The following is a 114,722-nucleotide window of genomic DNA, read 5'->3' as shown; positions in this document are numbered from 1 at the left end:
AAAAGCCTCTGCTACCAAATTCCCGCGCTCGTGCGTGCTGGAACCGGCATCGTCGTCTCCCCACTCATCGCCCTGATGCAAGACCAGGTCGACGCGCTCACCGCCGTCGGTGTGCGCGCCGAGTTTCTCAACTCCAGCCAAGACTCCCAGGCCCGCAGCCAGGTCGAACGCGACTACCTGAACGGCGACCTCGATTTGCTCTACGTCGCCCCCGAGCGACTCGCCAATGAAGCCACCAAACGGCTTCTCGACCGCGGAACCATCGCCCTGTTCGCCATCGACGAAGCCCACTGCGTGTCCCAGTGGGGTCACGACTTTCGGCCCGACTACCTCGCGCTCAGCGAACTAGCCGATCGCTGGCCCGACGTACCGCGCATCGCCCTCACCGCCACAGCGACGGATGCCACGCACCAGGAGATCACTACCCGCCTGCAGCTGGGCGACGCCAGACACTTCGTGGCGAGTTTCGACCGGCCCAACATTCAGTACCGCATTGTCGGCAAATCCGAGGTGCGCAAACAGCTGCTCTCCTTCTTGAAGACGGAGCACCCGGGCGACGCCGGAATCGTCTACGCCCTCAGTCGCAAGACAGTCGACCAGACCGCCGAATTCCTGCGGCAGAACGGCGTCAACGCGCTGCCGTATCATGCCGGGCTCGACGCGGGCCTGCGCGCTCGCACCCAGTCCCGTTTTCTGCGCGAGGAGGGCGTCGTCATCGTCGCCACGATCGCGTTCGGCATGGGAATCGACAAGCCCGACGTGCGCTTCGTGGCCCACATCGACCTGCCCAAATCGGTCGAGGGCTACTACCAGGAGACCGGTCGAGCCGGCCGCGACGGGGCACCGGCCACGGCCTGGCTGGCCTACGGCCTGCAAGATGTCGTGCAGCAGCGCCGCATGATCGACGAGTCACCCGGCGACCTCGGCCACCGGCGCAAACTCTCCGCCCACCTCGACGCCATGCTCGCGCTGTGCGAAACGGTGCATTGCCGCCGGGTCAACCTGCTGCGTTACTTCGGCCAGGCCAGCGAACCCTGCGGCAACTGCGATACCTGCCTCGAACCGCCCGAAGCCTGGGACGGCACCATCCCCGCCCAAAAACTGCTCTCCACGATCGTGCGCCTGCACCGCGAACGCAATCAGAAGTTCGGCGCCGGCCACCTCATCGACATCCTCCGCGGCAAAGAAACCCCCCGCGCCACCCAATACCGGCACACCGAGCTGAGCACGTGGGGCCTCGGCGCCGACCTCAGCGACCAGGCCTGGCGCGGCGTCGTGCGGCAGATGCTGGCCCAGGGCCTGCTCGCCACCTCCGGCGAATACGGCACCCTCGTGCTAACGGATGCTGCCGCCGAGGTTCTCGGCGGCAGCCGCACGGTGCAATTGCGGCGTGAACCCGACCGCCCCGCGCGTTCCAGTGCCGCCCGCCGCCCGAGCGCAGCGAAGGTTGCTGCCGCCGACCTCAGCACGTCCCAAGAGACCCTGTTCGAGGCGCTGCGGGTGTGGCGTTCGGCCGAGTCGAAGGAGCAGGGCGTGCCCGCCTACATCGTCTTCGGCGACGCGACCCTGATCGCTGTGGCCGCCGCCGGTCCCACCACGCTCGCCGGGCTCGACGGCATCACCGGTATCGGTGCTAAGAAGCTCGAAGCCTACGGCGAAGCCCTCCTCGAGGTTGTCGCCGCTTCCGCGTGATCGCACCAGTACGCTATTTGTGTGGGAGCGCACGTGTACACGGTTCGAGGTTGTAGTAAACCTACAAAACGGATGCCGGGGGCGGCATCTATCGTTGTTGCCCCCGCACCGCGCGTTTCACGACCGCGACCATGCGGCCCTAACGTTGCGATCATCACTTTCGCGCGAACAGTTAGGACCACCCGTGGTTGACACGAAACAGCGCTCCAACACCCGATCGACGACGATCGATCCCAGCCTCGTTCCCAGTGTCGACACGGGACCCATCAAGTCCATCGGTGATCCGACCGCCCCTGCAGTCAACGTCGAACAACTCGGGCGCCAGCTGCTCGGCACCTGGGCCGACGTGCGCCTCGCCGCCCGAGAAGTCACCGCGCGCCCCGATATGCAGCGCATCGAGGGGCTCTCCATGGCTGACCACCGGCTGCGTGTTTTTGAGCAGCTCAAGGTACTCGCAGCCAACGGCCACGTACTGCGCGCCTTCCCCAAGCACCTTGGCGGTCAGGACGACCACGGTGGAAACATTGCCGGCTTCGAAGAACTCGTCATTGCCGACCCGAGCCTGCAGATCAAGGGTGGCGTGCAGTGGGGCCTGTTCGGCGCCGCCGTCCTGCACCTCGGCACCAAGCCGCACCACGATAAGTACCTTCCCGGCATCATGGACCTGAGCGTGCCGGGCGCGTTCGCCATGACCGAAATCGGTCACGGCTCAGACGTGGCAAGCATCGCGACCACCGCGACCTTCGACGCCGCCACCGGTGAGTTCATCATCAACACCCCGTTTCGCGCCGCCTGGAAGGATTACCTCGGCAACGCCGCGAAAGACGGCATTGCCGCCGTGCTGTTCGCACAGCTCATCACCCGTGGAACCAACCACGGCGTGCATGCCTTCTACCTGCCCATTCGGGGCGCCGATGGCGATTTCCTCCCCGGTGTCGGCGGCGAGGACGACGGCTTGAAGGGTGGCCTCAACGGCATCGACAACGGCCGACTGCACTTCACCGACGTGCGCATCCCGCGTGAAAATCTGCTCAACCGGTACGGCGACGTCGCCGAGGACGGCACGTACTCCAGCCCGATATCAAGCCCCGGCCGTCGCTTCTTCACGATGCTGGGCACGCTGGTCCAGGGGCGCGTGTCGCTCGACGGGGCCGCCACCGCGGCATCCGCTCTCGCCCTGACCATCGCGATCACCTATGGAAGCCAGCGTCGCCAATTCACCGCCGGCAGCGACACCGACGAGGAGGTCATCCTCGACTACCAGCGGCACCAGCGCCGGTTGTTTCCGCGCCTTGCCACGACGTACGCCCAGACCTTCGCGCACGACGAGTTCCTGGTGAAGTTCGACGACGTGTTCAGCGGCAAGGCCGACACCGACGATGACCGGCAAGACCTCGAGACCCTCGCTGCCGCGCTCAAGCCGCTCTCCACCTGGCACGCACTCGACACCCTGCAGGAGGCCCGTGAAGCCTGCGGCGGCGCCGGCTTCATGGCTGAGAACCGCCTCGTGGGGTTGCGCGCCGACCTCGACATCTTCGCGACCTTCGAGGGCGACAACAACGTGCTGCTGCAGCTCGTCGCCAAGCGTCTGCTCACCGATTACAGCCGTAAATTCGCCACAGCGGATGCCGGAGCCCTCGCGCGCTACGTCGTGCAGCACGCCGCCGGTCGCGCCTACCATGGCACAGGCCTGCGCACCCTCGGGCAGACGGTGTTCGACCGCGGATCCACCGCCCGCTCCGTCGGTGCCCTCCGCGATGCCGACGTGCAGCGCGAGCTGCTCACCGATCGGGTCGAGAGTATGATCGGCGAGGTCGCCGGCAAGCTGCGCGGTGCCACCAAGCTGCCCAGTAAGCAAGCCGCCGATCTGTTCAACGCGCACCAGAACGAGCTCATCGAGGCAGCACGCGCCCATGGCGAACTCCTGCAGTGGGAGTCGTTCACCCGGGCGCTCGACGCCACAACGGATGCCGGAACCAAGCAGGTGCTCACCTGGCTGCGCGATTTGTTCGGCCTCGGCCTGGTCGAGAAGAACCTGGCCTGGTACCTCATTCACGGTCGACTCTCCGCCCAGCGGGCCCAGGCCGTCACGGCTTACATCGACCGGCTGATCGCGCGCGTTCGTCCGCATGCCCTCGATCTCGTCGACGCGTTCGGCTATTCGCCAGATCACCTGCGGGCTACGATCGCGAGCGGTATTGAGCGTGAACGCCAGAACGAGGCGCGCGACTACTACGCCGACCAGCGGGCGTCGGGAGCCGCTCCCGCACCCGAAAAGTCGGTCAAACGGTAGGCCGGCGCGCATCGTACTCAGGTACGACACCGGTGGGGCACAACCATCCCCAGGTTGATGCGCCACATAGCGGGCAAACCATACCGTTTGGTATAGGGCTTCCGTGCAGTGAAACGGGGCCTCACCCACCAACGGAATGAGGCAGTCGTGATCCAGGCACAGTCCCTGACCAAGCACTACGGAAGCAAGACCGCGGTCGACGCGGTCGACTTCACGGTGCAGCCCGGCAAGGTCACCGGTTTTCTCGGGCCGAACGGCGCGGGCAAGTCCACCACAATGCGCATGATCGTGGGTCTAGACCGACCCAGCGCCGGGTCGGTCATCGTCAACGGTAAGCCGTACCACGAGCACAAAGCGCCACTGCGCGAGGTCGGCGTGTTGCTCGACGCCAAGGCCGTGCACACCGGTCGCAGCGCCTACAACCACCTGCGTGCCATAGCCGCGACCCACAACATCCCCACCAGTCGAGTGCACGAGGTCATCAACCTCACCGGTCTGGAGTCCGTCGCCCGCAAGCGCGTCGGTGGATTCTCCCTCGGTATGGGCCAGCGCCTCGGCATCGCCGCTGCCTTGCTCGGCGACCCGGCCACGCTCATCCTCGACGAGCCGGTCAACGGCCTCGACCCCGAGGGCGTGCAGTGGGTGCGTACGCTCACCAAACAGCTCGCCGCCGAGGGCCGCACCGTGCTGCTCTCCTCGCACCTGATGAGCGAGATGGCGCTCACCGCCGACCACATCATCGTGCTCGGCCGCGGTCGGGTGATAGCGGATGCCTCGGTCGCCGATATTATCGCCTCGGCTGCGCAGAACACGGTTCGCGTGCGCACCCCGCACTCGGCGGCCCTCGCCGCCCTGCTGGCACAGGAAGATGTCACCATCACCAACGTCGAGCAGGACGTGCTCGAGATCAGCGGATTGACCGTGAACGAGATCGGCGACCGTGCCGCTGCCGCCCAGATTTCCCTGCACGAGCTCTCGGCGGTGAACGCCTTCCTCGAGGACGCTTACATGAAACTCACGCAGAACGAAGTGGAGTATCGCACCGGCGATGCCTCCTCCCACACCGAAGCGGAGGTCGCTCGATGAGCACCCAGACCCACCAGACAACGCAATCCGCTTCTGGGGCCCCCTACGTTTCAACCGGCTCCGGGCTCAGCTTCAGCGGCCTGCTCAGGTCTGAATCGATCAAGCTCTGGAGCCTGCGCTCCACCTACTGGACCTTTTCCCTCGTCGTCGTAGCCTCCCTCGGACTCGCCGTGGCGATGTCCTTCGCATTGTCCCCGCTAACGGCCGGATTCGACCCGGCCACCGGTGCCGCCATGGCCGTCGATAACGCGCAGATGTTCGTGCTCGTCTCCACGACCGGATTGGGCCTCGGCCAAATGATCGTCGCGGTTCTTGGCGTGCTGTCGATTAGCGGTGAATATTCCAGCGGCATGATCAAATCGACGCTCACCGCGGTGCCGGGCCGCTTGCCCGCGCTCTGGACCAAGGTAATCGTGCTGTTCGGATTCACCGTCCTGGTGGGCCTGTTCAGTGTGGTCGGCTCGTTCCTCGTGGCCACTCCCATCCTGGGAGCCAAGGACGTCACTGCAAGCCTGTGCTGGCCGGCCTGGCCGCCTGGCTCACCGACAACCCGGCCGAGGTCCCGTGGATCCCCGTCGCCAGCCAATCCGCGATCATGCTGCTAGCCGCGACGCTGGTCGGCGTGAACATGGGCAACAGCAAGCGCTACGTGGCGTCGCTGCTTGACCTGGCCGCGCAGTTGACCCGCGAACGTGACCAGCAGGCGCAGCTCGCCCGCATCTCGGAGCGCACCCGAATAGCCGGTGAAATGCACGATGTGGTCGCGCACAGTCTCTCGGTCATGGTGGCGCTCGCCGACGGTGCCCACGCGATCGCACCGAAGGACGTCGAACGATCCCGCGCTGCAATGCTCGACGTCGCGGCCACCGGGCGCCGGTCGATGACCGAGATGCGCCGCCTGCTCGGGGTGCTCGAAGTTGAGACGGAGCCGGCTCCGCGAGCTCCGCAGCCGGGCATCGACCAACTCGCCGACCTCGTCGAGTCCTTCCGATCGACCGGGCTTCCGGTCGTCCTGGAACGCAGCGGCCGAGAGCCGAGCAACGCGAGCGTGCAGCTGACCATCTTTCGGCTCATCCAGGAGTCATTGACGAACGTGTTGCGCTATGCGGATACGCCGACCAGGGTGACCGTGCGTCTGACCTCCTCTCCCGGGACAGCGCAGATCACGATAAGCGACAACGGCCGACCGGCGGCAGCAGCCAGTGTCCAGGGCTTTGGCCGCGGCCTGATCGGAATGCAGGAACGCGTCGCGATCTACGGCGGAATCTTCGAGGCGGCGCCGGGACTCCACGACGGCTGGCGCGTGCATGCGACCCTGAGATTTGAGGACGAATCATGACCCCCCATTCCGCACCGATCAGCATCATGCTCGCCGACGACCAGGCGCTGTTGCGCGTAGGGTTTCGCATGGTTCTCGAAGCCGAAGAGGACTTCTCCGTGGTCGCAGAGGCTGGCTCCGGTGCCCAGGCGATTTCGCTCGCCGCGAGCCTGCGCCCCCAGGTCATCCTGATGGACGTGCGCATGCCGGGCGTCGACGGTATCGAGGCTACCCGGCAGATCATGACGGCCCAGCCGAACACCCGGATCATCATTCTCACGACCTTCGATCTGGACGAGTACGCCTTCGGAGGGCTGCGTGCCGGCGCGAGTGGTTTTCTGCTGAAGAACGCCGAACCGGGGGAGCTGATCGCCGCGATCCGCACGGTGGCCTCGGGAGAAGCATCCGTTTCGCCGAGGGTGACCCGACGCCTGCTCGACCTGTTCGGTACCAAACTGCCCCAGGCCGAAGCCGGTACTGCCGGCGACCCCACGGCGCTTGGAGCGCTCACCGAACGCGAGACCGAAGTCTTTCTCGCCGTCGCCGAGGGGCTCTCCAACACCGAACTGGCCGAGCGCTTCTTTCTCTCCGAATCGACCGTGAAGACGCATGTCGGCCGCATCCTGCACAAACTCGGCGTCCGCGATCGGGTTCAGGCGGTCATTCTGGCCTACGAACTCGGCCTCGCCGGGCAGTGACCGTCGACCGACTCCGCTACCGGTTGTGGCCTTCGACCTCCCGGGCACAGTCGATGCACAGTTCCGCCGTCGGGAGGGCCAACAGCCGGGCGGCCCCGATGCCTCTTCCGCATCGGATGCACGTACCGAAACTCCCGTCAGCAATGCGGGCCAGCGCACGATCGATCGCGGCGACTTTCTCGCGGAACTCGCGGTGAACACCGACGATTCGCGACCAGTCACTCGACAGGGTCGGACCTTCCGGATCGTGCTCGTCGTCGGCCGATCCGTCGCTTCGCGCTTCGCGTACGTTCGTGAGCGACTCCGCCAGCCTGTTCAGCTCAATCTCGGTCGAGTCGCGCTGATCCCTGAGCTCCTGGTCGAAGTGCCCAAGCTCGGCCTCCGTGAGAGATGTGCTCGCCATGATCTATCGTCGCACGTGGCGATCGTTTAGTGCCGGGGAATAGGCTCGAGGTATGCGTACTTTCTACCCCGAGCTCGACCCCTATGAGACCGGTATGCTCGATGTTGGCGACAATCAGACCATCTATTGGGAAGCCTCCGGCAATCCCGACGGTAAGCCGGCGGTCTATCTGCACGGCGGCCCGGGAGGCGCTTCCGGCCCCGACCAGCGTCGGGTATTCGACCCGGCGAAGTACCGCATCATCCTGTTCGACCAGCGCGGCTGCGGCTCGAGCACCCCGCACGCGAGCGAGTCCGACGTGGACCTGAACGTCAACACCACGTGGACCCTCGTAGCTGACCTGGAGAAAATACGCGAGCATCTCGGCATTGACCGCTGGTTGGTCTGCGGCGGATCCTGGGGCAGCACCCTCGCGCTCGCGTACGCCCAAACGTACCCCGACAAGGTCACCGAACTCGTCCTGCGCGGTATCTTCACCCTGCGCCCGGTAGAGCTCGACTGGTTATACGAGGGCGGTGCCGCCGCGATCTACCCCGACCTGTGGGAGTCGTTCCTCGCTCCGGTTCCCGAGAATGAACGCGGCCACCTGATCGAGGCCTACGGCCGCCTGCTGCACGATCCCGACCAGTTCGTTCGCCAGCGTGCCGGCGTGGCGTGGGCCACTTGGGAATCCTCGACGATCACCCTGCTGCAGGAGCCCGACAAGGTTGCGCACTTTGCCGACCCCGCCTTCGCAGTGGCGTTCGCCCGCATCGAGAACCATTTCTTCGCCAACAGGGGTTGGTTCACCCCGAATCAACTCATCGACAACGCCTCCCGCCTCGCCGACATCCCCGGCGTGATCGTGCAGGGTCGCTACGACATGTGCACCCCGGCCTTCACTGCGTGGGACCTGCACAAGAACTGGCCGGAGGCTGAATTCCACCTGATTCCCGACGCTGGCCATGCCCTCGACCAGCCCGGCATCCTCGACGCCATCATCGAGGCGACCGACCGTTTCGCCACAGAATAGTAGACGGCTTTACTCATCCGCGGGCGAACTGCTGATTGAGCGCGACGAGCCGAACATATTTTCTGCGCATTGAGATCGCGGCATGCACCGTGTTAAGAAGGAACATGAGGGCGTAGACCCAGACAAAAACGGTCGGCGCGCCCCAGAGTAGAAAGATCCAACAGAGTGTGCCGGTGTCGGTCGGTACGAGTACCAGCGATTGCTTGATCCCGGCGGTGTCGGATATCGGCACGGCGGGGCCGGCCAGCTGTTCCGACAGAATCTGGCTAAGGAACTGACCGCAGCTCACTAGGCAGTACCCGATGGCGATCAGAAGCGGCCAGGTTCCGATTCCGGGCACGGCATACAGCCCGATGAGCACGGCGAGGTGTATCGCCGGTGTGCGCATGGCATCGACCACGTGGTCGAGCCATTCGCCCGATGGGCCGCCGGTTTTTCCCAAGCGCGCGACCTGCCCGTCGGCTGAATCTAGAACGTAACCGATCGCCAGAAGAACCGCTGCTCCGACGCCGCTTCCAACGCTCGGGGGGAGCGCTATAAGGAGTGATAGACCACCTACCGAGAAGAGCGCGGAAGTCGCTGTGACAGCATTCGCCGACCAACCGCGGGAGTACGCCAACGCCGCCGCGAATCGGGCAAGACGCCGATTGACCCATCGGGTATACGCAGGTACCCCGTTGCCCGGCTTTTGCGCGGTGCGTAGGCCGCGGAGAGCGGCGAGGAAGGCGCGTTCGGTCGCAACGGCAGGTCGGGAGGTGTCGTCCGATGCCGGCAAGGCCGATGGTTCCGGCGCCAGCGAGGCTTCCGGCACCGGCAATGCCGTCGGCACCGGTAACGCCAGTGAAGAGCGTGTCATGTGATTTTTCCTCGTCCTACGTACCCATTTACTTACTGCACCACGGCCGTTAGCTCGAAGCTAGCGCTCGGGGTAGTGCGGTAATTGGAGTGCACCTCAGCCGTGATCAGGTTCGTCCCGGTCACGAACGCAGATCCCGGTACCGTGACCGTTACCGGGTTTGCCAGCGCGTTCGTGGCCGAAATAGCCGATGTGGCGTAGGTCGATGACGTTACAGTGCCGGTGCCGATGTTCGAACGCACCACCTCTGCGCCATTCACGTAGACGACGATTCCATCGTCCGCGCGTGTCGTCAGCTTCACTGAGGCGATTTTCGATGCATCGGCCACACTGAACGACTTGCGGTAATACGAGGTGAGGGCTTGAGGTGCAACCCTCGAGAGAGTCGTGCCCAGGGTCGTCTGTCCCCAGCCGATCGGGGCTGGACCGGTTGACCAGCTTGAGGCGTCATAGGTAGGCGCCTGCCAGCCGGAAGTTGGGTCCGTCGTCGAGTAGTAGTAACTCCACGTGCTTCCGGCGTCGATCAGGATGGGATTGCCTGAACCGGGCGGGGGCGTCGTTGAGACTAGGGCAGCCGGCGTGCTTGACGACCAGTTTCCTGAACCGTCAACGGCTCGAACAAAATACTTCGTGCCAACGGGGGCGGCTGCGACAGTGATACTGAGGGACGGTGCCGTCGCAATAACCCTGTCGTTCCGCAGAATCTGGTAGCTCACGGCTCCACGATCGTCAGACGAGCCGGACCAATTGAGGGTGTCACCGCTAGCCGATGTCGAGACCGTGAGTGCTGACGGTACGGTCGGTGCCTGCGAATCGTTATGAGCGAATCGCACGAACCCCCCGGACCATTGGCGAACGAACCCGGCTTTCACCGACGCCCTGTAGTCCCCGCCAAACCAGGTGTTCCCCAATGAGTCATTGAAGAGTGCCCACGCGCCCGCGCCGACTCGCTGATTCACAATCGGGCTGAACTGCGGGAGTGGTGCTCCGGTCACATTGTCCCAAGCGCCGGCGCTACTGATCTTCGTCGCTTGAGTCCAGCCGGTGCCCACCGACGGCCAAGTGTGCGAGCCGTGATAGTTCGAGAAGAAGCAGTGGCAGCCGCCGTAGATGACCGAGCCGTCAGTCGAGATGGCCTGGAAATCACCTCCGGCATTGCCGACATTGCTGCTCTTTTCCGTCATTGCAGTGCGGTCATAGCTGTACAGCATATGTTCTGATCCGCCGATCCAAACGATCCCTCCTACTTCCTTGACAGTTTGCTGATAGTTGGCTTTCGTGCTGGAAAAATTGATCGTCCATGGGATGACCGACGCGTCGGACGTGTTGATTACGGCGCCCTTCACGGCTGCCGTCGCCTTTGAGGCGCTGAAGAAACCGGCGAAATACACGCGGTCACCGATCGAAGAGGCGTCGAGCGAGACCACAGTGCCGTTGAACTCCGGATTCCAGGTCGAATCAGGCGTTCCGTTGCTGACCGAGACCCGACCGGCAGAGCGCAAGTAAACCTGACTGGTCGCCGTGCCGCCGGTCATATGTGTGAACGTGCCGCCGATGTACAGCCAGTCATTCTGCACGTCGAGCGCCCGGACAATGGGCACCCCGCCGCTCAGACTGTTAGTCAGTTGTGTCGTGAAGGCGGTGGCGGTGACGCCGGTCGTCGGGTTCAGTACGACCAGCCCCGGACGCGACTGTCCGTTCACTTGGCCGAAAAATCCGCCGACGGCAAGATTTCCGTTGGGTAAGACGGCGAGAGCCTTGACCTGTTTGTCAAAGGTGGGCCTGAACGAGGAGATCCACGCACCCGACTTCACGTCGAAGGCGGCTAGATACGCCTGTGCGACCTGGGATCCACCTGCAGCCGTCTTCTGCACGGTGAGGAAGTTTCCGCCGACGTACACGACGCCATTGCTCTCTGCGAACGCGGAAACTTCGTTGCTGCCCTCCACGGTATTCGGTCCGGCACCGATTCCACTGACACCCCAGGCGGTGGGGACAGCGAAGCTCTCCGCAACGCCGGCCTGCTCGACTTTTTCCGTTCCCCTGTCGGGAATTGCAGCGTAGATGGTCGAACTCAAAAGCTTTGGACGCAGGTACACCTGGGTGAACGGTCGCGGATACCCCGCGGTCGTGCTTGACGCCCAGATATAGCTGCTCGCATCGGGAGTGCCCCGAGCGGCACTGCCGAACCCGAATCCTGGTGAGTAGCCGGGGGTTGCCCCTGTAGCCGTCTCAATTCGGTCCTGAGTGGTGCCGGAACCGAACGCCTGAGTCAGGCCGGTGGTGCCCGTAACCGTTCCGATTTTCCACGAGGCGAGGCGCTGGACATTGCCGAACATCCACGACCATTCAACCCGCGGTGAGGAGAAAGCGAACGTCGACTCCTGCCAGGTCGTGCCTGCGGTGTTGGTTGCTCGGCTGAGTCGAATTCCATCCGGGAGCGCTTTGACCTGCTGGCCGTTGAGTAGGCCGCCGATCACTTTGCTGGAGAGTTGTTTCGGTGCGAACGCGGCCTGGCCGGTGATCGTGCCGTGAACGTCCGCTGGTGTTCCCGCGCCTTCATTTGATTGCGACCAGCCCTCCCGGCCGCGCCCGACCAGAACCCAACCGCCCCCGCTCGTGACCTGATCGCAGTAGAACTGTTGGGGTGCGCCCAGTGTGGGAGTTCCCAGCCAATACACGCCACTCGGTGCCGCAGGCGTGAGCTGCTTGACTTCCCAACATGACGCTGCCGCTGTGGCAGACGACAGCCCGTCAGGCGCCGGAATGCTTGTCGCAGCTTTACTACTTGTCGGTACGAGCACGGACATCAACACGATGCCGGCCGCCAGAAGCGGCCCCAAGCGTGAAGCCATCGAACGATTCGAAACGCCTGGGGTAAGCGTCATATCAATTCTCCTTGTTGGGAATGGCGGCGTTTTCAGGGGACTATTACGAATCGATGAGTGCTAGCGGTCAGCACGTGGTGTCGTTGGGGAAAGAGCGTGCTGTCACGCGCCAGGAAGTACCGTCGTGCTGCAGCTTGAAGATGTTCAGCGCCCGGTCGGGCTTCGCATCTCCTGGTCCAGCCAGCGGCTTCCCGTCGGAATCGAAGGTGACTACCGCGCTGGAGTCGATGCACGCTTGAACGACAGCGCTCGGCGGCGACGCGGTGGCGTCATTACTCACAATGCTCAACGAGTCCACTACCGGCGTGCCCTCCTGCGTCCAACCGTTGGCGACCAGTTCCTGCTGATCATTCTCGATTTCAGCGATGATGGAACCGGCTGCCACCTTCGCTAACTGGTCGGCGGTATCCGGAGCGTCCGGTGCGATGATCGCGGTGGCAGCAAGAAACTCTGACACCGTGACAGTGGCATCTTTCAGCGGAGGGGGGCTGGGGGTCGCCGGTGTGCTGGGCGAGGACGTCGAAATTGGCGCGCTCGGTGACGAGGTCGGAGTTGAAGTCGGAGTTGGAGTCAGCGTAGACGTTGATGCTTCGACCGGCTGATTAGGCGTCGCAGGGGCCCCCTCGGCGGTACTACTCTTCCCTGCAGGCCAAGCGTCCCAGGCCACGCCGACCACCGCGACAGTTGCGAGCAGGGCAACTGTGACCCAAGCGATGCGCTTCCGTGTGGCGCTGCGCCGCACTGACGGCTTTTGGGTGACGCCGTCTTCCGGCGTCGGGGAGCCCACGGGCGCGCTCATGCGAATATTCTCTCGTCTGATGGGAGCAGGTCGGCGTGACGCGAGCGCTGAGCAGTCATGGTTCGCAACGGCAAGACCGGTAGCGAATCCAGGCGCAATTTCCTGCAGATTGAGTCCGCAGGGTGCTCTGGGTCGAAACTGACACCGAAGAGAAGCTGACGAAATTTCAACATAAAGCACACACTACGCGTCTGCTTCGCACCCGACACCCCCCTTTCGGGCAATCTCCTGATGATCGCTTCGACAGAGGGTGGAGAAGACGCGCTAACGCCGTCGGGTGATTATGCGAAGATCGTGCAGGTGCAGCCTCTTTCGATCGAGCGCACACCATCCGACGAACAGAATCGCCCCTATTGCGGCTGCGAGAACTAGCGCCTGAAACGTAGCCCCAACGGTCAGCCTCAGGGTGATTGCGGGAGCGCCGAATGTGACGACCGGCACGAGCAGTGCGTAGGCGACTGTACCGACTCCCATTCGGATGCCGAGGAATCGCCGCACCTCGATCACCGCCAACGTCGCGTCGAGCAACATGCAAAACGCCCAGGACAGAGCCGCACCGGTGATGCCGATGAGCGGAATCAGGACTAGGTTGCCGGCCACATTGACCAGAAGTACGACTCCCTTATTGATCGCCGCCCACCCGCTTCGCCCGCTCATCAGGAGCACCGAGTGGATGTTTCCTGCAGTGAAAGCAAGGGTGGCGCCGACGCACAGAATGACGAGGGCCGTCGATCCCTGCTCGAATCCGGGTCCGAGCCAACTCAGTACGATAGGGGCGAAGACGGCAAGGAGCAAGTAAATCGGCGTGCCGAAAAGCACGAGGAAGGTGGCGGCGACCCGATAGAGCGCTTCAACCTCCACAAGTTTCTTCTCAAAGAGGAGGGTGCTGAAGCGCGTCGAGACCACGATCCGAAGCGCAGTATCGATAACCAATCCGGCGGCGACGAACCGACTCGCTCCTCCGTAGACTCCCGCTGCCGCCGAACCCGCGATCACACCGACCATGATCACGTCAAGCCAGATGAGGGTCTGCTCGAGTCCGGCCGACACCGTGCGGGGTAGTGCATAGCTCAAGATGCTTTGCCGCAGCGCCGCGATCGGGCGCCAGGAACCGCGCGTCTCGGCGGCCCGCTCGTGTCGACGAACTTGAAATCTCACGATGATCAGGACGGCGATGAGTGCAACTGGCAGAGGTGCCGCCCAAGCCAGCGTCACTGCGACAAAAGACCCACCCGCGGTGGCGGCCAGCCATACCACTATCGAGCGCACTACTGGCAGCCCAACGCTTCCGACACCCATGTAGGGGACGATGCCTCCGAGACCTCGCGTCACGGCCAAGGCAACCAAGAGGAGCGCTCCGGCCGGAAGAAACCAACCGGCAACCGTCACAGCGCGCACGACCTCGTCGGAATGGCTGTCTCCACTCAGAGCAAAGCCGGGGGCCAGCAACGCCGTGGCGACGGCGCACACCGAGCTGCTGATCGCCGTCACGAAAAACATCGTGCCGAGGGCGCTCCGGATCCGCACCGGATCGTGCGCGACAAGGCGCGGCATGATCCACACCGCGGCGGAGTCCATTCCGGCGCGGGCGAGGCTCAACACGATGGTGAAAACGGCGATGGCTTGCAGAACAACACCGGAACCAACGTCGCCGAGAGTGCGGGCAAGAACGACGATCAGGATGAAGCCCATGATCGCGCTGGTCGCCGACCCCAGAAAGCTCGCTACCCCCTGACGCGCGATCAGCCGCGAATCCTGTGCGCGGGATTCTAGCTCTGAAGCACTCACGTCACCTGGCTGACCCACGCCGCACGCTCACTACCTGCTTGCCGAGGCGGTAGAGAAAAGCCGGATTGCCCAGAAGATACCGGGAAGCGAGCCGCCGTGGCTCGATGATCAGCCGCCAGAGCCACTCGAGCCCAGCCGCAATCATCCAGGCGGGAGCACGCTTGTTGTCGCCGCTCACCCAGTCGAATAAGCCACCGCAGGTCAGAATGGCGGGAACCGTGAGTCGGTCGCGATACTGGGATACCCAATCCTGTTGCCGTGGTTCGCCCAGCCCCACGAACAGGATGTGAGCCCCGGAAGCGTTGATCTCATCAATCAGCTGGGGCATACCGTCATGCGAAACGTAGCCGTCTCGGGTTGCAACCTGCAGATCCGGGTGAACGTGACGCAGCTGGGATGCGGCACGCTCCGCCACTCCGGGTTTAGCGCCGTAGAAGAAGAGTTTCTTGCCGGTCAACGCTGAGATCGATGCAAGCGCGTCAATGAGATCGGTCGTTGCGACTCGCTCCGGAACGCGTCCGCCGAGAAGTCGCGCCGCCCAAACAACGGACTGGCCATCGGCGTAGCTGAGATCCGCCGCCATGACCTTCCCGTGAAAGTCGTCATTCGTCGCCGCTAGATTGCAGACCATGGCATTCACGCCGACGGCGACGTGTGTGTGCGGCCCGTCGGTCCATTTCATGACGATGTCGACGATCTGATCTTGCCCGAACGGATCAACGGGTACGCGCAAGACGCTCGTGCGCAACGCTTTATGGTCCGTCGTGCTCATTTCTGTGCCGGCGATGATACTGCGCGGGAATCAGCGTCGCTGCTCTTACGGTCGTGCATGTCTGGCGCGGTCGAACCGTTCGGCGCGGGGAGGCTGCGCTCCTGGGGCACAGTGATCGTGCCGAGAAAGGCGGTTCCCAGACGGGCGGATTCGGTGACGATATCCGCGACTCCGTCGACCTTGCTGTGACGCAGACCGACCACCACGATCGCGGCCTCGGAGAGGCGCAAGGCGGCAAGAACGCTAGATCGCGGGGCTGCTCGGTCGACTACCAAGAAATACAGCTCCTCCGTGCGGAGTTCGTCCACTCTCTTGCGTATAAATTTTGAAACTTCCAAGTCCAAGTCCAAGTCCAGGTCGCTCGCCCGTCCTGAGGCTGTCGGGAAGGTGGCATCAAGGTTGTGAGAGATGCGCGACCGATAGGTAACCCCCGACTCGTCAGGGCTGGGCTCGATGAGATCTAAATTGGTGTGGAGCGTTGTGGAGAAAACGCCAGATGAGCGCGGCAAGATCAGGTGGGTTGTTAGACCGCTTTGGGCTAGCACCACGGCCAAATTGATTGGAATGTCGGAGGGAAAACGACCCCCGGTGTCGTCAAAGATTGCAATGACTTGGGTATTGATCGGGAGGTCGGTGAGGATGCGTTCACGGGCGGTCCGCAGCAGCTCGAGAGTCCCTCGGCTCTCCGGGATTGACGCGCTCTTCGAGCGGATGTCCGCGAGCACGGGGAAATTCGTCGCCCGCGATACTTCTAAGGCGTTCCGCAGCCGTTGGTCACGCGGGTTGATCGCGAACGCGGCGATGAGTCCGAGGACCCCTCCAGCCAGTAGTCCGGCCCCGAGCGTCTGCGTCATGTCGGGATTCATCGTGATGTCGTTCTGGGAGGCTGTGGTGAGAATCGAGCCACCGGCAGTGTCAATTTGTGACAACACGCCCTTTTGCGTGAGGAGCGTGTTGAGTTCGATGGTGATGAGGGCGCTATCGCTCGTTGCTTGGTTCGCCCCCGCGCTCCTCGGGGCCGACGAACTGATGCGGGAGTTCGCGTCTGCGAGGTCGGCGCCGAGCGCGGTGCGGCGAGCTTCGATGCCCTGCAGGATCGCGTTGAGTTTTGATTGCGCTTGTGCGGTGCGATAGGCCAGGTAGGCGTCTGCGATGGCGTCAGCGCCCATGTGCGCCCCGGATGCAGTTGGGGACGTGAACGCGATGTGCACGATCGACGCTCCGGTGACGGCGGCGATTTCAACGTTGCGACGCACCTCGGTGGCGCTAACTCCCGACCCCATTTGCTCGGCGGCGTCTTTGGCGACGGAATATGAAGTAGCGATCTGGGTTTCCGTCGTGCCGTCAAGAAGGCCGGAAGCCTGCTTGCTAGCGTTGAACGGGTCAGTCGAAATGATGTTGATAGTCACATCGGTAGTGGCGGTGGCCGTCGACGGAATGATGACGAGAAATGCCCCGGCCGCCAGAGCTCCTAGTACCACTCCGCCCACAATCACGCGCCACTGTCGCCGGAGCACTATGCCGTAATACTCCAGGCCCAGTGCCGATCCATCTGCTGGTTGGGACATATTCTGTGTACCCCTAACATCGGTCCGGTGCGAGTCGCTTGCTCCAAAGCACTGGTTGCGTCGGTCGAATTCAACCGGATCCGCGCCCTTGCGGGGGAATCGCTCCATATACTAATGTCCCCAAGCACCGAATGTGATGTCAAAAGGCGTTTTTCGTCCGCAAGAGGAGACCACGAGCATGGCAGATGGGTTTGCACAGCGGCACGCCGTCGGCGGTACCGAGGGCAGCGTTGATGTGAGCGTTGACGGCTCTCGGCCGATAGATCAGCTTCCTCGGTGGCCTTTTACCTCAATGTTCGTTCTCTTTCCCGTTTGGTGGCTGCTAGGTCCTGGTGAAGCCATATGGATCGTGTTGGCGGCGGTCATGGTGTTCTATCTCCTGCGCCAACGTCACGTCGACGTGCCGCGCGGGTTCGGAATCTGGCTGCTCTTTCTCGTGTGGATGGCGTGCTCGGTGGTGGGAATCGATAGCGGAGGGCGTCTGATCGGTTTTATTTACCGTGCGCTGCTCTACCTCGCCGTAACCGTCGCGTTCGTTTACGTTTACAACGCGAGAAAGAACCTGACCGTGCGCTATATCGCCGGGGTGCTCACGGTGTTCTGGCTCATCGTCGTCGTTGGTGGATATGTAGGGGTGTTCTTCCCCCTTCTCTCCGTGCATACCCCGTTCGGTCTCGTACTTCCGTCATCGATCACATCGAATGAGCTCGTGCAGGAAATGGTTGTGCGCAAAGTGACGCAATACAACCCGACAGGGTGGCTGAAGCTTGATCCGAGACCGAGCGCGCCCTTTCTCTACACAAATGGCTGGGGCAACGCGTACTCGATGCTCACGCCGATCGTGGTCGCCTACCTCATCCTCGTACGGCGGGAGCGACGATTCTGGTGGTTGCTCCTGGCCGTCCCCGTCTCAATAGTTCCGGCTTTGCTCACCTTGAACCGGGGAATGTTTCTCGGTCTTGGCCTTGCTGCCGTCTATATCGGCGTGCGAGCGATTGCGCGCGGCAATGTGAAGGTTATTCTCGCCCTGGCCGGACTGGCCCTTCTGGTCGTGGCGGCCTTTTCCGTGCTTCCGATCGAGCAGCGGCTGACTCAACGAGTCGAGACGAGTTCATCGACGCAAGATCGGGCGAGCCTCTACGAGGAGACGTTCACTCGCGCTCTGGAATCACCTCTGTTCGGGTTCGGTGCTCCGCGACCATCGGCATCCCCCGACATTCCTTCCGTCGGTACCCAGGGGCAATTGTGGATGGTGATGTTCTCGCACGGATTCCCGGGCGCGGTGCTCTTCATGGGGTGGCTCGTCTGGGCGTTTTTCAGATCGATCCGGGAACGGGAACCGGTGCGTGAGGCGTGCAACACGGTGTTGCTGGTGGTTATCGTCGAGTCGACCTACTACGGGATCATGACAACGGGCCTACTGGTGGCAATGCTCGCTGCCGCGATAACGATGCGCCCCCAGTCCGGGGCTACATCCAAATTGACGCCCGCGTTGCGCTCCTCTCATCGGTTACACTGACGCCACGGTCGCGGCAATGCAGTGTTCGCTTTCCGAATGTTTCGTCGTCAACCGCGTACCCGTACACGCACTAGAGGCGCAGAGGTGGCCAACCGTGACAGACCAACAAGGCGTGCACGCGCCGAGCGTTAGTGTCGTTATTGCGACTCGAGGCAGGCCGGAGATGCTGCGTGCAGCGGTGAAAGGGGTCCTCGGCCAGGACTATGCGGGGGCGATTGATTTGACCGTGGTTTTCGATCGGATCGAAATCGATCTGCTTGAGGACATCGTCATTCCGGAGGGTCAGCGCAGGCTGCAAACCCTTGCAAACACCCGTTCGCCGGGACTTGCCGGAGGCCGCAATACGGGGATTCTCGCGTCCGATGGCGAACTCATCGCCTTCTGTGACGATGACGACGAGTGGTTGCCGTCGAAGCTTGAACGTCAAATGTCCCTGTGGCGAGAGGATCCCGCAGCGGTTCTCATTTCTACCGGAATTCGGATCGCTACAGCAGGCCGTTTGGTCGACCGGCTGCCGCCTGACCGCACGGAGTTCAGTGATCTCCTGAAGTCGCGAGTGACCGAAATTCATCCCTCGTCGTTTTTAATCAGGCGATCAGACGTGACCGGGGTACTCGGTCTGGTAGACGAAGATTTACCAGCGTCCTACGGGGAAGATTATGACTACCTGCTGCGAGCTGCTCGCGTCGGACATCTCAGGGGGGTGCAAGACTCCTTGGTCGTTGTGCATTGGAATCGAACGTCCTTTTTCGACGGTAAATGGCAAGGAATCATTGACGGGCTTAGTTATTTGTTGAATAAGCACCCGGAGTTCTCCGAGAGTCCGAAGGGATCGGCCAGGATCGAAGGTCAGATCGCTTTCGCCTGGGCGGCCCTCGGCCGACGAGCGGAAGCGCGCTCGTGGGCCGCTCGAACCATCAACCATGACCGCTCGCAATTGCGCGCATATGCCGCGCTGGCAATCGCGGCGCACTTGGTGCCGGCCGGCCCGCTCGTGCGCGCGGTCAATCGCAGTGGTAGAGGACTGTAAAACGGCGCCTGCATGACGAACAAGCCAGCCAGAGTTGTCCCTGGCTGGCCTGTTCGCAGGAGGCTGCAGTGCTGCGGTTAGCCGGCGCGACTAGCGCTGGTAGACCCGCACGTAGTCAACTTGATAGGTCGCAGGGAATGCGGTGTCTGCGTCGGGCGCGCCGGGCCAGTTGCCGCCGACGGCCATGTTCAGGCGAAGGTAAAAGTCCTTGACGAACGCTTCATCGAGCCACGACGTGGTCGAGATGTTGCGTTCCGCACTCAGGACGCCGTCGACGTACCACTTGATCGAGCCGGGGGCCCATTCGACTGCGTAGTTGTGGAAACCGTCAGCGGTTGTACCCGTGGGCAAAGTATACGTCGTGGCCTGCTGGGGGTGCGTGCCCACGTAGTCGTAGTGAATCGTGTGCACGAGCTTGTTCGCCGACAATGAGTCGGCTTTGCTGGTGCCTACTGCCTCGAGGATGTCGAGTTCGCCTATTCCGCCGCTGGCCGGGCGCATCCAGAATGCGGGCCAGAGGCCTTTGGAGGTTCCCTGGGTCAATGGGGTCTTCGCGCTGATTTCGAAGCGGCCGTATTCAAAGTCGATCTTGTCCTTCGTGCTCAGCATGGCTGATGTGTACGAGCGACCGTTCGGGAACCGTGAGTCATTAGTGCCGCAGGCGACCGGGGCCGATTCCTTGCGGGCGGTGATTGTGAGAAGGCCGTCAGCCGTTTTGACGTTCTCCGGCCGGTCCATCAGACACGCCACTTCATTGTTACCGTCACCGTACGTCGATAGGTTATCGACTTTCCACTTGGTTCTGTCGATGCCCGATCCGTTGAACTCGTCGCTCCAGGCCAAGTTCCAGCCGGCGGGAGGGGTCATGGTTGCAGTGGGAGTCGGGGTGGACGTGGGTGTCGGAGGCGCAATGGGTCGGTCGACGGATGAGTTTTCTGTGGTGTCGATGAGGGAAACGTCGTCGATCACGACAGCGTTCTCCGGTTGCATGTTCAGCGCGAGCACGTGGAGATCAATTGACGAGGCCGCGCGCGTGGCGGTGTAGTTCGTCGTGATCTTCTTCCATGCTGTTCCCGTGCGCCACTGGTGTGTCTGCTGGCTGTCGATGACGTCGTAGCCGGCATCCTCTTCAAGTAGCCGAAGGAGAACCGACTGGCCGGCCGTCTCGGAGCGCACCCAAGCGGTGGCCTCGTACGTGTGTCCGGCCACGGTATTCGACACGGCGTTGCTGCGATCGTTCAACATGACAGACGTCGCTGCAGACGACGTATTGGTCAGCCGCACGCCCTGCGTTGCGTCACGCCCCTCTCCGGAGGTCATCTTCGTCTCCGCACCGCCCATCCATCCGTCGAGCCCGGAGTTGAACGTATCGTTCGCGACAAAGTTCACTGCAGCGTCGGAGCCCGTGGTTGCCTGAGCGGTTAAGCCGGTCAGGCTGGAGCCGCCGACCGCAACAATACTTGTCGCGGTGATCGCCAGAAGGGTTTTCTTGAGTGAGCGCTTTCGTATGCGCCGGGTATGCCGGGGTCGCTGCTCACGGACACAATTCACGTCAGACTCTGTCATTGTTCTCCTCGCCGCGACCGACGTCGATCGCCACCACGGTCTTCTATTAGTTGCGCAGCCCTGTGCCCTGATCGGTCACACTTCCGGGGCTGAGCCCGGGTTCCGAGGGTGAACTCGCGCCTGTAGCAGTATCACATGGAGGAGGAATCAATGCCAGTTAATGACCCCAATTCGGGGGGATCACAGGCTGTTCCTGAATCAATGTCAGAAATCAGAGGTCTGCTCGTCAGTATCAGTGGATGGAGTTGGCGCGGAGACGAGAAGCTCCGATGGGATCGAGCGAGTTGAGCGCGCGACGGAGCAGGGTGCTCGATGTGGTCATTGTGTAGGGGAAGTACACGACCTCCACTCCAAAAGCGGCAAATTCGCGTTCGAGCTGCTGACCGCGTTCTGTTTCCTTCCAGTCGTCGCCCTTGAAATAGATGTCGAACGGTACGGCGCGCCAGGTATCGATCTTGTTCGGGAGTCGCTCCTCCACCGCCTCGTCGACAAAGGAGATGTGCCGAACGATTTCCAATCGTTCGGCCAAAGGAACAATCGGCCCTCGCCCTTTCGTAAGCTCGAGCATCTCGTCGGACACGACTCCCGCGATGAGATAGTCACACTGGCTTTTTGCATGTTTCAGGATGTTCAGGTGCCCGACGTGAAACAGGTCGAAGGCTCCGCCGGCATATCCAATACGTTGTAGCATTGCGTTCCCTCACACGGTTCGGATTGGTTCAGTGGATCGCTGGGACTGGACTGCTAGGCCACTGCGGGGCCGAACGGCCGCCCTCGCGGTGCACGTGGCGCTCGTAGGTCTCGACTTGACATGCAAGGAGCAAGGAGCGATCGAGGGCTGATCCGGCTCATCTCGCCGATCAAGATGTTCCTGGTCGTACTGCGAGGGTCGGCGTCAGGGGGGAGCAGGAACGGCATCGTTCATGGTGCGCTCAGCCCATAAAGAGGGCCTCGTTCCGGTGCGTGACGGAGCACGATCGCCGCCATGCTCGGCGGTTGGTAAATGGGGGATCGACGCATGGAATTCTTGGTCACGGGCATTCCCTGCAGTTCGGGTTTACAGGTTCAGGAGTACGCGGAAGTAGCCCCACGAGGGAGGTCACGTCGTCACGTTCGGGTTAGTGAGATCTTTTCAGTTACTATTTGCCTACCCTAGCGCTTCTTTTAGTTACTGCGCTGCCACCTGTGTGGGGGGCAAGTTGTCGCCATTGTTGCCATGCCCGCAGGGGGTCAGTGCTTCAGGCTGACGTTCTGCACGTCTCGTGGAAGTTTCTTGGACTTTAGGATGGTCACAGTTTCTTGATCTGTAGTGGGTTGGCGGTCGAGGAGCCCCGGGATTTGTTTCTTGTTGGCCGGGCTCATCTGCGGCATCGATGCGGCGGCGACCGCCTTGAGCGGGCCGTAGTAGAGCCCGGTGCGACGTTCACGCACCCGATTGAGCACGATGCCCAAAATGCGGGCATTAACCGCATCGAGCGAATCTGTGGTCGCTGCCAGCTGCTGACGAGTGGTCGACTTGTAGCGGGCCACCACGATGGCACCGTCGGTGAGACGGGACAGGCCGAGGGCGTCTGTCGCCGTCAACAGCGGAGGGGAATCGACAATGATGAAGTCATAGTCCTCACGCAGGCGTTGCATCAGTGTCTTCATCGCGGCCGAACCGAGCAGTTGACCGGAGTTGGGCGGCACCGCACCGGACGGCAGTACATCCAGTCCGTCTGACCACCGCACGATGGCATCTTCGGGTCCGACGTAGCCGAGCAGAATGGTTGTGAGGCCGACATCGCCTTCGAGGTCGCACAGTTCGGCAATCGACGGACGTCGCAGGTCGGCATCGATTATCAGCACTCGCGACCCGCATTCCGTCATGGCGAGCGCCAAATTGATTGCGGTCGTGGACTTGCCGTCGCGGGCGCTCGCAGACGTGACAACGGCGCTGCGCGGTGGGTTGTCGACATCGAGGAATTCGAGATTGGCCCGCACCCGGCGGTAGGCCTCGGCTGGCGCACTCTGCGGCAACACCCTCATGATCAGGCCGGCCGGGTCGCTGCGCCGCTTGCGGCCGATCATTCCCAGTTGGGGAGCGGTCGAGACCCGGTCGAGGTCCTTCTTCGTGCTGACCCGAGTGTCGAGCACCTTCCGTGCCAGCGCGTATCCAGCGCCGAGAACGAACCCGAGCAGTAGACCGGTTAGCACAATGAGCCGGGTATCGGGCGCAAACGGCCCGACCGGGAGTTGAGCGGGGGTCACTGTCGTGACCGCGATCGACGGCACGCTGCCCGTTCTTTTCGGCGCCAGGGTCAGAACCGTCCTGGCAAGGGAGTCGGAGATGGCATCGGCGAGAACGACGGCCTGCGCCGCGGATTGACTGGTGACGGCGATATTGATGATCACGGTGTTGAGCGGTGTGACGGCGGTGACGCGCGATGCGAGGGCCTGTGGGGTCGTGTCCAGCCCCAATTGGCTAATGACTGGTTTGAGAACGGTTGGCGTCGTTGCGAGCTGCGCGTAGGACTGCATCAGATTCTGCGTAAGCGTCGAGGATTGTAGAAGCTCGCTCGTGGTCTCGCCTCGGTCGCTGGTGACGAAAATGCTGTTGGTCGCCAGATACTGGGTGGGCAAGCTGATCGCGTAAGCCCAGGCCGACGCGCCGCCGAGCACGCCGACGATGAGAACGAGTAACCACTGGCTCGCGATGCGCCTCAGATCGTCGATCGGTCCCACAGTATTCTCCGTCCGGTAGCGCCAAGGCTACTGTCAAGCTGATCAAAACTCACTTATGAAAGAGCGCGAGAGCTCCCCCAGTACAGGTCACGCTGAGGTGAATGATGACAGCCGATGAGACGTGGCCGTTGGCCGCGACACAGGCGTCTCCGAGGGCGAGAAAGCAGCCAGACGGTGCTTCCCGGTCAATATGCCCCTACGGGTTGAATGACGGTCTTGAAGGTGCGCCAGATGATCATCAGGTCGCCGGCGAGCGACCAATTCTCGACGTAGTACAGGTCGAGCCGCACGCTGTCTTCCCAGCTGAGATTCGACCGGCCATTGATCTGCCACATGCCGGTCAGGCCGGGCTTGATGTACAGCCGACGGTGCACGTGGGTCTCGTATACCTGAACTTCCTCGGGCAATGGCGGGCGTGGCCCCACCAGGCTCATCTCGCCGACGAAGATGTTCCACAGCTGGGGCAGCTCGTCGAGCGAGTACTTGCGAAGAACGCGTCCGATCTTGGTTATTCGGGGGTCGTTGCGAATCTTGAACAGCGCCCCGGCGGCTTCATTCTGGTCGAGCAGGCCGGCCAGATCGTCTTCCGCGGTCTGCACCATGGAGCGGAACTTGATTATGCGAAATGTCTCTCCATTGCGGCCGCACCGCTCCTGCCGAAATAGCACGGGGCCGGGGCTGTCCAGTTTGATGAGCACGGCAATCACGGCGAGAACGGGGAGCAAAAACAAAATGGCGAAACTTGTCGTCACGATGTCCAGCGTGCGCTTGAGGGCATGGCGCCCCCCCTCGAAACGGGGAATTTCGACATGGATCAGTGGGAGGCCATCAACCGGGCGAAAATGGATGCGGGGACCAGCGACATCCGTCAGTCGGCTGGACAGAACAAGCTCTGCCGAGGTTCCCTCGAGGTCCCAGCCGAGGCTGCGAATATAGGAACTGCCGCCGCTGGGCTGCCCGGCCACGATGACCGTGTCGACAGCCATGGCCGCCGCCGCAGCAGCGACATGCTCCAAATCGGAGACGATCGGCACCCTGCGCGCGCCCGCCAGGATCTCGTCACCGATGCCGTCTTCGAGGGCGACACCGACGATGTAGTAAGCAGCACCGGATTTGTTGTCGATCTGGCTGACGACGTATTCCACGTCGGCGCGATTTCCGACAACGATCCCGCGAGAAAGGTAGTGACCGAACTTGCGCTGGTGCAGCAGCCATTTGCGCCACAGCCACCGTTCGAGAACCAGCGCGATGATGCCGAGAGGAAGCGCCAGAATGAAGTAGAGGCGGGCGATGTCGATCTGAAATATCAGGAAGATAATGGCGAGCGTGCCGAAGGTCACGGCGCTGGCGTTGATGACTTGTTTGTACTCGATCGCTCCGACGCCGACGACTCGGGAGTCTCGAGTGTGAAACAGCTCGAGGGTCGTGAGCCAGGTCGCCACGATAAGCAGCGACACCAGCCAATAGTTGGCGCTGAATGATCCCGGTTCTGCCGGGATGCCGTCTACGCCGAACCGGGCGACCAGCGCAACACCGACCGCGAGCACAATGACGGCGACATCGGTCAGTCTGAGCTTGGTTCGGTAGCGCCGCGCCCAGATCAACCCCGATGAAGCTGTGTCGACTGCAATGTCGGTGTGCGCCGGCACCGCCTGATCAACGAGTCGAAGCTCGGGGGTGCGGCCCAGTGGCCGGGACTGTGCGAAAGATGCGGAGGAATCTGACTCACTCATGCGTTGTCTCCCCTGCGGTCGAACGTGACAGCGCCGCCACAGGCAATTGGCCGAGTGTGGTGTAACACGAATCTGCGAAGTTGATTCTGACGGTGGATTGGCGAGACGGAGTGGATATCACGTTGGCATTCCCTGCAGTCGGGTTGACAGGAACAGAGGGGTTAAAGTGACAGTCTGCCGATGCTGGCACTTGTCGTGGCGGGCGGCGTACGAAAATGATTCTTTCTCAGCAACTTACTGGCAGAGAGTACCCCGATTCAAGTCGGCGGCGCAGTCACCTTTATGAGGGTCAATATCCCCTGCGAAGGGGAGGTGGCAGAAGAGTGCGAATCCGACGAACGACTACTCCCGCCCGTGGCCTGGCGTGGCGGGCACGAATACGGCGCATGGCGCCGGAAGTCGTCACCGTCCGAGCGCTCCAAAATGCCCGATAGTGGGGGTCCTAGGCTGGGCAAAGCGCATCGATTGCCGGGAAGAGTGCACATGACCGCAAGAATTCCGAAATTTGCCGTTATTGACGGGCACAACGACCTTGCCTGGGCCTGCCGTGAGCGTCGGGACTATTCCGTTACCGGGCTGGACTCCGAGCCTGATTCGGGGCGTAGTCAGTTGCAAACGGATGTCCCCAAGTTGCGTCGAGGAGGGGTACAGGGCCAGTTCTGGTCCGTGTGGGTGCACACCGACCTTGAGGGTTCCGATGCGGTGCAAGCGACGCTCGAGCAAATCGACTTCGTTCACCGCCTGATTGCGGCCTACCCCGATGTTTTCGAACGAGCTGTCACTGCCGACGACGTTGCGCATGCGCAGCAGAGCGGAAGAATTGCGTCGCTTCTGGGGGTCGAGGGGGGTAACCAGATGAACAACTCACTCGCGGTACTGCGCGAGTACGCCCGGCTTGGCGTGCGCTACATGACACTGACCTGGAACTCGTCCACGGCGTGGGCGGACGCAGCTGTCGGCGAGGTGATCCACAACGGCCTCAATGAGCGTGGCCGGGCCGTCATCGCGGAGATGAACCGCATCGGTATCATGGTCGACCTCTCGCACGTTTCAGCTGCCGCGATGCAGGACGCCCTCGACGCCACAACGCTGCCCCTTCTCTTCAGCCACTCTTCGTGTTTTGCCCTCAATCCGCACCCGCGCAACATTCCGGATGCGATACTCACCCGGCTCGCCGCCAACGACGGTGTGCAGATGATCACCTTCGTGCCGGCGTTCATTTCCGCCGACTACCGACGCTGGGAGGACGGCGGTTCGGTTGGTGAGAAACCGGTCGTCACGGTGGCGCACGTTGCCGACCACGTCGAGCACGCCCGCAGCGTGGCTGGCGTCGATCACATCGGTCTCGGCGGCGACTTTGACGGCTGTGCAGACATGCCGGTCGGCCTGGCCAACGTGTCGGAATACCCGAACCTGTTTATTGAGCTGTCCCGGCGAGGGTGGACGGATGCTGACTTGCAGAAGCTCGGCTACCAAAACGTACTGCGGGTACTCCGCGCGAACGACGTGGCCTATCGGGCCTTCATCGCGTAGTCGCTCTGCGCTCAGTGCTGCACAGGCGTTGCCCAGTGGGGGTGGCTACGGTCAAAACAGGTCGTGGAACGCGGCCCCGGACGATGGATCAGTACCCGGAACGCGACAAGACTGGCCGAGGAGTGTGAACCATGTCGTGGATTCTGCTAATTGTGTCTGGGGTGCTCGAGGCGGTCTGGGCGACAGCCCTGGGAAAATCAGAGGGCTTCACAAAACTGTGGCCGAGCATCATTTTTGGTGGCGCACTCGTACTCAGCATGGCAGGCCTGGCCTGGGCGATGCGCGAAATTCCGATCGGAACGGCCTACGCCGTGTGGGTAGGCATCGGTGCAGCCCTGACGGTGACGTGGGCGATGGTCAGCGGGGATACCAGTGTGTCCTGGCTGAAGATCGCGCTACTCGTCGCGCTCATCGGCTGCATCGTCGGCCTCAAGCTCGTCGACACCCCGTCCAAGGCCGCAGCCCTCGGTGATGGTTCTTCCAGGGTGTCGACGAGCACACGTTAGCCGAGAAGCTCGTCAATGTAGCACCAACGCCATAATTCCCGCGGCTCGGCGCTGCACATGATGGGGTGGCCGGTCTCCCGGAAATGCCTGGTCGCGTGCTGACCGACGGATGAATCGCAGCACCCCACGTTTCCGCACAGCAGGCACATTCGAAGATGCACCGGGCTGGTGCCCTCGCGCACACAGTCGCTGCACTCCGGGTCCTGCGGCACTGGATGTTCACCGACGGCCCGTAAATGCTCGCAGCCGCCCGCTCCCAGCGGGACTCCAGCGGTGTCGGGCCGGGCCGCGGGTTGGGTCTCGGCGCGTAAGTCGACACCGATGTCTTCGGACGAGGAATCCAACATGGATTCCTCGACATCGAGCATCTCAAGCACTTCACCGATCACCTCGTGAGCGTACTCGCCGGTACGGCGGAGTTTCAAGACCCTGGCCCGCTCCGCGTCGAGCATGAGCAGCCGTAACTGTACGTAGCGCTTGCTGGGAGTGCGGTCTGCGAGCTCCGAACGTCCGAGGCGCTCCCATGCCGCCCGGTTGCGTTCCTGCGTGCGGCGTTCGAGCATGTCGAGCACCTCCGGAGGATCGTCGGGCCGGCCGTGCCGACGCAGGTTTTCGATCCCGGCGGCGGTTGCCTGATCCATCAGAGCGGCCTGGCTGAGCGCATCCGCTTTCGTATCTGGTCCGCGTACACCCAGGATGCGTACCAGCCACGGCAGGCTGAGGCCCTGCACAACAAGCGTTCCGGCCACTACCCCCAGGGCCGCGAGGACAAGGACGGGACGGTGTGCCACGTCTTCTGGCAGGGCGAAGACCGCAGCCAGGGTGACCACACCGCGCATGCCGGCCCATGACACTATGGCGGGCAACTGCCAGGGCGGCGCGGGGTCGGCCTTCCGAATTTTGGGTATCAGGCGCGGTAGATAAATCGCGGGGAACACCCAAATCGGGCGCAACAGGAGAACCGCGACGAGTATGACAGCGCAGGCGCCCCAGATTCGCGCGGCACCGAGTGAGTCGCCGGAGGTGGCTTCGATGACCGACCGCACCTGTAACCCGATCAGCAGAAAGACGGAGTTCTCGAGCAAGAACTGCACCGTAGCCCAGTTGCTGCGCTGGCTCAATCGCGAGGCGCCGCCCGGCATGGCGGGCGTCTTCGTGCCGATCACGAGGCCGGCCACGACGACGGCCAACACGCCCGATGCATTGATCCCCTCGGCGGGGAGATAGGCCACGAACGGGGCCGCCAGAGACATAGACGTGTTTATGGCCACGTTGCGTACCCGTTTTCGGATCTGCAGCAGGAGCCACGCCGCGATCAAGCCGACGATGACACCTCCACCGGCGGCAAAAGCGAGGTCTGACGCCACTTGCCAGACGGTGACGCTACCGCCAATCGCAACGATCGCCGTGCGAAGAAGCACCAGTGCGGTCGCATCGTTGACCAGCGACTCACCCTCCAGAAGACTCACCACCCTGCGCGGTAGCCCGACGCGGCGGGCAATCGTGGTCGCCGCCACGGCATCCGGCGGGGCCACCACCGCGCCCAGGGCGAACGCCGCAGCCAGGGGAATCTCCGGCAGCAGCCACCAGACGATCAGGCCGATGGCCACGGTACCGAAAATAACGTAACCGACCGACAGCAGGCCGATAGAACGCAGGTTTGTGCGGAACTCGACCAGAGAGGTACGGATGGCGGCGGCGTAGAGCAGCGGAGGAAGAATTCCCACCAACACCAGTTCCGGATCCAGCTTCACCACTGGAATGAACGGCAGGTACGAGCCGATTACACCGACGACTACCAGCAGGAGCGGAACGGACAGGTTCAAGTGTCTAGCGAGGGCGCTGGCCGCGCAGACGACGACGACGAGAGTGAGCAGACCGAGTGATACATCCATTTTTTACCGCCAAGGGTTTCTGGGGCCTCACTACGGCAAGATATGTCCGGCGGCGGTGAAGAGTCGATACCATTCTTCCCTGGTGAGGGGAATGTCAGACCCCGCGGCCGATTCGAGAAGGTGTCGCACGCTGGTCGTCCCGAGCACTACCTGCATGTGGGCAGGATGACGAGTAATCCAGGCTACGGCGATGGCAGCCGCGGGAGCATCGTAGGTTCGCGCGAGGTCATCGATGACATCGTTCAACGCAGCGTAGTTTTCTCGATCGTTCAGAAAAATGCCGTCGAAGAATCCCTTCTGAAAGGGTGACCACGCCTGAAGTGTGATGTTGTTGAGCCGGCAATAGTCGAGAATGCCGTTGTCCCGGTCGATGGACTGGTCGAGGCCGGCCATGTTGGCCGAAACTCCGGCGGCGATCAGCGGCGCATGCGTGATGCTCAATTGCACCTGGTTGACGATGAGCGGCTGCGCCACCGAATGCTTCAGCAACTCGACCTGCCCGGGAGTGTGATTCGAGACGCCGAAATTGCGCACTTTTCCCGCATCGTGCAAAATGTTGAAGGCCGCGGCCACCTCGTCGGGTTCCACCAGTGCGTCCGGGCGGTGCAGCAGCAGCAGGTCGAGATAGTCGGTCTTCAAGGCCTTGAGCGATTCGTCGACCGACCGAAGAATGTGCTCCTTGGAGAAGTCCCAGAAGCCCGATCGAATGCCGACCTTCGACTGCAGGGCGACACGTGCCCGCTCCTCCGGTGAAAACGTCACCGCGTCGCCGAAACGTCGCTCGCACTCGTGGGGTTCGCTGCCGTACACGTCGGCGTGATCGAAAAAGTTTATGCCGACGTCTCGGGATGCTCCAACCAGGGACTGGATCTCCTGATTGGTGAGAGGCACGATCCGCATCAGCCCGAGAACTATATTCGAAACTTCGAAGTGTGTATTCGGTAACGTCATTGTCTTCATGCACCCAGTCTGGGTGTAGACGGGCAAAAACAACAATATGTACTGGTGGTCCCTGATTTACCCAGCGCTCGCAGGCAGCGTGCGAGGGCGAAACGGAGCCTCGAAACGGGCATAAAAAAGCCACTCCCCAGTTCTTCCTGAGGAGTGGCGGTGGTGGCCCCGACCGGCGTCGATCCGGTGACCTTTCGATTTTCAGTCGAACGCTCTACCAACTGAGCTACAGGGCCCCAAAGATGCGTCAAAACGCTTCTTCTAAGGAAAAAAGCCCTTCCTTTCGAAAGGGCTAGTGCCTTTGCGACCCTGACCGGACTTGAACCGGCGACCTCCGCCGTGACAGGGCGGCGCGCTAACCAACTGCGCTACAGGGCCTCGATGTAAAACTGTGAAGCTGTGTGCGAGGCACGTGGTAAGACTATTCTATTTTTTTGTTACTTTTTCATTTACTCTACGTACACGTGCTGTTTGCGTAGCCCCAACGGGATTCGAACCCGTGTTAACGCCGTGAAAGGGCGCCGTCCTAGGCCGCTAAACGATGGGGCCGTGAGCCATAAGGTTCATGGCTGCCGAAAAGTAAGCATACGGTCTTGTGGGGCGAAGGCCAAATCGACGCGCGGAACATCTGCCCAAATGGAAGGGGCTTTGCGATCGTGGTTCGCACCGCGCCCGCAAATATGCGGGCCACGCTGCACTTGGCGGGTTAGATTCGGCAGGAAGACTGGGCGAATGGCGCCCAACTTGTTACTGTGAAGAATCTGCTCCGGCGCACGTCGCGACTGCTTTAAGCCTGTTGGGAAACAATGATTCGTACTAAAACCGTGATCGGCCGTGGGGCTTTCGTGCCCGCCCGCCGCTCACGTATTGCCAATCGCTGGCCACGACACACCCTGGCGCTGACCAGCATCCTGGCGGCTATGACCCTTCTGCTGACCCTCGTGAACCCGGTCGCTCCGGCGCAGGCCCTCGAATACCCCTCGTGGCAAGACCTGCAGAATGCCAAGGCGAACACGGTCTCGGCCGCCGCGCAGGTGTCCGCTATCGAGAATCTCATCGCCGGCCTGCAGGCGCAGGAGCAAGAGACCCGGGCCGCCGCCGAGAAGAGCGCCAACGAACTCGAAGTTGCCCAGCAAGAGTTCGACGACGCCGCCCGCCGCGCCGCAGACATTCAGACGCAGGCAGACGCCAGCAAGGCCACAGCGGAAGCCGCCACCACGCAGGCCGGCCAGCTCGCCGCTCAGCTCTACCGCACCGGCGGAACCGACCTCAGCGTGAACCTGTTTCTCGAAGGCGAGGGTGACGGCGCCGATGCCGACCTGCTGCTGGCGAAATTGGGCAATATGAGCAAGCTGGTCGAGCGCAGTGCCGACGTCTACGAATCGGCGCAGACCGCCACGAACAATGCCCAGTCACTCAGTGATCAGGCCAAGGTCGCCCAGGCCGAACGTGAAACCCTGCGCGTCGCCGCCGAGCTGGCGCTGTCCGCGGCTCAGGCTGCGGCTCAGGCCGCAGCGAACGCCCTCGCCGAGTCCGAAGCCAAGAGCGTTGAACTGGAGCAGCAGCTGCAGTTCATGCGCGATGCCCAGGCCACGACGACGGCCGGGTACGAAGCCGGTGTCGCGGAACGTGCTCGACTTGAAGCCGTTCGGGTTGCCGCTGAAGCAGCGGCCAGAGCGGCAGCGGTACGGGCGGCCGCTGCCGCAGCTGAAGCAGCAGCCGCGAGCTCCGGTGGCTCCGGGGTGTCCGGTAGCTCTGCCGGGTCGGTGAGCATGTCTGGTTGGAGCGTTCCGGCCAGCGGGCGCATCACCGGCGGCTACGGCCCCCGGTCGACCATTTGCGGCAGTAGCGGCCAGTGCAGCGGAAGTTTCCACTACGCCACCGACCTCGGAACCGGATGTGGCGCACCGCTCTATGCTGCCCGCGCCGGCGTCGTCACCTGGGCCGGCGCTCTCGGCACATACGGCAACTTCGTGAAGATCAGCCACGGCGACAACGTTTCGACCGGCTACGCCCACATCGAGGACGGCGGCTACAACGTACGCGTCGGCCAGTCGGTGTCCGCCGGGCAGCTCATCGCCAGCTCCGGTGACACCGGAGCCGCCCAGGGGTGCCACCTGCACTTCGAAGTGTGGATTGGTGGAAACCGTATCAATCCGGTTCCATTCATGGCCGATCGGGGAGCATCACTTGGCTAAGAACACCTCAGATTCCACGTCCGCGAGTGCACGAGTGCACGCGACGTCGAAACGGCTGCTCTCCGCCGTGGCCATCGGCGCGGTCTCGGCGGTCACAGCATCCGTTGCCGCCGCCGGCGGCGCGGCCTTTGCTGCGCCGGACTACCCAAGCTGGAACGACGTTGAAAAGGCAAAGCAGAACGAGTTGACCAAGCAGGCCGAAATCGCGACTCTCGGCGAATTGCTCGACGGTCTGGCAACCCGAGCCGCGAAGGCCGTGACGACCGCGCAGATTGCGGCCGAGGCATACCGAGTGACGCAGGACGCCCTGGACGCCGCCACCACGCGCGAATCCAGCCTCGGTAAACAGGCGGAAGCGGCCCAAGCCACGGCGGCGATATCGAAGATGCGCGCCGGCCTGATCGCCGCGCACCTCGCAAAATCTGGCGCCAATGGTCTGTCGCTCAACCTGTTTCTGAACGGTAACAGCGCAGACGACCTGCTGGGCCAGCTCGGCACCGCCAGCAAACTCAGCGAGCAATCCGAGCGGATCTACACCGAGGCCGTGCAAGACAAGAACGCGGCCGAATCCCTCGGCCAGCAGGCCGCATCGGCGACCACGGAACGGGAGCGTCTCGCCAACGAGTCCAAGACCACCTTTGAGGCGGCCGCTGCCAGTTCCATCGCCGCGCAGACGGCATACGACACCCAGCAGCGCAGGTCGAGCGAGTTGTTCGAACAGCTGGCACTGCTCAAAGACACCACGGTCGAGGCCGAACGCAGCCTTCACGCCGCCGAGGAGGCGGCCGCTGCGGCCCGCGCGTTCGCCCAGGCGCAGGCCTCAGCTGCCGCGGTAGCGGAGGCCGCAGCGGCGCGAGCCCCGCGTGCCCCCGTTGGCTCCGGTTCCGCTTCGCGTTCCGGATCAGGCTTCGGTCTCGGGCAGCCCGCCCCAGTAGGGCAGCCCGCTACGGTCGTGCCGGCCGCCCCGGTCGTGCCGGCCGTCGGCGTCGTGCCGCCCGCCCCGGTCGTGCCCGCCGCCCCGATCACGCCGCCCGCCCGTGTCGTGCCGGTTACACCCGCCGCCGCACTGCCGCCAACCGCGCTGGCTCCCGCGCCCACTGCGAGCATCGTTGACACCGCGCTCACGTTCGCCCGCGCTCAGCTCGGTGACCGCTACGTCCTCGGTGGCTCCGGCCCCGACTCCTGGGACTGCTCCGGTCTGACCAAGGCTGCCTACGCAGCGGCTGGTGTGTACATCGGCTCCCACTCGGCCACGAACCAGTACAACACCATGGCTCAGCAGGGCACCCTTGTCTCCTTCGCCCAGGTGCAGGTGGGCGACCTGGTGTTTTGGGGCAGCCCGGGCAACTACTATCACGTAGCGATTTACGCGGGCGACGGTCAGATTCTCGAAGCCCCGAACCCGTCGGCCAGCGTGCGCGTGCACAGCATCTGGTCGTCCTGGGCCGTCGCGCCCTACGTCGGCCGCCCAGCCGCTTAACTCAAGAACGGGCTTCTGCCGCCGGGTTATCGGTGGCAGAAGCCCGTTCTGGTAGGGGCTAGTGGCCCTCTTCGGCCAGTTTCGCGATGCCGTCGACCACGATCTGGTTGGCTTCAGCGGCGTCGCCCCAGCCTTCGGTCTTGACCCACTTGCCCGGTTCGAGGTCTTTATAGTGCTCGAAGAAGTGCTCGATTTCCTTGCGGGTGTACTCCGGAATGTCGAGGACGTCCTGAATGTGGTCCCAGCGCGGGTCTCCGGCCGGAACGGCGATGACCTTGGCGTCTGAGCCGCCATCATCGGTCATGTTGAACACGCCGACGGGGCGCACGGAGACACCCACGCCCGGAAAGAGCGGGTAGTCGAGCAGCACGAGAACGTCGACGGGGTCGCCGTCGAGGCCGAGCGTGTTCTCGAAATAGCCGTAGTCGGTGGGGTACATAAAGCTGGTGTACAGCACGCGGTCGAGATAGACCCGACCGGTTTCGTGGTCTACCTCATACTTGTTGCGGCTCCCACGGGGGATTTCGATGACTGCGTCGTATTCGGCCATGGCCTTGTTTCTCCCTTGATCTAAGTCTGCGGATAACGTTACTGGATGGAATCCACCTGCCGCCCGCGCCTAACCCCGGCCATCGCCGATATTCGCCGGGCCGTGCGCACGCTGCTGCCAGCCGAGGGGCTCGTTCTGGTTGGCCTCAGCGGCGGAGCCGATTCGCTTGCACTCGCCGCCGCGACCGCCTTCGAAGCCGCACGCGCTGGTCTCGGGGCCGGAGCGGTCATCATCGACCACAACCTGCAAGACGGGTCAGCGGATGTCGCGGCGAGGGCTGCCGAGATAGCCCGCCAGCTCGGCCTCGACCCGGTACTCGTGATGAGCGTGACGGTCGACCGGGACGGAACCGGGCCGGAGGCCGAAGCGCGCACCGCTCGCTATGCGGCGTTCGACGATGCCCTCGAGCACAGCGGGGCGGGCGGCGTGCTGCTCGGGCACACCCTCGATGATCAGGCCGAAACCGTGCTGCTCGGCTTGGCCCGCGGTTCGGGACCGACGAGCCTTCGGGGCATGGCGGCGCGAACCGGGCCGATTCTGCGACCGTTGCTCGGTATCCGTCGGGTGACCACCCGACAATTCTGCGTTGATGCGGGCCTCGACGCGTGGACCGACCCCCAGAATTTCGACCCGCGCTATGCCCGGGTGCGGGTGCGGGAAACGGTGTTGCCGCTGTTGGAGAATGAGCTCGGTCCCGGCATCGGGGTAGCGCTCGCCCGCACCGCCGAGGCCCTGCGCGAGGATTCCGACGCGCTCGACGAGTTGGCGCACATCGCGCTGCACAAGCACTGGGCGAATGGTGAGATCACGGCCGTCGCGCTCGCTGCGCAACCCGCCGCGGTGCGGCAGCGCATGATTCGCTTCGGAGTCGAAGAGCACTGCGGGGTATGGCTGAATCGCGGGCAGACCCTGGCCGTGGCGGCGCTCGTGACGGATTGGCACGGACAGGGGGTGCTCAGTCTGCCAGGCATTAGAGTTGTACGTCAGGACGGAGTGTTAATCTTTTCCGTGCCCGCGTAAACCTGAAGAAATGGACTGCACCCTTCATATGGAACCTCGCGACATTGACGGCGACCTCACCGAGATCCTGATCAGCGAGGAGCAGATCCGAGCTCGCCTGGCCGAAATGTCACGCCAGATCGAGATCGACTACGCCGACACCGATCTGCTGCTGGTCGGCGTGCTCAAGGGCGCGGTTATGGTCATGGCCGATCTGGCCCGTGAACTGCACCATCCGGTCACCATGGACTGGATGGCCGTCAGCTCCTACGGCTCCGGCACACAGTCGAGCGGCGTCGTGCGCATTCTAAAAGACCTCGACACCGACCTGTCCGGCCGCAACGTGCTCATCGTCGAGGACATCATCGACTCTGGGCTGACCCTGTCGTGGCTGCTGGCAAACCTGAAAACTCGTGGCCCGGCATCCATTGAGATCTGCGCTTTGCTGCGCAAGCCGGATGCGGCGCGCGTCGACATCGACGTGAAATACGTCGGTTTCAACATTCCGAACAAGTTCGTCGTTGGCTACGGCCTGGACTACGGCGAGAAGTATCGCAACCTGCGCTCGGTGGGCATTCTGGCCCCCCACGTGTACTCCGGCGTCGCCGCAGCCGCTTTCTAGGCTGAGCCCGCGCACCAACCGGGTTTTCCTTTGGGCGAACACACGGCATTCCCTTGTAATCGAGCGCTAGCCTGAGGTCACCATGAACGTCAAGAAGCTACTACGCGGCCCAATTCTCTACATTGTGCTCGCCGTCATCGCCGTCTGGGTGGGGTCAAGCCTCATCACCATGTCCGGCTTTCGTGAAGTCAGCACCCAAGAGGGTCTCGGCTATCTGAAATCGGGCAACGTCGCAGAGGCCACCATCGTCGACGGCGAGCAGCGCGTCGACCTCACGCTGACCAAGGCCAGCGGCGACCTCGGCACCCAGGTGCAGTTCTACTACGTCGCCCCGCGTGGCCAAGAGATCATCACCGCAGTGAGCGCGGCAAACCCGAAGGACGGGTTCACCGACGAGGTGCCCCAGCCCAACTGGGTGCTCACCGTTCTGAGCTTCTTGCTTCCCGTATTGCTGATCGGTGCCTTCTTCTGGCTCATGATCTCGATGCAGGGCGGTGGCAGCAAGGTGATGAAGTTCGGCAAGTCCAAGGCCAAGCTCGTTTCCAAGGAGAGCCCGCAGGTTACTTTCGCTGACGTCGCCGGCGCCGACGAGGCCATCGAAGAGCTCGAAGAAATCAAGGACTTTCTGAAGGAGCCGGCCAAGTTTCAGGCGGTTGGCGCCCGAATCCCGAAGGGCGTGCTGCTGTACGGACCTCCCGGAACCGGTAAAACGCTGCTGGCCCGCGCGGTGGCCGGCGAGGCCAACGTGCCGTTCTACGCCATCAGCGGTTCGGACTTCGTCGAAATGTTCGTCGGCGTCGGTGCCAGTCGCGTGCGTGACCTCTTTAGTCAGGCCAAGGACAACGCGCCCGCCATCATTTTCATCGACGAGATCGACGCCGTCGGTCGCCACCGCGGTGCCGGCATGGGCGGCGGTCACGACGAACGCGAGCAGACCCTCAACCAGCTTCTGGTCGAGATGGACGGCTTCGACGTGAAAGCCAACGTCATTCTCATCGCCGCCACCAACCGCCCCGACATTCTCGACCCCGCGCTGCTTCGCCCGGGCCGATTCGACCGTCAGATCGGCGTCGACGCGCCCGATATGCTCGGCCGCAAGCGCATCCTCGAGGTGCACTCCAAGGGCAAGCCGATGGCAGAGGGCGTTGACCTCGAAGTGCTCGCCCGTAAGACGCCCGGATTTACCGGCGCCGACCTGGCCAACGTACTCAACGAAGCCGCACTGCTCACCGCCCGGTCCAACGCCCAGCTCATTGACAACCGTGCCCTTGACGAGGCCGTCGACCGGGTCATGGCGGGACCGCAACGACGCACGCGTGTCATGCGCGACAAGGAAAAGCTCATCACCGCGTACCACGAGGGAGGACACGCCCTCGTCGCCACCGCGATGAATTTCACCGACCCGGTCACCAAGATCACGATTCTTCCGCGCGGCCGGGCCCTCGGCTACACGATGGTCATGCCCCTCGAAGACCGGTACTCGGTCACGCGTAACGAACTGCTCGACCAGTTGGCCTATGCCATGGGCGGCCGTGTCGCCGAAGAAATCATTTTTCACGACCCGACCAGTGGTGCCTCCAACGACATCGAGAAAGCCACGGCGACCGCCCGCAAGATGGTGACCGAGTTCGGCATGAGCAGCGTCGTCGGTCCGCTCAAGCTCGGCCAGGGCTCGGGCGAGGTTTTTCTCGGGCGCGACATGGGTCACCAGCGTGACTATTCGGAGCGGGTCGCCGAGAGCGTCGACCGCGAGGTGCGCCAACTACTTGAAGACGCCCACGACGAGGCCTATGAGGTTCTCATCAAGAACCGCGTGATTCTTGACCAGCTCGCTTCGGCCCTGCTCGAGCATGAAACGCTTGATCAGACCGCCCTCGCCGAGATCTTCGCCAATGTCGAGCAGCTGCCGCCCCGCCCGCAGTGGCTCTCCAGCGACAAGCGCCCCGTCTCGGACGTGCCGCCGATCGCGATGCCCGCCCCGAAGGCCCCCATCGACGGCGACGCCGTCGACGGCGGCATCTCCAGCGGAGACGCACTCCACGCCAAACCAAAACGCGCGCCGGCTCTCAACCCCCGCCCCGCGACCGCCTAGGCGCTCGTGGCAGTGGACAGGGCGCGCATCAGGGTGGCCGTCTCGGAGATTCTCGCCGCAATCGGTGAGGATCCCGAGCGGGCCGGCTTGGAGAGCACCCCACGACGGGTAGCGGATGCCTACGCCGAGTTCTTCATCGGCCTCGACCAAAATCCGCAAGACCTGCTGCAGGACTTCGTTCCGGTCGCAGGCAGTACCGGCGAACTCGTGCTGCTGCGCGATATCTCCTTTCGCTCGATCTGTGAACACCACCTGCTGCCGTTTCTCGGCACGGCCCACGTGGCGTATCTACCACGGGATCGCGTCGTCGGCCTCGGGCGGCTGCCCTCCGTGGTGGAGACCATCGCCGCCCGGCCGCAGCTGCAGGAACGTCTCACCGAGGAGATCGCTGACGCCCTGCAGGAGGGCCTCGACCCGCTCGGCGTGCTCGTAGTGCTCGACGCCGTGCACGGCTGCGTCGGCACCCGTGGCCCGCGCCAGGCCGCGAGTTCTACCGTGACCATGGCGTCCCGCGGCACCCTGATGGAGCCGACGGCCCGCGCCGAGATCATTGCGTTGATTTCGGCTGGCGGGTGACCCTCATCATGGGTGTGCTCAATGTCACCCCCGACTCCTTCAGCGATGGCGGACAGTGGGCGTCAACGGATGCCGCCATCGAGCACGGACTGCTGCTGCACGCCCAGGGCGCTGACCTGATCGATGTGGGCGGCGAGTCCACCCGGCCCGGCGCCACCCGTGTCGCGCCGGAACACGAGCAGCGCCGAATCCTGCCGGTGGTCACAGAGCTCGCCAGTCAGGGGCTGCGACTGAGCATCGACACGCTCAACGCCGCGACCGCCTTCGCCGCCGCGAAAGCGGGTGCGAGCATCATCAACGATGTGTCGGGCGGGCTCGCGGACCCCGGCATGGCCGCCGTCGCCGCCGAAACCGGCCTTACTTATGTCGCCATGCACTGGCGCGCTCATGCCCAGCAGATGGACGCTCTCGCCGACTACGGTGATGTCGTCACCGATGTCATCGCCGAACTCAGCGCCCGCGTCGACGCCTTGACCGACGCCGGAGTGGCCAGGGAGCACATCGTGCTCGACCCCGGTCTCGGATTCTCCAAGAGGGCCGAACACAACTGGCAGCTCATCAACAGGCTCGACGCCTTCGCAGAACTGGGCCTCCCGGTCATGGTCGGCGCATCGCGCAAACGTTTTCTCGCCGGTGTGCTGCCGGTCGACGCGCCCGTGCTGGGTCGTGACCTGCCGACGGCGGTGGTCAGCGTGCTGGCTGCCCAGGCCGGAGCCTGGGCAGTCCGGGTGCACGACGTGGCCGGGACGCGCACGGCCCTCAACGTGCTCGCCAGCGTCCGCCAGCCGACGCCCCCGGGTGCAAGGCAGGTGCCGGGCGCCGCGTCGCGTCCGCCACAATGGACCCATGACTGATTCGATCACCCTCACCGGCCTGCGGGTGAACGCCCACCACGGCGTCTACGACTTTGAGAAAGAAAACGGTCAGGACTTCGTCATCGACGTAACCGTCTGGCTCGACCTGCTCCAGGCGGCCGCGAGCGATGACGTGACCCAGACCATCCACTACGGCACCCTCGCCGAGGAGGTCACCGACGCGGTGGCGCACAACCCGGTCGATCTCATCGAAACCGTTGCCGAACGCATCGCGAAGGTCGTGTTGGCCCACCCGCCAGCGCTGCGCGTGCAGGTCACGGTGCACAAACCACAGGCTCCGATTTCGGTTCCGTTCACCGACGTCGCCGTGCAGATCACCCGGTCGCGGCCATGACCGGTCGCAGTGAACGCGTCGTTCTCGCCCTCGGCAGCAACCTCGGTGACCGGGCGGCCACGCTGGCCGACGCCGTGCACGATCTCGCCGGCCTGGCCGGTGCCACGCTGGTGGCCGTCTCGCCCGTCTACGAATCCGCCGCCGTGAAACTCGACGGTGTCGACGAGAGCGCTCCGCGGTACCTCAACGCGGTGCTGACCATCGACTACAGCGGTGACCCGTACGCCCTGCTCGACGCCGTCAACGCCATCGAGGCGGAGCACGGCCGGGTGCGCGCCGAGCGCTGGGGAGACCGCACACTCGATATCGACGTCATCGTGTTCGGACAACGAAGCGTCGACGACGCCCGCCTCACCCTGCCGCACCCACGCGCGGCGGAACGTGACTTCGTACTGGTGCCCTGGCTCGATCTCGACGCGCAGGCTGTCATCCCCGGCCGTGGGCTGGTGCGCAACCTGCTCGTCGCGACCGGCAACACCGTGCGCCGGGCAGCGGATGCCGCCGCCCTCGACCCGGCACCGGCCCCCGGAGGCGGGCGATGAAGCGCTCTCACGCGACCGGATTGCTCGCCGTTCTGCTGATCGGCCTCGTGATCGGCTTTCTCCTCGAGATCGCCTTCGCGGCGTCCGGGGCGCCGATGGTCGTTCCGCCGGCGACCCTGCCATTGACGCTGATTCTGCTGGCCGCCGTCGTCGTGAGCCTGGCCTGGCAGGTGCGCCAGGGCAGCCGCCGCAAGGCACTGCGCCGGATCGACCCGTTCTGGGCCATGCGCGTTGCTGTGCTGTCGAAGGCGACCTCGCTGTCGGCCTCGTTGCTGCTCGGGATCGCTTTCGGTATCGTGCTGTACATTCTCACCCGATCGGTAGTTCCCGCCGTCACGTCGTTATGGCTCGCGATCGGCACGGCCCTGGGGGCGGCCCTCATGCTCACGGCCGGTCTCGTAGCCGAAAACTTCTGCACCTTGCCGCCCGACGATGACACCGACGAGCCCGGAGGTACGCGTGCCTGATCGCGAAGTACCCGAAAGGAACCCCGCCGTTCCCAAGCACGTGCCCGAATCACTCGAACCGTCTGCATCACCCGAACCGTCTGCATCACCCGAACCGTCTGAGCGCCTCGACCTGACCGAGGCGGGGGAGTGGAAGGGCGTCTCCCCGAAGTATGTGGTGGTGGAGATCGTCGGCACCATCGTGAACGCTGTCGTCGTCTGCGGCGGTGCGAGCCTGCTCTGGCTTCTGCTCGACCAGACCTGGGCGATGTGGGTTGGCATCTTGGTGCTGGTCATATCGATCATCAACCTCGTGTTCGAACCGCGGCGTGTGCGTGCCATCGGCTATCTGCTGCGGGGCGATGACCTGCTCTTTCGTCGCGGCATCCTCTTTCAACGTTTCGTTGCGGTGCCCTACGGGCGCATGCAGCTCATCGACATCACCCGCGGCCCGGTCGCCCGGTGGCTCGGCCTGGCCGATCTCAAGTTCGTGACCGCCGCGGCGACCGCTGGGGTGTCCATTCCCGGGCTGGCCGAGGGTGACGCCGAGAGCTTGCGCGACCGGCTGGTAGAGCTCGCGGAGAGTCGCCGGGCGGGGCTGTGAGCGAGCCCGTTGCTTCGGTTCCGGCGCCCCTCGCGGTGCCGCGAACCGATCTCACCGACGGTGAATGGCATCGCCTGCACCCGGCGACACCGCTGCTGCGTGGCGGTATCTTCATGGTCGCGATCATCGGCTTCATTTTCGCCAACCTGCGCGAACGACTCATCGACCTGTTCATCGGTCAGGAGAACCACGGCGGCGATCCGATCGACGAGATCTACCAACGCGGCGCCACCGGCTGGGCGCTGCTGATCATCGCCGGCGTGCTCATCGTCATTCTCGTCGTGTTCTACCTTTCCTGGCGCACGCACACCTTTCGCGTGAACGGCGAAATCGTTGAAGTGCGCAGCGGTCTCATCTTTCGCAGCAATCGAAAGGCCAGGCTCGACCGGGTGCAGGGCGTCAACCTGGCTCGGCCGTTGTTTCCCCGCCTGTTCGGTGCCGCCCGGCTCGAGATCACCGTCGCCGGGCAGGACGGCAACGTGCAGCTGGCCTACCTGGGATCGAAACTAGCGGATGACCTGCGCCGCGACATCCTGCATCTCGCCTCGGGTCTGCGGCAGGCCAGGCAGCCCGCCGATACGCCCGACGTTCTCGCACCAACGCCAGGGGATGACGCCGCACCGGCCCCGCTTGGCGACAGCGCAGCACCAACGATTATCGGGCCGCCCACCGCTCACTCGGCCCTCGGCGACTTCGCAACCGCGCGCTACAACGAGTTTCGGGCCCCAGACCTGGATCCGGAGGCCGCGCCGCCGGAGTCGGTCGTGCGCATTCCGCCGGGGCGGCTGATCGGGTCGGTCGTGCTCAGCGGCTTCACCGTCTTTCTACTCCTGGCCGCGATCGGACTCATCGTCAGCGTGATCGCCGGAAGCAGCGGCTGGGTGCTCGTAGCCGTGCTACCGGGCCTCATCGGCAGCGTCGGCTACTACTTCTCCCGCGTCACCAAGACGTTGCGGTTCAGCATCGCGGGAACAAGCGATGGCGTACGCATCGGCTTCGGTCTGCTCTCGACCAGCAGCCAGACCCTGCCGCCGGGGCGCATCCACGCCATCGAGGTGTCGCAGCCCATTCTCTGGCGCCGGTTCGGCTGGTGGCAGATCAGCATCAACACGGCCAGTCAAGCCTCCGGCCGTAGCTCTACCACCCCGACCAGCTCCATCATCCTGCCGGTCGGCTCCCTCGCCGACGTCGCAAAAGTGCTGGAACTGGTCCTACCCGGGTTTGAAACCGACACCCATCGGGCCCTGGTTGAAAACGGCATGCTCGGCGGTCGCAGGAGGGACGCCGGCGTCGCCGATTTCTACAGCAATGCCCCAGCGCGGGCGGTCTGGCTGCGCCCCTTCTCGTGGTGGCGCACCGGCTGGGCGGTCTCGGGCAACGTCGCTCTCATCCGCCGCGGTGTGCTCGCGCGCGACCTGATCCTCGTGCCCCTGGCCCGCATGCAGGGCGTGCGCATCAGCCAGGGGCCCGTGCGCCGAAGGCTACGCCTCGCCTCCGCGGACCTGCTCACGGTGGCCGGGCCCGTCACCGCGTCCCTGCGCGTCATCGACGTAGACGAAGCTGTGGTTCTCTTGAAGTGGATGTCCACGGGCGCGGTGCGATCGGCGCTCGCCGACACCAGCCACCAGTGGAGCCGGACCGAAGCGACACCACCTACCAAGGGAGCGACCGAATGAATGCCAAACCGGGACGTCTCGGCGTCGGAATTATCGGCGCCGGCCACGTTGGCCCCATTCTCGGCGCCGCCCTGGCCGGTGCCGGCCACGCGATCGTCGGCATCTCTGCGATCTCGCAGGCCAGCCGTGACCGCGCCGAAGCCATTTTGCCGCTCGTGCCGATTCTGACCGTGTCCGAGGTGGTCGAACGCAGCGAACTGGTCATTATCGCGGTGCCTGACGCCCAACTGGAGAGCCTGATCCAGGGCCTCGCCGCGACGAACACCTGGCAGCCTGGCCAACTCGTGCTGCACACCTCCGCCCGGTACGGCATCGCCGTGCTCGCTCCGGCGCAGGCCGCCGGGGCGATCCCACTCGCCATTCACCCGGCAATGGCGTTCACCGGCACGAGCCTTGACCTGGCCAGGCTCGCCGACAGCTATTTCGCGGTGACCGCTCCCGGCCCGGTATTGCCCATCGGGCAGGCGCTCGCCGTGGAGATGGGCGGCGAACCGCTCATCGTCGCCGAAGGCGACCGCGCCAGCTACGCCGAAGCCATCCAGATCGCCTCCGCCTTCTCCATCTCGATCGTCGAGCAGGCCACGAGTCTGCTTGCCAAAATTGGCCTCGAGCATCCGGGAGCTATTCTGGGACCGCTGTTGCACTCCGCGATGGAAAACGCCCTCGGACGCACGGGCCCCGAACGCCTGGACCTGGCCGGGTTCGATGAGATCGAGCCACGCCAGCATCCGCTTGACGACGATCGGTCGCGCGAATGAGGATGCCAGAAGTTATCAGCACCATTGCGCAGCTGCATGACCGGCTGGGGCAGGCCCGCGATCGCGCTGCGCTGACCGGCGGTGACACCCGCATCGTGCTCGTGCCGACCATGGGCGCCCTGCACGCCGGTCACCTCGCGCTGGTGCGCCGGGCGCACGCCCTGGGCGACATCGTGGTGGTATCGATTTTCGTGAATCCGCTGCAGTTCGGAGCTGGCGAAGACCTCGACAGCTATCCACGCACCCGCGACGCCGATCTCGCTGCCCTCGCGATCGAGAACGTGGCGTTCGTGTTTGCGCCCAGCGCTCGGGAAATGTATCCGAGAGGCGCGAGCGACACCCGGGTCAGCGCCGGTACAGTCGGCTCCCTGTACGAGGGTGCCGCGCGGCCCGGCCACTTCGACGGCATGCTCACGGTCGTGGCAAAACTGCTGAATATCGTCACGCCGGATGCCGCGGTGTTCGGTCAAAAAGATGGCCAACAGGCCTTTCTGGTGCGGCGCATGGTCGCCGATCTTGACGTGCGCACCGTCATCGAGGTCGTCGACACTGTGCGCGAACCGAGCGGGCTGGCCCTCTCGAGCCGCAACCGCTATCTCGACGAGCAGCAGCACACGGCAGCCGAGGCGCTGTTCTCCGCCCTCACTGCGGCCGCCCGGAACGCGCAGGCCGGCCCTGCGGCCGCGCTGTCCGCGGCACGCGCGCGCATTGCCGCCCAACCGCTGGTTAAACTGGACTATCTCGTGATCGTGCACCCGCAGACGCTTTTGGCAGTGCACGACGACTATCGCGGGCCGGCTCGGATGCTCGTGGCCGCGTGGGTCGGCACCACCAGACTGATCGACAACGCATCGCTGAGCCTCGGCTGAGCGCAGCATCCGCTTCTTGTGAACTGACAGCACCAACGGAGAACCGCATGAGCCAGAACCCATCGCCCATCGCCCAAGCCTCGAACGACGAAGCCGAGGGCTTCTCCGACGCGGAGATGAACGAGCAGAAGGCCGTACGCCTCGGCAAACGCGACCGCCTGAACGCGGCCGCCGCGAGCCCGGCCGGCGGCGCCTACCCGGTGTCGGTTCCGGTCACCCACACCATTCCGGCCGTGCGCGCCCAATACGGCCAGCTCGAAGCGGATGCCACCACCGGCGTCACCGTCGGCCTGGCCGGCCGCATCGTGCACCTGCGCAACACCGGCAAGCTCTGCTTCGCGAGCCTGCAGAGCGGCGACGGCACCCGCATCCAGGCCATGGTCTCGCTCGCCGCCGTCGGCGAGGAGTCCCTCGCCGCCTGGAAAGACCTCGTCGACCTCGGCGATCACCTGTTCGTCAGCGGCGAAGTCATCTCAAGCCGTCGCGGCGAGCTGTCGATCATGGTCACCGACTGGCAAGTGGCGGCGAAGGCGCTGCTGCCACTGCCCAACCTGCACTCCGAGCTCAGCGAAGAGACCCGGGTGCGCAGCCGCTACCTCGACCTGATCAGCCGAGAGCAGGCCCGCACCAATGTCTTGTCCCGCTCGAAGGCCGTTACGAGCCTGCGCGCAACGTTTACCGATCGCGGCTTCATCGAGATCGAGACTCCGATGCTGCAGGTCATGCATGGCGGGGCATCCGCTCGCCCGTTCCAGACCCACAGCAACGCCTTCGACACCGAGCTGTTTCTGCGCATCGCACCCGAACTGTTTTTGAAGCGGGCCGTGGTCGGCGGCATCGACCGCGTTTACGAGATCAACCGCAACTTTCGCAACGAGGGCGCCGACTCCACTCATTCGCCCGAGTTTGCGATGCTCGAAGCCTATGAGGCGTACGGCGACTACAACTCCATTGCCGATCTCACCCAGACGCTGATTCAGGATGCCGCGTTTGCGATCGCCGGGTCGCACGTGGTGACCTGGGCCGACGGCACCCTGTTCGACCTCGGCGGCGACTGGGATCGCATCGGCATGTACGACAGCCTGTCGGCAGCAGCCGGCATCATGATCACACCCGAAACGCCCCTCGCCGACCTCGTCCGGCTCGCCGCACGGGAAGGCATCGAAATCGACCATCCCATTCACGGCAAGTACGTCGAAGAGCTGTGGGAGCACTTCGTCAAGGGCGATCTGGTACGCCCGACCTTCGTCATGGACTTTCCAATCGACACCAGCCCGCTCGTGCGCGGGCACCGCTCTGTGGCCGGCGTGGTCGAGAAGTGGGACCTGTACGTGCGCGGTTTTGAACTGGCGACCGGCTATTCCGAGCTTGTTGACCCGGTCGTGCAGCGCCAACGCTTCATCGAACAGGCGAGCCTGGCCGCCGGGGGAGATCCGGAGGCCATGCGCCTCGACGAAGAATTTCTGCGCGCACTCGAGTACGGCATGCCGCCGACCGGTGGTATGGGTATGGGCATCGACCGCATGCTCATGGCGCTGACCGGCCTCGGCATCCGTGAAACGATCCTCTTCCCCCTGGTGAAATAATGAGCTATCTGCCGGACGATCAGTTGAAACCCGACCAGGGTGGGCGCAAGCCGCCATCCATGAATCGCATCGCCATCTGGGTAATCATCACCGGCGTCGGCGTCTACTACCTCGGTAGCGGCATCATCGGTCTGCTCGGCAAGTAGCTGCTCTCCCAGTCTTTGCGCGTAAGCTGAGGCTGTGATTGAGAATTTCTGGGGTAACGCGCTTTTTTCGGTCGTACCCACCATTGCGCTTGGCCTGATGTTCTGGCTGATGCTGCGCTCAATCCTGCGCGCCGACCGCACCGAACGTAAGGTGTACGCACAAATCGAAGCTGAAGAACGCGCCCGGCTCGGTCTTGACAAACCCGTCACCTGAGTACGAATGTTCGGCATTGACGGCCTGACCATCACCGTTCTGCTGGCCCTGATCGTCGATTTCTCCGTTCGCGCCGTGGCCATCATCGTCGTGCCCCGCAACCGCCGCCCGATGTCGGGCATGGCCTGGCTGCTGACCATCTTCTTTGTCCCCTACCTCGGCGTGCTGTTGTTTCTGCTGATCGGCTATCGAACCCTGCCAAAAAAACGGCTTGCCATGCAGGAGGAAATCAACCGGTTCATCCAGGGCAGCACCGAGGGGATGGAGCTGGTGCGCCGTGATCATCCGTGGCCGAACTGGCTGGAATCGGTCGTCGAGCTCAACCGCAACCTTGGAGCGATGCCGCTCGTCGGTGACAATACCGCGAGCGTGATCGGTGAATATCAGGTGGCGTTCGACACCATGATCGCCGACATCGACCTCGCCAAGAAGTACGTGCACGTCGAGTTCTATATTCTGTCGCTCGATCACACCACGGCGCCGTTTTTCACTGCTCTGGAGAACGCCCACAAACGCGGTGTGACCGTGCGCGTACTGATGGACCACATCCAATCGATGCGGAAGCCCGGATTTCACCAGACCAAGAAACGGCTGACGGACGCCGGCATCCACTGGGAACTCATGCTGCCGGTGCAGCCGTTCCGCGGCAAATGGCAACGACCCGACCTGCGTAACCACCGCAAGCTGCTCATCATCGATGGTCTGGTCGGATTCATGGGTTCGCAGAACATCATCGACCGTTCCTACAACATGCGCAGCAACATTCGGCGCGGGCTGCAATGGAAAGACTTCATGACCCGCCTCGAGGGCCCGATCGTCTCGGGACTGGGCGCGATCTTCATCACCGACTGGTACAGCGAAACCGATGAACTGCTCAATCGCGACGTCGAGCCGGTGCATCCGCGACCGGTGACACATGCCCTCGACTGCCAGGTGGTGCCGAGCGGTCCGGGGTTCAAGGGCGAGAACAACCTGCGCCTGTTCCTCGCGTTGCTTTATTACGCGCAGGACCGCATCATCATCACGAGCCCCTACTTCGTGCCGGACGAAGCGATGATGTACGCCATCACGACAGCCACCCAGCGTGGGCTGCACGTGGAACTGTTCGTCTCGGAGATCGGCGACCAGGCGGTCGTCTATCACGCGCAACGTTCGTACTACGAGGAGCTACTGACCGCCGGCGTGCACATCTATATGTACAAGGCGCCGTACATTTTGCATGCGAAGCACTTCACGATCGACGATGAAGTCGCCGTCGTCGGGTCGAGCAACATGGACCAGCGCTCGTTCAGCCTCAATATGGAGGTGTCGCTCATGGTGCGCGGCCGGTCATTCGTGCGCGACCTGCGCGTCATGGAGGACGAGAACCGGTTGAACAGCCGCGAGCTCACCCTCGAGGAATGGCGCCGGCAGCCGCTGCGCTCCACCATCCTCGACAACCTCGCGCGGCTCACCTCCGCCGTGCAGTGACAACCGGCTTGCGGAGGCCGCAAAGGGGGTCGCGCGCAGCATCCGTCACGCCTAGGGCGAACAAACGCGCGGAAGCGGCGCAGGCTGGCTACTCTCAATGTAACGGCACCAACTGCCCTGGTGCCAAGGGAGCGATCACATGTTTGAAAGATTTACCGACCGAGCTCGTCGCGTCGTCGTTTTGGCCCAAGAAGAGGCCAAGATGCTCAACCACAATTACATCGGTACCGAGCACATCCTGCTCGGGCTGATTCACGAGGGTGAAGGCGTCGCCGCGAAGGCTCTTGAGAGCCTTGGCATCTCGCTGGACGCTGTGCGCGAGCAGGTTCAGGACATCATCGGCCAGGGGCAGCAGCAGCCCACCGGCCACATCCCCTTTACGCCGCGGGCGAAGAAGGTTCTCGAGCTGAGTCTGCGCGAAGCGCTGCAGCTCGGCCACAACTACATCGGTACCGAGCACATTCTGCTCGGCCTGATTCGCGAGGGCGAGGGCGTCGCCGCCCAGGTTCTCGTGAAGCTCGGCGCCGACCTCAACCGCGTGCGCCAGCAGGTCATCCAGCTTCTCTCCGGTTATCAGGGCAAGGAGCAGGTGCAGGTCGGTGCCAATGAGCAGGCGGCCAACACGGCCGGCAGCCAGGTGCTCGACCAGTTCGGTCGCAACCTCACCCAGATGGCCCGCGACAACAAACTCGACCCGGTCATCGGGCGCGAGAAAGAGATCGAGCGGGTCATGCAGATCCTCTCGCGTCGCACCAAGAACAACCCCGTGCTGATCGGTGAGCCCGGCGTCGGCAAGACCGCCGTCGTCGAGGGCCTCGCCCAGGCGATCGTCAAGGGCGATGTGCCCGAGACGCTGAAGGACAAGCAGCTCTACTCGCTCGACCTCGGCTCGCTCATCGCCGGCAGCCGCTACCGCGGTGACTTCGAAGAGCGCCTGAAAAAGGTCACCAAGGAGATTCGCACCCGCGGCGACATCATCGTCTTCATCGACGAGATCCACACCCTGGTGGGTGCGGGTGCCGCCGAGGGCGCGATTGATGCTGCGTCGATCCTCAAACCGCTCCTCGCCCGCGGTGAGCTGCAGACCATCGGCGCGACCACACTCGACGAATACCGTAAGCACTTCGAGAAGGATGCCGCCCTCGAGCGCCGCTTCCAGCCGATCCAAGTGAACGAGCCGTCGCTGCCGCACACCATCAACATTCTCAAGGGACTGCGCGACCGCTACGAAGCGCACCACAAGGTGTCCATCACCGATGGTGCCCTCGTGGCCGCGGCGAACCTCGCCGACCGCTACGTCTCGGACCGGTTCCTTCCCGACAAGGCCATCGATCTGATCGACGAAGCTGGCGCCCGCCTGCGTCTCTCGATCCTCTCAAGCCCCCCCGAGTTGCGCGAATTCGACGAGAAGATCGCCGTGGTCCGTGCCGCCAAGGAACTCGCCATCGAGGAACAGGATTTCGAGAAAGCCGCTGGCCTGCGCGACGAGGAGAAAAACCTCCTCGGCGAGCGTCTGCGCCTCGAGAAGAAGTGGAAGTCCGGCGATGTCAAGACCACCGCGGTCGTCGACGAAGGCCTGATTGCCGAAGTCCTGGCCCAGGCCACCGGCATTCCGGTGTTCAAGCTGACCGAGGAAGAGTCCTCGCGGCTCGTCTTCATGGAAAAGGCACTGCACCAGCGCGTCATCGGTCAGGAAGAGGCCATCTCGGCGCTCGCCAAGACCATCCGTCGCACCCGTGCCGGTCTGAAGGACCCGAAACGTCCCTCCGGTTCCTTCGTCTTCGCCGGTCCTACCGGTGTTGGAAAGACCGAGCTGGCCAAGGCTCTCGCCGAGTTCCTGTTCGACGACGAGGCCGCCATGATCTCGCTCGACATGAGTGAGTACGGCGAGAAGCACACCGTGTCGCGCCTGTTCGGTGCGCCTCCCGGGTTTGTCGGCTTCGAAGAGGGCGGCCAGCTCACCGAAAAGGTCCGGCGCAAGCCGTTCTCCGTGGTGCTGTTCGACGAGATCGAGAAGGCCCACCCCGACATCTTCAACTCCCTGCTCCAGATTCTGGAAGAGGGTCGGCTGACGGATGGACAGGGTCGCGTCGTCGACTTCAAGAACACCGTCATCATCATGACCACCAACCTCGGCACCAAGGACATCTCGGGTGGCCCCGTCGGCTTCCAGCTGGAAGGCGACAGCACCACCGGGTACGAGCGCATGGCCGGCAAAGTGAAAGACGAGCTGAAGAAGCACTTCAAGCCCGAGTTCCTCAACCGCGTGGACGAGGTCATCGTGTTCCCGCAGCTGACCAAGCCCGAGCTGCTGCAGATCGTCGACCTGTTCATCAAGCGATTGAGCGTTCGCCTACTCGACCGTGACATGACCGTCGAGGTCACCCTGCCCGCGAAGGAACACCTGATCGAGGTCGGATTCGACCCGACGCTCGGTGCTCGCCCGCTGCGCCGCGCCATCCAGCGCGAGGTGGAGGACCGCCTGTCGGAGAAGATCCTGCAGGGCGAGCTCAACGCCGGTGACCACGTGCACGTGGATTACGTCGATGGCGCGTATGTCTTCACCACGACGACCCGGGTTGACCCGGTCGGCGTCGGAGTGAATATGTCCGCCGCGATCGGAACCGGTCCGGCTACGCCCGACCTCGCCATCACGAGCGACTAGCAGTCAAGACATGGCCCGGCAGATTCGTCTGCCGGGCCATTTCTGTGCCCTCCGCACCGCTCATCCGGCATAACTCCTGCAAATTCTGCACCCTCCGGCCAACTTCCTCATCTTTCCGGGGCTGGCCGGGCGGGCGCACACGCATGGCAGGAGTTATGCCCGGGGGCGAACCGGAGGGGCGGCATCCGTCGGTCTGAGCCTGACGTGTGGGGGCGAATGCGGGACGAGCGGGACGAACGGGGCGGCCGGGCCGCGAAACGGGACAGTACCATCCCTAGACTGGTGGTTTGATGCTGAATAAGCCACGAGAGGGGCCGGTGAGCGTGACTGCACTGCACCAGACCGCACCGGAACAACCCGAACAGGGATACACGGTGCGCCGTGCGCGCACCAGCGACGTGCCCGGCATAGAAGCGCTCGTCGAGCCGCTCGTGCAGCAACGCATTCTGCTCGGCAAGGACCGCGTCGTGTTTTATGAGGCGGTGCAGGAATTTCGGGTGGCCGTGGACTCCTCCGGCCGGCTGATCGGCTGCGGCGCCCTGCACGTCATGTGGGAGGACCTCGGCGAAGTGCGCACTCTCGCGGTGGACGCCCAGTGGCTCGGTCGTGGTGTCGGCTACACAATGATGCAGCGCCTCGAAGCGGATGCCCGCGACCTCGGCCTGAGCCGACTGTTCTGCCTCACCTTCGAGGTCGGCTTCTTCACCCGCAACGGGTTCAGCGATATGGGCACCGAAACGGTCGACCCGGCCGTCTACGCCGAGCTCGTGCGTTCGTCCGATGAGGGCGTTGCCGAGTTTCTCGACCTGGCGCGGGTGAAGCCGAACACGCTCGGCAATACCCGCATGGTGAAGCGCGTGAACTAGCCGATCGATCCGGATCAACTCTTTCGCGGTTATAACCATTGTTCATATGAGCAAAATATGCGGAGTTCACCTGCCGGACACGGTCCGTCGCTAGGCTGCGAACTATTGCACCCGCCGGACCCGTTGCCGGGGAAACAGCGCTCGCGTGATCCCGGGTGCAATGAGACGACCGTCGTTCTATGAATGAGGAGATCCATGTCATCCGCCGTCCGCCGCCGCTCCAGGCTGGTTTTCGCCACACTTCTTGGGGTGAGCCTCGCGGCCGCTCCGCTCATTGCCGTACCGGCCAGCGCCAACACCGCCGGCACCGGGGTCATCATCAACGAGGCCTATCTGAATGGGGGAAGCTCGGGCGCGACCTACCTGAACAAGTTCGTTGAGCTCTACAACCCGACCGACGCGACGGTCTCACTCGATGGCACCTCCATTCAGTACCGCTCCTCGGGGGGAACGTCGAACCCGACCGGGGTCGTCGCCCTGACCGGCACGATCGCCGCCGGCGGACACTATCTCGTGCAGGGCAGCTCGAACGCGGCCAACGGGGCCACCCTGCCCACGGCAGATGCCTCCTTTGGAACCTCTTTCGCCGCCGCCTCCGGCACGATCTTCTTCGCCAACCAGTCCACCGCGCTCACCGCGCCCGCGACCGGCTCGCTTACCGGGCGAGCCGAGATTCTCGACCTGATCGGCTACGGCAGCTCGAACACTTTTGAGGGAGTGGCCGCCGCCGCGGCATCCGTCACCACCTCGGTGAACCGCACTGCCGGTGGTGATACACCGGCCGTCGACACCGACGTCAATGCCGCCGACTTCAGTTCGGCCGCGCCGACGCCGACAAACTCTGCTGGCGACAGCGGCACCCCGGTCGAACCCGAGCCGGACCCCGACCCCACTCCGGTGCCGGACGCACTCACCGCGATCGACGCGATACAGGGCACGACCACCACGAGCCCGCTCGCGGGAACCGTCGTCAAGACCTCCGGCGTCGTGACGGCCGCCTACCCGACCGGCGGATTCGACGGGTTCTACCTGCAGACGGCGGCCACCGGCGGCGACGTGGACTTTGCCAGCCACACCGCCTCGCACGGCGTTTTCGCCCACTCCAGCACCGCGACCGCCGACGTGAAGATCGGCGACCACGTGCAGGTCGTCGGTACCGTCGTGGAATTCTTCGGCATGACCGAGGTCACCTTCGGCACGGTGAACGACGTCACCCAGCTCCCCGCCACCGACGTAGTGTCCCCGACCCTGGTCACCGTGCCGCTGCCGGTTAGCACGGAGCAGCGTGAAACCCTTGAGGGCATGCTGCTCGCCCCCCAGGGCGACTTCACCGTCACCAGCAACTACACGACCAACCAGTACGCCGAAATCGGCCTCGCCGCCGGAACCACGCCGCTGGTCAATCCGAGTGTCACGGCACGGCCCGGCTCGACCGAATATCAGGGCGCTCTCGCGGAGAATGCCGGCCGCGCGGTCACCCTCGACGATGGGGCCACGACCAACTACCTCGCCGCCGCCAACCAGGGCAGCCCGGTCCCGTACCTCTCGACCACCGCCCCAGTGCGTATCGGCGCCGCGGTGTCGTTCCTGTCGCCGGTCATTTTCGACTTTCGCAACGACGCCTGGAAGTTCCAGCCGACCACGGCCCTCGTCGCGGCCAACGCCGCGACCGTGCAGCCGGTGACCTTCGCCGACACCCGCACGAGCGCACCGGATGACGTGGGTGGGGACATCCGCTTGGCTAGTTTCAACGTTCTGAACTACTTCTCCACCACCGGTGACTCGCTCGCCGGCTGCCGCTACTACAGCGACCGGGCCGGCGTGCCGACCACGGTGAGCAGCGGATGCGACGCCCGCGGCGCCGCCACCCAGCTCAGTTTCGAACGCCAGCAGGCCAAGATCGTCTCGGCGATCAACGCCCTCGACGCCGACGTCGTGTCGCTCGAGGAGATCGAGAACTCGGCCGTATTCGGCAAGGACCGCGACGATGCCCTCGGCAACCTGACCGCGGCCCTCAACACGGCTGCGGGCAGTGACGTCTGGGCATTCGTGGCCTCGCCGGCGGCGCTTCCCGCCAGTGAAGATGTGATTCGCACCGCGTTCATCTACAAGCCCACCGCTGTCGAAACGGTGGGGGAGTCGGTCATTCTGACCGAATCCGTCGCGTTCAACGGGCGCGCACGTGAGCCGCTTGCGCAGGCATTCCAGCTCGTCGGAGACGATACGAGCAGCTTTCTCGCCATCGTGAACCACTTCAAATCGAAAGGGTCCGGCACCGGGGACAACGCCGACCAGGGCGACGGGCAGGGCGCCTCCAACCCGACGCGGGTTGAGCAGGCCGCCGCGCTCGTAGCCTTCGCCGACCGGGTCAAGGCCGACTCCGGTATCGACCGAGTCTTTCTCACCGGTGACTTCAATGCCTACGACCTTGAAGATCCCATTCAGGTGCTGCTTGAAGCCGGCTACATCAATCAAGGAAACAAGAGCGGCGAGTATACCTACGCCTTCGGCGGCACGGTCGGCTCACTGGACCACGTGTTCGCCTCGCCCGAGGCCGATGCAACGGTGAACGCCGTCGACGTCTGGAACATCAACTCGGTCGAGTCGGTCGCCCTGGAGTACAGCCGGTACAACAACAACGTGACCGACTTCTTCGTCGCCGACGCATACCGGTCCTCTGACCACGACCCGGTCGTGCTGGGCCTGAACCTCGAGACGCCCACCGCGGTCGAACTCAACCTACTCAACATCAACGATTTTCACGGACGCATTGACGCCAACACCGTCAAGTTCGCGGGAACCGTGGAACAGCTGCGCGCCGAGTACGGCGACCCGAACTCGCTGTTCCTCTCCGACGGCGACAACATCGGCGCCTCCCTCTTCGCGTCGGCATCCCAAAACGACCAGCCGACCATCGATGTTCTCAACGCCCTCGACCTCGCGGCCTCGGGCGTGGGCAACCACGAGTTCGACCAGGGCTTCGCTGACCTCACCGGCCGGGTGGCCGACGCGGCCAACTTCGACTACCTCGGGGCCAACGTCTACAACGCGGGCACGGAAACGCCCGCGATGCAGGAATACGCGCTCCTCGACGTGGCTGGCGTCACGGTCGGCGTGATCGGAGCAGTCACGGAAGAGACACCCACATTGGTCTCGCCCAACGGAATCGCGAACCTCAGCTTCGGTGACCCCGTCGCAGCCGTCAACCGCGTTGCCGCCCAGCTCGCCGATGGCGACCCGTTGAACGGCGAAGCGGATGTGCTGATCGCCGAGTTCCACGCGGGTGCCGGAGCGGGAATCCCTGATGGCGCGACGCTCGAGCAGGAACTCGCCGCCGGCGGAGCATTCGCGAGCATCGTGAATGACACCTCTGCTGAAGTCGACGCGATCTTCACCGGTCATACGCACAAGCAGTACGCGTGGAACGCCCAGGTTCCCGGCGCGGCCGACGGCGTGACCCGCCCGGTGCTGCAGACGGGCAGCTACGGCGAGAATATCGGCCAGATCGTACTCAGCTACGACATCGCCTCCGGCGACACCACCACGGTGAAGAACCGCAACGTGGCCCGCTCGACCTCGTCCGACGCTGACCTCGTGGCAGCCTACCCGCGCGCGCGTGCGGTCCAATCGATCACGAACGCCGCACTGGCCGAAGCCGCGATCCAGGGCAACGTGCCCGTCGGGTCGGTCACCGCCGACATCACCCGGGCCTGCCTCGGTGGTGTAGCCCCCTGCGCCGAAAACCGGATGGCTCCCTCGACCATGGGCACGCTGGTTGCGAACTCCCTCCGCGCCTCCCTGGCCGATCCGACAATTGGCGGGGCCGAGATCGGCATCGTCAACCCCGGGGGGATGCGGTCCGACCTGTCGCTCAGTCCCGACGGTGTCGTCACCTACGCGGAGGCGAACGCGGTACTGCCATTCCTGAATAATCTGTGGACGACAAGCCTTTCCGGTGCGCAGTTCAAGACGGTTCTCGAGCAGCAGTGGCAGACCAACGCCGACGGGACGATTCCGAGCCGTCCGTTCCTGCAGCTCGGCCTGAGCGACAACGTGAATTACTCGTTCGATGCCCGCCGTGCCGCGGGCGACCGCGTGACGGGCATCTGGATCGATGGCGCCCAGATCGACCCGGCGCAGTCCTACCGCGTCGGATCGTTCAACTTTCTGCTCACCGGTGGCGACAACTTTCGCGAGTTCAGAAATGGCACGGACACCCGCGACTCCGGTCTCGTCGACCGGGATGCCTGGATCTCCTACATCCAGGCGAACAGCCCGCTTTCGCCGTCGTTTAAGGCCAACCAGGCCTCGATCTCCGGTGAACCCACGGCTGCGGTTCGTCCGGGCGACACGATCACCCTCACGGTCGGCAGCCTGAACCTCACGTCGCTCGGTGCTCCAAAGAACACGCAGCTCGCGCTGCGCTGGTCGGGCACCGACGTGGGTACGGCATCCATTGACGCAGCGGGTACGGCTACCGTCAGCGTCACTGTGCCGACCGATGCCGCACCGAGCAGCGTGCTCGAGATGACTGCCGTCGAGTCAGGCACCATCGTGCGCCTCGCCGTCGCGGTGAGCGCCGAACCGGGGGAGGCACCCACCGCGGTCCCGGCGAAAGATCTCAGCAAGAAGCTCGAGAACGCGATCACCACCGACCGGGACTTCTACCGGGGCGGTGACTCGGTTGTCGTCGAGGTTGGGGCGGAACTAGCCGGAGAATACATATCGGTATGGGCCTATTCCAAGAAGACGGCCGAGAACCTCGGGGGCTGGCTGCTCGTGCGCGCCGACGGCACTGTGAGCATCACGCTCGCCGACGACCTCAAGCACGGCAAGTACAGCATCTCCGTGCAGAACGCCGACGGTGACGTGATCGGCTGGACCGACGTCAAGGTCGACAAAGCCGACAAGGCCGACAAGGCCGACAAGCCGCAGAAGAACGAACCGCGCTAGCCGGCGAGGTTGCACGGCCCCACCGGCAATCGGAATCCTTCCGGTTGCTGGTGGGCCCCGCCTTTTCCGAGAGCAATTGCTGCCGACACGCATGCCATTACCGGCTTCTGACACCGAACATCAATAGCCTTGGGGCATGTCGACGATCAAGCATCCGGTCGGCCGCCAGTCCAGCAAGGTCTACCGGCGCCGGCGATTCGTAGTGGGGCTCGGCCTGCTCGCCGTGCTCGTCATTCTCCTGCTCATCATCGTGCAACCGGGAGTGAGCAAGGGCGACGCAACCGCCCCGAAAACTCCCGCAGCTGACGCGCCGGCCGCATCGGCGGATGCCGCCGCCACCATTCCCGAGGTAGCCACCGCCGCCGACGGCGCGGCCTGCGATCCGTCTATGGTGCAGATCGCGGCGATCACGGACGCGACCAAGTACGCCGCCAACGCGCTGCCGAAGCTGTCGCTGAGCCTGACCAACACCGGAGCCACCAGCTGTGTGATCAATGCCGGCAACGCCAGGCAGGTGTTCACCGTGATGAGCGGTGAAGACGTCTACTGGGCCTCGACCGACTGCCAGACCAACCCGGTCGACGCGCAGGTGACCCTCAAGCCGGGCGTGGTCATGCCGCTTGCGACACCGATCACCTGGGATCGCACCCGGTCGGCCGTTGATACCTGTGACGTCGCAACCCGCACCGCGGTTCCGGCCAGTGGAGCGTCGTATTACCTGCACGTGGCCGTGGACGGCATCGAAGCGGCCGAGCCGGCGTTGATGATTCTCAACTAGAGTTTGCCCCCGGGGCTGCGGCATCCGTTCGCTCGTGGCGTGCGCCGCCAGCTGGGCACGCACGGCTGCGGCTGATTGAATGAAGGGGTGACTGATACGACCGCCAATACCCGTTCCGAGGCGCTTAGCGCTGCACTGGCGGCGCAAGACGTCGTCGCCGTCGCCTTCGCGCTGCGCAACGACTATATGATCGTGCCGCAACTCGTCGTCAACGGTGAGGCGGCGCAGGTGCGCGTGTTTGGCCGCGAGGGTTCCGACAAGCGGATGCTGCTGCTCTTTTCCGCAGCGGACAATTACGTGCGGGTGGTGCCCGACGATCCGAACCCGCAGGTCATGGTCTGTGATGGGCAGTGGCTGCGCGAGTTTCTCACCGTGCACGCCTCGACCCTGGAGATGGTCTTCTTCGACATCGCCGGGCCCAATGTTATGCAGGCAGCCCCGCACGATCTTCTCCAGGCCTTGAACCCGCAGCTCGGCGAGGGCGACGCCGAGTAACCGCCTCGCGAAGCACGAGCGCACTTTGACGGCCGGGTCAAGGCGTCAGCCGCCGCCGCGGTTGCGGAGCCTACCCCCACGCCCGATCGAGTTCGGCGTCGCGCGGATTGCGGGTGGTGCCGAGCGCCAAAGCAACCGCCGCGTGGATCGACCCGCAGGCGGCGTCGATCTGGGTCGTGAAGCCGAGGCGTACCGCTTCGTTCACCCGCTGCTTTGACATGAGTGCTCCGCGCACCTCGCCGGCCAGGCTGATCTCGCCGAACGCGACCACATTGTGTGCCACGGCGAGTCCGGTGAACGCCGACGCGATGGCCAGCGCGATCGCAAGATCGGCGGCCGGCTCACTGAGACGGATTCCACCGACCGTCGACACGTAGACGTCCTTGGTGGAGAGGTTCATGCCCGCGCGCTCCTGCAGCACCGCGAGCAGCATGGCCACCCGGGCGGAGTCGACGCCGCTCGTGACGCGGCGCGGATTGGGCGCCTGGGTTGCGGTGACGAGCGCCTGCACCTCGACCGGCATGGCCCGTCGACCTTCGAGTGCGACGGTCACGCAGGTGCCGTCGACCGGATCGGTGGCCCGACTGAGGAACAGCCCGCTGGGGTCGGGCACCTCGGCGATGCCATCACCGGTCATCTCGAAGCAGCCGACCTCGTCGGTGGGCCCGAACCGGTTCTTGAGCGCCCGGATGAACCGCAGCGAAGTCTGACGGTCGCCCTCGAACTGGCAGACCACGTCGACCAGGTGCTCAAGCACTCGTGGCCCGGCGATCGAGCCGTCCTTGGTGACGTGGCCGACGAGCAGCACTGGCAGGTTGCGATCTTTTGCCACCCGAATCAGAGTGGATGCCACCTCCCGCACCTGGCTGGGCATGCCCGGCGAGCCGTCGGAGAGTGCACTCGACACGGTCTGCACGGAGTCGATGATGATGAGGTCGGGCTTGACGGCGTCGATCTGCCCGAGGATCACCCCGAGGTCGGTTTCGGCGGCGATATACAGCTCGGGTTCGAGCGCGTTGGTGCGCTCGGCGCGCAGCCGCACCTGGCTTACCGATTCTTCGGCGCTGACGTAGAGCACGCGGCTCTTCGCCGCCGCAGCCTTGGACGCGACCTCGAGCAGCAGTGTGGACTTACCGACGCCGGGTTCCCCGCTCAGCAGAACCACCGATCCGGGCACGATGCCGCCACCGAGTACCCGGTCGAACTCGTTGATACCGGTCGGCCAGTGAGCGGCGGCATCCGTTTCAACGTGGGTGATGGGGCGGGCGATGCCATCGCCGACCAGCGTGATGGCCTTGAGTTTGCGGCTGATGCCGGCGGTCTGGCCAGCATCGACGACGGTGCCCCACTGCTGGCATTCGCCGCAGCGACCTGCCCATTTGAGGGTGGTCCAGCCGCACTCGGAGCAGCGGAAAGAGGAGACGGATTTTGCCATATTCCGAGCCTAGCCGTGGCCGCCGACAGGCGGCCGCGCGCGCGACGCTGCCCCTAGTCAGCGTCCTATGATGCCTGACCGACGGCGGAGAAACGGTGCGCGACATCGGCGCTGATCGAGGGGAGAAACGCCTCGGCCCAGGAGCGGTAGCCGCGGTCGTTGGGGTGAAACAGGTCCTTGGCGACGTGGGTCAAGATGCTGCGAAAGCCGGCCCGTTTGGTCGTCCCGTGCAGTGGGACGACGGTCAATTCATGCTCGGTGGCGACTCGGCGAATGATCTCGTTGGCCACCGCAACCTTGACCTCGTTGTGCGGCAAGTGAAAGCACGGAAGGTCGGCGACGAGGGCGTGCGGCGGCAGGGCTGCGAACACTGTGCGAATGCCAGCTTCGAACTCTTCCGGGTTCCACTGGGCGATGTCATTCGCGCCGATCGCGACCGTGACGAGGTCAGGCTTCAGCTTGTCGAAACGCGGAAGCTGGTCGCGCACCGCCAAAGCCACGGTTGCGCCGGACACGCTGAGATTCACGACACGCACCGTTTGGCTGGTGGCCAGCCGCACGTGGTCGGCGAGGACCCCGACGTAGCTCTTGTTCGGGCTCGAGGCCCCGATGCCCTGGGCGGCACTGTCGCCGATCGCGACGTAGAGCAGCTCGCCCGGTTGCTTGGCGTGGGTGCGCCACCACGCGGAGTGCACGGGCAGGGTGTCGTTGAGAATGACCTTCTGCTGTTCGAGGTCGCGGCGGAACCAGGTCGTGTAGAGAACGGCGCCGGTAGTGACGACGGCGGCGCCGGCAGCGATAAGCGAGCGGATGCGCGGGGTCGGTGAGGTCATCCGCTGAGGCTACTCCGCAGCATCCGTGTGTCTGCTGCGTGTTGGCCGATTCGCGTCGACCCCGAGTCTCTACTAGAATCAACGGCGGTACCGTGTCCGAGCGGCCGAAGGTGCGACTCTCGAAAAGTCGTGTGGGGGAGACTCCACCGTGGGTTCAAATCCCACCGGTACCGCCACGAAAAACCCCCTACATCCCAGTGTTTCACTGGGGTGCAGGGGGTTTCGTTTTGCCCGGATGGCCGTTTTGGCAACACTTGAAAAAATTTCGGTGCGAAAGACGATCATCAACGTGATGAACAGTGGCCCGCCGCGCCCATTGCGGGACATATGTTTGTGCCTCGCTTCGCCTGAAGCCACCGGTCGACGTGTCAGAATTTCGACTCCCACTGATCGCGGGTCAACTTGAACGTCGACGTCTGCGCTGGCCTCGGCCACCCCGAGCTTTTGGTAGGCGTCTTCGACCAGTCCGGGATCTGGCTACAGGTCGTGCGCGTCTACCGCGTAAGCCTGGTCCCTCACGCGATAGTCACCGTTTACCCTGCGGACTCGATCGCTCAAGCGTCGAAAACGATGCGATTCCGTGGCCGGGCCGGCGCTGATCCCGGCGAACAGGATCAGTGATGCCGACCGCCAACAGATTCTGTTGAACGAGAACGAGCAGGTCAAGGACCGCCGCCGCCACGCCACCCCGCCCGCCTCACCGACGCGAAATCGTTCATGGCCTCGTTCGTCGACGGCTATAACCACGAACATCGCCATACCGGGCGGCCTCAACACGCCCGCCGACGTCCACTACGACCTCGCAGCAGCCAAAGCCATCCAACGAGCAGCGACGCTGGAGACGCGGCCCGGAAACGCTTCCCTGAACGATTCAGCACCAACCACGCGCCCCAGATGCCTAAATGACGTGTCACCTAAACCTTCGTCCGTCCCGGTGGCATGTGGTCGACCGTTGCGGCGATGGTTGCGGCGATGGCTGCGGCGAGGTCTGCTGGTCGGCTCCACATAGGCCAGTGCCCGGTCGGGAGATCGATGAGTTCGAGATCGCGGAGGAGTGCGGCTTCAGCCATCATCGCATTACCTTCACGAGCCATTTGCATTAGCACCCGAGAGGGGTACGAACAGGCGATGATCGTCGATGGCACGTTTCGGCGGGAATCGTTCTCCAGACTTACCTGATCGCGCATCACACTTGCCGGCATCGGCACTGCTCGCTGACGGAATAGTTCGAGCGCTTCCTCGCTGAGGCCGTCGAGACTGGCAGCCAGTTGCTCGAACGGTGGCAGCGCCACCTCCTGCACATCAGACGGCACCGACGTATCGAACGCTGATCCATCAGCGACCGGCCCACTATCGACGTAGATGATGCGATCGACCACGGTTGGGTCCTGGTCGAGGAGCACGGAGGCGGGGAAACCGGCGCCACTGTGGGCTACGAGGATGACGGAGGAGTCGTCGGCACCAGCAGTGCTGACGGCCGAGCGTAGAGAGTCCACCTGGTCGCCCAAGGTTCTCTCCGCACGATGAGGGTCGTTGGGATCGAGACCCGACATCGTTACCGGGATGACGTTGTGGCCGCGGTAGCGCAGATGGGCCGCGACAGCGTCCCACGCCCATCCACCAAGCCAGTAGCCGGGTACGAGAACAAATGAGGTTTGGGTGAGGCTGTCTTTCTTCATGGTTTTATCTTTGTTCGCACCCGAGACAACGGCATGTCACTATTCATGTCACTAATCTGTTTCTTGTGAAAAGATCCGAGCGTCTTCAATCCCTGACCGAGTCGTTGCGTCGCGCGGGCTCTCGCGGTTGCACCGCGCAGCAACTCGCCGACGGGTTTGAGGTGACCATCCGCACAATCAAGCGTGACATCTCCGCACTCGAGGCAGGCGGTTTCCCCGTTTGGGGGCGTACCGGTCCTGGCGGGGGCTACGGGCTGACAGAGATGTTCCGTCTACCACCGGTGAACCTCACAGCATCACAAGCACTGGCCCTTAGCGCGGCAGTGGCAACGGCCGCGCAAGCTCCGTTTTCGGACTCGGCGCGTGCTTCGATCCTCAAAGTGCTTGACGTACTTGATCCAGTGTCCCGTCGGAAAGCCGCTGAGCTCTCCAGCCGCGTATGGGTTGACGTCGGCCCGTCAGCTGACCGGCGCGTGATGTCCGCGCTCGAGCAAGCCACCATTGACCAGGTCACCGTCAACCTCACCTATACCGACGCGGAGGGGCAAACCACACGACGCGAGGTGGAACCAATGATCTTCGCTCTCACCGCTGGCCAGTGGAAGCTCGTCGCCTGGTGCAGACTCCGGGAGGGCATTCGCTGGTTCGCCCTAACCAGGATTCAGCGCGCAACGGTCACACGCCATCCGTGTACGGGACATCAGATCGAAGAGATAGGTAGACCGCCCACGCTTGCGCATTCCGTCCATTTCTGAGAGTCGCTTCGGCGGACGCCAGCTATTGGCGCAGAAGTTGGTTGGTGTTCTCGTTCGATCATCGCTGCTACGGAGACCACGGATCACAAAGTAGACGTTCGATTAGCCGTGAGTTGCGTCGCAACTCCCACCCGACAACGCGCAGCTACCGGCCAGATGCCGCGCAGAATTATTGATGCCGACGACGTCGATCAGCCGGTGATTGCCGGAATGATGGCGCCGGAAAACACCTGCCAGGCGAGCGCCGTTTTGGCCACCAGGCTCAAAGTGATGTACGTGCGTTCGCCTTGAAGATAACTCTTCCACTTACCGACCTGCTTGTACTGCAGCCATTGGTTGATCGCAAAGGTATTGAAGAACAGGAACAGAGAAATGACAATGCCGACGACGAAGCTGGGGATAGCGACGTCGCTGGCGCTGCCCGGTCGCAGGAAGTAGATAAGGATGAGGATCCAAGGAACGATGCCGACCATGCACCCGAAAATGAATGGCACCAATCCGCCGGAACCGGGACGCTCATATTTCTCCTGCAAGGCACCGAACATGATCATGGCCGCATTGATAGCGAAGACCGCGAACAGCGCACCAATATCCGTAACGCCGTTGATCGCCAGGATGAGCCAGATCATGATCGACGAACTCAGGGAGTATTCGACCCAGCGGAAATAGTTGTGCGTGTTCTTGAGACCGTTCTTGTACCGCGCGAAAAACCACGGGCTCGAAATAAGGAAGTGGAAGAAGGCGCTGAGGGCGAGGAAAGCGACGACACCGGCACCGATATTCACCTCGAACACGGTGACCCGCTCCGGTGGAATTGGAAACCCGGGGGGACCAGCCAAATAGTCCGCCGTCACCGCGAACAGAACCTGCGAACTCAGGGTGCTCAGAATCACCGAAAAGAAGATCGCCTGGAGCAGGTGCAAACTTCCGGCGACGACGTTATAGATTCGCAGCCGATCGATCTGCTCGTCCGGTGTGTACATTTTCTTGGCCAAGGCCATCTCCTTCTTTGGGCGTGCCTGACCTCGCAACACGGCGAGCTGACGGTGCCAGACTCCTGCGGTCATCATGGCACTATCAGGCGCGTTGTCGGTGACGCGTCGCGACCACGTGGTGGCGGGGTTGACCCGGTCCCCTGCTATTCCCCACACCATTCGGGGCCTGGCCGCAGCCCGCGTACAGGGTTCATGTCAGGGTGCCCTTTCATTGCTGGCGCATGTCTTGTGAACGGAGACGGCTGCTTGGCTGGCGCCGAAGACCGAGCAGATTCCCACGCGGGAGACACATTGGATTGTGGCCGTCACCGGCAACGGGGCCCACCCTCCTGACCGGGTGACGTCGACGTTTTCAGATGATCACTGAGGCGAAACCGTTACCGGACGGCGGTGGATCCGCGGGGCTCAAGACCGCCGCTTCGACACACGAATGCCCAGTCTTAACCTGGCAACGGGGCGCGGGGCTGCGACTGAAACTGAAGTGCCGCAATGGCATCGCCACCAATGCGTCCACTGGAGTCTCCGCATCCATTGCGCTTTGGCGGCATTTTGTGATCCTTATTTGTCGTGGCACCGCGGTGATGCCGGTGAGCGCTTCGGCGAGGTTGCGGTTGCGGCGGAGGCGTTCGACGTGCGGTGGGCCGAGGAAGATGAAGATGGGGAGGGCACGAACGTGACCCAGATGGTCACGAGCGCCCCGATGCTGGCAGCGACCCAGGGGTCGAGGTCGGCGGGGTCGTGGTGGGCCCCGATGAAGCTGACGAACTGGACCACCATAATCAGGGGCCGAGTGTGGTCTCGGCTTCTTGGTTGCATCCCTGCGATGGACACCGCGAGTACTGGGGATAGACGCCTGTTGAGTTGCGACGCGGAATGCTGGAAACGTGAAAAACATGCGTGTCGTCTCCGCTCTGGCTGCCGTCCTGATCGTCGGTATTATCTGCCTATGATGCAGATCACGAAGCTTGACCTTGGGTACCTGTGGGTCAAGCGCGTTGTGGCGATTTTCGGAGTGATCGTCACCGCCGGCTCCGCTTTCGCAACCGGACCGATGCTGATTCACGGGCATCCGGCGTACATCGTGCTACTTGCGGTGACTCTCGTCGTCAGTGTGATTGTCGCCGTGAGGTCGTGGTCCGTACCCGCACCGCGTACACCCGTCCGTCGTGGGCGCAGAGTGGTTCAGGCGGTGCTGATTGCACTGAGCTTTCTGGTGATCGCGGCCGTTGCCTGGCTGGTGCCCCAGTCGGCCGAAGCTCCAGCATTGGCTGCCATGAAGTCCGACCGCACAGTTACGGTGATGGAGGACGCCACCGAAATCGTGATGATGCCAATGGGCGTCGAGAGCCCCGTTGGAGTGTTCTTTCAGCCCGGCGCTCGAGTCGACGCTCGGGCTTATTCGGCGATTCTTCGACCACTGGTCGAGTCGGGGCACCTGGTGGTTATTGCCAAGCAACCCCTCGGAATCGCTTTTCTGTCTACCGGAACGTTTGCGATGGCCCGGGCCGCGCATCATCCGGTCACTCGCTGGGTTGTCGGAGGTCACTCCCTCGGCGGACTTGTGGCGGCGACAGACGCTGAAACTTTTGCTGGGGCCGCTCGCGATCCGGTCGTCGGGCTGCTCTTTTTCGCTTCCTACCCAGCGACGAACATCGCTCAGGTGAACGTCGCAGTGTTGTCGATCTCGGGGTCAAAGGATGGCTTGTCGACCCCAGCCAAGATTGCTGCAGCGAAGCCGACTCTGCCGGCCGCTGCCCGCTACCTCGTGGTGAAGGGCGGCGTTCACGCGTTCTTCGGGGACTACGGGCCTCAGGAGGGGGACGGCAAACCTACCATCAGTCAGGATCAGGCTCGCGCGGAGATTGCCGCAGGAAGTGTCGCGTTTGTGAACGGGCTCGACGGCTAATCGATCTCGCCCGCCGTGCATGGCGGCGGCAGCGAGTGGGTAGGAGCAAACGCCGGCCGGTTTCTCGGCATCGGGGGGTGTCAGATTCCATGGCGTGGGAATCTTCCACATAAAAAAGGTTGGACCCCTAAGATTTGTGCGGGTCATGAATTACCCGATACTGGCACCACTAATCGAAGGCGGACCGTGAAATATTTTGTAGCTGCAGTCCGACTATCTGTCGCGACACTGGGCACGGTGGCGATTCTGTCGACATTTTTCGACACGGCCACGCGGGCGACGATCAACCCGTTCAACTTCTTCGGATTTTTCACCATGCAAAGCAACATTATTCTGGTCGTTGTGCTGCTGGTCGCCGCGGTCGTGTCCCTCTCCGGACGCCCCCAGTCCCGGTCGTTGATGTTGGCGCGAGGTTGTGCCACAACCTACATAGTCATCACCGGCGTCGTGTACAACGTGCTGTTGGCGGGACTTGAAGGTGGCGTGTCCCTCGCGTGGGCTAACTCCGTGTTGCACATAATCCTGCCCCTCTATGCCGCGCTCGACTGGGTGATCTTCAGCGACCGGAGTGCCCTGCCGCTCAACAAAATATGGGTCGCGCTTGTCTACCCAATCGTGTGGATCATCGTCGTCACCATTCGCGGGGCAACCGACGGATGGGTACCCTACCCATTCCTGGATCCGGCACAGGGCTACGGCGTCGTCGGGCTCTACGCTCTGGCCATTGCTATCGCAACTGTCGTTTTCGCTTCGATTATTTGGGCTATCAGTCGAGTGCACCTCGTGCGCAATCTAACACCGGGGGAGGGGCCCGAAACCCGTCTCTCGGAACTTGGGCTGCATCCCATTATTCAAAGATGACAGCCCAGACGTAGTTCCCGCGCCCGGTGTTTAGGGTTCCACTGCCGCCACGGGCGCCTGCCCATTGGCGAGGACGAAACCAGAGCACGCTTGTATTAGTGGCGCCACTGGAAGACCACGTCCAAAGCGGCTTGCGCACTGTTGCCCAGGTGGTCAGAGAACTGCACTATTCGAGCTCGCGTTCTGGACATGGTGCGCCGGAGAACGGAGCTGTGCCGGGTGTTGACCATGCTCGGAGGATATCCGGCGCCATCGCGGTGACGCCAGACCGCCGCGAGTCGATATCGAGTCGACACCCCTCTCGATGGTTTCTCCGATGCAATGTACGCCACGCATCTCACGATGTATGGGCATCCGCGACGCCTCTGACAGACCCCCTGGGGTAACCTGCGGGCGTGGCAACATTTTGGCAACGTTTGAAGGAGATTGCTCCGTTTTCTAACATGGCCAAAAGATTGCAAAACCGCGTCATCATGGGGATCTGAAGCTTGTTCCGCCTTCTCATTGGGGGACGCTTCAGGTTTCAAATCCCACCGGTACCGCCACGAAAAACCCCTACTTCCCAATGATGAGCTGAGACGCAGGGGGTTTTTGCCCAAGCGGTAAAGTGAAGCTCGTCGAACTCGATCGAATTGTTTCCCTTATCCGCACGAGTGAGGAAATACAGTGACGGACACCATGTCGTCGGGCTCCGTTCTAGTGACCGGAGCAACGGGAAACGTCGGCCGCGCCGTGGCCCAGCATCTGTTCGACCTGGGGCAATCGGTGGTCTCGGCTGCGCGCGATGAATCCACTCAGAACGTCGTCATCGGCACCGAGCGTCGGGCTTTTGACTTCGAATCGCCATCAGGCTGGCCGGCAGCGTTCGCCGGAATCGATCGCCTCTTTCTGCTTCGTCCCCCGGCCCTGGCAGATGTTCAGCGGTATATGTTTCCCCTCATCGACACGGCGCTGGATGCCGGTGTCCGCCACATTGTCTTCCTCTCCTTGCAAGGGGTGCAATTCAATACCGCGACCCCGCATCACGCGGTCGAGCAGTACCTCAGGGCGCGTTCCGCACCGTTCACGTTTCTTCGACCTAATTTTTTCATGCAAAACCTCTCCACGACCTATCGCGACGATATTCGTGATCGCGGAGAAATTTTTGTTCCCGCCGGGCGTGCTCACACGGCCTTTGTCGATACCGATGACCTTGGCCGTGTCACTGCCAGCGTCCTCACACAGGCGGGCCATCTCCACAAGGCATACACCCTGTCCGGCGAGCAATCCCTCGACTACTACGAGGTTGCCCGCCAGCTGACCACGACACTGGGATATCCGGTGCGGTACGTCGCGCCCGACGCCGTTGAGTACGTGAGAAGACTCACCGAACAGGGCGCCTCAGCCGATTTCATCGCGGTGCAGAAAATGATCTACCGGGTTGTCCGGATGAATGTGTCTGCGTTCCCCAACCGCAGCATCCGTCGTCTCACCGGCGCGCCCGCGACGACTTTTGCTCAATTCGCTGAGCGGGAGAAGAGCGCGTGGACACGATCCCGCACAACCAGATGACGTCCCGGTTCCCTGCGGCTTCCCTCGGCGGTGGCCGGAGGGGGCTTCGGCCATGCACGCTCTCGGTGGCAGACCCCTAAGGAGCGGATTTCAAGCTGGCCAGATGGAGAACGAGCGATAATCCTTCGGGCGTTCCCGGCCGCTGTCGATGGACTGCCTCACGGCCTGCGCGACGAGTCGTGAGGCTTCAAGAGATCCCGACCACGATGGATGAAATCCGAAATCAGGTCAATCGGTGACAGCAGAAACGCCAAGAGAACGGCCAGCCAAATTCGCACAGCGATCGATACGGTTCGATCGAAAGCGAGGCGTTTCAGCAAGCGCACGACATCGGGCCCGAGGTGAAGGAGCTCACGAAACGAAGTGCCGTTGGGATGCCGGCGTTGTTGGAGCCAGAGCAGCAGAACGTGGGCCGACGAGCACCAAGAACCCGCCGAGGAGTGGATGCGGAAAAACTCGGCGACAGCACCGGATGCGGATTGCGATCCTTTCTTACCGCTAATCGCCTACGTGTCGTCCGCTTGCAGCCCGCCGCCGGGGCCCTCCGTGGGCGAATTCGTGAACGGGACACTACCCAACACCTCCGAGGAGGTGCGGACGGGGCCGAGGGTGCGCTGGCGCAAGGGGTCGCGGCGCAGGTCGATATAGAGCGATACGCACAAGCCGATGATGATCAGAACGAACGGGCTGGCCGCCAAGATCGTGAAGGTCTGCAATGCGCCCAGCCCGCCCACGAACAGCAATACAGCGGCAACGGCACCGGTGAGGACGGCCCAGAGAATCACCAGGGGCTTCCACGGCTCTTTGCGTCCGCGGCTTGAGAGCGTCCCGAGCACGAGAGCACCGGCATCCGCCCCGCTGACGAAGAACACTGCCGTCAGCACCATCACCACCAAAGCTGAGCCGATGAAAAACGGATACTGCTGCAACGCTGCGAAGAACCCTGCCGCCTCACTGCCGGTTCCGGCGATGTCGACACCATTCAGCTGCAGATTCAGCCCAGCCCCGCCGAAGACGACGAACCAGAGGATACTGACCGCGGTGGGCACCAGCAGCACACCAAGAACGAACTCGCGAATGGTGCGGCCGCGGGAGATCCGGGCGATGAACGTGCCGACGAAGGGGGTCCAGGAGATCCACCACGCCCAGTAGAAGATCGTCCAACTCGCCAGCCAGTCGCTACCGCCGAACACCGCCGAGTGGAAACTCATCGGAACGAGATTGGCCAGATAGGCCCCGACCGATGACGGTATGAGGTTCAGGATGAACACCGTCGGGCCAACCACGAAAACGAACACCAAGAGAACCGCCGACAACACCATGTTCGTATTGCTCAGCCATTTGATGCCCCGTGCAATCCCGCTCGCAGCAGAGAACACAACCCCCACGGTCAATACGCAGATGATGATGATCGGCAGGGCGGTCCCTGGGTTTTCGTTGAACGTCCCCGTGCTGAGGAGGGACACCCCGGCCGCGATCTGCAGCGCGCCGAGCCCCAGCGATGTCGCAGACCCGAATTGGGTGCAGATGATCGCCAGGATGTCGATCGGCTTGCCCCAGCCCTTTCCCTCGATCCGCTCCTTGCCGAAAATAGCCTGGAAGGGGGCACTCATCAAATTGCCGCGGCCCATCCGGTAGGTCGAGTAGGCCAGAGCCAGGCCGACCACCGAGTAGATCGCCCACGGATGAAGGCCCCAGTGGAAGAAGGTGTACGCCATGGCCGCATTGGCGGCATCGGGACTGTTCGGCGCGGCCTCGACAAACGGCGGCGGCGAAGCCAGGTGGGTGACCGGCTCATAGACGCCGAAAAACATCAGTCCAATCCCCATACCGGCGCTGAACATCATCGACACCCAGGAGAGCGTCGAGAACTCGGTGCCTTGCCCCTCGCGGGAGAGCGGGATGCTGCCGTACTTCCCGAACGCCAGCACCAATGCGAAGATGACGAAGCCCGTGGCCCCGAGAATGAATAGCCACCCCAGGTTGGATGTGACCCAGCCCAGAGCGGATGCTGCGGCGTCGCCCACGGTCTTGGTGAATAGCACTCCGAGCAGGCAGATCACCACGACAATGCCGGCGGAAACGGTGAAGACCGTTTTGTCGACCGTGGCCCATCCCGTATGGCGCGGTTCATTCACCGCATCACCGATAGTGGATTCGAAGTCGTCGCTGGATGAACGCCCGGACATGTCGCTCCTCGCTGATCGAAATACTCGCCGACTGCGCACTTCCTCTAGTCGAACGCTGCCTGTACCAGAAAAGCGCCGAAGCGCGAAGAACCTGCCCACGGCATCATCAAACGCTACGCGGATGCCGCGCCGATTACTATAGTTGCTGCTATGTCTGACCTCGATGACTTTGTATCGGCGGAGCCGCCCTGGTACACCGGCCAGGGCGATTCTGGCCGCACTACCTTCGGCCGTCACGGCGACGTAGCCAAGACCGACGTGCGCGTCGCCGCTTATGCAGAGTGCGATGAGGCCAACGCTGCGGTGAGCGTCGCCATGGCGGTAGGTGGCCTGCCAATCGGAGTGACGTCCACCCTCGCCAGCGTGCAGAACGACATGTTCGACCTGATCGCCGACCTGTCAGTTCCTCTCGATGCCCCCGAGCCCGCGACCGCGCGCATCCGCGAATCGCACCTGACCCGACTCGAGCGTGCCGTCGATCACTTTGCGCAGGAAGCCGCCGATCTCAGTGGCTTCGTGCTTCCCGGCGGTACGGTCGCCGCAGCGCTGCTCTATCATGCGCGAGCCGTCGTGCGCCGGGCCGAACGCGCTGTCTGGGCCGCCGTCGAGGCGCACCCGACGGCGGTGAATCCGTTGGCTGCGCGTTACCTGAATCGGTTGTCAGCTCTCCTGTTCGTGCTGGCGCGTGGAGCCAATGTCGAGCACGGCGACGTGCGGTGGGTGCCAGAGGCCTCGGCGCGGGCGATGGCGCAGAAAGAGAACGGCGTGGACGCCCGGGCAGCGACCCCGGACGTTGATGGTGACGGCTGACCCCGCTGCAGGCCTCGGCCCCGAAGGACTCGGTCGACTACCGGGGAAGATCGGCCAGGGAGCCGGAGGGGAGCAATATCCAGCCCTCTCGGCGGGCCCGATCAAGCTCGGATGGCTCCGGCGGCTCGTAGAGTCCCAGTGCCGCGCTGCGCGCGGCCAGTGCGGCGATCACGGCGTCGAAGGCATCCGCTGAGGTGATCATCTGTGGGGCGAACGGGCCGAGATCGAGCCATCGCGCGGCCGCCTGAATGCGTTGGAGGAGCTGCTCCCGCACGGTGGGCTCCGTTCGGTACCCCGTCGTCGAGAAGCCCCACAGGCGTAGCGATGCTCCCGGGTAGATCTCTGCGACGATGCCAGAGCCCGACCTGTCGACGATGATGCCGGTCTCGGAGATTCTGCCCAGCAGCCCGGCGCACCGCATGGCAGTGAGTCCGAGCCGGTCGGTGGACACGCTGAGCGGCCATCGCCCGGTTCTTCTTCGTACTTGACGATCGGTCTCGCGGTAGGCAAGAGTGCGGCGCCAGTCCATTCCGCCGTCGACTCCGGGCTGGCTCTGATCATCGCTGGAGTGCGCGACCACAAAATGCACGAACTCGTCCGGCCAGCCGAACGCACAGTCGATGCCGAGTTTCTCCACAGTGCCCGCTGTGCGGGCGATGACGTCGTCGGCGACGCCGAGTTGTAGCTCACACAGTGATGCTCGGCTGTCGGCCCAGTCGATGACGGCGAGTGCGGTGCCTTTGGGCTCGGCGGCGAGATCCACTCCGGCAGTACGCATGCGCTCAGTTTACGGCGGGGCGAGGACTCTGGTGGGGATGCCCTGAGTGGCACGACAACTAGGTCGGCTCTTCTTCGTTGGCGACTGTTTCGATCCAGTCGACGTCGTCGTCGGATAGGTAGACGCCGGATTGCTCGCTGTCGCTATCGGTGGCAACCTCACCGCCGGCCCGCGTGATTTCTTCGACAACCTCCGGAGGCACGGTGTCGCCGTTGTTCTGCATCAGCCATTCCCGTGTCGACGGCGTCAATCTGGGCCACCACAGCTCAATATCCATACGGCGCAGTCTGGCACGCTGGCCGGTGCTGCGCGACGGGCGGCCGGCATCCGTTTACGGGGTCGACTGTGCCTGTTGCGTGGGCCGCAGCGACAGCCCGACGAGCGAGCTCAGAGTGCACGGATGCCTCCGCACCGAGCGGCCGTGGCACCGGTGTGTGATCGATAAACTCGAACCATGTCAGACCAGCACTTCGAGCAGGATGAAACCCTGCGCCTGCCGACCATCCAGTTTCGCGTCGTTCTCGATCTGGGCTCCCGGCTCGCCGCGGACATCACACTGCCGCCCGAACTGGCGTACCCCGATCTGTTCGCCGACCGCGACGACGAGGGTGGGGCGCTCAACCTGTCGATCGACTACGAGAGCGGACAGCTGCACATGTTGCTCGACGAAGCCGGCCCCAGCTTTCACTACCACGGCACGGCCGACGCGTTCGAGAGCCCGTGGCCGGCCGATCAAACCGAAGTTCTGCTCGAATGGGCGCTCATCTTGGTGCAGCAGATTGACGGTCTGGATGAACTGCTCGACTCGATTCTCGAGGCTGCCGAGTGGTTCGAGCAGGGGTTCACCCTGTACGTGCCTGAGACCGAACCGACCCAGCTCGAACTGATCGAGGTCGGTATCATCGGTGAGCTGTTGACGCTGCCCTGGCTCGGCTCCGGGCGCGTTGACCACGAGCACGTCGACGGCGACAACCACCCGATCGCCCTGCTCTGGAACCTGAACAACGATGATCCCGACCTGCCGATCGCCCGTGCCTGGCTCGACCCGGAAACAGGCGAGCCGCGCACCGCGGCGGAGCCAGGGGTGGACTGGAACGCCGTGGCCATGAGCGAAGACGAGGTGCTGCAGTGGCTGGTCGGAATCTACACGAACCACCACGTAGCCCCGACGCCCGAAGCACAGATCATGCGCGCGGCGCTCGAACGCATGGGGGGCATCAGCTGAATCTGCTCTGACCGGGCAGCGGCGTACGGGTGAGCGCGGCGAGCAGGCGTTCGAGGGGCCCCTTGCCCACGAAAAACCGCCAGAGACCGGCCACGATGAAGGTGAGCAGCAGCATCCAGAGCAGCAGCGGCCAGCCGGGATAGTCAATCTCCCGGCCGCCCGCGACGACGATGGCCAGGGCCAGAATCTGCAGCGTGTAGACGGTCAGCGCCATCGATCCGGTCGCACCAACCGGCCAGAGGATGCCGCGCAGCGCGCGACCGGGGAAGCGACGCTCGACGGACGTGAGCCAGAGCAACCCGCCGATCAGGGCGATGGCGAGGCCCCCCGAGCCGATCACTTCAGCGATCGATCCGGAGTGGGCCTCGACGCTGACCCCGGGGAACACGACGGCTGCACCGTAGCCGGCAAACGCCGCCGACCCGCCCACACCGACGAGGGCAACCTGGGTTTTCGGTCGGCGCAGATCGGAGCGCGCGATGATGAGGCCGGCCAGGAGAAACGGCATCCAGATCAGCACCGGGTAGGTGCCATTGAGAAAGAAATAATCGATGAAATAGGCGACCGGCGGCGCATCGGCATCCACGTCACCCTGGGCGGCGCCCAGCACGGGCGCTCCAATCAGGAATGCGATGCCGATCAGCCCGAGCAGCCACCGGCGCAGAAAAAGCAACGGAATCAGCAGTAGGAACATCAGCGCGTAGAAGTGGAGGATGACGGCAACGCCGCTGTGCAGGATCGCGAGCACGACCCCGAGCAAAAAGAGGAACAGCGCGCGCACCAGAATGCCGACGACCCGATCGGAACGCTGGCCGCGCGCGAGCGGATGCGCCGACCCGGTCATGATTCCAAGCGACACCCCGGCCAGGGTCGCGAACAGGATAGATGGTCGCCCGTCGACGAGCAGTTCGGCGGCGCTTTCGCGCGGGATGGCATGGGCCGCGAACATGCCGATGATCGCGAGACCCCGGGCGACGTCGATGGCGACGATCCGGTTTCTCATGTCGGACCGGATCTGCATGAGAACAGGCTACGGCTTCTCTCGGCCAATCACGCGGGCGGTTCGCGCTTTCCCGCAGCGCGCCGGCGACCTCGAGCGTCAGCGCACACTCGCTCGCTGGGCGCACGATCGAACCTGTGCCGGGCCATTCGACCTGCGCCGGGCCGTTCAACCCACCGAAAAGTGTGATCGTGGCGTCCGGTTAGTGGGCCGCGGGCCGCTGCCAGTCTGACAACAGCCCGCCAGTACCAGACGGCTGGCGGCAAATGGTAACGTCGGTTTTGTCTAGCAACTGGTTCGACGGTCGACGCCCACCTGCAAGGAAATAATGCTCCAACAATTCAATCTTTCGAAGAATCTTCCACGCACGTTGACCGGGCTGTCAAGCGAGATATTGCAAGACCTGCAACAGCTCGCTCGCACGCCGTCCTTGCTAGTGGCCTGCAACTACGGCGGCACCCTGTCGCATCACGTTGCATCCGACGTGCCATCGGTGTTGCTGAAGGAATCAGCGATCGCCCTGCGGGCCCTCGCGGCCCTGCCCAACACGCACACCGCCGTTTTGTCGGGCCGCCCCCTGCGCGACCTCGCCGCGGATTCCCGGCTGCCGCGCGAGGTGCACCTCGTCGGGTCGAACGGCGGCGAGTTCGACTCGGAATTCTTCGACGCGCACGAGCCCGCCGATGAGACCCAGCATTCCGGCGTGGCCCTCGAGCGCCTGCGTACCCGTCTCGGAGTGAGCGCCGCCTTTTTTGCCGGCGACGCCGAGAGCGACGAAATGGCCATGAACACCCTGCACGGACCCGACCTCGGCATTCGCATCGGCGAGGGTGAGTCCGTCGCAGCGCACCGCATCAGCGGACCGGAAATGCTCGCCCAGATGCTCGCCCTGCTGTTCGAACTGCGCAAGGACTGGCTGTTCGGCGAGAACGTCGTGGCCATTGAACGCCACTCCATGCTCGGTGACGGCACCTCGACCGCCCTTGTGACGCCGGAAGCGCGCATCTGCTGGATGACGCATCCGTTGCCCGACTCCGGCTCGTTGTTCGCGAGTATCCTGGGCAGCGAAGAGGCCGGACACTTCTCGATCGAGCCGGTCAAAAAGAGCCGCGTGCTCGGCCAGCGCTACGTCGACAACACCATGATCGTCGAAACCCGCTGGGCCGACGTCACCGTCACCGACTACATCGAGCCGTCGCCGCTCGGCATCACCAACCTCGTACGCAAGCTCACCGGCACCGGGCTCGCCCGCATCGAGTTCGCGCCGCGGCCCGACTACGCCGTCGCCTATTTCAACATGCACGCGGCCGACGGTGTGGTGACCATCACCGGCACCTCCGACCCGATCGTGCTCTCGGCGGCCGGCGTCGAGTTCACCGTCACCAGCGACGGCCGCAACGAAACGGCCACCGCCGTCGTCGACCTCTCGCAGGGTGCGATCATGCTCAACCTGCGTTGCGGCGACACCGAGGCATACATGCCGGATGCCGCCGGTGAGGCCGCCAGACGCGGTGCGGTCATGAACGACTCCCGTTCCTGGGTGAACACACTGTCGTTGCCGAGCGTGAAGCCGTCGCTGGTCGGCCGGTCAGCCCTCGTACTGCGCGCTCTCTGCTACGAACCGACCGGAGCGGTACTCGCGGCCTCCACGACATCGCTGCCCGAGGGAATCGGCGGCACCCGCAACTGGGACTACCGCTACTGCTGGTTGCGTGACGGCTCGATGACCGTCAAGGCGCTCGTCGACCTCGGCTCGACCGCCGAGGCCGAGTCGTTTCTGCGCTGGCTGGCCGGGGTCGTGGATGACAGTCCCGGCGCGCAGTGGCTGCATCCGCTCTATTCGGTCACCGGATCGTCACTGTCTACCGAAGCAAGCCTCGAGTCGCTGCCCGGCTATGCCGGCTCGCGCCCGGTGCGCATCGGGAACGCCGCCGACAACCAGGTGCAGATCGACGTGTTCGGGCCGGTCGCCGAACTGATCGACACGTTGAGTGCCCGGCAGGGAACGCTCTCGGACTTTCAGTGGCACCTGCTGATCGAGATGGTCGACGCCGTCACCAGTCGCTGGCACGAACCCGACCACGGCATCTGGGAGGCCCGGCGCTCGCCGCGGCACCATACCTATACGAAGACGATGTGCTGGGTGACCGTCGACCGGGCCATTCGCACCGCCATTCGGCACGGACGCGACGTGGGAGCGGGCTGGGTCGAACTCGCCGCCAGCATTCGCGACGAGGTATTGCGCGAAGGCTGGAGTGAGGAAGCCCAGTCGTACACCGTGGCCTACGACAGCCCCGACCTCGACGCCGCCGTGCTGCACATCGGCCTGTCGGGCCTGCTCGACGTGACCGACGAGCGCTTCCAGCTGACCGTGAGCGCGGTGGAGCGCGAACTGCGCGTGGGCCCGACGGTGTTCCGCTACCGCTACGACGACGGTCTGCCCGGCCTCGAGGGCGGCTTTCATATCTGCACGACCTGGCTGATCGAGGCCTACGTGCTCACCGGCCGTATAGACGAGGCTGAGGCACTGTTCAATCAGCTCATCTCCCTGGTCGGCCCGACCGGACTGTTGTCAGAGGAATTCGACCCAGCCACCGAAACCCACCTCGGCAACCACCCGCAGGCCTACTCGCACCTCGGTTTCATCCGCTGCGCGCAGCTGCTCGACGAGTATGGCAGCGGTAGTTTTCCGAGTGTCAGCCGTGAGGACGGGCAGCAGTCTCGGACACTTGTCCGAAAAGTGCTATAATAAATAAATGACTTCGTTGACTGCCCCCGGCCCCGTGGCCGAGGGGCAGGTCGATGTGGTGTCCGGGTCGAAGCTCACGCCCGATCCTCGCGCCGAACGGACTCGAGGACTGATCATCACGGCGATCCGAACGCTGATTGCCCAGCCAGCGGCATCCGTTTCGGTCGCCGAAATCGTGCGCCTGGCCGGCATCAGCCGCAGCTCCTTCTACGCACATTTCGCGAGCCTCGACGTTCTCGCCGCTGAACTGTTGCAGGCGCAGTTCGCCGACATCGGCTCGGCCGGTCTGGATTTGCGTCCCGTTCGGGCGGGCGAGAGTGCCGCCCGTTTCGGGTACGGCCGCCTCGTCGCGCACATGGTCGAGAATTTTCCCCTGTACGCGAGCGTGCTCGAGCTGCCACTGACCCGCAGCGCACATGATCAGATCATCAAGGCCTACGCCACCCGCATGCTCGAGTCGGTCCTCGTCTTCGACGACGCGGTGAACGCCGAACTCGTCACGACCTACGTCGCCGGGGGCGCGCTCACCTTAATCGGCGCCTGGATGCGCGGTCATCTCGACGTGTCCGACGATGAACTCGTCGACCAGCTGGTGGCCTTGCTGCCCGGCTGGCTGCTCGACTCTCAAACCTCAAGCGCAACGCCCCAACGCGTTGCATCACCCACACAACACTGAAGGCGCATGCTTATGAAGATTGAAATCGGCGAAACTCTGGTCTACCCGCACCACGGCGCGGTTACCATCACAGCCCTCGCGACGCGCACCATCAAGGGCGTCGAGAAGCAGTTCATGACCCTCAACGTGCACACGAGTGCGCTGACCATTCAGCTGCCGGTCGACAACGTGGAGCTCGTTGGCGTGCGCGACGTCATCGACGCCGCGGGCGTCAGCGCCGTCTACGAAATTCTGCAGAACGCCTTCACCGAGGAGCCGGGTAACTGGTCGCGTCGTTACAAGGCCAACCAGGAGAAAATGGCCAGCGGCAGCGTCTACCGGGTCAGCGAAGTCGTGCGCGACCTGTGGCGCCGCGACCAGGACAAGGGCGTCTCCGCCGGCGAAAAGCGGATGCTCGAAAAGGCGCGTCAGATCCTCGTCTCCGAACTCGCTCTGGCCCAGGGCCTGACCGACCAGGAAGCCGGCGACCTGCTGTTGATCGAAATTCAGAACTACGTCGTCAGTGACGAGCCGGTCGAAGTCACCGTCTAATCTGACCGATCTGGCACCCTCGTTCGCCACGCGCACGAGGGTGCGTGTGTGTGTGTGTGTATATGTGTGTGCTCACGCGGCGCGTGATCGTAGTGCACCACGACGCTGCCGCATCGATGCGAGCGGGGCAGACGCGCGTCAGGGGCGTTCGGACGGCGGTCCGGCGTTGGCCTTGCGCATCCGGCGGCCGTCGGCGACGGTCTGCATCTCCTTCAGCGCGGCTTTCTGGCTCTTCTTGGTGCCGCGCGGTGGCAGCTGAATGTTCTGCTCGGCCGCGATACCCGCCTGCAACTGCCGTCCGCGTTCGAGCTCGGCATCGAATTCAGCCCCGAACAGCAGGGCGAGGTTGGTCAGCCAGAGCCAGAGTAGGAAGATGACGATGCCGGCCAGGGATCCATAGGTTTTGGCGTAGTTCGAAAACGTCGTGACATAAAACCCGAATCCCAGGGAGGCCATGACAATGGCCACCAGGGCGACCAGCGCGCCAAGGCTCATCCAGCGACACTTCGGCTGCCGCACATTCGGTGTGAAGTAGTACAGCACCGCGATCAGCAGCACGACAACGGCCGCGAGCAGCGGCCACTTGGCAATGGACCAGACTAGCTGCACGGTCTGGCCGAGGCCGAGGGCAGCGCCGACGGCATCTGTTATGGGGCCTGAAACGGCCAGAATCAGCACGACCACCAGAATCAGCGCAATGCCGATGACGGTCACGAGCAGCTGTGTTGGCTTGAGCTTCAAAAACGAACGGCCCTCATCGATCTCGTAGATGCGGTTCATGGCCCGGCTGAACGCGCCGACGTAACCGGATGCCGACCACACGGCCACAGCGATACCCGCCACGAGAGCGAACCCCGCCGACGGCGAGGTGCTGAACTGCTCGATCGGTGCGCGAATGACGTCGAGGGCACTCGCCGGCGCAACCGACGCAAGGATGGTCAGGAGCGTGTCGGCGGACTGCCGCCCCTGCCCGAACACCCCCAGCAGCGAGACCAGGGCGATGAGCGCCGGAAACAGCGACAACACGGCATAGTACGTGAGCGAGGCCGCGATATCGGTGCACTGGTCGCTGCCGAATTCACCGAGGGTACGCTTTGCCACATATTTCCACAAGGTTTTGGTGACCTCGGTCGGCGAATCAGGCTTACGGTCGTCGTCCGGCGCGGGGGCGTCGGCGCGTTCCTGGCTCTGGCCTTTATCAACCATGCGAAATCTCCTGCTCGAGTGGAATGGCTCCGGGTTCGAATCGTGGGGATGCCAGCGTTGAGAAGCTACTGCGTCTCGACACACACTGCCGTACGGTCTTTCACCGCGGCGACAACCTCTTGAGCGGGCTGCCCTTCGCCGTGTGGGCGGCCTGATGCAGCGGCTCGCCGAGGGTGTCGGTCGTCATCCGCGTCGGCTCCACGCTGGTAGAGCGAAGACCGTCGGCGACACGCGCCTGTCATTTTTCTGACTGCTCGGTGAGCTGAATCCGAGCAGATCTTTGGCCTGCTTCGTGGGCGTGATAACTGACCGGACTGGTCACGTGCGGGTGAAGCGGGGCAGGGTGTGCGGCGGGCCGAAGGGCTGACCACACACCCCCCTGTGGTTATTTTTTGAAGACGTCCTTGACGTCTTCGCCAACCTTCTTCACGCTCGCCGCGGTCTGGTCGGCGCGACCCTCGGCAACTTTGGAGTCGTCGTTGGTGGCCTTGCCGACAGCCTCGGTGGCCTTGCCCTTGAGGTCCTGCGCGGCGTTCTTTATCTTGTCGGAAGCGCTCATCGTGTGCTCTCTTTCATGTGTTGTTTTCGGGGACGGTTCGGCGCGGGTGCTCCGAACGGGGTGGGTAGAAGGGACATCCGGTGCCGGCTAACGGATGCGCGAAGTGCGACTGGTGCGCACCCGAAAGCCTCCGCTGATCTGCAGCAAGGCAGGGATGCGCAAGCCGAGGAGTTCGTCGAGGGCGCCCAGGGCCTCCTCGACGATGCCTACGACATCGGAGGGGGAAGTTCCGCGACGACAGGTCACCGAGACCTTGAGCACGGCCGCGCGCGCGACGCGGTAGGTCGAGACGTGGGTTGACAGAAACTCCGGGTGCTCGCCGAGCGCCTGCTGCAGCGCCTGCTCGGCGACCGCCGAATCGACCTCGGTGCTGCCCGAGTCTTCGCGCTGCTCACTGATCAACCTTCCGGAATGACCGCCGCCCTGCCGTAAAATGAAACCGAGCAGCAATCCGACAACCGCCACCAGCAGGGCCAGGGCGATGATCCAGATCCAGCTGTGCTGTGTTCCGTTGAGTGGCGTGGCTTGGAACCAGCCCGACACTGTCGTGCGGGCCGTGTCGGCGGCCGAGGTCCAGGCTTGCCGCGTCGTGGTCTGCGTGGCGAGCAAAGCGAGCAGGGCAGCCGCAGCAAGGAGCAGCAGGCCGATCACGACAAGGACGCTGCGGTTGAGCGCACGGTTGGTGTTATTCACGCCCCGACCTTTCCGCTGAGGGCCACGACGACACGGGGCTGCAACGCCGGTCGCAGATGCAATCCGTCGAGCTGGTCGCGCGCGGCGCTCAGTACCGTGTCGCGATTCACCGGCTGCCCCGACGGCGGAACCAGGTGCACTGTGGCGAGGCGGCGCGAGATGCTGACCCGGGTGCTGTCCGGGTCGATACGGCCGACGCGGGCGGCGCGGCCCGCGAGAGTGGATGCGATCACCTCGTCATCGACAACAGTCACTGTGCGCTCCGAGTCGATCAAATGGCGCGCCCGGCGCCCCGGCGCGATCGCGACGGCCAGCAGCACGAGGCCGACCAGAGCGCCGGCGGTGGCAATACCGGCGAGCAGCGGGGCGGGTGCAGTCGAAGCGGATGCGACACCGTCGGCGAGATCGACCGGAGTCGCGAGTAGGGCTGGTTGGTCGATCAAGCGCAACACAATCTCGGCAGCCAGCCAGACGCACAGCAGGATGACCACGACGGCCACCGTGATTGCCGCCGCGGACCGCGATGAGTGCAGCTCGCGGCGGCGGATGCGCCCATAGGTCGCCGTAAGTGACCCTGTAGACGACGTGGTCATCGCACCCGCCGTTCCGGGATGACGTCCACGCCGGTCAGGTGTACCGTGACCCGGCCGATATCGGCACCGGTCAGCTCGCCGACGCGGCGACGTATCTCGGTCTGCGATGTGGCCGAGCGAGCCAGTATGGTTCCGCCGGTGCGCGCAATGACCGCCGGTTCACGGGTGACGCGCGACAACGCGACGACGCGGATCGGGGTGCTGATCGTGAGGGCGAGCATGCCATGATCGTCTCCGAGATCCACGCCGACCTGGTTGGGGTTCACTCCGAGCGACTCCGCCGTGACCCTCGACACGATCTGGCGCAGCGCCCGCGGGGCAATGCGCGTGCGACCGCGGGATGCGCGCGGCGCGACTGCCGGGGCGACCGGCTCGCGTGCGTCCCGGTCAGTACCACCGTGTGCATCTGCAGCGAGAAACCAACCGGTCGAGTCGGTCGGCACGCTCATGACGACGAACGCTTTCCCTGGAAAGCACCGATCACTGAGCCCAGGTCGAGACGGCCGTCAACCACGCGGCCTACGAGGGCGCCGACCAGCATGGCCACGCCCACGAACAGAAATGCCCAGAAGCCCAGAATCACCCAGGTCAGCGCGAGGATGGCGCCGACCAACATGCCGGTACGGGTTGCTGTGGTCACCGCAGTGCGGCTTTGGTCGGCTCAGCAGGATCTGCGTCGTCATCGCTCGGCAGGTGAATGTCGAGGATCGTCACGTTCACTTCGGTGACCTCGAGCCCGACGAGGTCTTCGATGGCGCGAATGACGTTTGTGCGAATGTCATTGGCTACCTGCTGCAACTGCACCGGGTAGTCGGCAACGATGGTCACGTCCACGGCAACCTGGGTCTCGCCGACTTCGACGGAGACGCCCTGGCTCACATCGGTGTTCTTCATCGCGTCGCGAATCGCGCCGAGGGCACGCGCTGCTCCGCCACCGAGTGCGTGCACGCCGGCCACGTCGCGGGCGGCAAGCCCGGCGACCTTCGCCACGACGCCGTCGTTGATGACGGTTTTGCCCGTGCCGTTCAGAGAAGCTTCGGCCCGAGTCATGCCGGCGGGGCCTTTGGGGGTGCTGCTACGCGGGGTCATGCTTGCGGAGTCGGTGCCGTTGTTGTTGGTGAGTTCCATGCGAATAGCTCCTTCGTGTCTGGCCCATCCGGCAGGGCCGGATCGGATTGTTACCTGTAGGACGAAAGCTGTGGCATATTCGTCACACGAAGATGAGAAAAATTTGCCAACGATCCAGGCAGGGAGATGACAATGCCCACCACAGCGCGTGAGCAGATAACGTCTCCCCTCGATATGGCCTCCGACCAGACGCTCGCCGATCGGGCTGCGGACGGTGACCTACGTGCCTTTGAGGTACTGGTTCGGCGGTATGGAGCGCTGATGCGCGTCTACGCGACCCGCGTTCTCGGCTCAAATGACGAGACCGACGACGTCGTGCAGGAATCGTTCATCACGGCCTGGCAGCAGCTGCGCACTCTCGAGGACGGCAGCGCCGTCAAGAGTTGGCTCATGCGCATCGTCAGTCGCAAAAGCATCGATCGGCTGCGCGCTCGGCGCCCGCACATCAATATCGATGACATGGATGCCCCGGCACCGGAGAGCCACGCCCCGCACGTGCTCGCCGAGGTTGAGTCGCAGACCGAAGCACTTTCCCGGGTGTTGGCCGCCCTGCCGGAGGACCAACGTCGGTGCTGGACGCTGCGGGAACTCGCCGAGTACAGCTACGGTGACATTGCAGCGGAAGTGGACCTGCCCGTGTCGACCGTGCGTGGTCTGCTAGCCCGTGCCCGGAAAACCCTGCTTCGAGAGATGGAGGAATGGCGATGACACGCTCAGAACACCCACCCACAGGCGAGCGGTTCGTCGCCTTCGACCTGAACGACACGGATCGTGAGCAAGCCGGATTGCACGGCCACACGATCGAAGAGCTCAGCGACTATCTCGATCGCGGGCGTACTCCGGCGGATCCGAGTATCGATGATTCGCCGGAATGTGAGATCGCGCTCCGCAGCCTCGAACGCCTCCGCCGAGTGCAGCTGAACCTGCTCGACAGCGACTTGAGTCGGGAATCCGCTCGCGACGACAGCTGGGTGTCATCCATCCTCGACAACATCAGCCGGGAGGCGCACCGAGGTCGGGAAATTCCGTTGGCCCACCCGTCGCCGACGGCGCGCCTCGTCGTGACCGAGGGGGCCGTGCGCGGCATTCTGCGGGAAACCGGCGATCGTATGGCGAACATCATCGTGGGGCGGTGCGTTTTGGTAGGCGACGTTGAAGTACCGGGTATGCCAGTCACCGTTCAAGTGGACGTCACGATATTTCAGGGAGAGAATATTCCGATGATGGCGGACCGCCTGCGCCAATTAATGTTCGCGGCGCTGCAGCAGTACACGGAACTCGTCGTCGCGGCCATTGATATCACGGTACGCGACCTGTACGTCGAGCCTGACGCGGCTGCTGCACCGAAGGGGGAGTGATGACGGTACTCACACCCGCTACCGAGCAACTCGATGAGCTCGTGCGTGGAGTGCAGGGCGTTGATGCGCTGTATCCCGCGGGGTCGATCGTAGAGAATGCCCTCATAACAGCCGCCCGAGAGATGGCCCATCGCCCGCCGGCTGCGTCGATGGTCGCCACTGAGCAACGTGCCGACGGCCTGCGAGTCACGGCCAAGATCGGCATTGGAGCGGCCGAGTCGTCCGGTGACGTCTGCCGGCGAGTACACGACGCCATTGACGCGCAGCTGCGGCAGAGTGGAAACTCGCCCATCGCCCAGATCGCCGTGATTGTGGCCCGCATCGGTTGACGGCTAGCCGATCAGGGGTACCCGTGCTAGCTTGCCCCAAATGAAGCAGAGAGACATGTTCCTGCAAGCGGATGCCGCGTTGCGATCCGTTATCGATCGGATCACTCCCGCGCAGCTTGGCCTGCCGGCACCGGCCGCGTGGTCACGCACAGAGAACCCGACGCTGCGGGACATCCTCGCCTCGCACGCTGAGGACGAAGCCTGGCTGCCCGCAGTGTTGGCGGGACGCACCATCGATGAGGTCGGTGACACCTATCAAGGCGAGTTGCTCGGTGACGATCCGATCGGCAACTACGACCGCATCAACGAGGCGACGACGATGGTGGTCATGGCTGATCTCGATCCAGACAAGGTCGTGCACCTCAGCTACGGCGACTATCCCCTCGCCGAAGTGCTGCAGCACACTGCCCTGTACCGCGCGTTCCAGGCCTGGAGCATTGCCAGGCACATAGGTCTCGACTACTCACTGCCCGATGAGCTCGTGGAAAACCTCTGGGAGCAGATCGCGCCCGACATCGAACTGTGGCGGGGTTTCGGCGTGTTTCCGCCCGAGGTGCCGGTGCCGGAGGGAGCAAATCGCGAGGTTCAGCTGCTCGGTAAAGCCGGCTACTGGCGCGAGCAGTCGGCATGACGCCCCGCTAGATTTGACCGGAGCAGGGCCGCAAACTATTCGGGAGCCACGCCGTTGTAGAAGTGCTCGAACACCATGCTGGTGCGGGTTGACGCGACAGCCGGATTGGCCGAGAGGTTTTCGAGCACGAAGTCGCGTACGTCGTCGGTGTCGCGGGCGGACAGGTGAATAATGAAATCTTCGGAGCCGCCGAGAAAGAACACCTGAACGACACGCGGCATGACCCGGATCGAATCGCGAAATGCCGGGATGTGCGTGCGGGCGCCAGCCCGAATGTTCACGCTGATCAGCGCTTGCAGGCCGAGCCCAATCGACTTCGGATCGACCATGGCCGTGAAGCCGGTGACGATTCCGCGGCTGATCAGCGACCGCACCCGGGAAACGCAGGTGGACTCGGCGATGCCCGCGGCGTTGGCCAGCCGGCTGTTGGTGGTGCGGGAATCCGCTTGCAGGCCCGCGACCAGAATGCGGTCGACCTCGTCGAGGGTTTCACTCACCCGAATCCTCTTCGTTTCTACCATCGCACAGCCCAATTCACCGCATATTTCGTGGAATATGCCTAAAGTCTTGCAGATCCTACGGATTTTACCAAGCAGCAACGAATCAATAGCAATCTTAGTCCTGTCAATGCCGACCGGTTCGGCAGTAGCAACCGAGACGGAGACATCATGTTGGTCGGCATTCCTACAGAGATCAAGAACAACGAGAACCGCGTCGCGATCACCCCGGCCGGTGTCAACGAACTCACTCGCCGCGGTCACGGGGTCATCATCGAACAGGGCGCCGGACTCGGCTCGAGCATCACCGATGATGCTTTCCGCCTTGCTGGGGCAACCATCGTCGACACCGCAGCCGAAGTCTGGGCCGCGGCTGAACTGCTCCTGAAAGTCAAGGAGCCCATCGCCAGCGAATACCCGCTGATGCGTCAGAGCCAGGTGTTGTTCACCTACTTGCACCTCGCGGCATCCGCTGAGTGCACCGACGCGCTGATCGCGTCGGGCACGACCGCGATCGCTTACGAGACCGTGCAACTGGCTGACCGCAGCCTGCCGCTCCTGTCGCCGATGAGCGAAGTTGCCGGCCGCCTCTCGGTGCAGGTCGGCGCGTACCACCTGCTGAGCGCCAACGGTGGCAGCGGCATTCTGCTCGGAGGCGTTCCCGGAACCCCGAAGGCCAAGGTCGTCGTCATCGGCGGCGGAGTGGCCGGCGAACATGCCGCGGCCAACGCGCTCGGCATGGGCGCGGACGTGACCATCATCGACCTGTCGCTCGCCCGCCTGCGCCAGCTCGAGGCCCGCTTCAGCGGCGAGATCCAGACGCGCGCGTCGACGCAGTACGAGATCGCTGAGCAGGTGCGGGAGGCCGACCTCGTGATCGGCTCGGTGCTGATTCCGGGCGCGCAGGCACCGAAGCTCGTCACGGACGCCATGGTGGCATCGATGAAGCCGGGCTCTGTGCTCGTGGACATCGCCATCGACCAGGGCGGCTGCTTCGAGGGCTCGCGCGCCACGACGCACGACAACCCCACGTTCGCCGTGCACGACAGTGTCTACTACTGCGTCGCCAACATGCCCGGCGCCGTGCCGGCCACGTCGACCCGGGCACTGACCAACGCCACATTGCCCTACGTCATCGCGCTGGCCCAGAAGGGGTGGAAGAAGGCCATCGCCGAAGACGCCGCCCTTGCCCAGGGCCTCAATACCCACAACGGGCGCATCACCAACGCGCACGTCGCGTCGGCGTTCCACGCCGAGTTGCTGACGGTCGCCGACGCGATCGCCTGACGCGGGTCGCGTGCGCCGGCATCCATTCAGCGGATACCGGCTCGCGCGCGTCAGGTCGTAGCGTTGATGACCCGGTGCAGCGCGTCACGCAGGGTGACCAGGTGGTCCAGAGGCAAACTGAGGGCTTCGACGATCCGCGGCGGAATGGTTTCGGCCACCGCGCGCAGGGCCGCACCATTCTCGGTCAGGGTGATGTCGAGCGTACGTTCGTCGGCCAGGCGGCGCTGACGGCGCACGTAGCCGGCCGTTTCCAGCCGCTTGAGCAGCGGGGAGAGGGTTGCCGGGTCGAGGCAGAGAGTCAGGCCGAGGCCCTTGAGCGTGCGCGGACTCTCGTCCCAGAGGGCGAGCATGACCAGGTACTGCGGGTGAGTGAGCCCGAGCGGCTCGAGAATGGGCCGATACAGGGCGATGACATTGCGCGAGGCGATCGCGAGCGCGAAGCAGACCTGATTGTCGAGAGCGAGGGGATTCTCGAGCCTTGACGATGTCATGGGGGTGTTCCGTTCCGGGCGGTTGTTCTCTGTGCGCTTCATTAGTACACTAACAGTTATGACACACGGCAAGGATTCCGGTTCCCGAAGCACGGGACCCAACGGATGGACGGCCCGGCTCAACGCTCGACTGTTTCCCATTCTGGGACCGCCGCCGGTCGGTCTGAGTGGGTCGGATCTGCTGCCAGCCGCACCCGCGCCCGTTCCAGGCTGCCCGGTCTGCGCCCAGCCAATGGACCAGCACGAAATAGACCGCACCGGCGAACGCACCCGGCTGCACTGCCCGGTCGTCGCACCCTAGCCCGCAGCCGCCCTCGGGCCCACTGACATGGCCCGGTTGCCTGTGCTGGTGGCACACTAGGCTGGTCGGCAATCAAGGGAGATCGATGTCCGCAGAGCTGAGCGGCACGGAACCGAACCGCACGGAGCCGAACGGCGCAGAGCTGAACGGCGCGCAGCTTGACCTTGCGCTCGCCGAGCTGGGCGAGGGGAGCGAGCGGTGGGCCTCGACCACCCTCGCGGCGCGCGCCGATCTGTTGGCTCGCACCGGAGCTTGCGTCGCGGCCGAAGCCAAGCGCTGGGTGACCGCGGCGTCCCGTGCCAAGGGGCTACACAAGTCGTCTCCGCTGATCGGCGAGGAATGGCTGACCGGGCCGTACGGCGTTCTCACCTCGTTGACCGCCCTCCGGCGCACCCTGCGGGCGATCGACGGGGGGCACAGCACGCTGGCTAGCCGGCGGTTCGGGCGGGCGCCGGACGGTCGCGTCACGGTGGCCGTGCTTCCGCTCAACCGGTATGACGGGCTGCTGCTGCACGGGTTTCGGGCCGAGGCCTGGCTGCGGCCGGGCGTCACTGCGGCGCAGGCGCGGGACCGGGCCGGTTTGGGCCAGCTCACTCCGACAACAAACGGCGGGGTCGGCCTCGTGCTCGGCGCCGGGAACATTTCATCGATCGCGCCCCTCGACGTGCTCTACGAGCTCGTGGCGCACAATCGGGTCTCGATTCTCAAGCTCAATCCCACCTTCGACGGCCTGTTGCCGGTCTATCGGGCGGCGTTCGCTCCGCTGATCGAAGCGGGCCTGCTCCGCATCGTCACCGGCGGGGCCGACGTGGGCGGCTATCTCGCCCACCACCCCGGCATCAGCCATGTGCACATCACCGGCAGTGCGGCCACCCACGATGCCATCGTGTTCGGCGGCTCCAGAACGGATGCCCCCCGCTTCACCAAACCGATCAGCAGCGAGCTCGGCGGAGTCTCACCGATCATTGTGCTGCCCGGTCGGTGGAGCGCCAGAGACCTGCGATACCAGGCTGAGCATGTGGCCACCATGCGGCTGCACAACGGCGGCTATAACTGCATCGCCGGCCAGGTACTCGTGCTGAGCGCAACGTGGCCGCAGAAGGCGGCGTTTCTCGAAGCGGTCGCGGTGGCCCTCGCTGCCGCGCCGACCCGAAGGGCCTGGTATCCCGGCAGTGACGGGCGGATGCGCGCGGCCCGCACCGCGTATCCGGCTGCGCGGTTGCTTCCCGGCGGGCGACTGCTCGTGGCCGTGGCGGACTCCGCCACGCCGGCAGCATCCTGGTCGACCGATGATATTCTCACAACGGAATATTTCGCACCCGTGCTCGGAGTCGTGGAACTGCAAGGCAGCGGCCAGGCCTATCTTGATGCCGCAGTGGAGACCGTCAATCGTGATTTTCTCGGCACTCTCGGCGCGAACATTCTCGGACTGCCCAGCAGCATCCGGCGGCTCGGCCCGGGGTTTGAGCAGGCCATGGCACGCCTGCGCTATGGAACCATCGCGATCAACGCCTGGACCGGTGTTGGCTTTCTGTCGGCGGCCGCGCCGTGGGGCGCGTTCCCCGGACACACCATGGACAACGTGCAGAGCGGCATCGGGGTGGTGCACAACGCGCTGCTCCTTGACGACGTCGAGCGCACGGTGGTGCGTGGCCCATTCCGGCCGTTTCCACGCTCAATCGCCCACGGCGAGTGGGCGCTGCTTCCGAAGCCGCCGTGGTTTGTGTCGGCCCGAAGCGGTGCGCTGACCGCCCGCCTGCTGACCGAATTCGCCGCCCGCCCCTCCGCACGCAAACTCCCGCGCATCCTCGCCGCCGCCTTTCGCGCCTGATCGGGTGCAATAGATTGGCAGCACACCCACTGATGCGAGGATCACGATGACCGGCTGGCGACTGCGCGACTTTCACTCCGACGATTTGGACGGCATTTTGCGTCTATGGGAAGAGATCAAGGCCTCCGACACCGAGCCGGTCTACGGCCTCTCCGAGGTGCTCGCCTCCTGCCAGAAAGATCACGCCGTCGTTGCGGTGCACGGCGACGAGGTCGTCGGCGCCGCCGTCGGCCGGGCCGCTCACGCGCAAGGCTGGATCGTTTTTCTCGCCACCGCCGAACACTGGCAGAGCCAGGGCATCGGAACGGCATTGCTCGCCGCACTCGAGGCCCGGATGGCCCCGCACGGCATGACCAAGCTGTCGGCGCTCATGCCCGAATCCGAAACCAAGGTCGATGCATTCATCAATCGCGGTTTCGAGGTGAAGAAGAACCTGCGCTACTTCGAGCGGCACATTCCCGTGCAGCGGGAAGAGCTCAAGCTGCTCGGCGAACTCGGCGGGCGGGTGCTGCCGCGCGACCTGTGGCAGAAGGTCGGCGGCATGGCGCGCGAGAAGGAACTGCTCGAGCGCAGGCTCGTCATGCCCCTGGCCAAACCGGAACTCGCCGAGCAGTACGGCGTCTCGCCGCCGAAGGCCGTTGTTTTGTTTGGCCCACCCGGCACCGGAAAGACCACCTTCGCCAAGGCGATCGCCTCCCGCCTGGAATGGTCCTTCATCGAGGTCTTTCCGTCACGCCTCGCGGCCGACCCGCAGGGCCTCGCCGGCGCGTTGCGGGAAACTTTTCTCAAGATATCTGAGCTCGAACACGCAGTCGTGTTCATCGACGAGGTCGAGGAGATCGCTGCCCAGCGGCAGGGCGAACCGCCGTCGGCCATGCAGGGTGTGACCAACGAACTGCTCAAGATCATCCCGGCTTTTCGGGAGCAGCCCGGGCGTCTGTTGGTGTGTGCGACCAACTTCATTCGCGCGCTCGACTCAGCTTTTCTCCGTCACGGCCGCTTCGACTACGTCGTACCGATCGGGTTGCCGGATGTCGACGCTCGCCACGCCATCTGGGAACGCTACATTCCGGAGGCTGTATCGGGCGAGGTCGACCTCGCCGTTCTGGTCGACAAGAGCGACGGGTTCTCTCCCGCCGACGTTGAGTACGCCGCCCATCGCGCCTCCCAGCATGCACTCGAGAAGGCACTCTACAAATCCGGCGACGGGCCGATCATCAACGGTCCCAGCACCGAGGACTATGCCGTCGCGATCTCCGAAACGCGCCGAACCGTGTCCGAAGAGGTCGCGGCCGAATTCCTCGAAGACATCGAGCGTCTCGCCCGGCTCTAGGAATGGCTTTTCGCCGGGTCAATCGGGCGCCCTGAGACCGGGCAGGCCCGGCAGGCCGGGCTGACCCGGCGGGCCGGCCAGACCCGGCAGGCCGGGCTGACCCGGCAGGCCGGGCTGACCCGGCAGGCCGGGATCGGACTCGGATACCGGCCGACGGTATCCGCTTGTCACGGCGCCGAAGCGACCCGGGAGTCAGCGCCCGGAGCGGCGGTGGAGTGCGACGGCGACGAGCGCCTGCCAGATGACAAAACCCTCGACGACGAGTGAGAGAAGGCCGAGCGGTTCCAGCCAGTTTCCGATGTCGCCGGTGGCCATCGGCATGCCGACGGTGCGATTGATGATGAACCCGACTATGACTAAGGCCGACAGCGCTGCAGCGGCCAGAAAGTCGAGTCGCGTACCGACAACGAGTACTCGCTCGATCGTGACAGCGGAGGCGATGATCAGCCCGATGTAAGCGATCGCCAGGTAGGGAGTTTCGGCGAACTTGCCGGGTAGATCGAGGATGTGAATTGAAGCAACGACGGCGAGCGAGAGCGCGACCGTAATGCGGCGAGCCAGCAGATGCTGGTCGATCACTCTCGTGCTCGCGGTGTCCGCGTGCACGTGTGTGGACTGCGCGCCTTCGGCCGACGATCGCGTGGTGGTTGTGGACATTATTACCTCTCGATTGGGTCTTTCCCCGCGCTCACCATGACATGCGTCGACCCTCCTCGGCCGAATCATCGGGATTCCATAGCATTCTCCGTGTTCCCTGTCAGGCAGAGACGAGGACTCAGCGTCTTCGAGAGCTTGCGTTTCGCCGAAACCCAGCGTGCCGGCCCGGGCTGAATCACACAATCCGCGGTTGTCGAAGCTGGGGGGCGTTACTAGCATTGCAGCGAACCTTCTTGCTCGACCGATATTGCAAGGACACCCCGTGATTATTGAGGCCCAGGGCCTGACCAAGACGTACCAGTCCAAAAGCGGGCCGGTGCACGCGCTCGCCGGGCTCGACCTGCAGGTTCCACGCGGCACGGTCAAAGCCCTTCTCGGCCCCAACGGCGCGGGAAAGACCACCGTCGTGAAGATGCTCACGACACTGATTCGACCGGATGCCGGCACCGCTGTCATCGACGGAATCGACGTCGTACGCCACCCCAAATCGGTGCGCCGCATCATCGGGGTGTCTGGCCAGTACGCCGCCGTCGACGAGAACCTCACCGGCTTCGAAAACCTGGAGATGGTCGGACGCCTGTATCACCTCGGCGGAGCGGCAGCCCGCAAACGGGCGCAGGAACTCATCGACCTGTTCGAGCTCACCGCCGCCGGCAACCGGCCGGTGAAGGGATTTTCCGGAGGTATGCGGCGGCGCATCGACCTCGCCGGTGCCCTCGTCATCAACCCCAAAGTGCTCTTTCTCGACGAGCCGACCACCGGACTCGACCCGCGCAGCCGCATCGCCCTGTGGGACGTGGTCAAGCGTCTCGTCGCCGACGGCACGACCGTGCTGCTGACCACGCAATACCTCGAGGAGGCCGACCAGCTCGCCGACGACATCGTCGTCATCGACGACGGCCGTGTTATCGCCGAGGGCACCTCCGATCAGCTCAAGGCGCAGATCGGCGGACACCGCGTGGTCGTGGCCCTCGTCGATGCCGCCGACGGCGCGGCTGCCAGCGAGATTCTCGCCCGGTACGGAACGGGGGACCCTTCGGTCTCCACCGACGGCCGTGGAGTGGAAGTTGCCGTCACCGACGGTCCGAACGCGCTGCAGAACATGCTCGCCGACCTGCGCGGCGCACAGATCAACCTGCACGATGCTGGCATGCGGCGCCCGACCCTCGACGACGTGTTCCTCAACCTCACCGGCCATAAAGCCGATCTCACCGTCACTGACGACGACCCCGCTTCCAGCGGACCCAAGCTCTCGAAGCGAGCGCAGGCCAAGCGCGACCAGACGCTTGCTGCGACTACCGACACGGCCGATCTGGAGAAAGTGAAATGAACCCACGACACGCTACCGTTTCGGCCGAGCCCACCACGCCAGGGCGGGGCAACGAGGAAAGTCTCGCGGCGGGAGAATCTCGAGTGGCGACATTGCCCCCGTTGCCCACCTGGAACCCGTTATCGCTGTGGTACTCCGACGGCTGGACCGTCACCAAACGCAACCTCATCAAGATCAAGCGTTCGCCCGACATGCTCGTGTTCGCTGTGATCCAGCCGATCATGTTCGTGCTGTTGTTCAGCCAGGTCTACGGCGGCGCCATTGCGGTTGCGGGCAGCGACTACACCCAGTTCCTCATGGCGGGCATCTTCGCTCAGACCGTCGTGTTCGGGGCGACATTCTCGGGCGCCGCCATGGCGCTCGACCTGAAGGAGGGCATCATCGACCGGTTTCGAAGCCTGCCGATGAACGCATCCGCTGTACTGATCGGTCGAACGAATGGCGACCTTGTGCTGAATTCCATCTCCATGGTCATCATGATGGCGACCGGCCTCGCGGTCGGCTGGCGGGTCACCACCTCGCCGGTCGAATTCCTGGCCGGAGTCGGCCTGCTCCTGCTGTTCGGCTATGCATTCAGCTGGGTGATGGCGTTGCTCGGCATGAGCGTGAAGAGCCCGGAGGTCATCAACAATGCGTCGTTCTTGATTCTCTTTCCGCTGACCTTCGTCTCGAACGCCTTCGTGCCGAGCGAAACCCTGCCGACCGCGCTGCGCATCTTCGCCGAGTGGAACCCGGTGTCTTCGCTCGTGCAGGCCGTTCGCCAGCTTTTCGGCAATCTCGGCACCGCTCCGGTGCCCGATATCTGGACCATGCAAAACCCGATTCTGACCGTGCTGATCGGCATCGCCGTGATGCTGCTCGTGTTCGTGCCGTTGTGCATTCGCAAGTTCGCGTCGATCAGCTCCCGCTGACCGGCCCCGCTTCACCGACAAAGGAGCCACTCTCATGACCCAGCACCAGGCCGAACACGGTGTCGGCATCATCGGCGGCTTCAGTGGTTTCGCGGTTTCAAACCTCGACGCCGCCCGCACGTTCTACGCCGAGACCCTCGGGCTCGAAGTGACGGTGGAGGAGATGGGCATGTTGCGCATTGCCTTGCCCGGCGGAGCAGCCGTCATCGTCTACCCGAAGCCCGACTTCGTGCCGGCCACCTATACGATGCTCAATTTTGTGGTGACCGACCTCGACGCGACGGTCGACGAACTCACCGAACGCGGTGTGGACTTTCTGCGCTACGACGGTTTCGAGCAGAACGACAAGGGAATCGCCGCCAGCGGTGGGCAGGGGCCAGACATCGCCTGGTTCACCGACCCGTCGGGCAACATTCTGGCGGTGCTGAAGAACCCGTAGGGGCAACGCCTAGCGGCCGCGGCTCTTGCCCTTGTTCGGGTTCTTGGTCGGACGCGTGCGGCCGGGGGAGCTCTCGGTTTTCTTGCGCACGGCGGGCTTGGCCTTGGCCGCGGCCACCCGGATGGCCTTGGCCGCGGCCTTCGCCTTGTCGGTCTTCCTGGGCTTGCGTGGCGGTTTCGGCGGGCGGCCGTCGCTGCGCGCGGGCGCTTCCTCGACCTCAGCGGATGTCGCGCCGTCGGCCGCCGTGCCGGTATCGGTGCGAGAGCTCGCCTTGGAGCGTCCGCGCACGATGCCGATGAATTCTTCGATGTCGTCGGTGGTCTCGCGGGTGAGCCAGGCCAGGGCGATCTGAGTGTCGGCGACATCCGTCACGGGGCGGGACACGACGTCTTTGCGGCCGTACAGCCGGGCGATCGAGTGCGGCACAATGATGATGCCGACGCCGGCGGCGACCTGCTCCATGGCCTCGTCGAGGTCACGCATCGGCGGCAGGGGCCGGCGGGTGCCATCACGCACCTCGTCGGCGAGGTCGCGCCACTCGGGCACGTCGTCGGGGTTCTGCAACAGGTGCTCGCCGGCCAGATCGGCCAGCAGCACGGTCTCCGCCTGCTCGATCGGGTGATCCTTCGACGCGACCACGACCGGAATCTCCCTGTACAGGTTGATGACGCTCAGATTGGTGTCATCGATCGGGAGACGTACGAGGCTGAGCTCGGCGCGACCATCGTGCAGCACCGCAATCTGCTCTGCGGTCTCGGTGCGAAACACGGTGAGGGGAACGTCGGGGCGGCGGTCGCCCCAGATGCGAGTCCACTTGGTGGGGGTCACACCGGCGACGAATGCGATGAAAAAGCTCACCGGCATCCTTTCTCGGTAGTTGCGGGTGGTGCACGCATTCAACAACAGCGTGCGATTTGCCCTTGGGAGGGTCCTCTCAGGCTATACGCTTGGACAATGAGTTCCGAGAAGAAGCCCCAGACCATGAAGCCCGCCACGGCGGCCCAGAAACTCGGGATTCTGCTCGACGCGGCACCGGCCGAGTTCCAGACCGAATTTGTCAGCCGCACCGAGCTCGCCGAGTTCATGGCCAACCCGCCGGAGTGGCTCACCCTGCTGCGCGCCAACGGGCCGCACCCGCGCCAGGTCGTCGCCGCCAAACTCGGCGTCTCGATTTCTGGCCTGGCCCGCAGTGAGGTCATCGACCCGCTCACCACCGCTGAAATCGCCGCCCTGCTGCAGCAGCCACCAGCGTGGCTCGTGCTCGAGCGCTCCACTCAGGCCGGCGTACGCGCCGACCAGATCGCGGTCAAAGACCGCGACGCCCACCGTGCGGCCAAGAAGGCGCACGTCGAACGCCAGGCCGCCCAGGAGCAGGCCAAGCGCGACCGCTAGCCGCGACACGTCGCGAGGTACCCGGCGACCCATCCGCTTGCCTCAGCGCGTTCAGGCGGTCGGTTCAGCCGCGGCTGCCACGTATTGCGTGCGCAGAAAGTTGACCACGTCGCCCAGTTCGACCTGCGAGATCGAGTGGGGAAGCCCCTCGTAGATGCGCTCGGTCAGGGTACTGTGGCCGGGCAGCCACGACTGGGTGCGTTCGATCGCACTGACCGGAATGACACCGTCGGCGGTCCCGCGGCCCCAGAACACCGGCAGCGGATGCTCGGCGAGCAGAGTGTCGCCGCTCTGCTGCCCGCTCGCGACGAAGCCGGAGAGGTTCACCGCGAAGTTGAAGCGGTCGGGCGCGGCGCGTAGCAGTTGGAGTGCCATGGCTCCGCCCTGCGAGAAGCCGAGCAGGCCGACCTCCCGGGGCTGGTGCGGCAGGGCGTCCAGCCAGGACAGCACGGCAGCGACGGCCGCGTCCACCGACGCGGTGTCGGGATTGCCCGGGTCACGGATCGGAAACCAGGCCCATCCGTCGCCGACCGGCAGTGGCGCGCGCAGGGCGGCGATCACCGGTTCGAGCGGCAAGTGTGGGGCGAGTGAGAACAGGTCGCCCTCGTGCGAACCATAGCCGTGCATGATGATCAGCAGCGGCCGATCGGTCTGGTCGGCGCCGCTCGCCGACCAGAGTACGGCGGCAGCGTCGATGGGGGTGCTGGTGGTCATGGGTCCTCCCAGGTACACGCGACGCGAGGGCGCCGCGCACCCCATACTTTCATTGCTTGGCGCGCTTCTCGCACCGGGCAGCGGCGCGCGTGCGCGAGCGGGGCCGGCGTAGGACAGAATGGCACTATGAGCGTGCGAACCCCTGACCCCGATCCGGACTGGACGCCGAAGCCTCCTGAGGGAGCCCCGAATACGAATCCGGGCTGGCTGAAAGACGTCGAACTCGCTGAGATTCGCCGCCGGCTGCCCATTCTCTATATCGAGGCCGTCCCCGTGCGGGTCGACGGTCTCGGCCAGGTCGTCGAGGTCGGCGTGCTGCTGCGCGCCCGCCCCACCGGCGAGATGACCCGAACCCTGGTCTCCGGACGCGTGCTCTACGGCGAAACCCTGCGCGACGCACTGTTCCGCCACCTGGAAAAAGACCTCGGACCGATGGCTTTTCCGCAACTGCCGGCCAGCCCCGTGCCGTTCACGGTCGCCGAATACTTTCCCATGCCGGGAATCACCGCCTACACGGATGACCGCCAGCACGCGGTCTCGCTCGCCTACGTCGTTCCCGTCAGCGGCACCTGCGACCCCCGCCAGGACGCCCTCGAGATCACCTGGATGACCCCGGCCGAGGCCGCCTCGCCGGGCGTATCAGCCGAGATGGAAGGCGGCCGCGGCACCCTGCTGCGCGCAGCCCTCGCCTCCGTGGGTCAGCTGTACTGAGCTGGCAGCGCGGCGTCGCGGCACTCGATGAAGAAGCGGGCACTCCTTTGAACGAGTGCCCGCTTCTCGAACGAGTGCCCGCTTCTCGAACGCGTGCCCGCTTCTCGAACGCGTGCCGTGACGTGCGGTGGCCTACCGGGGCGGGAGCGCTGAACCGAGGCCGAGCGTATCGAGGAACAGGCGCACGTAGCGGTCGACATCGACGTCGAGCGCGACCTCTGCGGCTTCCCAATCGCCGGCCAGACCGTGCACGATGTCCTCGCCCGGATGAGTGCGTTTGTCGACCAGTGTCTGTCCCCGGCCGTAGCCGGAGAGCTGGACGCGTAGCGGCAGCATCGCGGTCTGCAGGCCATCCGGGTCGACCAGGGCGCACAGGGCGCCGGCATCGCCGATCAGTCCGGTGTAGTCGGAGTTGCGGCCAGACCCGAGCGCGATGCGATTGGTCAGGAGCCGACCGATGACCTGTGCCAGGTGGGAATCGCTGTGCAGGAGTGCGGCGGCAACGGGCTCGGGTATGGAGACCTGGTTGAACACGTCGAGCCCGTACATGAACGTGGGCACGCCGGAGTCGAGCACGATCGCCGCAGCCTCCGGGTCATGCCAGACGTTGAACTCGGCGACGGCGGTGGCATTGCCGACCGTGGTGGATCCGCCCATGAAGACGATGCGCTCGATGTTGTCGACGACGTCGGGGTACTGGCGCAGCAGCAGCGCCAGGTTGGTCTGCGGGGCGAGAGCGACCAGGGTGACCGGGTGCGGGCTGGCCTGAAGGAGCCGGCGCATGAGTTCGATCGAACTGATCGACTCCGCCTGTCGGTCGCTCGGCACAAGCTGCAGCGTGCCGAGGCCGCTTTCGCCATGCACGTGCGCGGCTGACCTGGCCGGTTCCAGCAGCGGACGTCGGGCTCCGGCAGCGACGGGGATGGTCGGAGCATCTGCGACGTCGAGAATACGCAGGGTATTCTCGACGACACGCTCGAGCGAAGCGTTCCCGGCCACACAGCTGATGCCGAGCACGTTGATGCCGGGGTGCGCGAGCGCGAACAGAATGGCGAGGGCGTCGTCGACGCCGGTGTCGACGTCGAGGATGACGGGGATCGCCCCGGGGGCCGTGGAATTAGTCATCCGCTCACCCTATTGCGTCGGGTCCGCTTCAGAACCCGGCCGGGACGGCTACGACCACAACCCAGCGTCGGACGGCAGAATGTGCACGTCTGAGCAGGCTCGACCTAGCGAACCAGGCGCACCTCGTGCAGCGTCTCGCCGAGCACCCCTTCGTTGCGCTCGAGGCCGTCCGCGAAGTAGCCGTTGCGGGCATAGAAGGCGTGCGCCCGGGGGTTGTCGGCGGCGACCCACAACGACGAGGCACCGGGGTCGACCACGGAATCGAACAGCTGCTGGCCAACGCCTAAGCCGTGGTTCGCCTCGAGCAGGTACAGGAAGAACAGCTCGTGCGGAGTGGGCTGGTCGGCGTCGCGCGTCGGACCACTGCCGGCGAAGCCCACGATCTCGCCATCGACGAGCACAACGTTCTGGCGGTACTCCCCGCCTTGGCTCGTAAAGCGGCGCCAGAGGGCTGCGAGGCGCTGGGGGCGCAGCTGCGACAGTGCTGCCTGGCTGAGCAGATGATCATAGGTTTCATGCCAGCAGGCGGCATGTACGCGGCCCAGGTTCTCGGCATCCGCTTCGCTGACCGGTCGAACGACAACTATGGTGTTCATGCTTCGACACTAACCGTTTTTGCGGGTGTCGCCTGACGCGTGCAGACAAAAAACGGGCCGGCCTCGCAAAGAGACCGGCCCGTTTTTCAAGCGGATGCTGCGGACTGGCTAGCCCTGCGACCGGCGCGGAGCGGAGCGTCCGGCTCCACCCGAGCTCGGTCCGCGAACGAGTCCGCCGACCTGCAGGCTGCCGACGCGGGCTCCACCGGAACGGCCAGCGGCCGAACCCGAGCGGGGTGCGCTGGAGGACGCACCAGCCGGACGGCCGGTGCGCTCGCGACGGGCGCCACCGGCCGAAGCCGCGTCGCGGCTCACGCCACGGCCGCCGTCATTACGCTCGGTGCGGGCACCGCCGCGGCTTCCGCCGGAGCGGCCGGTACCGGCATCACGGCCGCCACGGTTCGAATCACCATCGCGACCGCTGTCGGCGCCCTGCGAGCGGCCACCTTGGGCACGTCCACCCTGCGAACGACCGCCCTGCGAACGACCGCCCTGCGACTGGCGCTGCTGCTGCGGTGCCTCGACGCGGGGGAGCGGCTTGACGTAGGCGGCGACGTCGCCGACGAGGGCGTCGACGGCGGGGGAGGACGCATCCACGCGCTGCGGGGTCACCTTGATGGCGGCCTTGCGCAGCAGGGCGTCGGTGTCGCGCTTCTGCTCGGGGAGCACGACGGTGACGACGTCACCGGCGCTGCCGGCACGGGCGGTACGGCCCGAACGGTGCAGGTATGCCTTGTGCTCGGCCGGCGGGTCAACGTGGATGACGAGTTCGATGTCGTCGACGTGCACGCCGCGAGCGGCGACATCCGTTGCGACGAGAACCTTGACCGTGCCGGCGCTGAACGCGGCGAGGTTGCGGTCACGGGCCACCTGCGAGAGGTTTCCGTGCAGGTCGACGGAGGGAATGCCCGCGTCGGTGAGGCTCTTGGCGAGCTTCTTGGCCTGGTGCTTGGTGCGCATGAAGAGGATACGACGGCCGGAACCGCTCGCCAGCTTCTGCACGAGTTCCTTCTTGGCGTCGACGCCGGCGACCTCGAACACGTGGTGGGTCATGGCCGAGACATGGCTGGTCGCCTCATCGACCGAGTGCATCACCGGGTCGTGCAGAAAACGCTTGACGATCTTGTCAACGCCGTTGTCGAGCGTGGCGGAGAACAGCATGCGCTGGCCGTTGCCGGGCGTCTTGTCGAGAATGCGGGTGACGACGGGCAGAAAGCCCAGGTCGGCCATGTGATCGGCCTCGTCGAGCACGGTGATCTCAATGGTGTCGAGGTTCACGAAGCCCTGCTTCATGAGGTCTTCAAGCCGGCCGGGGCAGGCCACGACGATGTCGACGCCGGCCTTGAGCGCGGCGACCTGGCGGCCCTGGGAGACACCGCCGAAGATGGTGGTGGTGTTGAGGCCGTAGGCCTCGGCGAGCGGGGTGATGGCGTTGGTGATCTGCGTGGCGAGCTCGCGCGTCGGCGCGAGGATCAGACCGAGCGGGCGGCCCGGGCGGCGCTTGCCGCCCGCGAGGTTGCCGCCGAGGCGGGACACCATCGGAATGGAGAAGGCCAGGGTCTTGCCGGAGCCGGTCTTGCCTCGGCCGAGTACGTCGCGGCCGTTCAGGGTGTCAGGAAGGGTGTCGACCTGAATCGGGAAGGCGGTGTCGATTCCCTGGGAAGAGAGAACCTTGACCAGGGGAGCTGGCACGCCGAGCGTGCTGAAGGGTGTAGACAAAGTGGTGCCTTTCGGGGCATCAGTCTCCTCGCCCGTTCGGTGTACCGTCAAGCGGCAATCAAACCAGGAGGATTCACATGGCGAAGGTGCCGAAGGGCACATCCGTTCGCCGTAAGAATGTTCATTCGCAAAATCAAGACGACCCGGTGGGTGGCCTCGATAAGAAGAGGGCGTTCTACGACGCAGCAAGCGCAACTACGCACTCGCAAGTACTCCTACTCTAGCGGATGCTGTCAAATCGGCTGCAGAGCCTAGGAGTGATCGCCGTGGTACAGCTCACCGACGGGCACCTCGACGTCGATCATGTTGCCGCTCTGTGGCAGGGGGCACGCCCACATCGGGTCGTAGGCGCAGGAGGGATTGTAGGCGAAGTTGAAGTCGAGAATGAGGCTGTCGTCGCCCATGCCCGGGCCGAGGTCGGCGCCCTTGATGGTGTCGAGCAGGTACCGTCCGCCGCCGTATGTTCCATCGTTCTTGCCGGCCAGGGCATCTTTCAGCGGAAGAAACAATCCACCGCCGTAGCTTGCGAGTCGCCACACATCGAGCGCACCCAGGTAGGGCAGTCGCACGGTCCCGACCAGATCGAAGGGTACGGTGCCATCGGTACCGGTCTCCACGACCATGCGATGGGGCTGCTCGGCCCGGTGCACCTGAGCCTCGAAGCGCCAGTCCGGGTCGTAGGCGGCGATCGGAAGCCCGGTGAAGGCCGAACGGTCATCGGGCAACAACGGTGACGCCGGATGCCCCGCGAACAGTTCGTCCCGCCCGGAACGCCACAACTCGTGCCCGCTTTTCGGGCTGCTCGCGCTCAACTGGCGCACCCCCGCGTACAGTCCGGTCACAAGACGGCGCCAGTCGGCGATCTGTAAGGCTCCGAGGGAAGAACTCATGGGGCTACGCTACCGTCGCCGGGCGCGGTGCGCACCGGATCGAGGTGTGGCAGGGGCCGGAGGGCTGTTCGGCCGGCACCGGAGAATCGCTAGTCGCCGTCGGTTTCGGCGGGTGCCACACGCTGCGACAGCGGCACAAAGGTCGGGTCATCGACGCCGACGTCGTGCTGCCAGGTGGGGGCGAGGCGCTTGAGCCGCAGCATCCGCCACTGCCAGAATGCCCAGAACGAGGGCCAGAGCGCGAGCGTGGCCGGTCGGCCGCGAAAAATAAGCTGGTCGCGGTAGAGCGTTTTGCCGGTGCCGGCCGGGTCTGGCGCGATCGCCATGCGGTGGTCCCAGAGTGTGACTGCAGACAGTGCGCCGGACACGCCGCGCCCGGTATCGCGCAGGATGCGCACCCCGTCGGGCCGGTTCGTCACGTTGGCGAGCCGAATGATCTGGGTTCCCATCGGCACCAGGCCCAGCGCCGTGAACACAGCGGGGTGTTCGCCGGGCTCCCAACGGGTGGGAAACCCGCCGGCCTCGAGCGATTCCACCGCCATGAACGGCGAACTCACCTCGCGAAACACGGCGGGGCTGTGAATGGCGTGCCAGGCAGCATCGGGTGTGCAGTCCAGGATTTCTTTCAGCAGTACGCGCATCTGACCAGTTTGGTCTGAGCGTGGCATGCAGTACAACTGTCATGTGGCAATTCGGTTCTGGCTCGGCGTTGTACACCGCGAGCATGTACTGCGCGGTGTCGATCTGGGGATTGCCCGCGCCAACCGCGGCGCCGGCGACGTGATCGCGCAGATGGGTGAAGCCGACGGCATCGTCTACTACTCGCCCAAGACAGCCATCGAGGGCGATCCGCTCAGGGAGTTCACCGCGATCGGCCGCATCGCGGATGCCTGCGCCTACCGGGTGGGCGACCCCGGCAACGAGTTTCGTCCCTGGCGACGCCGGGCCGACTACGACCTGGATGCCTGGCCGACGAGCATCCGCCCGCTGCTGTCGGTGCTGCAGCTGACCCGCGGCAACCCCGACTGGGGGTTTCAGCTGCGGCGCGGCGTGCTCGAGATCTCGCGGCACGACTTTGAGATGATCCGGCAGCAGATGCGGCGGCCCTCCGCTGACGATCGGTAGTGCCCAGCATCCCTCATTAGACTCCTCGATATGAATGGCGATCTCTGGTGGGTACCCTCGGTCATCGTTATCGGCCTCGTTCTGGCCGGAGTCTGGGCGCTGGTGGGCGCGTCGCGGCGGCGCACGCGGGCTCGGCTCGGGCAGGTGAGCGCCGCGGCCGCCGAACTGGACCGCAGCGCGAATATCAGCCTGGTGCGTGCCGACGATCTGGTGCAGGACGCCATCGACGAGCTCGATTTCGCGATCGCACAGTTCGGCGAATCCGCGACGCGGGAGTTTGCAACGGCCCTCGCGACCTCGCGGCGCCAGCTGAGCGACGCTTTCGCGCTGCAGCAGAAGCTCGACGATGCCGTGCCGGACAGCGCCGCCGAGCGCACCCGCTGGAACCTGCAGATCGTTCAGTTCGCCGATGACGCGACCGGCCGGCTGAGCAACCAGGCCCGCGACTTCACGGTTAAACGCGGCGTCGAGCGCAATGCGCCCCAGCAGCTCGACGAGCTGCGCCGGCGACTCGAGCGGGTCTCTGACCGGGTCGTGGGCGGCGCGAGTACCCTCACCCGGCTGGGCCAGTGCTATTCCGCGTCGGCGCTCGCGCCGATCAGCGGCAACGTGGGCCGCGCCCGCACGGCGCTCGAAGCAGCTCGGGCAAGTGCCGATTCGGCAGCCGAACACCTGGCGGCGGCATCCGCTGAACCGGTCGGTGAGCAGCTACAGGCCGCCGAGCACTCACTGTTTCAGGCGGCGCAACTGCTCGATGCGATCGAAACCGGCGAAGATCAGCTGCATCGCGGCTTCGCCAACCTGCAACAGGCACTGGTTGCCGCCGGGTCGGAACTCGCCGAGGCTCGCGCCCTGCGCGATGGTCACGAAGAATCCGATACGAGCGCCAACCTCAACCAGGTCATCAGCGAAGCGGCGTCGGTGCAGGCGTCGCTCCAGGGGCCCGGGCGGCTGAGCGACCCCGCCGAGGATCTCGTTCTGCTCGAGGTGGCCATGAACGGGCTGGACAGCATCCGTTCTGAGGCACGCAACCGGCAGCTGCGGCTGGACAATGCGCGCACCGCCCTGGCCGGGGCGCTGCTCACCGCCCGCAGCCAGATCACGCTCACTCGCGATTTTGTGGCCGCGCATCGCGCGCGGGTGCAGGCCCCTGCCCGCACCCGGCTGGCCGAGGCCGAACGGCAGCTGGCGCTCGCCGTGGCGGAGAGCGACCCGGTGACCGCCCTCGACACCGCCCGCCGCGCCATGACACACGCCACGGATGCCGACGCCCTCGCCCGCTACGACACGCACTGACTGGCTGCGCTGTCCCGCACGGACCGGCAGCACTGTCCCGCACTGACCACCTCCACTGCGCTGCTACAGGCCAGTGGATGCCGCGGCTCGGCGCCGGATCGCCGTCGTAATCTCGCGCCGCAGCCAGGTGATAGCGTTCGCATGGTCGAATCGGCGGGCACAGAGACCGCAGGCCAAGGGCCGGGTGGGTTGCCGATACCGAAAGTGCGTGTGTCCGGCGGGGCAGGTACCCACCCAGGGCGCAAGCTCGTTGGCGATCTCACCGTCGTGGGTGCGCTTGCCGTCGTAGCCGAGGTCGTTCGCCATTTTCTTCCAGCGCGGGCCGTGCCCGGCTCGGGGGCCGACCAGTGCGTGTGCGAGCTCGTGCAGCAGAATCTGGTGCACCTCGTCGTCGGCGTATCGCGAGGCGAGGTAGCGCGACACGGTGATGTGTTTCTTGCTGAAATTACAGAGACCGGCCCGCTTCTTGGCGTTGTCGAAGCCGAAGGTCCAGCTGGGGTCGAGGTGCAGAACGATGAGCGCATCCGCCCATCGGCGCACCCGGGCAAGATCGGCCATCAGGGCAGGAACCTTCCCGAGCAGCAAACGTGCGTCTGGGCGAGATCGGACGCCTGGATCATCAGGGTGTCACCGCAACCTGGAAGAGCCGGTCGTCGCCGGCCTCCGGGGACCCGCGGCCATCCGTATTGTTGCTCACAAACCACAGTGTGCCAGCAGGACCCGACACCACGTCGCGCAGCCGACCGAACCCGTGCACAAACCACTCCGCGGGGGTTGCAGTGGAGGAGTCGCTCGTGATCGGAATGCTCCACAATCGTTGCCCGCGCAGGCTCGCCATGAAAATGGTGTCATTGACGATGGCGATGCCGCTCGGGCTGGCTTCATCGGTCGACCACTGCCGTTCCGGGTCGATATACGCGGAGTCCCCGGCCTGGCCCTCAACCAGCGGCCAGCCATAATTGCCGCCGGGCACGATGCGGTTCAGCTCATCCCAGGTGTTCTGGCCGAACTCGCTTGCCCAGAGCTGGCCGCGCGAATCCCAGGCCATCCCCTGCGGGTTGCGATGCCCGAACGAGTAGACCAGCGTGCCGAACGGGTTGTCAGCTGGCACCTGGCCGGTGGGCGTCATTCGCAAAATCTTGCCGCCGAGAACGTCGAGGTTCTGGGCGTTGGCGGCGTTTCCGGCGTCCCCGGCTGTGGCGTACAACAGGCCATCCGGACCGAAGGCGATGCGACCGCCGTTGTGATTACCGGCTCGTGGGATCGAATCCAGAACCGGGTCGGGCGCCCCGAGGCCGTGGCTGCCGGGGGAGCCGGCTAGCGGCATCCGCTCAATGCGGTTGTCGGTCGCGGTGGAGAAGTAGGCGTAGACCCAGCCCGCGCCGCCGGGGGCCGCGGTATCGGCCAGAAAAGCCAGGCCGAGCAGCCCGCCCTCACCGTTGGGCTCGGCCGCCGACACCGTGCCGGCCTCCCGCAAGCTGCCGTCGGGCAGCAACTCGCGCACCCGGGTCGTGTCGCGTTCGCTGATCAGTGTGGCGCCGTCGGGCAGCCGCAGAATCGACCACGGCGCCGCCAGCCCCGAGGCGATCACGACCGGTTGGCCGAGCGGATGCACCGGCGCAAGCGGGCCTTCACCGGTGCCAGGTTCGGTCGGCGTCGATGTGGCCGGCGTCGAGGTGGCCGGTGCGGCGCGCGGCGCCTCGGCACTGCAGGCGGCCAGAGCGAGAATCATCAGGGCGGCTGACGCAGTGACAACCGCGCGGTGAAGCCCCTGCGTCCGATGGATCACCGTTTACCTCGCCTTCGTGGTGAACACAGCATGCCGTAGAACGTGCCCGACGGCCAGCACCGAGCTGACAGCACCGAGCCGACAGCACCGATGGGAATCAGACCTGAGGGCTGCGGGCCGCGATGTGCGACTCCACGACCGCCACGGCGAGCAGCGAGCTGTCGAGTTCGTCGGCGTCGGCGTCGTCTTTCTCGCGCAGAAACACCGCCGCGGTGAAGTCCGCGAGCGCGCCGTCGAGGTTGCCCTGGTCGAAGTACACCTTGCCGCGGTGCTGACGGGCGTAAGCGGCGAGGCGGGTCCACTCGTGCACCTCGGAATCGAGAATGCAGTGGGTCAGCTCACTCGCTGCCTCTTCGAGCTTGCCCTGAAACTGCAGAACCTGCGCCCGACGGATGCGACTGGCCACCGCCTGCTCTCGGTTGCCGGTGAAGCGCGACTGGCGCAGGGCCTCGTTCGCGATCTCCCAGGCTTCATCGAGCCGACCGACCAGGCGCAGCAAAGCGACCTTCTCATTGAGTGCGGCCAGGCTGCGCAGGTTGCCAAGTTCGGTGAGCCGCGCGCCAGCGGCCAGAAGGTCGACTTTTTCGCGCAGGGTGATGGGGTCGTAACCGATGATGAAACTCACGGTGTGTTCCTGTAGTGACGAGGGCGGACGCGGCCGCAGGGGGTAGACGGGTCCCCCCAGAGTACCGCCGCCGGCAGGCATCCGGCCGCAGCGGCTCCCGTGGCGAGGTGCGGAAACCCGGCGGGCCAGGCGCAACGCCGGTACTGTCCCGCACCCGGCCCGCATCTTTTGACCTGGCAGCGCAGACCGCTAGTGACCGATTTGAAAGACGGTGCGGCCGGGCAGCGGCGACTGCGTGGAGGTTTCGTCGGTTGCCACGAGTGAACCGGCCATGAACTGCTTGAGCTCGGTGCCCTCGATCACCTTCGCCGGGTGCGGGCCGTTGGCGAGCAGCCGCGGAATCCAGTTGAGGTCGATCGGGGTGTGCGCGGCGATGAAGACGATGTTGCCGAAGCGGCGGCCCTTGAGCACCTGTGTCTCGGCAAATCCGATCACGTGCGCGAACACCGCCGAGAGCGTGGCGGCCTGGCCGCGCGCGAAGGCGAGGCCGGGGCCATCCGCAACGTTGACCGCGAGTACGCCGCGCGGCGACAAGAGCGGAGCGGCGAGCGCGAAGAACTCACGGCTCGTCACGTGCTTGGGGGTGCGCGCGCCCGAGAAGATGTCGACCACGACGAGGTCGACGGCGCCGTGCAGCCCGGCGGGCAGCTTGCCGAGCACCTCGCGGGCATCGCCGTGGCGCACGCGCAGCTGGGCGCGTTTGTCCCAGGGCAGCGCGGCGCGCACGAGATCGATCAGGTCGCTCTCGATCTCCACGACCTGCTGGCGGGATCCCGGTCTGGTCGCCTCGACGTAGCGGGGCAGCGTGAGCGCGCCGGCTCCGAGGTGCACTGCGGTGATCGGCTCGTGCGGCTCCCCGAGCAGGTCGATCACATGACCGATCCGTTGGATGTACTCGAAGAACAACTCACCGGGGTGGTCAATGTTCACGTGTGATTGCGGAGTGCCGTCGACCACGAGTTGAAAGCTGCCCGGGGTGAATCGGTCGGGTTCGATCACCGCAGTGTGTCCACTCAACTTCAAGACGACCGAAGGGTGCCCCGCGTTGTCTGCCACGTCACTCTTCGCGCTGCGCCCTGTACTCATCTCTCCAGTCTGCGCCATCCGCTTCGCGAGAGCGCAAAAAGTGCCCGTTCGCGGGCGATGATCGGGCACGTGAAGCGCGTGTGTTGGCTGGAAGCGAACGAGCATGGGTGGGTTATACCTGAGAATTTGCAAATTGGCAAGAAAATGGTGGACACGTCGCGATCGGGGGCATACACTTGATCTTTGCGCTCCCAGACAAACCTTGCCTTCATATTGCGGTCGGCTTTGCGTGTTCAAGCCACCTTGAGGCACATTTCCTACGAGTTTCTTTCCTAGGGTCTGCGGAGTCATCACCAATAACAGTAACTAGACCTGACGGGGTCCACGGAGGTTATTTCCTTGGCTGCTGCGCGCAACGCAACCACCAATTCACCCAAGAACGGCCGCTCAGCTGAGCGTCTGTCGTTCGCGAAGATCAGCGACCACTTGAACGTTCCGGATCTGCTTGCTTTGCAGACCGAGAGCTTCGACTGGCTCGTCGGCAACGACATCTGGAAGGCTCGCGTCGCCGAGGCCCAGAAAGCCGGACGCCAGGACATGCCCAATCGCACCGGGCTCGATGAGATCTTCGAGGAGATCTCTCCGATCGAAGACCTCGGCGAAACGATGCAGCTGTCGTTCACCAACCCGGAGCTCGAGCCCGAGAAGTACACCATCGACGAGTGCAAGGAAAAGGGTAAGACCTACTCCGCACCCCTCTATGTGAACGCCGAGTTCATGAACCACCTCACCGGTGAGATCAAGACTCAGACCGTGTTCATGGGTGACTTCCCATTGATGACGCCCAAGGGCACCTTCGTGATCAACGGCACCGAGCGTGTCGTCGTGTCGCAGCTGGTGCGCTCCCCGGGTGTGTACTTCAACCGCGAGCAGGAGAAGACGTCTGACAAGGACATCTACTCCGCCCGCGTCATTCCGAGCCGTGGTGCCTGGCTTGAATTCGAGATCGACAAGCGCGACCAGGTTGGCGTGCGCATCGACCGCAAGCGCAAGCAGTCCGTGACCGTGTTCCTGAAGGCCCTCGGCCTCACCAGCGAGCAGATCCTCGAAGAGTTCAAGGGCTACGCGTCCATCGAGCTCACCCTCGAGAAGGACAACATCCTCACCAAGGAAGAAGCCCTCAAGGACATCTACCGCAAGCTTCGTCCTGGCGAGCAGGTTGCCGCCGAGGCCGCACGTGCGCTCCTCGACAACTTCTTCTTCAACTCCAAGCGCTACGACCTGGCCAAGGTTGGTCGTTACAAGATCAACCGCAAGCTCGGCCTCGAAGCGCCGCTGAGTGACTCCGTACTGACGCTCCAGGACATCCTGGCCACCATCAAGTACCTCGTCGCCCTGCACGACAACCAGACCACCCTCAAGGGTCTGCGCGACGGCAAGATGACCGACATCAACATCGACATCGACGACATCGACCACTTCGGTAACCGTCGTATCCGTGCCGTTGGCGAGCTCATCCAGAACCAGGTTCGTACCGGCCTGTCCCGCATGGAGCGCGTCGTTCGCGAGCGCATGACCACGCAGGACATTGAAGCGATCACCCCGCAGACCCTGATCAACGTGCGCCCCGTCGTGGCGGCGATCAAGGAATTCTTCGGTACGTCGCAGCTCTCGCAGTTCATGGACCAGAACAACCCGCTCGCCGGATTGACGCACAAGCGTCGCCTGTCCGCGCTGGGCCCGGGTGGTCTGTCCCGTGACCGCGCCGGCGTCGAGGTGCGAGACGTTCACCCCTCGCACTACGGCCGCATGTGCCCCATCGAGACCCCGGAAGGCCCGAACATCGGCCTGATCGGTTCGCTTGCCTCGTTCGCGCAGATCAATGCGTTCGGTTTCATCGAGACGCCGTACCGTCGCGTGCAGGGCAACAAGGTCACCGAGACGATCGACTACCTCACCGCGAGTGAAGAAGACGACTTCATCGTCGCCCAGGCCAACGCGCCGCTCACCAAGGACTCGCACTTCGCCGAGGCCCGCGTGCTGGCTCGTAAGAAGGGTGGCGAGGTCGACCTCGTTCCCGCTGAAGACATCGGCTACATGGATGTCTCGCCGCGCCAGATGGTCTCGGTCGCGACCAGCCTCATCCCGTTCCTCGAGCACGACGATGCAAACCGCGCGCTCATGGGTGCCAACATGCAGCGTCAGGCGGTGCCGCTGCTTCTGAGCGACAGCCCGCTCGTCGGAACCGGCATGGAGGTCTACACGGCCATCGACGCCGGTGACGTGCTCACCGCGTCGAAGCCCGGTGTGGTCTCCGAGGTGTCGGCGGACGTCGTCACCATTCAGCTCGATGAGGGCGGCACGCAGGACTACTACCTGCGCAAGTTCTCGCGCTCCAACCAGGGCACGAGCTTCAACCACCGCGTGATCGTCAACGCCGGTGAGCGCATCGAAGCCGGCGAGGTTATCGCCGACGGGCCCGCCACCGACCAGGGCGAGCTCGCCCTCGGAAAGAACCTGCTCGTGGCATTCATGCCGTGGGAAGGCTACAACTTCGAGGACGCGATCATCCTGAGCCAGAACCTGGTCAAGGACGACACCCTCTCCTCGATTCACATCGAAGAGTACGAAGTGGATGCCCGCGACACCAAGCTGGGTAAGGAAGAGATCACTCGCGACCTTCCCAACGTGTCTCCGGACTTCCTCGCCGACCTCGACGAGCGTGGCATCATTCGCATCGGAGCCGAGGTTCGCCCCGGTGACATCCTCGTCGGCAAGGTCACGCCCAAGGGCGAGACCGAGCTCTCCGCCGAGGAGCGCCTGCTGCGCGCCATCTTCAACGAGAAGAGCCGCGAAGTTCGCGACACCTCGCTCAAGGTTCCCCACGGTGAGCGCGGCACCATCATCGGTGTCAAGGTGTTCGACTCGCAGGACGGCGACGACGAGCTCGGCTCGGGCGTCAACCAGCGCGTGGTCGTGTTCATCGCCCAGAAGCGCAAGATCACCGAGGGCGACAAGCTCGCCGGCCGTCACGGCAACAAGGGTGTCATCTCCCGCATTCTGCCGATCGAGGACATGCCGTTCCTCGCCGACGGAACCCCGGTCGACATCATCCTCAACCCGCTCGGTATCCCCGGTCGCATGAACTTCGGCCAGGTGCTGGAAACACACCTCGGCTGGATTGCGAAGCAGGGCTGGAACGTCGAGGGCAAGCCGAAATGGGCTGCTCGTCTTCCGGAGCACGCCTTCAGTGCCGCCCCCGGCACGAAGGTCGCCACCCCGGTATTCGACGGTGCGCTCGAGATCGAGATCGAGGGTCTCCTGGACTCCACGACCCTGACCCGCGACGGCGAACGCCTCATCGGTTCCACCGGAAAGACCCAGCTCTTCGACGGCCGCTCCGGCGAGCCGTTCCCGATGCCGGTGTCCGTTGGATACATGTACATCCTGAAGCTCCACCACCTCGTCGACGACAAGATCCACGCTCGTTCGACCGGCCCGTACTCCATGATCACGCAGCAGCCGCTGGGTGGTAAGGCGCAGTTCGGTGGACAGCGTTTCGGTGAGATGGAGGTGTGGGCGCTCGAAGCATACGGAGCCGCTTACGCCCTGCAGGAACTCCTGACCATCAAATCTGACGATATCCTCGGCCGCGTCAAGGTGTACGAAGCCATCGTCAAGGGTGAGAACATCCAGGAACCCGGCATTCCCGAGAGCTTCAAGGTTCTGATCAAGGAAATGCAGTCGCTGTGCTTGAACGTCGAGGTGCTCTCGGCCGATGGCACCGCAGTCAGCCTGCGCGACACGGATGACGAGGTGTTCCGCGCTGCGGAAGAGCTCGGCATCAACATTTCCACCCGGTTTGAGTCGTCGTCCATCGACGACATCTAAGCCTGGCCCAAAGAAACTTCGAAAACTTTCCAAGGAGAGAAATTGCTCGACGTAACAACATTTGACGAGCTTCGTATTGGCCTGGCTACCGCTGACGACATCCGTCGTTGGTCGCACGGTGAGGTCAAGAAGCCCGAAACCATCAACTACCGCACGCTCAAGCCGGAAAAAGACGGCCTGTTCGGCGAGCAGATCTTCGGTCCCTCGCGGGACTGGGAGTGCTCGTGCGGCAAGTACAAGCGCGTTCGCTTCAAAGGAATCGTCTGCGAGCGTTGCGGTGTAGAGGTCACGAAGTCGTCGGTGCGCCGTGAGCGCATGGGCCACATCGAACTCGCTGCCCCGGTCACGCACATCTGGTACTTCAAGGGTGTGCCCTCGCGTCTCGGTTACCTGCTGGACATGGCTCCGAAGGACCTCGAAAAGGTCATCTACTTCGCCGCATACATGGTCATCACGGTTGACGAAGACGGTCGCCACCAGGACATGCCCGGCCTCGAGAACGAGCTGCGCCTCGAACTCAAGACCATCGAGTCCAGCCGCGACTCGCGCATCGCCGATCGCCTGCAGCGCCTCGAAACCGACCTCGCAGCACTGGAGGCCGAAGGCGCCAAGAGCGACCAGAAGAAGCGCACGAAAGACGCCGCCGAAAAGGAAATGGGCCAGGTTCGCAAGTCCCTGGACGAGCAGATCGCGCACCTCGAGCGCGTGTGGGAAGACTTCCGCACCCTCAAGGTCGGCGACCTGAAGCCGGAAGACTCCGTCTTCCACGAGCTCCAGGACCGCTTCGGCATGTACTTCGAGGCCTACATGGGCGCCGAAGCCATCAAGAAGCGCCTCGAGGCCTTCGACCTGGTCACCGAGAGCGAAAACCTGCACCTGCAGATCGCCGAGGGCAAGGGTCAGAAGAAGATCCGCGCCATCAAGCGTCTGCGCGTGGTCAACGCGTTCATCATGACCGGCAACTCGCCGGCCGGAATGGTGCTCGACGTCGTTCCCGTGCTCCCGCCGGAACTCCGCCCGATGGTGCAGCTCGACGGTGGCCGGTTTGCCACGAGCGACCTCAACGACCTCTACCGTCGTGTGATCAACCGCAACAACCGCCTGCGTCGTCTGCTCGACCTCGGTGCTCCCGAGATCATCGTGAACAACGAGAAGCGGATGCTGCAGGAAGCCGTCGACGCACTGTTCGACAACGGTCGTCGCGGTCGCCCGGTCACCGGTACCGGTAACCGTGCCCTCAAGTCCCTGAGCGACATGCTCAAGGGAAAGCAGGGTCGTTTCCGTCAGAACCTGCTCGGCAAGCGCGTGGACTACTCGGGCCGTTCGGTCATCGTGGTCGGCCCGCAGCTCAAGCTGCACCAGTGTGGTCTGCCCAAGCAGATGGCGCTGGAGCTGTTCAAGCCGTTCGTGATCAAGCGCCTGATCGACCTGAGCCACGCTCAGAACATCAAGGCCGCCAAGCGCATGGTCGAGCGTTCACGTCCACAGGTCTGGGACGTGCTCGAGGAGATCATCCGCGAGCGCCCCGTCATGCTCAACCGTGCGCCCACCCTGCACCGCCTCGGGATCCAAGCGTTCGAGCCTCAGCTCGTCGAGGGCAAGGCAATCCAGCTGCACCCGCTCGTTTGCGCGGCGTTCAACGCCGACTTCGACGGTGACCAGATGGCTGTGCACCTTCCGCTCTCGGTGGAGGCCCAGGCCGAGGCACGCATCCTGATGCTCGCCTCGAACAACATCCTCAAGCCGTCTGACGGCCGCCCGGTGACCCTGCCCACCCAGGACATGATCATCGGTCTGCATCACCTCACCACGTTGAAGGAAGGTGTGGTCGGAGAAGGCCGCGCATTCTCCAGCGTGTCCGAGGCCATCCTCGCGTTCGACCAGAAGACCCTGGACCTGAACGCCAAGGTGCGCATCCGTTTGACCGACAAGTTCTTCACCGAGGGCACCCAGCCCGAGGGCGTCGAACTGGTAGACGGCCAAGCCGTCGGAACCGTTCTCGTCACCACGAGTCTCGGTCGCGCCATCTTCAACGAGGCGCTTCCGGCTGACTACCCGTACTTCGAAGACGTTGCCAACAAGGTCACCATGTCGACCATTGTCAACGACCTCGCGGAGCGGTACGTCAAGGTGGAGGTCGCTGCAACCCTCGACCGGATCAAGGATGCCGGTTTCTACTGGGCAACCCGTTCCGGCGTGACCGTTGCGCTCAGCGACATCCTGACGCCTCCGAACAAGAAAGAGATCGTCGCCGGTTACGAGAAGCAGGCTGCCAAGGTTCAGGCGCAGTTCGAGAAGGGTCTCACGACCGACCTCGAGCGTCGCCAGGAGCTGATCCAGATCTGGACTCGTGCCACGGAAGACGTCGCCGCAGCGATGCAGGCGAACTTCCCGGCCGACAACACCATCAACCGCATGGTGACCTCCGGTGCGCGTGGTAACTGGCTGCAGGTGCGAAACATCGCCGGCATGCGAGGCCTCGTGAACAACCCGAAGGGTGAGATCATCCCTCGCCCGATCATCTCGAGCTACCGCGAAGGCCTGTCCGTCGCCGAGTACTTCATTGCTACTCACGGTGCTCGTAAGGGACTGGCCGACACAGCTCTGCGTACCGCCGACTCGGGATACCTCACCCGTCGTCTCGTGGACGTCTCGCAGGATGTCATCATCCGCGAAGACGACTGCGGAACGCGGAAGGGTCTCGAACTGCCCATCGCCGGAACCGATGCCACGACCGGTGCGCTCCTGCGTGACGAAGACGGCGGCCTCCTGGTCGACTTCAACGTCGAGAACGCGGTCTACGCTCGCAGCCTGGCCGCAGCAGCGGTCAACGCTGCCGGCGAGGTCATCGCCGACGCCGGAGACGACGTTGGAGACGTGCTCATCGCCAAGCTCATCGCCGGTGGTGTCGAAACCATCAAGGTGCGCTCGGTACTCACCTGTGAGTCGGCCGTCGGTGTCTGTGCGGTCTGCTACGGCCGGTCGCTCGCCACGGGCCAGCTCGTCGACATCGGTGAGGCCGTCGGTATCATCGCCGCACAGTCCATCGGTGAGCCCGGCACCCAGCTGACCATGCGTACCTTCCACACGGGTGGGTCGGCATCCGCTGACGACATCACCCAGGGTCTGCCGCGTGTTCAGGAGTTGTTCGAGGCGCGTACCCCCAAGGGTGCGTCTCCCATCGTCGACTCCGCCGGACGCATCACGATCGAGGATTCAGACAAGGGCCGCAAGGTCATCCTGACCCCCGACAGTGGCGACGAAGCAATCGCCTACCCGGTGCTCAAGCGTTCAACCCTCCTCGTCGAGGACGGCCAGCACGTTGAGCTGGGGCAGCAGATCATCATCGGCGCCGTCGACCCGAAGGAAGTTCTTCGCGTCAAGGGTGTTCGCGCGGTGCAGAAGCACCTCGTCTCCGGTGTGCAGGAGGTCTACCGTTCGCAGGGTGTACCGATTCACGACAAGCACATCGAGGTCATCGTTCGCCAGATGCTTCGCAAGGTGACCGTCGTCGAACACGGCGACACCGGACTGCTTCCGGGCGAGCTGGTTGACCGGTTGAAGTACAACGACCTCAACCGCACCGCGCTCACCGAGGGCAAGAAGACGGCATCCGCTCGCCAGGAGGTCATGGGTATCACCAAGGCTTCCCTTGCGACCGAGTCCTGGCTGTCGGCCGCTTCCTTCCAGGAGACCACCCGGGTTCTGACCCAGGCGGCCATGGAAGGCAAGAGCGACCCGCTGATGGGCCTCAAGGAGAACGTCATCATTGGTAAGTTGATCCCCGCCGGCACCGGCCTTCCCCGCTACCGCGACGTCTCCGTCGAGGCAACGGAAGAAGCCAAGGCTGAG

105 protein-coding genes, 4 tRNA genes and 1 riboswitch (2 of these 110 cut by a window edge) are annotated in these 114,722 nt (G+C 64.2%); of the genes, 62 read left to right on the top strand and 47 right to left on the bottom strand.

The features are described from left to right. The 6 genes from recQ to E3T50_RS15990 form a co-directional block, all read left to right on the top strand. A protein-coding gene (gene recQ / locus E3T50_RS16015) for a DNA helicase RecQ (protein WP_241990979.1) crosses the window boundary here: on the top strand, positions 1–1,692 show its 3' portion. 150 nt of this gene lie to the left of the window's left edge; the window shows 1,692 of its 1,842 coding nt (coding positions 151–1,842); its start codon lies off the left edge, out of view; the stop codon is at positions 1,690–1,692. A gap of 265 nt (positions 1,693–1,957) precedes the next feature. After that, positions 1,958–3,985, top strand: a complete 2,028-nt coding sequence (locus E3T50_RS16010) for an acyl-CoA dehydrogenase family protein (RefSeq protein ID WP_241990978.1) — start codon at positions 1,958–1,960, stop codon at positions 3,983–3,985. Positions 3,986–4,132: 147 nt separating this feature from the next. After that, complete coding sequence (locus E3T50_RS16005) at positions 4,133–5,071, top strand: ABC transporter ATP-binding protein (RefSeq protein ID WP_134553393.1); 939 nt, start codon at positions 4,133–4,135, stop codon at positions 5,069–5,071. Continuing rightward, entirely contained in the window at positions 5,068–5,676 is a 609-nt protein-coding gene (locus tag E3T50_RS16000) for an ABC-2 transporter permease (RefSeq protein WP_134553391.1), read from the top strand. The genes E3T50_RS16005 and E3T50_RS16000 overlap by 4 nt, the downstream gene beginning before the upstream one ends. Beyond that, positions 5,586–6,410 carry a sensor histidine kinase gene (locus E3T50_RS15995; protein WP_166784336.1) on the top strand — a complete coding sequence of 275 codons (825 nt, stop codon included), beginning with the start codon at positions 5,586–5,588 and terminating at the stop codon, positions 6,408–6,410. Before E3T50_RS16000 ends, E3T50_RS15995 begins: the two co-directional genes overlap by 91 nt. Beyond that, the gene (locus E3T50_RS15990; RefSeq protein ID WP_134553387.1) at positions 6,407–7,087 is read left to right on the top strand and encodes a response regulator; all 681 of its coding nucleotides are present in this window, start codon (positions 6,407–6,409) and stop codon (positions 7,085–7,087) included. The genes E3T50_RS15995 and E3T50_RS15990 overlap by 4 nt, the downstream gene beginning before the upstream one ends. A gap of 16 nt (positions 7,088–7,103) precedes the next feature. On the opposite strand, the gene E3T50_RS15985 is transcribed toward E3T50_RS15990, so the two are convergent. Then, positions 7,104–7,490: a TraR/DksA family transcriptional regulator gene (locus tag E3T50_RS15985; protein WP_134553385.1), complete on the bottom strand. Its 387-nt coding sequence runs from the start codon at positions 7,488–7,490 to the stop codon at positions 7,104–7,106. Between the two features lie 52 nt (positions 7,491–7,542). Here E3T50_RS15985 and pip point away from each other — a divergent pair, with 52 nt between their 5' ends. Then, positions 7,543–8,502, top strand: a complete 960-nt coding sequence (gene pip / locus E3T50_RS15980) for a prolyl aminopeptidase (RefSeq protein WP_134553383.1) — start codon at positions 7,543–7,545, stop codon at positions 8,500–8,502. Positions 8,503–8,515: 13 nt separating this feature from the next. On the opposite strand, the gene E3T50_RS15975 is transcribed toward pip, so the two are convergent. The 3 genes from E3T50_RS15975 to E3T50_RS15965 form a co-directional block, all read right to left on the bottom strand. Then, positions 8,516–9,358, bottom strand: coding sequence for a CDP-alcohol phosphatidyltransferase family protein (locus E3T50_RS15975; RefSeq protein WP_134553381.1), 843 nt, complete (start codon positions 9,356–9,358; stop codon positions 8,516–8,518). 32 nt (positions 9,359–9,390) lie between these two features. Then, a complete protein-coding gene (locus E3T50_RS15970; RefSeq protein WP_134553379.1) occupies positions 9,391–12,213 on the bottom strand; it encodes a fibrinogen-like YCDxxxxGGGW domain-containing protein in 2,823 nt (940 codons plus the stop codon). A gap of 100 nt (positions 12,214–12,313) precedes the next feature. Beyond that, positions 12,314–12,703 carry a hypothetical protein gene (locus tag E3T50_RS15965; protein ID WP_134553377.1) on the bottom strand — a complete coding sequence of 130 codons (390 nt, stop codon included), beginning with the start codon at positions 12,701–12,703 and terminating at the stop codon, positions 12,314–12,316. 1 nt (position 12,704) lies between these two features. On the opposite strand from E3T50_RS15965, the gene E3T50_RS16335 reads away from it, so the two are divergent. After that, positions 12,705–12,848: a hypothetical protein gene (locus E3T50_RS16335; RefSeq protein WP_166784335.1), complete on the top strand. Its 144-nt coding sequence runs from the start codon at positions 12,705–12,707 to the stop codon at positions 12,846–12,848. A gap of 461 nt (positions 12,849–13,309) precedes the next feature. Here E3T50_RS16335 and E3T50_RS15960 read toward each other — a convergent pair whose 3' ends face one another. Genes E3T50_RS15960 through E3T50_RS15950 form a run of 3 tightly spaced genes read right to left on the bottom strand, consistent with a single transcriptional unit; the run spans position 13,310 to position 17,173 of the window. Beyond that, entirely contained in the window at positions 13,310–14,833 is a 1,524-nt protein-coding gene (locus E3T50_RS15960) for an oligosaccharide flippase family protein (protein WP_134553375.1), read from the bottom strand. Position 14,834: 1 nt separating this feature from the next. Next, entirely contained in the window at positions 14,835–15,605 is a 771-nt protein-coding gene (locus E3T50_RS15955; protein ID WP_134553373.1) for a WecB/TagA/CpsF family glycosyltransferase, read from the bottom strand. Then, positions 15,602–17,173 (bottom strand): GumC domain-containing protein, encoded by a 1,572-nt coding sequence (locus E3T50_RS15950; protein WP_134553371.1) that lies wholly within the window; start codon positions 17,171–17,173, stop codon positions 15,602–15,604. Before E3T50_RS15950 ends, E3T50_RS15955 begins: the two co-directional genes overlap by 4 nt. Before the next feature lie 364 nt (positions 17,174–17,537). Between E3T50_RS15950 and E3T50_RS15945 the strand changes: the two genes are divergently transcribed. Both E3T50_RS15945 and E3T50_RS15940 read left to right on the top strand, forming a co-directional pair. Next, complete coding sequence (locus tag E3T50_RS15945) at positions 17,538–18,692, top strand: O-antigen ligase family protein (protein WP_134553369.1); 1,155 nt, start codon at positions 17,538–17,540, stop codon at positions 18,690–18,692. A 94-nt stretch (positions 18,693–18,786) separates the two neighbouring features. Further along, positions 18,787–19,722, top strand: coding sequence for a glycosyltransferase family 2 protein (locus E3T50_RS15940; protein ID WP_241990975.1), 936 nt, complete (start codon positions 18,787–18,789; stop codon positions 19,720–19,722). 90 nt (positions 19,723–19,812) lie between these two features. Here E3T50_RS15940 and E3T50_RS15935 read toward each other — a convergent pair whose 3' ends face one another. The 4 genes from E3T50_RS15935 to E3T50_RS15920 all read right to left on the bottom strand — a co-directional run bounded on the left by E3T50_RS15935 (position 19,813) and on the right by E3T50_RS15920 (position 25,745). Continuing rightward, entirely contained in the window at positions 19,813–21,288 is a 1,476-nt protein-coding gene (locus E3T50_RS15935) for a family 16 glycosylhydrolase (RefSeq protein WP_134553365.1), read from the bottom strand. Between the two features lie 232 nt (positions 21,289–21,520). Beyond that, positions 21,521–21,979, bottom strand: coding sequence for an FAD synthase family protein (locus E3T50_RS15930; RefSeq protein ID WP_134464665.1), 459 nt, complete (start codon positions 21,977–21,979; stop codon positions 21,521–21,523). A gap of 539 nt (positions 21,980–22,518) precedes the next feature. Continuing rightward, the gene (locus tag E3T50_RS15925; RefSeq protein WP_134553363.1) at positions 22,519–24,012 is read right to left on the bottom strand and encodes a tyrosine-protein kinase domain-containing protein; all 1,494 of its coding nucleotides are present in this window, start codon (positions 24,010–24,012) and stop codon (positions 22,519–22,521) included. 185 nt (positions 24,013–24,197) lie between these two features. Beyond that, on the bottom strand, positions 24,198–25,745 hold the full coding sequence (locus tag E3T50_RS15920) for a sugar transferase (protein WP_134553361.1): 1,548 nt from the start codon (positions 25,743–25,745) through the stop codon (positions 24,198–24,200). Positions 25,746–26,228: 483 nt separating this feature from the next. On the opposite strand from E3T50_RS15920, the gene E3T50_RS15915 reads away from it, so the two are divergent. Then, complete coding sequence (locus E3T50_RS15915) at positions 26,229–27,278, top strand: dipeptidase (RefSeq protein ID WP_134553359.1); 1,050 nt, start codon at positions 26,229–26,231, stop codon at positions 27,276–27,278. A gap of 56 nt (positions 27,279–27,334) precedes the next feature. Beyond that, a riboswitch (guanidine-III (ykkC-III) riboswitch) is annotated at positions 27,335–27,398 on the top strand. Positions 27,399–27,409: 11 nt separating this feature from the next. Continuing rightward, the gene (locus E3T50_RS15910; RefSeq protein WP_134553357.1) at positions 27,410–27,784 is read left to right on the top strand and encodes a DMT family transporter; all 375 of its coding nucleotides are present in this window, start codon (positions 27,410–27,412) and stop codon (positions 27,782–27,784) included. Here E3T50_RS15910 and E3T50_RS15905 read toward each other — a convergent pair. The 5 genes from E3T50_RS15905 to E3T50_RS15885 all read right to left on the bottom strand — a co-directional run bounded on the left by E3T50_RS15905 (position 27,781) and on the right by E3T50_RS15885 (position 31,179). After that, positions 27,781–29,679 carry a Na+/H+ antiporter gene (locus E3T50_RS15905; protein ID WP_134553355.1) on the bottom strand — a complete coding sequence of 633 codons (1,899 nt, stop codon included), beginning with the start codon at positions 29,677–29,679 and terminating at the stop codon, positions 27,781–27,783. The genes E3T50_RS15910 and E3T50_RS15905 overlap by 4 nt on opposite strands. A gap of 30 nt (positions 29,680–29,709) precedes the next feature. Continuing rightward, entirely contained in the window at positions 29,710–30,639 is a 930-nt protein-coding gene (locus E3T50_RS15900) for an aldo/keto reductase (RefSeq protein ID WP_134553353.1), read from the bottom strand. A 151-nt stretch (positions 30,640–30,790) separates the two neighbouring features. Then, positions 30,791–30,866: transfer RNA gene (locus E3T50_RS15895), tRNA-Phe, on the bottom strand. A gap of 68 nt (positions 30,867–30,934) precedes the next feature. Next, positions 30,935–31,008 (bottom strand) — tRNA-Asp (locus E3T50_RS15890). Positions 31,009–31,106: 98 nt separating this feature from the next. Next, positions 31,107–31,179 (bottom strand) — tRNA-Glu (locus tag E3T50_RS15885). A 257-nt stretch (positions 31,180–31,436) separates the two neighbouring features. Between E3T50_RS15885 and E3T50_RS15880 the strand changes: the two genes are divergently transcribed. Further along, positions 31,437–32,828, top strand: coding sequence for a peptidoglycan DD-metalloendopeptidase family protein (locus tag E3T50_RS15880; RefSeq protein ID WP_241990974.1), 1,392 nt, complete (start codon positions 31,437–31,439; stop codon positions 32,826–32,828). Then, entirely contained in the window at positions 32,821–34,308 is a 1,488-nt protein-coding gene (locus E3T50_RS15875) for a C40 family peptidase (RefSeq protein WP_134553351.1), read from the top strand. Before E3T50_RS15880 ends, E3T50_RS15875 begins: the two co-directional genes overlap by 8 nt. A 58-nt stretch (positions 34,309–34,366) precedes the next feature. Here the strand turns inward: E3T50_RS15875 and ppa are convergent, their stop codons facing one another. Beyond that, positions 34,367–34,858, bottom strand: a complete 492-nt coding sequence (ppa, locus tag E3T50_RS15870) for an inorganic diphosphatase (protein ID WP_134464679.1) — start codon at positions 34,856–34,858, stop codon at positions 34,367–34,369. A 45-nt stretch (positions 34,859–34,903) separates the two neighbouring features. On the opposite strand from ppa, the gene tilS reads away from it, so the two are divergent. From tilS to E3T50_RS15770, 21 genes are all read left to right on the top strand, one after another. Continuing rightward, the gene (gene tilS, locus E3T50_RS15865; RefSeq protein WP_134553349.1) at positions 34,904–35,878 is read left to right on the top strand and encodes a tRNA lysidine(34) synthetase TilS; all 975 of its coding nucleotides are present in this window, start codon (positions 34,904–34,906) and stop codon (positions 35,876–35,878) included. Positions 35,879–35,906: 28 nt separating this feature from the next. Next, positions 35,907–36,479 carry a hypoxanthine phosphoribosyltransferase gene (gene hpt / locus E3T50_RS15860; protein WP_134464683.1) on the top strand — a complete coding sequence of 191 codons (573 nt, stop codon included), beginning with the start codon at positions 35,907–35,909 and terminating at the stop codon, positions 36,477–36,479. A gap of 82 nt (positions 36,480–36,561) precedes the next feature. Beyond that, positions 36,562–38,571, top strand: a complete 2,010-nt coding sequence (ftsH, locus tag E3T50_RS15855; protein WP_134553347.1) for an ATP-dependent zinc metalloprotease FtsH — start codon at positions 36,562–36,564, stop codon at positions 38,569–38,571. Between the two features lie 6 nt (positions 38,572–38,577). Then, positions 38,578–39,147 carry a GTP cyclohydrolase I FolE gene (folE, locus tag E3T50_RS15850; RefSeq protein WP_134553345.1) on the top strand — a complete coding sequence of 190 codons (570 nt, stop codon included), beginning with the start codon at positions 38,578–38,580 and terminating at the stop codon, positions 39,145–39,147. Further along, positions 39,144–40,001, top strand: a complete 858-nt coding sequence (folP, locus tag E3T50_RS15845) for a dihydropteroate synthase (RefSeq protein ID WP_134553343.1) — start codon at positions 39,144–39,146, stop codon at positions 39,999–40,001. Before folE ends, folP begins: the two co-directional genes overlap by 4 nt. Then, positions 39,994–40,356, top strand: a complete 363-nt coding sequence (gene folB / locus E3T50_RS15840; RefSeq protein WP_134464691.1) for a dihydroneopterin aldolase — start codon at positions 39,994–39,996, stop codon at positions 40,354–40,356. Before folP ends, folB begins: the two co-directional genes overlap by 8 nt. Beyond that, the gene (folK, locus tag E3T50_RS15835; RefSeq protein ID WP_134553341.1) at positions 40,353–40,898 is read left to right on the top strand and encodes a 2-amino-4-hydroxy-6-hydroxymethyldihydropteridine diphosphokinase; all 546 of its coding nucleotides are present in this window, start codon (positions 40,353–40,355) and stop codon (positions 40,896–40,898) included. The genes folB and folK overlap by 4 nt, the downstream gene beginning before the upstream one ends. Beyond that, entirely contained in the window at positions 40,895–41,365 is a 471-nt protein-coding gene (locus E3T50_RS15830; RefSeq protein ID WP_134553339.1) for a DUF3180 domain-containing protein, read from the top strand. The genes folK and E3T50_RS15830 overlap by 4 nt, the downstream gene beginning before the upstream one ends. Then, positions 41,358–41,948 carry a PH domain-containing protein gene (locus tag E3T50_RS15825; protein ID WP_338145372.1) on the top strand — a complete coding sequence of 197 codons (591 nt, stop codon included), beginning with the start codon at positions 41,358–41,360 and terminating at the stop codon, positions 41,946–41,948. The genes E3T50_RS15830 and E3T50_RS15825 overlap by 8 nt, the downstream gene beginning before the upstream one ends. Next, complete coding sequence (locus tag E3T50_RS15820) at positions 41,945–43,624, top strand: PH domain-containing protein (RefSeq protein ID WP_134553335.1); 1,680 nt, start codon at positions 41,945–41,947, stop codon at positions 43,622–43,624. The genes E3T50_RS15825 and E3T50_RS15820 overlap by 4 nt, the downstream gene beginning before the upstream one ends. Further along, positions 43,621–44,382: a Rossmann-like and DUF2520 domain-containing protein gene (locus E3T50_RS15815; protein WP_134553333.1), complete on the top strand. Its 762-nt coding sequence runs from the start codon at positions 43,621–43,623 to the stop codon at positions 44,380–44,382. The genes E3T50_RS15820 and E3T50_RS15815 overlap by 4 nt, the downstream gene beginning before the upstream one ends. After that, positions 44,379–45,251 carry a pantoate--beta-alanine ligase gene (gene panC, locus E3T50_RS15810; protein WP_134553331.1) on the top strand — a complete coding sequence of 291 codons (873 nt, stop codon included), beginning with the start codon at positions 44,379–44,381 and terminating at the stop codon, positions 45,249–45,251. The genes E3T50_RS15815 and panC overlap by 4 nt, the downstream gene beginning before the upstream one ends. A gap of 116 nt (positions 45,252–45,367) precedes the next feature. Beyond that, positions 45,368–46,837: a lysine--tRNA ligase gene (gene lysS / locus E3T50_RS15805; protein WP_420898741.1), complete on the top strand. Its 1,470-nt coding sequence runs from the start codon at positions 45,368–45,370 to the stop codon at positions 46,835–46,837. Beyond that, positions 46,837–46,983 (top strand): hypothetical protein, encoded by a 147-nt coding sequence (locus tag E3T50_RS16330; protein ID WP_166784334.1) that lies wholly within the window; start codon positions 46,837–46,839, stop codon positions 46,981–46,983. Before lysS ends, E3T50_RS16330 begins: the two co-directional genes overlap by 1 nt. A 34-nt stretch (positions 46,984–47,017) precedes the next feature. Continuing rightward, positions 47,018–47,197, top strand: a complete 180-nt coding sequence (locus tag E3T50_RS15800; RefSeq protein ID WP_134464705.1) for a hypothetical protein — start codon at positions 47,018–47,020, stop codon at positions 47,195–47,197. A gap of 6 nt (positions 47,198–47,203) precedes the next feature. Beyond that, positions 47,204–48,667: a cardiolipin synthase gene (gene cls, locus E3T50_RS15795; RefSeq protein ID WP_134553327.1), complete on the top strand. Its 1,464-nt coding sequence runs from the start codon at positions 47,204–47,206 to the stop codon at positions 48,665–48,667. A gap of 139 nt (positions 48,668–48,806) precedes the next feature. Then, positions 48,807–51,332 (top strand): ATP-dependent Clp protease ATP-binding subunit, encoded by a 2,526-nt coding sequence (locus tag E3T50_RS15790; RefSeq protein ID WP_134553325.1) that lies wholly within the window; start codon positions 48,807–48,809, stop codon positions 51,330–51,332. A 290-nt stretch (positions 51,333–51,622) separates the two neighbouring features. After that, positions 51,623–52,198 (top strand): amino-acid N-acetyltransferase, encoded by a 576-nt coding sequence (locus tag E3T50_RS15785; protein ID WP_134553323.1) that lies wholly within the window; start codon positions 51,623–51,625, stop codon positions 52,196–52,198. Positions 52,199–52,393: 195 nt separating this feature from the next. Continuing rightward, entirely contained in the window at positions 52,394–57,151 is a 4,758-nt protein-coding gene (locus tag E3T50_RS15780) for an ExeM/NucH family extracellular endonuclease (RefSeq protein WP_134553321.1), read from the top strand. Between the two features lie 136 nt (positions 57,152–57,287). After that, the gene (locus tag E3T50_RS15775; RefSeq protein ID WP_134553319.1) at positions 57,288–57,929 is read left to right on the top strand and encodes a hypothetical protein; all 642 of its coding nucleotides are present in this window, start codon (positions 57,288–57,290) and stop codon (positions 57,927–57,929) included. Between the two features lie 87 nt (positions 57,930–58,016). Continuing rightward, positions 58,017–58,424, top strand: a complete 408-nt coding sequence (locus tag E3T50_RS15770) for a dehydrogenase (RefSeq protein ID WP_241990973.1) — start codon at positions 58,017–58,019, stop codon at positions 58,422–58,424. A gap of 70 nt (positions 58,425–58,494) precedes the next feature. Here E3T50_RS15770 and radA read toward each other — a convergent pair whose 3' ends face one another. Beyond that, the gene (gene radA, locus E3T50_RS15765; protein ID WP_134464717.1) at positions 58,495–59,859 is read right to left on the bottom strand and encodes a DNA repair protein RadA; all 1,365 of its coding nucleotides are present in this window, start codon (positions 59,857–59,859) and stop codon (positions 58,495–58,497) included. 65 nt (positions 59,860–59,924) lie between these two features. Further along, on the bottom strand, positions 59,925–60,692 hold the full coding sequence (locus E3T50_RS15760) for an SGNH/GDSL hydrolase family protein (RefSeq protein ID WP_134553315.1): 768 nt from the start codon (positions 60,690–60,692) through the stop codon (positions 59,925–59,927). An 86-nt stretch (positions 60,693–60,778) separates the two neighbouring features. Here E3T50_RS15760 and E3T50_RS15755 point away from each other — a divergent pair. Further along, positions 60,779–60,868 (top strand) — tRNA-Ser (locus E3T50_RS15755). A gap of 738 nt (positions 60,869–61,606) precedes the next feature. Here E3T50_RS15755 and E3T50_RS15750 read toward each other — a convergent pair. Next, complete coding sequence (locus E3T50_RS15750) at positions 61,607–62,371, bottom strand: alpha/beta fold hydrolase (protein WP_134553313.1); 765 nt, start codon at positions 62,369–62,371, stop codon at positions 61,607–61,609. A gap of 65 nt (positions 62,372–62,436) precedes the next feature. Between E3T50_RS15750 and E3T50_RS15745 the strand changes: the two genes are divergently transcribed. Next, the gene (locus E3T50_RS15745) at positions 62,437–63,126 is read left to right on the top strand and encodes a helix-turn-helix transcriptional regulator (RefSeq protein ID WP_134553311.1); all 690 of its coding nucleotides are present in this window, start codon (positions 62,437–62,439) and stop codon (positions 63,124–63,126) included. Between the two features lie 191 nt (positions 63,127–63,317). Here the strand turns inward: E3T50_RS15745 and heR are convergent, their stop codons facing one another. After that, positions 63,318–64,196, bottom strand: coding sequence for a heliorhodopsin HeR (heR, locus tag E3T50_RS15740; RefSeq protein WP_241990972.1), 879 nt, complete (start codon positions 64,194–64,196; stop codon positions 63,318–63,320). 483 nt (positions 64,197–64,679) lie between these two features. Further along, entirely contained in the window at positions 64,680–64,898 is a 219-nt protein-coding gene (locus tag E3T50_RS15735) for a hypothetical protein (protein ID WP_198418006.1), read from the bottom strand. Positions 64,899–65,067: 169 nt separating this feature from the next. Between E3T50_RS15735 and E3T50_RS15730 the strand changes: the two genes are divergently transcribed. The 3 genes from E3T50_RS15730 (at position 65,068) to E3T50_RS15720 (ending at position 68,439) form a co-directional block, all read left to right on the top strand. Further along, on the top strand, positions 65,068–66,027 hold the full coding sequence (locus tag E3T50_RS15730; protein ID WP_166784333.1) for an alpha/beta hydrolase: 960 nt from the start codon (positions 65,068–65,070) through the stop codon (positions 66,025–66,027). Positions 66,028–66,213: 186 nt separating this feature from the next. Next, the gene (locus tag E3T50_RS15725) at positions 66,214–66,888 is read left to right on the top strand and encodes a Pr6Pr family membrane protein (protein WP_166783934.1); all 675 of its coding nucleotides are present in this window, start codon (positions 66,214–66,216) and stop codon (positions 66,886–66,888) included. A 666-nt stretch (positions 66,889–67,554) separates the two neighbouring features. Then, complete coding sequence (locus E3T50_RS15720) at positions 67,555–68,439, top strand: SDR family oxidoreductase (RefSeq protein ID WP_134553308.1); 885 nt, start codon at positions 67,555–67,557, stop codon at positions 68,437–68,439. 506 nt (positions 68,440–68,945) lie between these two features. Here E3T50_RS15720 and E3T50_RS15715 read toward each other — a convergent pair. Further along, complete coding sequence (locus E3T50_RS15715) at positions 68,946–70,628, bottom strand: BCCT family transporter (protein WP_134553306.1); 1,683 nt, start codon at positions 70,626–70,628, stop codon at positions 68,946–68,948. A 150-nt stretch (positions 70,629–70,778) separates the two neighbouring features. Between E3T50_RS15715 and E3T50_RS15710 the strand changes: the two genes are divergently transcribed. After that, on the top strand, positions 70,779–71,438 hold the full coding sequence (locus E3T50_RS15710; RefSeq protein WP_134553304.1) for a cob(I)yrinic acid a,c-diamide adenosyltransferase: 660 nt from the start codon (positions 70,779–70,781) through the stop codon (positions 71,436–71,438). Between the two features lie 37 nt (positions 71,439–71,475). On the opposite strand, the gene E3T50_RS15705 is transcribed toward E3T50_RS15710, so the two are convergent. Together E3T50_RS15705 and E3T50_RS15700 are read right to left on the bottom strand one after the other, a co-directional pair. Next, positions 71,476–72,216, bottom strand: a complete 741-nt coding sequence (locus E3T50_RS15705; RefSeq protein ID WP_134553302.1) for a DUF429 domain-containing protein — start codon at positions 72,214–72,216, stop codon at positions 71,476–71,478. Positions 72,217–72,274: 58 nt separating this feature from the next. Then, positions 72,275–72,493, bottom strand: coding sequence for a hypothetical protein (locus E3T50_RS15700; protein WP_134463204.1), 219 nt, complete (start codon positions 72,491–72,493; stop codon positions 72,275–72,277). Positions 72,494–72,670: 177 nt separating this feature from the next. Here E3T50_RS15700 and E3T50_RS15695 point away from each other — a divergent pair, with 177 nt between their 5' ends. Further along, the gene (locus E3T50_RS15695; protein WP_134553300.1) at positions 72,671–73,441 is read left to right on the top strand and encodes a hypothetical protein; all 771 of its coding nucleotides are present in this window, start codon (positions 72,671–72,673) and stop codon (positions 73,439–73,441) included. Here the strand turns inward: E3T50_RS15695 and E3T50_RS15690 are convergent. Beyond that, entirely contained in the window at positions 73,434–74,462 is a 1,029-nt protein-coding gene (locus E3T50_RS15690) for a heparan-alpha-glucosaminide N-acetyltransferase domain-containing protein (protein WP_134553298.1), read from the bottom strand. The genes E3T50_RS15695 and E3T50_RS15690 overlap by 8 nt on opposite strands. A gap of 349 nt (positions 74,463–74,811) precedes the next feature. Here E3T50_RS15690 and E3T50_RS15685 point away from each other — a divergent pair, with 349 nt between their 5' ends. The 3 genes from E3T50_RS15685 to E3T50_RS15675 are packed head-to-tail and all read left to right on the top strand — an operon-like array spanning position 74,812 to position 78,397. Then, the gene (locus E3T50_RS15685) at positions 74,812–77,190 is read left to right on the top strand and encodes a trehalase-like domain-containing protein (RefSeq protein WP_241990971.1); all 2,379 of its coding nucleotides are present in this window, start codon (positions 74,812–74,814) and stop codon (positions 77,188–77,190) included. Between the two features lie 7 nt (positions 77,191–77,197). Continuing rightward, positions 77,198–77,866: a TetR/AcrR family transcriptional regulator gene (locus E3T50_RS15680; protein ID WP_134553294.1), complete on the top strand. Its 669-nt coding sequence runs from the start codon at positions 77,198–77,200 to the stop codon at positions 77,864–77,866. Positions 77,867–77,878: 12 nt separating this feature from the next. After that, a complete protein-coding gene (locus E3T50_RS15675; RefSeq protein ID WP_134463214.1) occupies positions 77,879–78,397 on the top strand; it encodes a CarD family transcriptional regulator in 519 nt (172 codons plus the stop codon). A gap of 138 nt (positions 78,398–78,535) precedes the next feature. Here the strand turns inward: E3T50_RS15675 and E3T50_RS15670 are convergent, their stop codons facing one another. The 7 genes from E3T50_RS15670 to E3T50_RS15640 all read right to left on the bottom strand — a co-directional run bounded on the left by E3T50_RS15670 (position 78,536) and on the right by E3T50_RS15640 (position 82,576). Then, on the bottom strand, positions 78,536–79,603 hold the full coding sequence (locus E3T50_RS15670; protein ID WP_134553292.1) for a YihY/virulence factor BrkB family protein: 1,068 nt from the start codon (positions 79,601–79,603) through the stop codon (positions 78,536–78,538). Between the two features lie 385 nt (positions 79,604–79,988). Further along, positions 79,989–80,162, bottom strand: coding sequence for a CsbD family protein (locus E3T50_RS15665; protein ID WP_134553290.1), 174 nt, complete (start codon positions 80,160–80,162; stop codon positions 79,989–79,991). A gap of 87 nt (positions 80,163–80,249) precedes the next feature. Continuing rightward, a complete protein-coding gene (locus E3T50_RS15660) occupies positions 80,250–80,855 on the bottom strand; it encodes a hypothetical protein (protein WP_134463220.1) in 606 nt (201 codons plus the stop codon). After that, the gene (locus E3T50_RS15655; protein ID WP_134553288.1) at positions 80,852–81,448 is read right to left on the bottom strand and encodes an Asp23/Gls24 family envelope stress response protein; all 597 of its coding nucleotides are present in this window, start codon (positions 81,446–81,448) and stop codon (positions 80,852–80,854) included. The genes E3T50_RS15660 and E3T50_RS15655 overlap by 4 nt, the downstream gene beginning before the upstream one ends. Next, positions 81,445–81,897 (bottom strand): hypothetical protein, encoded by a 453-nt coding sequence (locus E3T50_RS15650; RefSeq protein WP_134553286.1) that lies wholly within the window; start codon positions 81,895–81,897, stop codon positions 81,445–81,447. Before E3T50_RS15650 ends, E3T50_RS15655 begins: the two co-directional genes overlap by 4 nt. Then, positions 81,894–82,088, bottom strand: a complete 195-nt coding sequence (locus tag E3T50_RS15645) for a DUF2273 domain-containing protein (protein WP_338145371.1) — start codon at positions 82,086–82,088, stop codon at positions 81,894–81,896. The genes E3T50_RS15650 and E3T50_RS15645 overlap by 4 nt, the downstream gene beginning before the upstream one ends. Beyond that, positions 82,085–82,576 (bottom strand): Asp23/Gls24 family envelope stress response protein, encoded by a 492-nt coding sequence (locus tag E3T50_RS15640; protein WP_420898739.1) that lies wholly within the window; start codon positions 82,574–82,576, stop codon positions 82,085–82,087. The genes E3T50_RS15645 and E3T50_RS15640 overlap by 4 nt, the downstream gene beginning before the upstream one ends. Before the next feature lie 132 nt (positions 82,577–82,708). Here E3T50_RS15640 and E3T50_RS15635 point away from each other — a divergent pair, with 132 nt between their 5' ends. From E3T50_RS15635 to E3T50_RS15620, 4 genes are read left to right on the top strand one after another with little or no spacing between them, the layout of a single operon-like run. Beyond that, positions 82,709–83,284: an RNA polymerase sigma factor gene (locus E3T50_RS15635; RefSeq protein ID WP_241990970.1), complete on the top strand. Its 576-nt coding sequence runs from the start codon at positions 82,709–82,711 to the stop codon at positions 83,282–83,284. After that, the gene (locus E3T50_RS15630; RefSeq protein WP_241990969.1) at positions 83,281–83,934 is read left to right on the top strand and encodes an Asp23/Gls24 family envelope stress response protein; all 654 of its coding nucleotides are present in this window, start codon (positions 83,281–83,283) and stop codon (positions 83,932–83,934) included. The genes E3T50_RS15635 and E3T50_RS15630 overlap by 4 nt, the downstream gene beginning before the upstream one ends. Next, the gene (locus E3T50_RS15625; RefSeq protein WP_134553282.1) at positions 83,934–84,263 is read left to right on the top strand and encodes a hypothetical protein; all 330 of its coding nucleotides are present in this window, start codon (positions 83,934–83,936) and stop codon (positions 84,261–84,263) included. The genes E3T50_RS15630 and E3T50_RS15625 overlap by 1 nt, the downstream gene beginning before the upstream one ends. Positions 84,264–84,303: 40 nt before the next feature. Then, positions 84,304–84,894, top strand: coding sequence for a hypothetical protein (locus tag E3T50_RS15620; RefSeq protein ID WP_134553280.1), 591 nt, complete (start codon positions 84,304–84,306; stop codon positions 84,892–84,894). 35 nt (positions 84,895–84,929) lie between these two features. On the opposite strand, the gene E3T50_RS15615 is transcribed toward E3T50_RS15620, so the two are convergent. Then, a complete protein-coding gene (locus E3T50_RS15615; protein ID WP_338145370.1) occupies positions 84,930–85,391 on the bottom strand; it encodes an Lrp/AsnC family transcriptional regulator in 462 nt (153 codons plus the stop codon). Between the two features lie 171 nt (positions 85,392–85,562). Between E3T50_RS15615 and ald the strand changes: the two genes are divergently transcribed. Next, positions 85,563–86,678, top strand: a complete 1,116-nt coding sequence (ald, locus tag E3T50_RS15610) for an alanine dehydrogenase (protein WP_134553278.1) — start codon at positions 85,563–85,565, stop codon at positions 86,676–86,678. A gap of 50 nt (positions 86,679–86,728) precedes the next feature. On the opposite strand, the gene E3T50_RS15605 is transcribed toward ald, so the two are convergent. Beyond that, on the bottom strand, positions 86,729–87,169 hold the full coding sequence (locus E3T50_RS15605) for a MarR family winged helix-turn-helix transcriptional regulator (RefSeq protein WP_134553276.1): 441 nt from the start codon (positions 87,167–87,169) through the stop codon (positions 86,729–86,731). Between the two features lie 58 nt (positions 87,170–87,227). Here E3T50_RS15605 and E3T50_RS15600 point away from each other — a divergent pair, with 58 nt between their 5' ends. The 3 genes from E3T50_RS15600 (at position 87,228) to E3T50_RS15590 (ending at position 90,634) form a co-directional block, all read left to right on the top strand. Then, entirely contained in the window at positions 87,228–87,470 is a 243-nt protein-coding gene (locus E3T50_RS15600) for a hypothetical protein (protein ID WP_134553274.1), read from the top strand. Between the two features lie 85 nt (positions 87,471–87,555). Beyond that, positions 87,556–89,301 carry an aldehyde dehydrogenase family protein gene (locus E3T50_RS15595; RefSeq protein WP_134553272.1) on the top strand — a complete coding sequence of 582 codons (1,746 nt, stop codon included), beginning with the start codon at positions 87,556–87,558 and terminating at the stop codon, positions 89,299–89,301. Between the two features lie 46 nt (positions 89,302–89,347). Continuing rightward, entirely contained in the window at positions 89,348–90,634 is a 1,287-nt protein-coding gene (locus E3T50_RS15590; RefSeq protein ID WP_134553270.1) for an ATP-binding protein, read from the top strand. A gap of 192 nt (positions 90,635–90,826) precedes the next feature. On the opposite strand, the gene E3T50_RS15580 is transcribed toward E3T50_RS15590, so the two are convergent. Then, the gene (locus E3T50_RS15580; RefSeq protein WP_134553268.1) at positions 90,827–91,291 is read right to left on the bottom strand and encodes a hypothetical protein; all 465 of its coding nucleotides are present in this window, start codon (positions 91,289–91,291) and stop codon (positions 90,827–90,829) included. Between the two features lie 265 nt (positions 91,292–91,556). On the opposite strand from E3T50_RS15580, the gene E3T50_RS15575 reads away from it, so the two are divergent. From E3T50_RS15575 to E3T50_RS15565, 3 genes are all read left to right on the top strand, one after another. After that, a complete protein-coding gene (locus E3T50_RS15575; protein WP_420898740.1) occupies positions 91,557–92,621 on the top strand; it encodes an ATP-binding cassette domain-containing protein in 1,065 nt (354 codons plus the stop codon). 83 nt (positions 92,622–92,704) lie between these two features. Continuing rightward, positions 92,705–93,532: an ABC transporter permease gene (locus E3T50_RS15570; protein ID WP_370289244.1), complete on the top strand. Its 828-nt coding sequence runs from the start codon at positions 92,705–92,707 to the stop codon at positions 93,530–93,532. Positions 93,533–93,566: 34 nt separating this feature from the next. Further along, complete coding sequence (locus tag E3T50_RS15565; protein ID WP_134553262.1) at positions 93,567–93,971, top strand: VOC family protein; 405 nt, start codon at positions 93,567–93,569, stop codon at positions 93,969–93,971. Positions 93,972–93,980: 9 nt separating this feature from the next. Here E3T50_RS15565 and E3T50_RS15560 read toward each other — a convergent pair whose 3' ends face one another. Then, complete coding sequence (locus E3T50_RS15560; RefSeq protein WP_198418005.1) at positions 93,981–94,829, bottom strand: LysR family substrate-binding domain-containing protein; 849 nt, start codon at positions 94,827–94,829, stop codon at positions 93,981–93,983. Between the two features lie 96 nt (positions 94,830–94,925). Here E3T50_RS15560 and E3T50_RS15555 point away from each other — a divergent pair, with 96 nt between their 5' ends. Next, the gene (locus E3T50_RS15555; protein WP_134553260.1) at positions 94,926–95,363 is read left to right on the top strand and encodes a DUF5997 family protein; all 438 of its coding nucleotides are present in this window, start codon (positions 94,926–94,928) and stop codon (positions 95,361–95,363) included. Positions 95,364–95,414: 51 nt separating this feature from the next. On the opposite strand, the gene E3T50_RS15550 is transcribed toward E3T50_RS15555, so the two are convergent. After that, positions 95,415–96,077, bottom strand: coding sequence for an alpha/beta hydrolase (locus E3T50_RS15550; RefSeq protein WP_134553258.1), 663 nt, complete (start codon positions 96,075–96,077; stop codon positions 95,415–95,417). A 126-nt stretch (positions 96,078–96,203) separates the two neighbouring features. Here E3T50_RS15550 and E3T50_RS15545 point away from each other — a divergent pair, with 126 nt between their 5' ends. Beyond that, positions 96,204–96,788, top strand: coding sequence for an NUDIX hydrolase family protein (locus E3T50_RS15545; RefSeq protein ID WP_105035269.1), 585 nt, complete (start codon positions 96,204–96,206; stop codon positions 96,786–96,788). Between the two features lie 132 nt (positions 96,789–96,920). On the opposite strand, the gene E3T50_RS15540 is transcribed toward E3T50_RS15545, so the two are convergent. The 5 genes from E3T50_RS15540 to E3T50_RS15520 all read right to left on the bottom strand — a co-directional run bounded on the left by E3T50_RS15540 (position 96,921) and on the right by E3T50_RS15520 (position 101,759). Continuing rightward, positions 96,921–97,913: a nucleoside hydrolase gene (locus E3T50_RS15540; protein ID WP_134553256.1), complete on the bottom strand. Its 993-nt coding sequence runs from the start codon at positions 97,911–97,913 to the stop codon at positions 96,921–96,923. A 104-nt stretch (positions 97,914–98,017) separates the two neighbouring features. Next, the gene (locus E3T50_RS15535; protein ID WP_134553254.1) at positions 98,018–98,509 is read right to left on the bottom strand and encodes a GNAT family N-acetyltransferase; all 492 of its coding nucleotides are present in this window, start codon (positions 98,507–98,509) and stop codon (positions 98,018–98,020) included. Between the two features lie 108 nt (positions 98,510–98,617). After that, positions 98,618–100,228: a DEAD/DEAH box helicase gene (locus E3T50_RS15530; protein ID WP_166784331.1), complete on the bottom strand. Its 1,611-nt coding sequence runs from the start codon at positions 100,226–100,228 to the stop codon at positions 98,618–98,620. A 251-nt stretch (positions 100,229–100,479) separates the two neighbouring features. Next, positions 100,480–101,118, bottom strand: coding sequence for a DUF1684 domain-containing protein (locus E3T50_RS15525; protein ID WP_134553250.1), 639 nt, complete (start codon positions 101,116–101,118; stop codon positions 100,480–100,482). Positions 101,119–101,207: 89 nt separating this feature from the next. Beyond that, complete coding sequence (locus tag E3T50_RS15520; protein ID WP_174722482.1) at positions 101,208–101,759, bottom strand: hypothetical protein; 552 nt, start codon at positions 101,757–101,759, stop codon at positions 101,208–101,210. Between the two features lie 43 nt (positions 101,760–101,802). Between E3T50_RS15520 and E3T50_RS15515 the strand changes: the two genes are divergently transcribed. Together E3T50_RS15515 and E3T50_RS15510 are read left to right on the top strand one after the other, a co-directional pair. Next, positions 101,803–102,243 carry an EVE domain-containing protein gene (locus tag E3T50_RS15515; protein ID WP_241978456.1) on the top strand — a complete coding sequence of 147 codons (441 nt, stop codon included), beginning with the start codon at positions 101,803–101,805 and terminating at the stop codon, positions 102,241–102,243. A 30-nt stretch (positions 102,244–102,273) separates the two neighbouring features. Next, a complete protein-coding gene (locus tag E3T50_RS15510; protein WP_134553248.1) occupies positions 102,274–103,539 on the top strand; it encodes a hypothetical protein in 1,266 nt (421 codons plus the stop codon). A 63-nt stretch (positions 103,540–103,602) separates the two neighbouring features. On the opposite strand, the gene E3T50_RS15505 is transcribed toward E3T50_RS15510, so the two are convergent. The 4 genes from E3T50_RS15505 to E3T50_RS15490 form a co-directional block, all read right to left on the bottom strand. Then, positions 103,603–104,097 carry a SprT-like domain-containing protein gene (locus tag E3T50_RS15505; RefSeq protein WP_134553246.1) on the bottom strand — a complete coding sequence of 165 codons (495 nt, stop codon included), beginning with the start codon at positions 104,095–104,097 and terminating at the stop codon, positions 103,603–103,605. A 61-nt stretch (positions 104,098–104,158) separates the two neighbouring features. After that, entirely contained in the window at positions 104,159–105,271 is a 1,113-nt protein-coding gene (locus E3T50_RS15500) for a PQQ-dependent sugar dehydrogenase (RefSeq protein ID WP_134553244.1), read from the bottom strand. 154 nt (positions 105,272–105,425) lie between these two features. Then, the gene (locus E3T50_RS15495; RefSeq protein WP_241990968.1) at positions 105,426–105,953 is read right to left on the bottom strand and encodes a hypothetical protein; all 528 of its coding nucleotides are present in this window, start codon (positions 105,951–105,953) and stop codon (positions 105,426–105,428) included. Positions 105,954–106,142: 189 nt separating this feature from the next. Beyond that, positions 106,143–107,039, bottom strand: a complete 897-nt coding sequence (locus tag E3T50_RS15490; protein ID WP_134463270.1) for a spermidine synthase — start codon at positions 107,037–107,039, stop codon at positions 106,143–106,145. A 339-nt stretch (positions 107,040–107,378) separates the two neighbouring features. Between E3T50_RS15490 and rpoB the strand changes: the two genes are divergently transcribed. Both rpoB and E3T50_RS15480 read left to right on the top strand, forming a co-directional pair. Continuing rightward, complete coding sequence (gene rpoB, locus E3T50_RS15485; protein ID WP_134553242.1) at positions 107,379–110,870, top strand: DNA-directed RNA polymerase subunit beta; 3,492 nt, start codon at positions 107,379–107,381, stop codon at positions 110,868–110,870. 42 nt (positions 110,871–110,912) lie between these two features. Next, positions 110,913–114,722, top strand: the 5' portion of a protein-coding gene (locus tag E3T50_RS15480; protein WP_134463272.1) for a DNA-directed RNA polymerase subunit beta'. 114 nt of this gene lie beyond the right edge of the window; 3,810 of the gene's 3,924 nt are visible here — the first part of the coding sequence; its start codon is at positions 110,913–110,915; the stop codon falls past the right edge of the window.

The sequence above is a fragment of the Cryobacterium gelidum genome (assembly GCF_004403985.1).
GTDB lineage: Bacteria > Actinomycetota > Actinomycetes > Actinomycetales > Microbacteriaceae > Cryobacterium > Cryobacterium gelidum.
The sequence above is the reverse complement of the archived record's forward strand: the minus strand, read 5'-3'. Positions and strand labels throughout refer to the sequence as shown.

What these genes read in the sequence shown, in the direction of transcription:
- folK (WP_134553341.1), top strand. Translation starts at nt 40,353, where the DNA reads ATGACCGGTCGCAGTGAACGCGTCGTTCTCGCCCTCGGCAGCAACCTC.
- E3T50_RS15590 (WP_134553270.1), top strand. Translation starts at nt 89,348, where the DNA reads ATGACCGGCTGGCGACTGCGCGACTTTCACTCCGACGATTTGGACGGC.
- E3T50_RS15735 (WP_198418006.1), bottom strand. Translation starts at nt 64,898, where the DNA reads ATGGTGGTCCAGTTCGTCAGCTTCATCGGGGCCCACCACGACCCCGCC.
- E3T50_RS15670 (WP_134553292.1), bottom strand. Translation starts at nt 79,603, where the DNA reads ATGGTTGATAAAGGCCAGAGCCAGGAACGCGCCGACGCCCCCGCGCCG.
- E3T50_RS15500 (WP_134553244.1), bottom strand. Translation starts at nt 105,271, where the DNA reads ATGATTCTCGCTCTGGCCGCCTGCAGTGCCGAGGCGCCGCGCGCCGCA.
- E3T50_RS15565 (WP_134553262.1), top strand. Translation starts at nt 93,567, where the DNA reads ATGACCCAGCACCAGGCCGAACACGGTGTCGGCATCATCGGCGGCTTC.
- E3T50_RS15975 (WP_134553381.1), bottom strand. Translation starts at nt 9,358, where the DNA reads ATGACACGCTCTTCACTGGCGTTACCGGTGCCGACGGCATTGCCGGTG.
- E3T50_RS15950 (WP_134553371.1), bottom strand. Translation starts at nt 17,173, where the DNA reads ATGTCCCAACCAGCAGATGGATCGGCACTGGGCCTGGAGTATTACGGC.
- ald (WP_134553278.1), top strand. Translation starts at nt 85,563, where the DNA reads ATGTTGGTCGGCATTCCTACAGAGATCAAGAACAACGAGAACCGCGTC.
- E3T50_RS16000 (WP_134553391.1), top strand. Translation starts at nt 5,068, where the DNA reads ATGAGCACCCAGACCCACCAGACAACGCAATCCGCTTCTGGGGCCCCC.
- E3T50_RS15510 (WP_134553248.1), top strand. Translation starts at nt 102,274, where the DNA reads ATGAATGGCGATCTCTGGTGGGTACCCTCGGTCATCGTTATCGGCCTC.
- E3T50_RS15715 (WP_134553306.1), bottom strand. Translation starts at nt 70,628, where the DNA reads ATGTCCGGGCGTTCATCCAGCGACGACTTCGAATCCACTATCGGTGAT.
- E3T50_RS15595 (WP_134553272.1), top strand. Translation starts at nt 87,556, where the DNA reads ATGTCCGCAGAGCTGAGCGGCACGGAACCGAACCGCACGGAGCCGAAC.
- ftsH (WP_134553347.1), top strand. Translation starts at nt 36,562, where the DNA reads ATGAACGTCAAGAAGCTACTACGCGGCCCAATTCTCTACATTGTGCTC.
- E3T50_RS15935 (WP_134553365.1), bottom strand. Translation starts at nt 21,288, where the DNA reads ATGACAGAGTCTGACGTGAATTGTGTCCGTGAGCAGCGACCCCGGCAT.
- E3T50_RS15910 (WP_134553357.1), top strand. Translation starts at nt 27,410, where the DNA reads ATGTCGTGGATTCTGCTAATTGTGTCTGGGGTGCTCGAGGCGGTCTGG.
- E3T50_RS15580 (WP_134553268.1), bottom strand. Translation starts at nt 91,291, where the DNA reads ATGTCCACAACCACCACGCGATCGTCGGCCGAAGGCGCGCAGTCCACA.
- E3T50_RS15535 (WP_134553254.1), bottom strand. Translation starts at nt 98,509, where the DNA reads ATGAACACCATAGTTGTCGTTCGACCGGTCAGCGAAGCGGATGCCGAG.
- E3T50_RS15705 (WP_134553302.1), bottom strand. Translation starts at nt 72,216, where the DNA reads ATGCGTACTGCCGGAGTGGATCTCGCCGCCGAGCCCAAAGGCACCGCA.
- E3T50_RS15775 (WP_134553319.1), top strand. Translation starts at nt 57,288, where the DNA reads ATGTCGACGATCAAGCATCCGGTCGGCCGCCAGTCCAGCAAGGTCTAC.
- E3T50_RS15915 (WP_134553359.1), top strand. Translation starts at nt 26,229, where the DNA reads ATGACCGCAAGAATTCCGAAATTTGCCGTTATTGACGGGCACAACGAC.
- E3T50_RS15785 (WP_134553323.1), top strand. Translation starts at nt 51,623, where the DNA reads ATGCTGAATAAGCCACGAGAGGGGCCGGTGAGCGTGACTGCACTGCAC.
- E3T50_RS15790 (WP_134553325.1), top strand. Translation starts at nt 48,807, where the DNA reads ATGTTTGAAAGATTTACCGACCGAGCTCGTCGCGTCGTCGTTTTGGCC.
- E3T50_RS15880 (WP_241990974.1), top strand. Translation starts at nt 31,437, where the DNA reads ATGATTCGTACTAAAACCGTGATCGGCCGTGGGGCTTTCGTGCCCGCC.
- E3T50_RS15555 (WP_134553260.1), top strand. Translation starts at nt 94,926, where the DNA reads ATGAGTTCCGAGAAGAAGCCCCAGACCATGAAGCCCGCCACGGCGGCC.
- heR (WP_241990972.1), bottom strand. Translation starts at nt 64,196, where the DNA reads ATGATGACCGCAGGAGTCTGGCACCGTCAGCTCGCCGTGTTGCGAGGT.
- radA (WP_134464717.1), bottom strand. Translation starts at nt 59,859, where the DNA reads ATGGCAAAATCCGTCTCCTCTTTCCGCTGCTCCGAGTGCGGCTGGACC.
- E3T50_RS15830 (WP_134553339.1), top strand. Translation starts at nt 40,895, where the DNA reads ATGAAGCGCTCTCACGCGACCGGATTGCTCGCCGTTCTGCTGATCGGC.
- E3T50_RS15540 (WP_134553256.1), bottom strand. Translation starts at nt 97,913, where the DNA reads ATGACTAATTCCACGGCCCCCGGGGCGATCCCCGTCATCCTCGACGTC.
- ppa (WP_134464679.1), bottom strand. Translation starts at nt 34,858, where the DNA reads ATGGCCGAATACGACGCAGTCATCGAAATCCCCCGTGGGAGCCGCAAC.
- E3T50_RS15900 (WP_134553353.1), bottom strand. Translation starts at nt 30,639, where the DNA reads ATGAAGACAATGACGTTACCGAATACACACTTCGAAGTTTCGAATATA.
- E3T50_RS16330 (WP_166784334.1), top strand. Translation starts at nt 46,837, where the DNA reads ATGAGCTATCTGCCGGACGATCAGTTGAAACCCGACCAGGGTGGGCGC.
- E3T50_RS15525 (WP_134553250.1), bottom strand. Translation starts at nt 101,118, where the DNA reads ATGAGTTCTTCCCTCGGAGCCTTACAGATCGCCGACTGGCGCCGTCTT.
- E3T50_RS15695 (WP_134553300.1), top strand. Translation starts at nt 72,671, where the DNA reads ATGTCAGACCAGCACTTCGAGCAGGATGAAACCCTGCGCCTGCCGACC.
- E3T50_RS15730 (WP_166784333.1), top strand. Translation starts at nt 65,068, where the DNA reads ATGATGCAGATCACGAAGCTTGACCTTGGGTACCTGTGGGTCAAGCGC.
- E3T50_RS15650 (WP_134553286.1), bottom strand. Translation starts at nt 81,897, where the DNA reads ATGAGCGTGCCGACCGACTCGACCGGTTGGTTTCTCGCTGCAGATGCA.
- hpt (WP_134464683.1), top strand. Translation starts at nt 35,907, where the DNA reads ATGGAACCTCGCGACATTGACGGCGACCTCACCGAGATCCTGATCAGC.
- E3T50_RS15550 (WP_134553258.1), bottom strand. Translation starts at nt 96,077, where the DNA reads ATGACCACCAGCACCCCCATCGACGCTGCCGCCGTACTCTGGTCGGCG.
- E3T50_RS15600 (WP_134553274.1), top strand. Translation starts at nt 87,228, where the DNA reads ATGACACACGGCAAGGATTCCGGTTCCCGAAGCACGGGACCCAACGGA.
- E3T50_RS15905 (WP_134553355.1), bottom strand. Translation starts at nt 29,679, where the DNA reads ATGGATGTATCACTCGGTCTGCTCACTCTCGTCGTCGTCGTCTGCGCG.
- cls (WP_134553327.1), top strand. Translation starts at nt 47,204, where the DNA reads ATGTTCGGCATTGACGGCCTGACCATCACCGTTCTGCTGGCCCTGATC.
- E3T50_RS15780 (WP_134553321.1), top strand. Translation starts at nt 52,394, where the DNA reads ATGTCATCCGCCGTCCGCCGCCGCTCCAGGCTGGTTTTCGCCACACTT.
- E3T50_RS15760 (WP_134553315.1), bottom strand. Translation starts at nt 60,692, where the DNA reads ATGACCTCACCGACCCCGCGCATCCGCTCGCTTATCGCTGCCGGCGCC.
- E3T50_RS15640 (WP_420898739.1), bottom strand. Translation starts at nt 82,576, where the DNA reads ATGGAACTCACCAACAACAACGGCACCGACTCCGCAAGCATGACCCCG.
- E3T50_RS15545 (WP_105035269.1), top strand. Translation starts at nt 96,204, where the DNA reads ATGAGCGTGCGAACCCCTGACCCCGATCCGGACTGGACGCCGAAGCCT.
- E3T50_RS15505 (WP_134553246.1), bottom strand. Translation starts at nt 104,097, where the DNA reads ATGGCCGATCTTGCCCGGGTGCGCCGATGGGCGGATGCGCTCATCGTT.
- E3T50_RS15930 (WP_134464665.1), bottom strand. Translation starts at nt 21,979, where the DNA reads ATGCTACAACGTATTGGATATGCCGGCGGAGCCTTCGACCTGTTTCAC.
- E3T50_RS15630 (WP_241990969.1), top strand. Translation starts at nt 83,281, where the DNA reads ATGACACGCTCAGAACACCCACCCACAGGCGAGCGGTTCGTCGCCTTC.
- E3T50_RS15635 (WP_241990970.1), top strand. Translation starts at nt 82,709, where the DNA reads ATGCCCACCACAGCGCGTGAGCAGATAACGTCTCCCCTCGATATGGCC.
- E3T50_RS15700 (WP_134463204.1), bottom strand. Translation starts at nt 72,493, where the DNA reads ATGGATATTGAGCTGTGGTGGCCCAGATTGACGCCGTCGACACGGGAA.
- E3T50_RS15945 (WP_134553369.1), top strand. Translation starts at nt 17,538, where the DNA reads ATGGTGTTCTATCTCCTGCGCCAACGTCACGTCGACGTGCCGCGCGGG.
- E3T50_RS15955 (WP_134553373.1), bottom strand. Translation starts at nt 15,605, where the DNA reads ATGAGCACGACGGACCATAAAGCGTTGCGCACGAGCGTCTTGCGCGTA.
- panC (WP_134553331.1), top strand. Translation starts at nt 44,379, where the DNA reads ATGAGGATGCCAGAAGTTATCAGCACCATTGCGCAGCTGCATGACCGG.
- lysS (WP_420898741.1), top strand. Translation starts at nt 45,368, where the DNA reads ATGAACGAGCAGAAGGCCGTACGCCTCGGCAAACGCGACCGCCTGAAC.
- tilS (WP_134553349.1), top strand. Translation starts at nt 34,904, where the DNA reads ATGGAATCCACCTGCCGCCCGCGCCTAACCCCGGCCATCGCCGATATT.
- E3T50_RS15605 (WP_134553276.1), bottom strand. Translation starts at nt 87,169, where the DNA reads ATGACATCGTCAAGGCTCGAGAATCCCCTCGCTCTCGACAATCAGGTC.
- E3T50_RS15490 (WP_134463270.1), bottom strand. Translation starts at nt 107,039, where the DNA reads ATGAGTACAGGGCGCAGCGCGAAGAGTGACGTGGCAGACAACGCGGGG.
- E3T50_RS15920 (WP_134553361.1), bottom strand. Translation starts at nt 25,745, where the DNA reads ATGAGTGAGTCAGATTCCTCCGCATCTTTCGCACAGTCCCGGCCACTG.
- E3T50_RS15815 (WP_134553333.1), top strand. Translation starts at nt 43,621, where the DNA reads ATGAATGCCAAACCGGGACGTCTCGGCGTCGGAATTATCGGCGCCGGC.
- E3T50_RS15970 (WP_134553379.1), bottom strand. Translation starts at nt 12,213, where the DNA reads ATGGCTTCACGCTTGGGGCCGCTTCTGGCGGCCGGCATCGTGTTGATG.
- E3T50_RS15710 (WP_134553304.1), top strand. Translation starts at nt 70,779, where the DNA reads ATGTCTGACCTCGATGACTTTGTATCGGCGGAGCCGCCCTGGTACACC.
- E3T50_RS15625 (WP_134553282.1), top strand. Translation starts at nt 83,934, where the DNA reads ATGACGGTACTCACACCCGCTACCGAGCAACTCGATGAGCTCGTGCGT.
- E3T50_RS15665 (WP_134553290.1), bottom strand. Translation starts at nt 80,162, where the DNA reads ATGAGCGCTTCCGACAAGATAAAGAACGCCGCGCAGGACCTCAAGGGC.
- E3T50_RS15620 (WP_134553280.1), top strand. Translation starts at nt 84,304, where the DNA reads ATGAAGCAGAGAGACATGTTCCTGCAAGCGGATGCCGCGTTGCGATCC.
- E3T50_RS15680 (WP_134553294.1), top strand. Translation starts at nt 77,198, where the DNA reads ATGACTTCGTTGACTGCCCCCGGCCCCGTGGCCGAGGGGCAGGTCGAT.
- pip (WP_134553383.1), top strand. Translation starts at nt 7,543, where the DNA reads ATGCGTACTTTCTACCCCGAGCTCGACCCCTATGAGACCGGTATGCTC.
- E3T50_RS15750 (WP_134553313.1), bottom strand. Translation starts at nt 62,371, where the DNA reads ATGAAGAAAGACAGCCTCACCCAAACCTCATTTGTTCTCGTACCCGGC.
- E3T50_RS15690 (WP_134553298.1), bottom strand. Translation starts at nt 74,462, where the DNA reads ATGCAGATCCGGTCCGACATGAGAAACCGGATCGTCGCCATCGACGTC.
- E3T50_RS15655 (WP_134553288.1), bottom strand. Translation starts at nt 81,448, where the DNA reads ATGACCACGTCGTCTACAGGGTCACTTACGGCGACCTATGGGCGCATC.
- folB (WP_134464691.1), top strand. Translation starts at nt 39,994, where the DNA reads ATGACTGATTCGATCACCCTCACCGGCCTGCGGGTGAACGCCCACCAC.
- E3T50_RS15985 (WP_134553385.1), bottom strand. Translation starts at nt 7,490, where the DNA reads ATGGCGAGCACATCTCTCACGGAGGCCGAGCTTGGGCACTTCGACCAG.
- E3T50_RS15990 (WP_134553387.1), top strand. Translation starts at nt 6,407, where the DNA reads ATGACCCCCCATTCCGCACCGATCAGCATCATGCTCGCCGACGACCAG.
- E3T50_RS15520 (WP_174722482.1), bottom strand. Translation starts at nt 101,759, where the DNA reads ATGCGCGTACTGCTGAAAGAAATCCTGGACTGCACACCCGATGCTGCC.
- E3T50_RS15675 (WP_134463214.1), top strand. Translation starts at nt 77,879, where the DNA reads ATGAAGATTGAAATCGGCGAAACTCTGGTCTACCCGCACCACGGCGCG.